Here is a 115,343-nt window from a genome sequence, read left to right as displayed (position 1 = left end):
TGGAAGAACAGCTCCGCCAGGCGCAGAAAATGGAGGCTGTCGGGCAACTCACCGGCGGGCTGGCGCATGACTTCAACAATCTGCTCGCCGGGATCGGGGGCGGACTTGAACTGCTGGGTATGCGGATCGCACAGGGCCGGATGGACGGGCTGGAGCGTTATATCACGGCCTCGCAAGAAGCGGTTCATCGGGCGGCGTCTCTGACCCATCGCCTTCTGGCCTTCTCCCGCCGCCAGACCCTCGATCCCACACCCACGGATATGAACGCGCTTGTCCGCGGACTGGAGAGCCTGCTCCGGGGAACGGTCGGACCAGGGATAGAGCTTGTTTTTGACCTCCAGCCGGATCTCTGGCTGACGCGCGTGGACTCCAACCAGCTTGAGAACGCGGTCCTGAATTTGTGCATCAATGCCCGGGACGCCATGCACAACCATGGGACGACGCTGCGGCAGAAGAGCGAAAACCGCCTCCTGACGGCGGATGTGGCAGCCGATATGTCTATCCGGGCGGGCGATTATGTCGTCCTGACGGTGGAAGATGAAGGCTGTGGCATGCCGCCTGAAATCGTCCAGCGCGCCTTTGACCCGTTCTTCACGACCAAGCCGCTGGGGGAGGGGACGGGACTTGGTCTGAGCATGATCTACGGCTTTACCCAGCAGTCAGGCGGACAGGTGGAAATCCGCTCCATCCCCGGACAGGGAACAAGCGTGTCTCTCTGGCTGCCGCGTTATCACGGGCAGGATGTAATGCGCGCCGATGCTCCGTCTCTGCCGCGCACGCCCCAGCCGCGTCTTCTGGAAGGGCGCAGGGTCCTGGTCGTGGACGACGAGGACGCCGTGCGCATGATCGTGGCGGACATGGTTACGGATCTGGGCGGGGTCGTGCTGACGGCATCTGATGGTCCGTCCGCACTGGCTCTGGCCATGCAGGACGAGCCACCAGCGGTCCTTATCAGCAATATCGGCATGCCGGGCGGGATGAACGGCCGCGAACTGGGAGAGCAGCTGATGAAACGCTGGCCCGCGCTGAAAGTCCTGTTCATCACGGGCTATGCCGAGCAGAGCATTCTGGGCGATCAGCCTCTGGCGCCGGGATGTGCGCTGCTGGTCAAGCCGTTCACGGTTGCGACATTCACCCGCAAACTGGGCGTTCTGCTCAGCGGGGACTGAACCCGTCGTTCAGGCCGGACGTTGGACAGACAGCACATCACGCGCGTGTAATTCATTCTTCAACCCAGCAGGGAGACAGACATGTCCTCACAGGTTCCGTCCGCCGACGCCCAGACGGTGATTTCCTTTCATGACGGTCACACCATGCCCCAGATCGGGCTGGGAGTCTGGGAAACGCCGCCGGATGAGACCGCCAGGGTCGTGAAGGAAGCCGTGAAGCTCGGTTATCGTTCCGTCGATACGGCGCGGCTTTACAAGAATGAGGCAGGCGTCGGTGAGGGGCTGAAAGACCATCCGGACGTCTTTCTCACAACCAAGCTGTGGAATGACGAGCAGGGCTATGACAGGACCATGCGTGCCTATGAGGAAAGCGCCCGCCTGCTGCGTCGTCCGGTGCTGGACCTGTATCTGATCCACTGGCCGATGCCGGCTCAGGGGCAGTATGTCGAGACATGGAAGGCACTGGTCGAGCTGAAAAAGTCGGGCCGGGTGAAGTCCATTGGCGTCTCCAACTTTGAGCCGGAACATCTGGAGCGGATCATGGACGCGACGGGGGTTGTGCCGGTCGTCAACCAGATCGAACTGCATCCCGATTTCCAGCAGCGCGCCCTGCGCGAATTTCATGAGCAGCACAATATCCGCACCGAGTCCTGGCGTCCGCTGGGGAAGGGGCGTGTCCTCACTGACGAACGGATCGGGAAGATCGCTGAAAAGCACAGCCGGACTCCGGCACAGGTCGTGATCCGCTGGCATCTGCAGAACGGGCTGATCGTCATTCCCAAATCGGTCAATCCGAAGCGTCTGGCGGAAAATCTGGACGTGTTCGGCTTTGTGCTGGACAGGGACGACATGCAGGGGATCGGGGAAATGGACCGCAAGGATGGCCGGATGGGCGCTGACCCGAATACGGCCAAATTCTGAGAAATATTCCCGGTTAGCAACATTAAGTAAAAAACCGGGCCTGTGCTATGGGCTGCTTCATGCAACCGGAAGGTGGATGGCATGAGGCAGCGTTTCAGTCTGGGTTTTGGGGCAATACTGGCAGTTCTTGCAGGGCTCGGAGGCTCCGCTGCCAGTGCCCAGACCGTGGGGGAGCAGACGACCTCCGGGCAGGGTAAGGCCTGGACGGATCAGTGGTTTTCCGACGTCTCCTTCGGCGCGCAGATTGAAGGCGGCGTGATGGGCAGTTCCAGCCATCCCGCCAGCAACCTCAATTTCGGCCAGCTCCTTTCGCCTTATGCCGATCAGGCGACGCTGAACCAGCTGACCTTCACGCTCACCAAACCGGTCGATCCGATCGGCGGCGGGTATGGGCTGGGGATGAACCTGCGGATGCTCTATGGCTCCGATGCCCGCAGCTATACGATTGCCGGTGTTTCAGACCGCTGGATCAATGGCCGCTATCAGGCCATGCCGGTCTTCGCCAATGTCGCGATCCACATGCCCTGGTTCACGGCCAAAGGGCTGGACGGGCAGATCGGTATTCTCACCTCCCCCATGGGGGTGGAAACGCTCGATCCCTCGACCCGCGCTTTCTATACGCTGGCCTATACGACCGAATATTCCACGCCATTCGAGCATGTGGGCGGCATGTTCCAGCTTCATCTGGACGATCATTTCGACCTCCAGTTCGGCGCGGATACCGGCAACCAGACGTCTTTTGGGCGCGGCGACAATAATGGCCGTCCCGCCGGCTATATCGGCGTGACGGGTAACAATCTGGCAGACGGGCATCTGTCCTTCACCTATCTGCTACGGGTCGGGCCGGAAAATGCCGTGCGCTCGCTTGGGCCGCGGGCCAATGGTGCCATGCGGTACTGGAATGACCTGAACGGGACTTGGACGTTTTCGAAGAAATGGAGCGTCACGGCGGAGCTGAACCAGCTTCACGACGAAGGACTGCGCGCCGATACGTGGAGCGCGGTCGTCTGGGGCGGGTGGCACATCCATCCCAACCTGACGGTCAATGCACGGGCCGAGCTGTACCGGGACAACACCGGCAGTTTCGTGGCGAGTTTTGCGGAGAATGAAGGCTATGCGCAGGCCATGCTCGGCAATCCGACGCGCTCGGAATCCGCGCCTGCCACGACGTATGGTGCCCTGACGCTCAATACGGTCTGGCGGCCGGATGTGGGGCATCACGTCAAGCTGCTCCAGTTCCGGCCGGAACTGCGCTTTGACCGCTCGCTCAACAGCACGCGTCCGTTCGATGACCAGCATCACATGGGGCGTATCCTGTTTGGCGCGGACATGACGCTGGGGTTCTGAAGGGGAGGTGCGCTGGCCTGCGGATTATGGCAAGGAAGTCTTCATGACGACTCCGAACGAAACCGATTTCCGCAAGGCCATGTCCCACTTCGCCACGGGTGTGGCCGTGGTGACGGCCAAAGGCAGCGAAGGCGAGCAGGGCGCGACCATCAGCGCCCTGACCTCCGTCTCCCTTGATCCGCTTCTGCTGCTGATCTGTCTCAACCGAGCCAGCGCGACCTATCGTGCGATTGCAGAAGCAGGGGTGTTCGGCCTCAGTATTCTGGGCAATGACCACAAGGACGTGGCGATGCTGTTTGCCAGCCGTACGGCTGACAAGTTCGGTTCGGACGTGATCGAACGCGCGGCGGATGGCACGGCCTTTGTGCGGGATTCACTCGTGAAGATGCACTGTGAACTGGTCGAGACATTCCAGGGCGGGACCCATGCCCTTTTCATGGCGCGGCCCGTTGCGCTGGAACTCGACGAAAACCGCGCGCCCCTGCTGTATTTCCAGGGGCAGCTCGGGATCAGCCTTTAAGCCGCTTCGCTTCCCGTCCAGCGCTCCGTGGCCATCCGGATGGCCGGTGCAAGCGGGAAGAGGCGTGAGGGCGCCGAGCCGACATGACCGTGCCGGAGCAGGGCATTGCCATCCAGCGTGGCGCCGAAAGGCTGGAAACGCTCTATGTCCGTCACGGGCAGACACAGCCGGACCCACCGGCGCTCTCCTTCTACGGTGATGCAGGTTCCGTCCTGAAAGGTCGGGCCGTCCGGCTGGGCAAGCCGCTCGGCCAGATGCAGCGCCGTGCAGGTTTCCCATCCCGTTCCGATCATCAGCACCTGCGCATCCCTGTCTGACAGGGCGGCAAGGGGGGACTGTGCACCGAACGGATCTTCCATCGGCTGACGCGCCAGAATATCCGCTGCCTGTGGTCCGAATGCACTGAACGAGACCTGCGGGTGCAGGCTGCGCTGCACACCGGGCCATGTCCTGAAAATTTCGGCGATCTGCCCAACACCGCGCGTCGGTGTCAGGCGTGGATCATAGGGCGGCATGGTGGCACGGATCGTCTCCCACCAGCTTTCCGGGACCGGCGGATCGCACCAGCCTGACGGATCGCTCAGTTCGGAAGACTGCGCGGGCATGACAATCGTGCCTTCCGGTCCGACCGCCTGAAGCAGAGCCGAAATTACTGCTGGCGCCCCGCCGCAGACCCATCCGATCCGGCTCAGCGACGCATGGACCAGCAGCGTCATGCCGGGCGTGATCCCGAGACGCTGGAAGTCCACCACAAGTCGTGCCTGTGTGACGGGACCGCTGGAGCGGGCGATGGCGGCGGCTTCGGTCATGGACTGGTTCAGCCGCGGCCGCGATAGCCGGGGACGTCCTGCGCGGGAATCCACACGCCCTTCGGCGGCTCACCCGTCTGCCAGAACACGTCGATCGGAATACCGCCACGCGGATACCAGTAGGCGCCAATGCGCAGCCATTGAGGGTCAAGCAGGGCGACCAGACGTTCGGCGATGGCGATGGAGCAGTCCTCGTGGAACGCGCCATGATTGCGAAAGCTGGTCAGGAAGAGCTTGAGGGACTTGCTCTCTACGATCCATTCGCCGGGGATATAGTCGATGACGATATGCGCGAAATCCGGCTGTCCCGTGACCGGGCAGAGCGAGGTGAACTCTGGTGCCGTGAAGCGCACGACATACTGCCGGCCCTGATGCGGGGAAGGGACGCGCTCGAGGACGGCTTCCTCGGGACTCTGCGGCGTGGTGGTGGCGCGGCCGAGCTGGCTGAGGGCGTCGGTGCCGGGTGCGGACGGGCCGGTCGGGTGATGGTCGGACATGATCTGAATTCCTCAAAGGGGCCGTGTTTTGTGTGATGTGGCCCAGCTTTCCCGCAGGCTCAAGGCATCCTCAAGACGAAAAGACAGTGACAGAGTTTGCATATTGGCGGGATTCGGTGCAGAAGACGGCGCAAATCCTCTCTTCGATGCCTCCCGTCTGGAAGACCACATGGAACTCCGTAATATCGCCATCATCGCGCACGTCGATCATGGCAAAACCACGCTGGTTGACGCGCTTCTCAAACAGTCCGGTTCTTTCCGCGACAACCAGCACGTTGCCGACCGCGCGATGGACAGCAACGACCTCGAGCGCGAGCGTGGCATCACCATTCTCGCCAAGTGCACGTCCGTTGTCTGGAAAGACACGCGCATCAACATCATCGATACCCCGGGCCACGCCGATTTCGGTGGTGAGGTCGAGCGTATCCTGAGCATGGTGGATGGCGCGATCATCCTCGTCGATGCCGCTGAAGGCGCGCTGCCGCAGACCAAGTTCGTGCTTGGCAAGGCGCTGGCCCGTGGCATCCGTCCGATCGTCGTCGTCAACAAGATCGACCGTTCCGACGCCCGTCCGGACGAAGTGCACGAAGAAATCTTCGATCTGTTCGCCTCCCTCGGCGCCGACGAGTTCCAGCTCGACTTCCCGATGCTCTACGCTTCGGGCCGTCAGGGCTGGGCCGATCTGGAGCTGGACGGACCGAAGAAGGATCTGGCCCCGCTGTTCGACCTGGTGCTGCGCCATGTGCCGACGCCGAACGTGGACAAGGACGCGCCGTTCGGAATGGTCTCCACCATTCTCGAGAGCGACAACTTCCTGGGCCGCATCCTGACGGGTCGTATCGATCAGGGCCGTGCAAAGGTGAACATGCCGGTGCGCGTGCTGCGTCCGGATGGCACGGTTGTCGAGACCGGCCGTCTGACGAAGCTGCTCTCCTTCCGTGGCCTGGACCGCGTGCCCGTGGATGAAGCCGAAGCCGGTGACATCGTGGCCGTGGCCGGTTTGTCCGAAGCCACGATCCCTGACACGATCGCTGATCCGTCCGTCGAGGCACCCCTGCCGTCGCGTCCGGTCGATCCGCCGACCCTGTCCATGACCTTCCGCATCAACGATGGCCCGCTGGGCGGTCGTGAAGGCAAGAAGGTGACGTCGCGCCAGATCCGTGACCGTCTCTTCAAGGAAACCGAAGGCAACGTGGCCATCAAGGTGACGGAAAGCCCGGAAAGCGAAGCGTTCGAAGTTGCCGGCCGTGGCGAACTTCAGCTTGGCGTTCTCATCGAGACGATGCGTCGCGAAGGCTTCGAGCTGACGATCGGCCGTCCGCGCGTTCTGTTCCGTGAAAACGAAGAGACCGGCGAGCGTGAAGAGCCGTTCGAAGAAGTCCTGGTGGACGTGGACGAGCCGTATTCCGGCGTCGTCGTCGAGAAGATGTCCCTGCGTAAGGGCGTCATGCAGGACATGCGTCCTTCCGGTGGCGGGAAGGTCCGTCTGACGTTCCTGATCCCGTCGCGCGGCCTGATCGGCTATCACGGCGAGTTCCTGACCGACACGCGCGGTACGGGCCTCATGAACCGTCTGTTCCACGGCTACCTGCCGTATGTCGGCCCGATCGAAGGCCGTCGCAACGGTTCGCTGATCTCCGCTGAAGACGGCACGACGACGCAGTATGCGCTGTTCTCCCTGCAGGATCGCGGCACGATGTTCGTCGATGCCGGCGAGAAGATCTACACAGGCATGATCCTCGGCGAGCACTCGCGCGAGAATGATCTGGACGTCAACGCGGTCCGCGAAAAGAAGCTGACCAACATGCGCGCTTCCGGCAAGGACGAAGCCCTGCTTCTGACGCCGCCGCGCCGCATGAGCCTCGAGCAGGCCATCGCTTACATCGAGGACGATGAGCTGGTCGAAGTCACGCCGTCTGCCATCCGGATCCGCAAGCGTTACCTGGATCCGCACGAGCGCAAGCGTGCCTCCAAGTCCCGCGAGGCCTGATCCGTCCTCCCGAGGATAGCGGTTAGAAAAAAGGCGTGTCCCGGATCTTCCGGGCACGCCTTTTTTATGGTCGTGCAATAGAGTTTGTCTGAATTGAGGCGCGTTTTCGCAAGACACGGACAAGAGACTGAAATTTCATAAAGTTAATGCGCGACCCGGCAAAGCGGGAATGGTATCTTCAGCCTCAAGGTCACTTCAGGATCACTGAATGCTGGCTCGTCTCTATTCTGTTTTGGAGCTTCGTTTCCAGATGCGTCTTTTCAACCGTTCCCTGATCGCCGCCGTCTCCGCCCTGGCCCTGACGGCTGCTCCGGCATTCGCCGACCCTGCCACGACGGCCGCTGCTGTTCCGCCGGCTGAAGCTCCTGCTGCTACGGCTCCTGCAACGGCAACGCCTTCCGAAGCTGCTCCGGCTGCTCCTTCCGCTGAGTCGGATGCTACGGGCACGAGCACGAAGAAGCATCACGGCAAGAAGCACCACCACAAGCACCACAAGAAGACGTCCGCTCCGACGGATGCCACGACGTCCGACGCCGCTCCTTCCAACTGAGGACCGGCCCGCAGCTCTCTCGCAGAGCTACGGAATACGGAACGGGGTCTGCTCACGCAGGCCCCATTTTTTTTGTGCAGCCGCTGATCTTATGCGCTCTGGCTGGTGGCCCGTGACGTCACGATGCAATTATTTGCGTGCATTGATGGCTCTCACTACGCTGATGGCATGACATCCTGTCTTCTGAGCTGGCACGGCTCCATTATCGCACGGCGCGGACTGGCGCTGTACCTGGCTTCCCTATCCGATGTGATTGCGGGAAGAGCAGATCCCGTTTCACCCGCTGCGGATGATGGGTTGTTCGATATCGTGCCGGTTGAGCCCTCGCTTGCCCGGCCTGTCTATGCTTTGCGTGCTGGGTCTCTCTTCCTGACCGCAGCCCCGGATTACAGATTTGGAACTGCATCGCAGATTCAGGCATGGGAGCAGTTTGTCGCCCTGCCGATGGCGTGTCTTCCTGCACTGCAACGGCTGATCTCACGCCCCTGGCATGTTGCAGGTCCGGACTTTGTGTGCGTGCGACCCGTGATACAGGACCTCGAGTTGCGGGCCGGGGAACTGTCCGTTCCACTGAAACGCCTCGATATCCAGCCACGCGAAGACGGGTCTGGTCTTGTGTCGGACGGGCAGGGGGGTTCTGTAGAACTCGATCCGTGTCCAGTTCCTGCGCTGCAGGCTCTTCTGGAAGAGGTGCAGCGTGTTGTACGGCGCGGAGATCCCGAGCCTGCAATCCGCATCCGGGATTCCTATTCGGGTCTTCAGGCTGAAGCCTTCAAGGTTACCCTCTATCCCGAAGATCTGGCCCGTCTGCGTTATCTGGTGCTGATCTGTGTGGACTGTGGCGAGCTGGCACTGGCGGAGCGTGCGCTGGAGCTGGCGCGTCGGGCCGATGACGGTCCGGACATGCTGTATTTCTCAGCCATTCTCGCAATGCGCTGCGGCCGTCACCAGCAGGCCGCCGACCTGCTGCGCGATGCTTTGCTCAGGCGCTTCCCCAACAGCAATGTCCTGCAGCGGACACAGGATCTCGACGCCCGGCTGAGACATGGTGAAAATACCCTTTTCCTTTTGCCGGACAGACTGCGTCACCTTCATCTCCCGCCTTTTGACGAGCTGTTCGACCGGGTTCTGATGCCCATGCCGCTTTCGGAAAAGGATGGGCAGGACATCCGGCAGGCTTACGGCCACCGCTTTGAGGATACTTCCGTGCATCTGGCGACGGACTCCCGGGAGGCCCTGCTACTGCTGGACCGGCGCTTCAATGGTGACAGTTACTGGAACGCGTTGTGCAAAGGGCATCAGTTCTGGCTCGCAGGGGATACAGATGCCGCGGATCAGCATTATGCGGCGGCAAAAATCCTCGCCATCCGGACTGGACTCATGCCGATCCATTACAATTGCGGCGTGTTTACATGGCTGGGGGGTGCTGCGCGTCATGGAGTACCGGCACCTGTTGCAGACCGTCTGGGAATGGGGGCATGGCATTGGGAATCCAGCACCGCTCCGGATGGCCCGCCCCCCGCGCTGTGTCTCGTTTTCGGATGCGACGCCGGGTATTTCCGTTTCCTGCCCAAGCTGCTGCTGTCACTGCTGAAGCTTTGTGCGACCCGCCCGGATCCGTCCTTCCGGATCCGGCTGTGTCTGGGGATCGACAGCCCTACACCGGAGCAGCTTGCGTTCATGCGTGAGCTGATCGACGCCGTCTCGCAACAGGATTTCGGCCTCGATGTTACCCTGGCTCATGGCCGCCTGACATGGCGCGATGCCGCGACCTATACGGCGATCCGCTATCTGATGCTGCCCGAAGTGGTGCGGCGCTATGCCTGTCCGGTCATCACCGCCGATTGTAACGGCTATTTCCCGGATGATTTCCTGACGCTGTTTGATGATCTCAGGAACACCGCTGATTATGGCTTCCGGCTTTATGCCTACAACCATGAAGGGCGCCAGACTTTTGGCGAGCCCTGGGGTTTTGGTGCAGGGATTTCATGGTTCGGGGAGGCTGACAGGCTGCCGGAGATCGCGGCGTTCCTGCATGATTATCTTCAGGTCGCCTATGACCCGGCCAATCCGACGAACTGGTGCATTGACCAGTGCGCGCTCGCCCAGTCTTTCCGGCGGTTCGTGGCGCCGCGCTGGAGTAATCTGCGGATCGGATTCATGGATGAGGGTACGCCGCTGATGGTCATGCCGCATCATGTGGGCGGCAAGGACGAACTCCTGCGCCGGGACGGAACTGTCTCGATGCAGGATGTCCGGGCGTTTTTCTCCCGTCCGTGAGAGCTGACGGACGGGAGCGTGTCTCAGACGCCGTAGCGGTCCAGCGACAGGTCGAGGGACGGAATGGCCGTCTGGCGGCTGGAGATCTGGTCTGCGACGATCTGGCCGGAGCCTGCCGCCATCGTCCAGCCCAGCGTGCCATGACCGGTGTTGAGCCACAGATTGCCGTAGCGCGGGGAGGGGCCGACGATCGGCGTGCCGTCCGGCGTGCAGGGACGCAGGCCCGTCCAGTATTTCGCAGACGACAGGTCGCCGCCGCCATACATCTCGCTGAAGGACAGCTCCAGGGTTTCGCGACGGTCGGGGCTGAGGCGCAGGTTGAAGCCATTCAGCTCCGCCGTGCCGCCGATGCGGATGCGGTCGCCAAGGCGCGTGATGGCGACCTTGTACGTCTCGTCATTGACCGTCGAGACAGGGGCGCGGCTTTCGTCCGTGATCGGCATGGTCAGGGAGTAACCCTTGACCGGATAGATCGGCAGACGCAGTTCCAGAGGCTTGAGGAAGCGCGGGGAGTAGCTGCCGAGTGCCAGAACATAGCGGTCGGCGGTCATGCGGCCGGCGCTGGTGCGGATACTGACGATGGCATCGCTGGCAGCTTCCAGAGCCTCGATATTGACGCCGAGATGGAACTTCACGCCCTTGTCCTCGGCCATCTTGGCCAGACGGCGCGTGAAGAGATGCGCATCGCCCGTCTGGTCACCCGGCAGCAGCAGGCCGCCCTTGAGCAGATGCCGTGCATGGGCGAGGCCGGGTTCGCGGGCCAGGATCTCGTCCACGGTCAGCAGCTTGTGCTCGACGCCGCTTTCAGCCAGCAGGCGCATGTCTTCGGCCGCGTATTCGATCTGGCTGTCGGTGCGGAACAGCTGGATCAGGCCCTTCTGGGCGCCATCATAGGTGATGCCGGTGTCCGCACGGAGCGTGTCCAGACGGTCGCGGGCATATTCCGCGATCCGCAACATCCGGCCCTTGTTGATGTCATAGGCCTTTTCCGTGCAGTTCATGAGCAGCTCGCCCATGAAGCGGAACATGGCCGTGTCAAAGCGCGGACGGATCACGAGCGGGCTGTGCTTCTCGAACATCCATTTCGCGGCCTTGAACGGCAGTCCCGGCATGGCCCAGGGGGTGGAATAGCCCGGAGAGACCTGACCCGCATTGGCAAAGGATGTTTCCAGACCCACACCCGGCTGGCGGTCGATGACTTCGACTTCGTGGCCTTCCTGAGCGAGATACCAGGCCGTTGTCACGCCAATGACGCCGGCGCCCATAACGATGACTTTCATATCTGTCCTGCTGTGTTGTCGTTCGTGAAACCGCCCTGAAGCCATGAAAGCCAGCTCAGCGCTGCGAAAAAATCTGTCTGCCCCGCTCCGTCAGCCTGGAACACCCTTGCTGGTCGAATATTCGAAATGTAGGGCTGTGTCGGGATGGACGATGGCATGGATGGCATGAGCCGCCATGGCGCCTTCGGAGAAGCCCTGAAGGATGAGCTTTAGCTTGCCCGGATAGGTCGCCACATCCCCGATCGCGAAAATGCCCGGCGTGCTGCTCTCGAGCGTGGCCGGGGTGACGGGGACGGTGTTGCGATGCGTGTCCAGCCCCCAGAGCGCAATCGGCCCCAGATCGGTGGACAGGCCATAGAACGGCAGAAGCGCATCGGCCTCGATATACCGGGACGTGCCTTCAAGCGTCGTGACTTCCACGGTCGAGAGCACACCATCCGTGCCGTGCAGGGCATGGAGTTGATAGGGCACGACCTTCTCGATCTTGCCGGCGGCAATCTGCTGTTCGATGCGCGACAGCGTTTCAGGCGCGCCACGGAAACGGTCCCGGCGATGCAGCAGATAGACCTGGGCGGCCACTTCGGAGAGGGAGAGAGCCCAGTCCAGCGCGGAATCGCCACCTCCTGCGACCACGACGCGCTTGTCTGCAAAATCGGCACGTTTTTTGACGTAATACTGCACGGCTCCCGTGCGCTCATAGGCTTCAAGCCCGTCGAGCGGCGGACGGTTTGGCCCGAAGGCACCGGCACCGGCGGCGATGATGACGGCTTTCGCGGTGATGACGTCGCCGCGTGCGGTCTTCAGCGTGAACGCCCCGCGCTGGCCTTCCAGCGTCTCGACCCGCGAGCCCAGCAGGCGCGGCACGTCGAACGGTGCGATCTGCTGTTCGAGCGCCTCGATCAGCGCGCCGCCTTCGATGGCGGGATGGGCCGGGATGTCGTAGATCGGTTTTTCCGGGTAGAGCGCCGCACATTGTCCGCCTACGCTGTCGAGCGCGTCGATCAGGACGCAGGACAGCTTGAGCATGCCACATTCGAATGCGGCGAAGAGGGCGGTCGGACCGGCGCCGACAATCGCGACATCGGTGTTGAGGGTTTGAGGTGCAGTCGTCATGACCTGTTTCATAATCGGTTTGAAGAGGTTGGGGTAGGGCATTGAAGGCACGATATGCGTTTGTAATTCAGGACCTCAAAGGCCTCGGCGGCACTGAACGCTCGGCCTGCGCCGTCATGAACGGGCTGGTGCGTCAGGGCTGTGGCGTGCGTCTGGTGGAACTGGTCGGGGCTGGGGCTCCGGCCTTTCCGCTGTCGCCTGAAATCCCTGTCTCGTCCCTGTTCGACCGGCCGGTGAAGATCTTCAATTCCTGGTTCCGCATCGTCTGGCGGCTGTCGCGTCTGCTGAAGCGGGAGAAAATCGACACGCTGGTAGTCGTGGAGTCCACCCATGCGCTTTATGGCGTTGCGGCGGCCCGGCTTGCGGGCGTGCGCTGCATCGTGTGGGAGCATTTCAATTTCAACGTGACGCTGAACCGCCGCAAGCGTGTCTGGGGACGGCAGATCGCCGCGCGCTGGGCCGACGATGTCGTTGTCCTGACGCAACGGGACACGGTTCTGTGGCGTGAGGGGACGAAGGTCCGGGCGCGTCTGACCGCCATTCCGAACATGGCGCCCTCCGTGACGGACAGCCCTTATCCCGAAGCGTCCCGTCTGGTTCTGGCTGCGGGACGCCTGACCGAGCAGAAGGGCTACGACCTGTTGCTCCGGGCCTGGCAGATCGTGGAGCAGGACCCGCGGAGTGCGGGCTGGGAACTGCTGATCCGCGGCGATGGCCCCGATCGCGATGCCCTGCTTCAGCAGGCCAAGGGGTTGCATCATGTGACGATTGCGCCCGCAACCGGAGGCATTGATGCCGATTATGCCCGCGCCGCGCTGTTCGTGGCATCATCGCGTTATGAGGGCCTGCCAATGGTGCTGCTCGAAGCCATGTCGGCGGGCGTGCCGGTCGTGGCCTTCGACTGTGAGACCGGGCCGGCGGAAATCGTCCGCGATGGCGAGACGGGGTTTCTGGTTCCGCCCGAAGAGCCCGAAGCTCTGGCCATTGCCCTGCTGGAATTGATGGGTGCCCCTGAACAGCGCCAGCGCATGTCAGCCAAGGCGCGGCAGAGGGCGGCGGAGTTTCAGGAAGACTTTGTCATGGCGCGGTGGAAAGCGCTTCTTCAGCACACATCCGGCTGAGCGGGCACGGATGTTCCCCAAACGTGCTTGCTGGCTCCGGGCAGTCGGGCCACATTGGGGCTCATGCAGATACGCCTCGATAACCAGCTCGCAACCGAAACTCTGGCGGCCCTGATCGCCGATCGCTGCGCGCCCGGAGACTGCCTCGCGCTTTCGGGTGGACTTGGAGCCGGGAAAAGCACGTTCGCCCGGGCGTTCCTGCGCTATCTGGCTCAGGATCCGCAGATGGAAGTACCCAGCCCCAGCTTCGCGCTCGTCCAGCCGTACGAGACGCCGAAAGGAGCGGTGCATCACTATGATTTATGGCGTCTGGACGGACCGGATGCGCTGTATGAACTGGCCTGGGACGAGGCATGCGAGGGCATCATGCTGGTCGAATGGCCGGAACGGGCCGGGGATCTGTTACCCGAAGGCGCGCTGCATCTTACATTCGTCCCCGGTGACAGCGAGGATTCCCGCCTCGTGGAGCTGACGGGCTGGCCTGAAGAGCGCCTGACAGGACTGAACCCATGAGCGGCGTCGTCACCATTGCGGGCACGGAGCCGTTTCTGGACCGTGTGGCGCAGGAATGGCTCGAGCAGGACCCGGCAGCCGGAACGGATGGTCCCGGCCTGATCCTCGTCCCCAGCCGTCGCGCAGGCCGTGCGCTCATGGAAGCGTTCCTGCGGGTTCTGGACACGCAGGCCGCACTCCTGCCGCGCATCGTCGCAATCAATGACGTGGACGAGGATGCGCTGGCGTCCATCGGGATCGACGTTGTCCTGCCTCCGGCCGTAGAGCCGCAGCGGCGTCTGGCCGTGCTCTCAATGCTGATTCTTCAGACGCCGCTCGTGAGCGTTGGCGTAGACAGCACCAAGGGGATCGACCGCGCCTGGCCTCTTGCCAAGGCGCTGGCGGACCTGATGGACGAGGCCGAGCGTAGCGGCGTCGATCTGGCTGAACGCCTGCCGGATGCGGTGGAGGAGCGCTTCTCCGATCACTGGCAGCAGACGCTGAAATTTCTGGAAATCGTGACCGCCGTCTGGCCGAAATGGCTGGAGGAAGAAGGGCTCTCCAACCCCGTGGCGCGGCAGATCGCGCGGCTGAAAGCACAGGCGCACGCCTGGGCGGAAAAGCCGCCGCTGACGCCCGTCTGGGGTGTGGGTTTCGCAGATGGATCGGCGGCGGTGTCGGATGTGCTGGCCGTGGTGGCGCGGCTTCCTGCCGGGCTCGTGATCCTGCCGGGCGTGGACCTGGGCATGGCGGACGAGATCTGGGCCGATCTGCCGCCGTCGCATCCGCAGGCCGGTCTGAAGGAAATCCTGACGGATCTGGGCCTGTCGCGCGAAGAACTTACGGATTGGGATGGCGGCCGGGATCGCGGACGTGAGCTGATGCTGCGAGAAGTTCTCCTGCCGGAACACGGGATCGAGCACTGGGGGCAGGACAGCCGCCCTCGTGATATCGATGGCCTCTCCATTCTGCCCGCGCAGGACCAGCAGCAGGAAGCACAAGCCATTGCCCTGATCCTGCGCGATGTCGTCTCCGAAGCCGGGAAAACCTGCGCGCTCGTCACGCCGGACCGTGCTCTGGCGCAGCGCGTGGGGACGGAGCTTCTGCGTTTTGGCATCCATGCCGATGACAGTGCGGGCGAGTCCTTGTCCCAGACTCCGGCCGCTGTCTTCCTGCGTCTGATCGCGACTGCCGCCGAAGCGCGTTTGTCCCCGGTGGCGCTTCTGTCTGTTCTGAAACACCCCCTCGCCGCGCTCGGGCGTACGCCGGGCGACTGTCACGCCTCTGCCCGGCGGCTGGAACGGCTCCTGCTGCGTGGGCCTGCTCCTGCGCCGGGCATCGCGGGCCTGAAAGCCGCGCTGCACGAATACACCCAGAAAAAACATGCGCCCGATCACGGCGCCAGTGCCGACGCCCCGGATGAGCCGGAAGGCCCCGCCGCTTTCATCGCACGCATCGAGCAAGCCTTTGATCCGCTCCTGTCCATCGAAGGCGCCATTCCCCTGCCGGAACTGCTCGAACGCCTGATCCACACGGCGGAAGCTCTGGCGGCCACGGCTGAAGAGCTGGACGCACCGGAAGATGAACCGCGCCATCCAGGTGCGCGGCTATGGCTTGGCGAGGACGGCGAGGCCCTGTCACGGCATCTGGCGGCGCTGATCGTCAATACCGGCATCCTTCCGCCGCAGCGGCTGACGCATCTGGATTCGTTCCTCAATACCTCCATGGCGGGACAGATGCTCACTGGTCTGCGCGCGCATCGTGGGGGCGTGGAACTGGCGCATCCGCGCGTCTCGATCCTCGGTGTGCTGGAAGCGCGGCTTCTGGCGTTTGATGTCGTGGTGCTGGGTGGACTGAACGAAGGCGTCTGGCCGCCCGCGACCGATCCGGGCCCCTGGCTGAGCCGCCCGATGCGCGTGCGGGTCGGGCTGCCCTCTCCGGAGCGGCAGACGGGTGTGAGCGCGCATGATTTCGTCTCGACCATTCTGGCGTCAAAGGAAGCCGTGTTCGCCAGCTCGGCCCGGCGTGAGGGTGCGCCCGGCGTTCCGGCGCGGTGGATGGTCCGGATGGATGCGTTTCTTGGCGGCCGCTCCCAGAGCCTGCCGGTGCATCCCGCGCTGGACTGGCAGCGCTGTCTGGATCAGCCACTCGCAGGCGCCGAAGCCGTCGCGCCGCCTGAGCCATGCCCGCCCGTTGCCCTGCGTCCGCGCGGTCTCAGCATCACCGAAATCGAAACCTGGATGCACGATCCGTATGCGATCTATGCCAAGCATGTCCTGAAGCTCCGGGCGCTCAAGCCACTGGAGGAAGGCGCGGAACATGCCGATTTCGGCATGGTCGTGCATGATGCGATGGAACGTGTCCTGAGCGACTTCCCCGAGCGCTGGCCTGCCAATGCGAGCGCCATCCTGCGTCGCGTTTTTGCCGAGGAACTGGCCAGGGCCAATATGCGCCCGGCCCTTGTGAACTGGTGGGGGCCGCGTTTGGCCCGGATTGCGGACTGGGTGGCGGAAAAGGAAGCGGCCTACCGTCTGGATATGGAAGAAAGTGGCCCGGCGCAGGGGCGGTTCGTCGAAGTCACGGCGTCTTTCCGTCTTCAGGCGGCTTTCGCGCCGTTCGAACTGCGCGGCCGTGCGGACCGGATTGATATCGGTGCGGATGGTCTGGCAACCGTCTTTGATTACAAAACCGGGCAGCCGCCCAGCGGGAAGAATGTTGCGGAAGGCTGGTCCGTTCAGCTCGTGCTTGAAGGCGCGCTGCTGGCGAAAGGGGCGTTCAAGGACGTTCCGGCTGTTGAGACGAAGAAGCTGCTCTACTGGCATCTGACCGGTGGGGACGATCCGGGCAAGGAAAGCGAAGTGCCGGGCTCACGCTCCGGCACGGACGCGCCGACCCTGATTGGTGAGGCCATGGAAAAACTCCGGACCCTCGTGGACGAATACGACAATCCCGATCAGCCCTACCGCTCCCAGCCCTGGGCCGGGCACGTCCCACGCTACACCGATTACGCGCAGCTGGCCCGCGTGGATGAATGGCGCGCGGCCTATGCGGAAGGAGAGGGCGAATGAACGACATGCCGCCTGTGACGCGCCCTGTAACCCGTGACGAAGTCATTGCCGCCGCCGACCGCACGCAGCGTCAGGCCTCTGATCCGCGCGCTTCGGTGTTCGTCTCGGCCTCGGCGGGTTCGGGCAAGACCAAGCTGCTGATCGACCGCCTGCTGCGTCTCATGCTGCCGCTCTATGTACAGACCGATGACGGCGACACCATTCTGGCCGATGGCGCACATCCCTCGCGCATCCTGTGTCTGACCTACACCAAGGCCGCCGCCGCCGAGATGGCCAACCGCCTTCAGCAGAAGCTGGGAAGCTGGGTCTCTCTGCCGGACGCGAAACTGGGTGCGGAGCTCGAAAGCCTCGACGTTCCCAACACGGACGAAACCCGCCGCCGTGCCCGCGCCCTGTTCCTGTGCGTATTGGATCTTCCGGGCGGCCTGCGGATCGAGACAATCCACGCCTTCTGCCAGTCCCTGCTGCGGCGTTTCCCGCTGGAAGCCTCGGTTGATCCGCATTTTACGCTGATGGAAGACACCGACACCACACTGGCCCTGCGTGAGGCGATGGAAGACGGGCTGGCCCGTTCGCCGGAGCTTGCGGCCGATGTGGCCGGAACGGTGGGTCTGGACCGCTTCTTCCAGCGCATCCGTACGCTGAACATGGAGGAGAGCCGCGCCCGGCCATTACTGGAGCGCTGGGCCACTTTGCCGGATAGCGTGGTCAGTGCCTATCGCAAGGCCCTGAAAGCCGGGCAGCAGAGCCTTGAAGATCTTGAAGCCCTCGCCTGTCTTCCGCCGAAAGAGGAGGATCTTCGGGCCGGGCTGCGCGATGCGCTTGGAAGCGTGACGACGTCCGGTCGTGTCTTCGCCGATCAGATGCTGGGCTGGCTCGGGACGGAACCAGCCCAGCGTGTGCCGACAGTATGGGCGAAATGTCTGCTGACGAAGGATGGTGGTCCGCGCAAAGTGAACGGCATCGTCGGCAAGGCAGCGCAGGCGGCCGTTCCATGGATTGCGCCGCTGTTGGAAGAAGAAGCGCAGCGTCTTCTCGATCTTCAGGCCAGCCTTAAGAGCGCACGCCTTGTTCTGCTGAACCGCGCCCTGCTGGGTCTGGCTGCGCCGATGCTGACGGCGTTTCAGGATGGCAAATCGGCTCGCGGGCTGGTCGATTACAACGACCTTATTCAGGAAACCCGCAATCTTCTGCGCGATCCGGGTGCGGCCTGGGTGCTCTACAAGCTCGATGGCGGTATCGACCATCTGCTGCTGGATGAAGTGCAGGACAATTCCGGCCTGCAATGGGAAATCGCCGGCGCGCTTACATCCGAGTTCTTCGCAGGTGAGGGCGCGTGGGACATGGGGCCGCGTCCACGCACGATCTTCGCGGTCGGGGATTACAAGCAGTCGATCTACGGCTTCCAGGGCGCCCAGCCGGAAGAGTTTCACCGCTGGCGTCATGAATTTGCCAGTCGGGTGCGCAATGCCGGTCTGCTGTGGCGCGATCCGGAACTGAACGTTTCCTTCCGCTCGGTCCCGCCCGTCCTGTCTTTCGTGGATGCAGTATTTTCCCAGCCTCTCGCGGCGCATGGCCTGCTTCAGGACGACGAAAAGACGCTCCGCCCGCATGTCTCGGCCCGTCCGGGGCAGGGAGGGCGCGTGGAACTCTGGCCGCTCGTCCCCGTCGTGCAGGGCGAGGATGATGACGAAGGCCTCACGCCCTGGCGCGCGCCCTCCACCAATACCGGGCAGCGGAGTGCCCCGCAGCGCCTTGCCGAAGCGCTTGCCGAATGGATCGACCAGCAGATCGGTCGTCCGCCCCAGCCGGGACAGGCGCCTCTGACGGCAGGGGACGTGCTGATCCTTGTCCCCCGGCGCTCGCCATTCCTGCGCTCGCTGATCCGGGCTCTCAAATCGCGCAATGTCCCGGTGGCGACGCTGGTCCGGGTCGGGCTGACGCAGCAGGTCGCCGTCCGCGATCTCATGACGCTCTGCGCGGCCCTGCTCCTGCCGCAGGATGATCTGACACTGGCTTCCGTCCTGACATCCCCGCTCGGCGGGCTGACGGACAACTCGCTGATGGCGCTCGCAACCCGCAATGGCACGGCCCATGCCCTCGGCCCCAAAGGCCAGCCGCTCTGGACCGTTCTGCGCGAACGGCACCGGGAGCGCGAGGACTGGCGGGCCGCCTGGGAGATGCTGTCCACGCTCTATGCGCGCGTCGATTATGCGTCTCCGTACCGCTTGCTCGCCGAAACGCTGGGCCAGCATGGCGGCCGAACACGCCTGCTGCGTCGCCTGGGGCCGGAAGCGGCTGAACCGGTGGACGAACTGCTGACGGCGGCGCTACGCTATGAAGGGCTGCATCCGCCGTCGCTTCAGGGCTTCCTGCACTGGCTCGAAGCCAGCGAAATCACCAGCAAACGCGAAGCTGAAAGCGAGCTCGGTGCCGTCCGCGTCATGACCGTGCACGGCTCCAAGGGGCTTCAAGCACGTCTGGTCGTCATGCCGGACACAACCTCCAAGCCGCCGCCGGGCAGCGATTTCCTGTGGGAAGAGGCGGGCGCGCTCGAACTTCCGCTCTGGGTGCCGAAAAAGGACATGGGGACGGAGGTCACGACGGCCCTGTCCGAACGGGACGCCGAAAAAGCCCGCGCCGAGAGCAACCGCCTGCTTTACGTCGCCCTGACCCGCGCGAGTGACTGGCTGGTGATCTGTGGGGCTGGGGCCAAACGCGAGCCTGCGGATACAAGCTGGTATCGGCAGTGTAAGGCCGGGTTCCGGCAACTGGCCAATGCACGGTCTGAACCGATGGATCTGGGCTGGGAAGGCGAGCGGCTCGTGCTGGAAGAAGCGCGCACACTTGCCCCCGTTGCTTTCCAGCCCGGATCGGCCGAACCGCCCTGTGCAACGTTGCCGGACTGGATGGGGCGTGCGCCAGACTGGAAGCCCGTCATCACGCCGCATGAAGATGCCATGACGCGTCCGCTCGCACCCAGCCGTCCGGATGGGGCAGAGTTCGGCGAACTTCCAGCCGCACGCTCGCCGCTGGAGCTTCTGGCCGGTCGCCCGACTCCGGTGCGTGAACAGGCCATGCGACGCGGCACGATGATCCACCGTCTGCTCCAGCTTCTGCCCGAAACTCCGGCCGCCGAGCGCGAAGCTGTGGCTCTGCGCTGGCTGTCCCGCCGGGCTCTCGGCCTGACGGAACCGGAAATCGAGCGTCTGGCCGAACAGGTTCTGGGCGTTCTGTCCCATCCCGACCTTGCGCCGCTGTTTGCGCCCGGAAGCCGCGCGGAGCAGCCGATTTCCGGTGTCAGCGCGGGTCGCGTGGTGCTCGGGCAGGTGGACCGTCTGCGGATTGGGGACGGGCAGATCTGGGTCTGCGACTACAAGACGAATCGCAATCCCCCTCTGCGGGCCGAGCGCACGCCCGTCGCCTATCTGCGGCAGATGGCGGCCTATCGCGCCGTGCTGGCGCAACTTCATCCCGGCTACGACATTCACTGTTCTCTGGTCTGGACGGAAGGACCCGCCGTTGTCACACTTCCGTCCCCGCTGCTGGATCAGGTCCGTCCCGGAGCTTGATGCAGATCAAAAGCCCCTTGCAGTGAGGGGCAGGGCAGCCGATATCCGTTCTCAGAAACATCATTCGCCACAAGGAATACCCTCATGAGCGCAAACACCGTCGCCGTCAGCGACAGCAGCTTCGAAGCCGACGTCCTGAAGTCCGAAGGTCCGGTTCTGGTCGATTTCTGGGCGGAATGGTGCGGCCCGTGCAAGATGATCGCTCCGGCACTTGAGGAAATCGGCGCCGAGTATCAGGGCCGTCTGAAGGTCGCCAAGGTCAACATCGACTCCAATCCCGAAGCACCGACCAAGTATGGTGTCCGCAGCATCCCGACGCTGATCGTCTTCAAGGACGGCAAGCCGGTCGCCCAGCAGATGGGTGCGCTGCCGAAGAGCCAGCTCAAGGCTTGGATCGACCAGTCTCTCTGATCGACCTGAAAGGGTGAGGGAAGGACGATCGGGGGGCGTGGTCACGATCCTGCGCTTTGTGTAGGATCGTGTCATGCGCTCGAAAGCTCCGACCTTCCCGACCCCCGTTCTCCTGACCTCCAGTGAGGAGGTGGCCCGTATCTGCGAAAAACTGCAGAACGAGCCTTTCGTGACCATCGACACGGAATTCGTCCGGGAACGGACCTACTGGCCCGAGCTCTGCCTCGTCCAGCTTGCCGGAACTGAAGACGTCGTCCTGATCGACACGTTGGCGCCCGGTATCGATCTTGCACCTCTCGGCGGCCTTCTGGCCAAGCCGGACTGCACCAAGGTCTTCCATGCCGCCCGGCAGGATCTTGAAATTTTTCTCCATATTTTCGATCGCCTCCCGGTTTCGGTCTTCGATACGCAGGTCGCCGCCATGGTGGCCGGCTTCGGCGATCAGGTCGGTTATGACAGTCTGGTCGGCGCGATTACCGGTCGCAGCATCGACAAGGCGCACCGTTTTAGTGACTGGTCAGCCCGTCCGCTCAGCAAGGCGCAGATTGCCTATGCCGCGGCTGACGTCACGCATTTGCGTACGGTCTATGATGCCCTGCGCAAACAGCTTGCCGATCAGGGACGTCTGCACTGGGCCGATGCCGAACAGGCTGTCCTGACGGAAGAAAAGACGTTTCGCCCCGATCCCCGCCGTTTGTGGGAAAAGCTCAAGGCCCGCACCAGCAACCGCCGGATGCTTGGTATCCTGCGTGAAGTCACGGCCTGGCGCGAGCAGGAAGCCCAGAACGCCGATATTCCCCGCCAGCGCGTCATCCGTGACGAAAGCCTGCTCGAAATCGCAGCTGTTCATCCCGATACAGTTGAGGCCCTCTCCCGTATCCGCGGCGTAACGCGCGGTTTCGCCGAGGGAAAGATGGGCAAGGGGCTGCTTGAAGCGATCAGCAGTGCTCAGGAACTCCCGGAGTCCGAGCTTCCGAAAGCACCATCAAAATCCGATCGCCCACGGCCGTCCACGGCTCTTGTGACGCTTCTGCGGGTCCTGCTGGCTGCTAAATGTGAAGAGCACAAGGTTGCCCCCCGTCTGGTCGCCTCTTCGGATGATCTGGACCGGATTGCGCTTGGAGAAACCGATGTCGGTGCCCTGAAGGGCTGGCGGCGCGAACTGTTTGGTCTGGACGCTCAGGCGCTGGTCCGTGGCGAGATCGCGCTGGCTGTCGTGAATGGACTTGTAGAGCTTCAGCGCGTCGCAGAACCGGCCTCGTAAGAACCGGCTTCGACGCGGCGGGGAGTTTCTGGTAAGAAACCTCCCAAAGATGTTCCGGGTCCGGTGGGCCGGGACTGGAAACCAACAGCATATCGGGCCGGGCCAGGCACCGAAGCGGGACAGGGAAACGAACATATGGAGTGGACGGACGAGACGATCGCCAGACTTCGCGATCTGTGGAGTCAGGGACTTTCGACCGCAGAAATCGGCCGCCAGCTCTCCATCACCAAGAATGCCGTCGTTGGCAAGGCGCACCGTCTGGGCCTGCCACCGCGTCCTTCTCCCATCCGCAATCGCAAGGCCAAGGACGGGGACGCGGCCACAACCGAGGCAACGCCCCGCCGCAAAAGTCCTTCCCGTGCCAAGGCCACAGAAGCCGTAGCATCCGATCTGTTTGCCGACAGCAAGGATACTATCGCAGCTTCCAAGGTAGCTTCCGACGCCGTGGAAAAAGAAGCGGCAGCAAAGCCTGTAACCCCTATTCGTAAAGCATCCCCTGCGGCACCTGAAGCCACCAAGGCTGCTCCTCAGCCAGTAGCGCCCGCACGTTCTGTTCCTGCTGCTCCCAAGGAAACTGTAGCCGCGCGGCGGGAGCGTGTTGCCACGCCTAAGCCGGAACCCCGCGTCGCCCCTGTGCCGCGTCCAGCCATGCCGCCCCGCTTTTCAACCGCTGGTATCGACCGCCCGACCCGTCGTGGCCCGTCCTGCTGCTGGCCTATCGGCGATCCTGGTACACCGGGCTTCCACTTCTGCGGCGCCACACCGCTTCCTGGAAAGCCTTACTGCGCCGAGCATGCGGCTATTGCGTATGTAAAAATCCGCGACCGTCGCGACTGATACAATATGAAGACCAGAAAAGGCCGCTCTCTCAAAAAAAGAAGCGGCCTTTTCCATATTCTTGAATCCAAGCCCATATGTGACAGAGACTAGCACTACTTTGGCAGAAGCATGATTTTTAGGATTCCCATGGCGCAGATTGCGTGATTCATGGGGAGCCAGCTTTGACGGAGGCTGGCATTGGAAGAAGACTGGCAAGCGGATCTTGAGCAATGGCTCGCCCCATATCTGGATGGTCTGGGCAACAAGACGCGGCGTAAAATGTGCCCCGCCTATATCGTAGGTCTGATTGGGCCAGGAGATCGCAAGAGCATCCAACCCATGGCCGCACGCTCGGATGCGGTCTCCTATGACCGGCTGCATCATTTCATCGGAGCCGGGCTTTGGGACAAAGCTCCACTGGAAGCGACCTTGTGGAAACAGGCGGATGACCTGGTTGGTGGCGACGGATCCTGGCTGATCATCGATGACACTGCCCTGCCGAAGAAGGGCAAAGCCTCTGTTGGCGTTGCGCCCCAATACGCAACCGCACTAGGCAAGAATGCGAACTGCCAGACAATGGTCTCTGTGACACTGGCTTCGGGTGAAGTTCCCCTGATGCTGAGTCTGCGGTTGTTCCTGCCAGAAAGCTGGACAAGCGATGTCGCGCGCATGGACAAGGCGGGCGTACCTCATGCCTTACAGGACTACCGCACGAAGCCTGAAATCGCGCTTGAGGAAATTGATCGCGTCATCGCAACAGGTGTCCGCTTCGGCTGCGTGCTGGCCGATGCGGGTTACGGGTTGTCAGCTCCGTTTCGGCAGGCATTGACCGCACGGAGTCTTTGCTGGGCTGTCGGTATTCCCCGACACCAAAAGGTCTACCCCGCCGATGTTCAACTGATCTTCCCGGTTACAGGTCGCGGCCGTCCACGAGTGCGCCACGTCCCTAATGTCACGTCCGTGGCGGCGCACACCATGCTCGAAGGGACGAAGTGGCGGCAGGTCAGTTGGCGTAAGGGAACGAAGGGACGCCTGACGGCTCGTTTTGCGGCCATACGCGTACGCATCGCAGATGGTGCACCCCAGCGGATCGGCTCTGCTGGAGCCCAGCACATGCCGGGCGAAGAAGCCTGGCTGGTGGGGGAGCATCGCTCGAATGGCGAACGAAAATACTATCTTTCGAACTTACCGACCGAGACACCAATCAAGGTTCTGGCTGGCGCGATCAAAGCGCGCTGGATATGCGAACAGGCCCATCAGCAACTCAAAGAGGAGTTGGGGCTGGATCACTTCGAGGGACGATCCTGGACCGGACTTCACCGCCATGCCTTGATGTCGATGATGGCCTACGCCTTCCTGCAGTCCCGCAGACTCGCTCAGGCGGGACGAAAAAAAGAGCCTCCGGACCGCCACCGCAACCCAGTCTGCCAGCAGTGCGCCAGGCCATTCTTGACCGCATAGCTCGTTCACCACCAACACATTGCCCTCATTGCGGATGGATATTCAACAGACACCCTAACTCAATTCTGCCAAAGTAGTGCTAGGGAAGGTCAAATTCAATGAAGTGATCAACGCAGTGCGCTATCTTGTCCATTCAGGCTACGGATTGTGCATGCTGCCGATCCATTTTGGGCGCTGGCACACGGTCTATGGCTGGCTCCGCGTACTGGTGCGACGCTGAAAGAGAAGAGAACTTTAGGCTGGATGGCCAGCTAACCGCGGTTCGTGGCCGATCACGAGTATCGCCTCGACACGTCCCAGGCCATGATCTTCGTCGCTAGGGAAGCCGTTTGATGGTTGCCTCGTTGATTGTCCCGTTCATCTGGAGGGTTCGAAAAACCCCCTGGTATTGAGGTCTGCTCTGTGATTCCATTTCCCCTTAGTTGATTGGGGATGATGAAAGATGAAGCAGCCGGGTTTCTTTGATGTTGAAGAACGGCTTGCCCGCTTGAGCGGGCTTGGTGATCAGCTCGAAGCATTTTCCCGGACTGTGGATTTTGAAGTCTTCCGCCCTGACCTGGAGAAGGCTCTGGCGTATTCTGACGGAAGCAAAGGCGGACGACCGCCATTTGATCCGGTGCTGATGTTCAAAATTCTGGTGATCCAGACGCTCAACAATTTGTCTGATGAGCGGACGGAATATCTGATCAACGATCGCCTCTCCTTTATGCGTTTCCTTGGTCTGGGACTTTCGGATCGGGTGCCGGATGCCAAAACGGTCTGGCTGTTCCGCGAGCGTCTGACCCAGGCGGGTGCGATCGAAGGGCTGTTCAACCGCTTTGATGCGACCCTGCGCAACGCCGGGTATTTACCGATGTCAGGCCAGATCCTGGATGCCACACTGGTAGCTGCTCCAAAGCAGCGGAACACCAACGCAGAGAAAGCCGATCTTCGGGAAGGACGTATTCCTGAAGACTGGCAGGACAAACCCGCAAAGCTGTCGCACAAGGATCGTCATGCGCGCTGGACACTGAAGTTCACGAAGGCGAAGCGGCAGGATGATGGAACCATGCCCTCCAGCGATCTCGCCATCCCGTTCTTTGGCTATAAATCGCATGTTTCCATCGATCGGAAATACCGGTTCATCCGGAAATGGAAAACAACGCATGCCGCCGCCAGTGATGGCACGCGATTGAGAGAGGGGCTGCTGGATAAAACCAATACGGCCTCAACGGTCTGGGCTGACACGGCCTATCGCTCAAAAGCGAATGAGGACTTCATGGAGGAGCAGGGCTTTGTCTCGAAGGTTCACAGGAAAAAGCCGCATCTCAAGCCTATGCCCAGGCATATCCAGAAATCCAACGCCGGAAAGTCCGTTATCCGGTCGCGTGTCGAGCATGTCTTTGCTGATCAGAAATCACAGACCGGGCTGTTCGTCCGAACCGTCGGCATAACGCGGGCCACCATGAGGATCGGGTTGGCCAATATCGTCTATAATATGCGCCGCTTCCTCTTCCTGGAGCGGATCAGCGCGAATGCATAGCAATCCAGCGGGGGGCAGCACTCAATCTGCTCAAAACGCAGATCGAAAACGAACCCAAAAGTAGTCAATCAAATCGCCAAAAACCTGAAATCACCAGCCAAGCGTATCAATCAAGGGTTCTTCGATCCCTCCATCTGGCCGGACATCGGGAGATAACCGGCGTTCCGCAGGGTCGCGTCAAATCGGTCAAACAGCCTTTCAATGGCACCCGCCTGTGTCAAACGCTCACGAAACAGCCAGACCGTTTTGGCATCCGGCACGCGGTCCGACAGCCCCAATCCCAGAAAGCGCATGAACGACAGGCGGTCGTTGATCAGATACTCTGTCCGTTCATCAGACAAATTGTTCAACGTCTGGATGACCAGAATTTTGAACATCAGCACCGGATCAAACGGCGGACGTCCGCCTTTACTTCCGTCTGAATAGGCCAGAGCCAGCTCCAGATCAGGACGGAACACCTCAAAATCCACAGTCCGGGAAAAGGCCTCCAGCTGATCGCCAAGCCCGCTCAGCCGAGCAAGCCGCTCTTCAACATCAAAGAAACCAGGCTGCTTCATCTTCCACCATCCCCAATCAACGCCGAAGAAATGGAATCACACAGAACAGCTCAGAGCCAAGGGTTTTTCGAACCCTCCACCTGGAACCTGCATATTTTCGCTAGAAAATTCACAAAAAATGTATATTTTAGAGGTAAAAAATAACAATCAAGGAAAATAAAAATGAGCGACACATATAAATATAAATATTCAATTATGACATGCTGTCGGTGGGAATATAATAATATATCAGAATGGATATCTTTCTATAAAGAAATAGGATTTGATCACATCTATATATACTGCAACGATGATGATCCAAGGGATTTGTATACAAATTGTCTTCCATTTATTTCGGAAGAAAATAGTTTTGTGACATTTGTTTATTATGCAGAGGTCGGAAATCAAATTGGAATGATATTAGATTTCCTGAAGAATTTTAAAAATCAAACAGAATGGGTTTCTTTTATAGATATAGATGAATTTCTTTTGCTAAAAAATACTCATAATATAAAAGATTTCATGGTAAAATTTGAAGGAAACGATGTTGTTTATTTTAATTGGTCAATGTTCGGAACAAATTATTTTGAAAAGAGACCTGAAGGAAGTGTAATTTTAAATTATTATTATAGAGAAGAAAAACTTCATCCATTAACTAAAATAATATCAAAAACTAAAATATATTCAGACCAATGGATAGAGACGAACCCTAGAGATTCTATTCATCACGGGATAAGTAAATACCTTATTAATTTCAATTGTGTTAACGTTTTGGGAGAGAGTATGAATTATCTTATTGATAATCCTCTTGAAATTCACGATAAATATTTATCAGATAAAGCTGATGCTATTCGAGAAGTTGCCGTATTGAACCATTATTTTATGAAATCAACCGAGGACTTTATTCGTAGATCGCAACGAAGTGTAGGTAAGACTTTTTCTGGGCAAAAGGTTTGGAAAGATATTTTTGATAATGGCGGGTATAGAGAGATAATTGAATTATCGAATGTAAAAGATACGTCTCTACGAGATTTCTGGAGAGAAAAAACAAATAACGCTTTTAATCTCACTGTGGGAAATAAAGATATTATTATTTCTCGAGGTAAAAAGTGTACGCAGAGCTCTATATCAGAATGGTCTAAAGGGGCTTCGTTAGAAGAAGATGCTGGACTTTTGGTGGGAGCGGTAGAGGAAGAATTTTATGGTAATCATACTTCCTTTGAAACAAATCCTTGGTGGGCAATAGATCTTGGATCTATAAAAGAAATAAAAAAGATTAAGATATATAATAGAAATGATTCTGCTTCAGAAAGAACAAGAAATATATCTATTTATTTCTCAAATTTTGGAGATAATTGGCGGAATAAAATTTCTTTCAATGATATAAAATGGGATGATAATAATCAGTTTTCTATAAATTTAATTAATGCTGAGATGGATGCAAGATTTATAAAAATAGAAGTAAATGGGGAAAATTTCTTGCATTTTAGAAAAATAGAAATTTACCAATAATATAAATCAAGAGGAATTTAAAAAAAATAATTTATTATAGAACTATTCTATTATAAAAATTTTGAAAGATAATAATCGAATATTTTTGCTTAGGACACATAATCGGACCATGACGGGTGCAGCGAGACAGATGGCTGAGACGAAGATGGTCGGGCCTCTGTCTAGTTTGTGGCGACCCGCCGCCAGTCCCTGAGCCTTCCGAACATAATCTCGATGCGCTTGCGGCGTTTATATTCCCGCCTGTCATAGCTGACCGGTTCTGCGCAGGATTTCCGTCCGGGAATGCTGGGTCTGATTCCTTTTTCCTCCAGGGCGTCCCTGAACCAGTCAGCGCCATAACCCCGGTCTTTCAGCATCCATTGTGCTGCAGGAAGACTGTTCCAGCAGGGCAGTGGCACCGGTATCATCACTGATCGGTCCCGCTGTCATAAAGACGCTCAACGTTCGTCCGTTCTGACGTGCCCCCTTTTTTGTATCCACTCAAAAGGAGAGTTCCCGTTTTTTATGGCTTTGGGTTGATGGGATGACAAGTGTCTCGGGGGCATGCCCCCGAAACACTTGTCTGGCGACCTGATCCGGTGTCCTGCCACCCAGCTGGGAATGGGGGCGCACCGTATTGTAGTCTTCCCGCCAGTCAGCCAGAACCTGTCGGGCATGGCTGAGAGACGTGAACAGCGTCTCGTTGAGGCATTCATCCCTCAACCGGCCGTTGAAACTTTCGACAAAGCCGTTCTGTTGCGGTTTCCCGGGGGCGATATAGTGCCATTCAACCTTCATCTCATCGGCCCATTTCAGGATGGCATGGGATGTGAACTCCGTACCGTTGTCGCTGACAATCATGAGGGGTTTGCCATATCGTTCCACCAGGGCCGTCAGTTCCCGCGCCACACGTCCACCTGACAATGACGTGTCGGCAACCAATGCCAGGTTCTTGCGACTGAAATCGTCGATAACAGCCAGAATGCGGAACCGGCGGCCACAAGTCAGGGCATCCGAGACAAAATCCAGGCTCCAGCGCTGCCCGGGTTCCTGAGGGATGGTCATGGGAGAACGCGTCCCCAGTGCCCTCTTGCGGCCACCCCGATGGCGGACTTTCAGCCCTTCCTCCTGATAAAGGCGGAACAGCTTCTTGTGATTGGGGCTGAATCCTTCCCGCGCCAGAAGATAACCCAGGCGGCGATAGCCAAAGCGGCGTCGTTGGTCCGCCAGTTCCCGTAGGCGCTGGCGCAGGGCAGCATCGTCCGCTCCGGTAGAAACATACCGCGCGACACGCCTGGCAACACCAACAAGCGCACAGGCTCGGCGTTCACTCAGGGCCAGAGCTTCCTGAATGTGTCGGACCGCCTGCCGTTTCGCGACAGGCGTTACCACTTTTTTCCAACGATCTCCTTCAGCGCCGCATTATCCAGCATGGCATCCGCCAGAAGACGTTTCAGGCGGCTGTTTTCATCTTCCAGCGCCTTCAGCCGTTTGGCCTCGGATACCTCAAGGCCACCATAACGGGTCTTCCATTTGTAGAAGGTCGCGTCACTGATCCCATGCTTACGGCAAAGATCAGAGACCTTCAGTCCGGATTCCTGTTCCTTCAGGATCCCTATGATCTGCTCTTCCGTAAAACGACTGCGCTTCATCCGTCCGTATCCTTCTCGATCGGACTCTACTTTTAAATGGTTACATTTCCGGGGGGCACGTCAGTTCTGATCGGCAACGGCAGGCAGCTTCGTGTTCACAAAAATGATACCGCTCAGCACGCAGCAGTCATCAACGCGGCCTCTGCCGTGGCTCTCTGGGAAAAGAGCTACAGGTGCCTCACAGAGCCTGCATCAGATCACCACAATCAAATCAATAAGGCCTGAGCCTAGGACTGTAAGGTGTTCTCTTAACACCACGATAATCTCTCACAAGGCCACATGCCTGTTAGGTCCGTGCGAACTGTCCTGTGAAGGAGGTAAATGGGGTTTTGTCTTGATGGAGGAACAAAGGCGCTTTTTTGTCTAGTGAGAAGGAAGCTTGTTCCTGATAAGTGCGATAGAGCCAAATGAGAGCGAACATGACTTCCTCATGCGGAATCAGTTCGCGTGATCTCGCCTTTCCATAAACTCTCAGGTGTATGTCATCCGCGTATGGCTTTCCCTTGTCATCGAACTTCAAGCCAATCACATCACCCCACTTCATGTTCTTAATTTCAGTGGGTCTCATTCCTGTCAGAGCGATAATCTGGGTGTAGCAATAGAACAGGATACGGTCGTATTTTACCGCCGGATGAATGTCTGGCTTGTTTGTCTGAACGAACGCGTAATTTTTGAGGGACTTACATTCCTCATATGAGAAGCCGGGACGGGCTGTGTAACCGACCTTAGCAGTTCGGATTGCAGGAATGGATTTGATGTACTGCGAATCGAAACAGAACTAAAGAGAGCCATTCAACGCAGCCCTCTCACAATTCAACGTCGCAGGGATAGGGCAGATACGCTTCTTTTCTGTGATGGGTGTGGTGATGGTTTTCCCATTCCGTTCGTAAGTGATGAACGAAATGTCTTTGCCAGGTTCTGTGATCCAATAATCAGAACGCCATGAGAGATAGGCATCCACGGACTTAGTGGAAATGAAGTTCGGATTCTGAGCACCAAAAAAGCCATCCGCATATCTCATGAGAATGGCTGTATTTTGTGCTGCTACATTTTTAGGCATCATGCCTTGTGCGGCACGCGCTTCCATATAGGCGATGTAAACTTGGGTGATTTTTGAGCTGGGCTTCGCACAGACGTTCAATCCGCTTTCAGCTTTCAGAAGAGATTCATAATAGAATCGCCGTGCAAGCTTTTTAGCTTCATGGCGATCTCTCGTTCCTAAAGATTTTTGGATTTGTCCCTGTCCGGGAATGGAGAAGCGGACTGACCAGTTAGCAGAGCCAGACTGTTTGAACACATTATATGGTGCGGAAACTACGCTAGAACTATGCTTATCCATGCGTAAAACCCTTGTTTTCGACCCCTATGTTAGCACTAAGCTAGAGGTGGTCCCCATTTTTCGGACAGGACGATAAGCTATCATCTGGCCTGAACGAGGACGGGTTTTATGGGCAAGGTTACGCGGAAGAGGTATGCGGCAGAGTTCAAGTCACGGGTTGCGCTGGAGGCGATCCGTGGGGAACTGACGCTGGCGGAACTGGCTTCGAAACATGGAGTGCATCAGACGATGATCGCACAGTGGAAACGGCAGGCGATCGAGGGGATGGCGGCGACCTTTTCCGGGAAGACGGTGGCTGAGCCGCCGGTCAGCCCTGCTGATGTGGAGAAACTGCACGCGAAGATCGGCCAGTTGCTGGTGGAACGGGATTTTTTGCGGGATGCCTCTGCTCGGTTGGGCGTGATCAGAGGCGGCAGATGATTGACCCGAAGAGAGCATGCCTGCCGATAATCCGGCAATGCACGCTACTGCAACTCAACCGGTCGGGCGTCTACTATCGGCCTGTGCCACAGAGCGAAGCCAATCTGGAGTTGATGCGGCTGATCGACGCCCAGTTCCTGGAAACGCCGTATTATGGCTCACGGCAGATGACATGGCATCTGCGCCGCCAGGGACATGAAGTGGGCCGCAAGCGGGTCCGGCGGATCATGGCGATCATGGGCCTGCGGGCGATCTACCAGAAGCCGCGCACGACCGTGCCCCATCCGGAGCATCGGAAATATCCATATCTGCTACGGGATCTGGTCATCAATCGGCCTGACCAGGTCTGGTGTTCCGATATCACATATATTCCCATGAAACGGGGATTTCTCTATCTCGTGGCGATCATGGACTGGTTCACGCGCAAGGTCCTGTCCTGGCGTCTGTCGAACACGATGGACGTGGAGTTCTGTATCGAGGCGCTACAGGATGCCCTCATGCGCTATGGCGCCCCGGACATTTTCAATACTGACCAGGGGTCGCAATTTACGACACCCCGTTTCAGCGGGATACTGGAAGAGCGTCAGATCCGCATCAGCATGGATGGGCGCGGTCGCTGGCTGGACAACGTGTTCATCGAGCGCCTGTGGCGGTCGCTGAAATACGAATGCGTCTACCTGTACGCGTTCGAGACCGGATCAGAGCTGAGGGCCGGGCTTGGCAGATGGATCGCCCATTATAACGAAAGGCGTCCGCATACGGCGCTGGCTGGACGAACGCCCGATGAGGCGTATCATAACGTGCCGACGCCATCTGGTCCGGGGTTAACCCCGGACCAGATGGCCAACAGCAACGCCGTCAGAAGGGCGGCATAACGACAACCGGGTATAGCTTATCAAGCCCGCAAAACTGTCCGAACGGACGGGACCACCTCTGCTAGGGAAGTCTGAGACTGATGGAAATTTTAAATCTCTGAAAAACAAGGAAAAATGGTGCTGCTGGACAGGATTGAACTGTCGACCTCTCCCTTACCAAGGGAGTGCTCTACCACTGAGCTACAGCAGCATACCGTTGCCTTGGCGCGCTTCGTAACGGGTCAGCGCGCCAAGCGCAAGCCTTAATCGTCCCGATGGACCTTTTCCATCCGCTCGTGCCGTTCCTGCGCGTCGATGGAAAGGGTCGCGATCGGGCGGGCTTCGAGCCGCTTCAGGCCGATCGGCTCTCCCGTTTCTTCGCAGAATCCATAGCTTCCATCGTCAATGCGTTCGAGCGCCATGTTGATCTTGGCGATCAGCTTGCGGGCCCGGTCACGGGTCCGAAGCTCGAAAGCACGATCCGTCTCGACACTGGCGCGGTCGGTGATGTCGGATTCATGAATTCCACCTTCCGAGAGACTCGCAAGGGTTCCATCCGCTTCCTTCAGGAGATCAAGACGCCAGCGCAGAAGTTTCTGCCTGAAGTACTCGACCTGAAGCGGGTTCATGAACTCTTCGTTGTCGGAGGGCCTATAATCCGGCGGCAGCGTAATCATGCGCATCCAATCCCTTGGCTGGTCTGCCAACGTCCGCTTCCAACAGCCGCAGGCGATAACGCGCGGCTTATAGCCACCCCAGCCGCATCCGCCAACCCCGAACATACTTTGCGTGTCTGTCGGAAAGCGCGGAAATCTGCGTCTCTGTTAGGGGTTTCTTTACCCTGTACGCCCATCCTCAACACCTGAGCCCCCCAGACCTGTCTTGCAGGCATCAGGATACCCCTCGTCGCCCATGCGCTTTTTCATGCGATCTTCATTTTCCTTCCAGACCCTGCTGCGGCGTGTAACGGCGCTTGCCTGTGTCGGACTGCTGCTTCTGCCAGGCTTTACCCTGGCTGCCAGCGTTCGCATCAAGGACATTACGGACATGGAAGGCGTCCGGAGCAACCAGTTGATCGGATACGGTCTGGTGGTCGGTCTGAATGGCACCGGAGACCGGTTGACCAATACGATTTTCACCCGTGAAACGCTGATTTCCATGTTGAACCGGCTGGGCGTGAACATTCGCGATCAGGAAACCCAGCTTCAGACGCATGATGTCGCCGCCGTTATGGTGACGGCCGATCTTCCGGCCTTCGCCCATGGTGGCAACCGTATCGATGTTACGGTTTCAGCAGCGGGCGATGCTTCCTCCCTGACGGGAGGCACTCTTCTGGTCACACCGCTGATGGCGGCTGATGGTGAGGTCTATGCCGTTGCACAGGGGTCTCTGGCTACGAACGCGTTTTCTGCGCGTGGAGCAGCAGCGTCCATTACCCGAAACGTCCCGACCAGCGGTCATATTGCTAATGGCGGAATTGTTGAGCGCGAAGTGCCGTTCGATCTCAGCCATCGTGCCAATCTGCATCTGAGCCTGAGAAATCCGGACTTTACGACCGCGAGTCGCATTGCAGCCATTATCAACCGGACTTTCGGACCGATTGCCATTGTTCAGGATCCACGCACGGTCCTGCTGGATCTGAGCAATCATGATCCTGTTTCCACACTCTCCAGAATTGGCGACCTTCTCGTGACGCCCGATAACCCTGCTAAAGTGGTGGTGGATGAAGCCAGTGGCACGATCATCATGGGGGCAGATGTCCGGATCAGTACGGTCGCCGTGGCGCAGGGTAACCTGACGGTTCAGGTGACGGAAACGCCCGAAGTCTCCCAGCCTGGTCCGTTTTCCGGCGGCCAGACCGCTGTGGTGCCACGGACGAACGTCAAGGTTGATACAGGCAAGACCCACCACTTAGCTGTGGTACCCGGCGGAACAACGCTCAGGGAGCTTGTTTCAGGCCTGAACGCCCTGGGAGTGGGGCCACGGGACATGATCAGCATTCTGCAGGCCATCAAGGCTGATGGCGCCCTGCAGGCAGAACTGGAGATGCGTTGATGACAATATCCTCGACGACCGCCGCGGCATCGCAGGGATTGCCGTTGCATGGGCAGAAGGCAGATCCTGCCAAAACGCTGAAGTCGGCTCAGAGCTTCGAATCGATGGCCATTAACCAGATGCTTCAGCCCATGTTCGCCACCGAGGATAACAGCGACAGCATGTTCAGCGGTGGTGCAGGCGAAAAGCAGTTCCGGCCCATGCTCGTGGAACAGATCGCCAAGCAGATGGAAAATAATGGCGGAATAGGCCTGACGGATGCGATTGACCGTCAGATGCTGGCTATGCAGGAGCAGAAATGAGCGCGTCCATTATTCCCGCGATGCAGCGACTGATCGCCATCCTTGAGGCGGAAAATTCGGCTCTGGAAGAGGCACGGATTCCTGATGCGCTGGCGCTTCTGGGTGACAAGCAGGACGCGGCCAGAACACTTGAGCATGAAGTTGCGGCTGCCAATGATCGCAGGGAAGAACTCTGCCCGTGCTGCCCGGATGATGAGAATGCTGCCGGGGAAGATTCTCCGGCTTTTCCTTATCGTAATCTGCTGGAGCAGATGACAGAACTGGGCAATCGCAATGGCGAACTTCTCCAGAGGGCCATTACGGCCCAGAAGCGCGTGATTGAACTGCTGACCTCAACACCGGCGACTGCTCTGCCGCAGAACTATGGCAATCAGGGCAGTTATGCGCCTGTTACGGATCGGCAGGCCCTGTTCACCAGCAAGGCCTGAATAACAGGGTCAGTCTTCGGCGAGAACCTGGCGACTGACCTTGACCTTCCCGACGCGTCGCCGGTCCATTTCCAATACCTCGAACAGCCAACCCCCGAAGGCCACCTTGTCTCCACGCGCCGGAACACGTCGTAAAAGCGCGAGGATCACACCGCCAAGGGTATGATAGCCGCCAGCGCCGGGAAGCTCTGGTAGGTCGAGACGGGAGCGCAGTTCATCAGCCGGCATGAAGCCGTTGAATACGTATTCATCCGCACCTTCAGCCGCCTGAAGCTCCGAAGAGGATGACTCCGTCTTTTCCTCGCCGACAATGGCCTCGAAGACGTCTGATGGGGTCACGATGCCTTCAAAAGAACCGTATTCATCCAGGACAAAGGTGATACCCAGATTGACGCCACGCATGCGCTCGATCATGTCCTGGGCGCTGAGACTGTCAGGAATAACAGGCGGTTCGCGCAGCACGGCATCGACGGAAACCGGAAGCTTCAGGAGCAGCCGGTCCATGATGTCCTTGGCCAGGATGACACCGACCGGGTGATCCACATCCCCTTCACAAACGACTATCCGGGCATAGGACGACTGGCGGAGCTTGCGGACCAGTGTTTCCTGATCCGCATGCCGGTCAATCCAGAAGAGTTCGTTACGTGGCGTCATGATGGCGCGCACAGGGCGGTCTGCCAGACGCAGGAGGCGCTCGATCATGGCCTGTTCGTCGGTCTCCAGGACACCCGCACGGGCACCTTCAGCCAGAACGGCCTTCAGTTCCTCCTCAGTGACCGCTGCACGCGTCAGCGGGCCGACACGGAGCAGACGGAGCACCAGGGAAGAAGTACCGCTGAGCAGCCACACGATCGGTTGTGCGATGCGCGCTACACCGACAAGCAGCCAGGCCAGACGTGAGGCAATGGCTTCCGGTTGCTGTAATGCGATCTGCTTGGGAATGAGTTCGCCGAAAACCAGCATGGTGAAGGTGATTATCGCAACAACGAGGACGATCGAAACCTCACTGGCAATCGGACGTAGCGACGGGATGTTTGCGATCCATGCCGTGACCGTACTTTCCATCTGGCTGCCGCCAAACGTACCTTCAAGAATGGAGACCAGCGTCATGCCAACCTGAACGGTTGGCAGAAAGCTGTGCGGATCCTCTGCCAGCCGGATTGCAGTTGTGGCCCCTCGGGTGCCCTGCTTGGCCAGAACCTCCAGCCGTGGCCGCTTTGCCGAAATGAGAGCCATTTCTCCCATGGCAAACACGGCATTGAGGAAAATGAGCAGACAGATAACGAGAATAGGGGTCAGCATGATCCGGCCAGAATAATGAATGCCCAATCATAACAGGACGATTGGCGGATGCCATGCCCTTCATTCTGTCCGGTCAAATGGAGGGGGCTTTTCACAAAAAAACCGGCTCACCAGGAGCCGGTTCTTCATGTGCACACACAGACAGGAAAAGAATATCCTCAGTCTGCTGCGTCGGCGGCTTCCGAAACCGTGTTGGCTGCCGGACGTCCATTGACGCGGACGCGCGGACCGCGAGCAGGTTTAGCACCCGTGGAGATGCGCTCCATCTGCTGCTGGACCTGTTCCTCGTAGCCGTATTCGGCCGGGCGCTGGTTGGCGAGCGAGATTTCCGGAACCATCGGCTTTTCGGTCTCGGGGCCAAACAGGGCGACCTTGGCGATGTGCCAGGGACGCGCGACGGCATCCATAACGGCCGTGGACTCGTACCCGGAATGCACCATGCAGTCGGCGCATTTCTCGTAAGCACCGGTGCCGTACTGCTCCCAGGCGGTATCGTCCATCAGTTCCCGGAACGTCTTGGCATAGCCTTCACCGAGCAGATAGCACGGACGCTGCCAGCCAAAGACCGTACGAAGCGGCTTGCCCCATGGCGTGCAGTGGTAGTTCTCGTTGCCGGCCAGGAAGTTCAGGAACAGCGGAGACTGCGTGAAGCGCCACTTCTTGCCCTTGCCGAGGCGGAAGATGTCGCGGAACAGCTGCTTCGTTTTCTGGCGGTTCAGGAAGTGGGCCTGATCCGGTGCACGCTCATAGGCATAGCCCGGAGCGGTCATGATGCCGTCGACGCCCATGGCCATGACTTCGTCGAAGAAAGCTGCGACGCGCTCGGGAACCGCACCGTCGAACAGGGTGCAGTTGATGGAGACACGGAAACCGCGGGACTTCGCCAAACGGATCGCCGCGGTCGCACGTTCGAAAACGCCTTCCTGACAGACCGACGAGTCATGCATCAGCTGATCGCCATCCAGATGCACGTCCCAGGAGAAGAACGGGGAGGGCTCGTAATCGTCGAGCTTCTTCTCGAGAAGAAGGCCGTTCGTGCACAGGTAAACGTATTTTTTCCGCCCGATCAAACCTTTGACGATCTGGGGCATTTCCTTGTGCAGGAGGGGCTCGCCACCGGCGATTGCGATGACAGGGGCACCGGCTTCCGTGTCGGCATCCAGGCATTCCTGAAGGCTGAGCCGCTGGTTCAGGATCTGCGCAGGATAGTCGATCTTGCCGCAACCGGCACATGCCAGGTTGCAGCGGAACAGCGGTTCGAGCATCAGGACCAGCGGATATCGCTTGCGGCCCGTGAGGTGCTGCTTGACAACGTACCGTCCGACTCGGACAGCCTGCATCAAAGGAACGGCCATTATAATCCTCTGGTTCTAGCCTCCGGAAGATGCACCCATAGGGCGCCCGGGGCCTTGCACATCGTGGATGGCCCGTGGCTGTCTTCCCTGTCCCGGCTTGTGGAAGTCGGGAAACATGAAGGACCATCGAGCGTGAGATTGACTGCCTATAGACCCATTGTCGTGTTCGCCTCAATGTCAGGCTGCATAATTCGCATCAGGCCTGTGGCTAATCGAGCACAGATGGATCTACGGAAGCCAGAACTTGATCTCCGGAACTTGATACAGTGTGTCATGAACCTGATCTCTATGCACAGAACTGTCTACAGGACGAAAGCACGATCATGATTTGCCGTTTTCCCCCGAAAGTGACTCTGTCCCTTCTCTCCGCCTGCCTCCTGACCGGAGCCGTCGCCATGCCGGCACTTTCGCCGGCCGCACTGGCCCAGACGGCCGAAGCAGCGCCCGCTGACGCGACATCGGCCGTGGCACCGATCTCTGCGCTGTATGATGCCCTGAAAACGGCCCAGAAGTCCGGGAAGACGGCCCAGCAGCGCGCAACGATGATCGCGCCGGCCGTGGATCGCGCCTTTGATCTGGAAGCGATTCTCCGTCGCTCGGTCGGCGTGCGCTACAACAGCCTGAGTCCTTCCGACCGGACCCGTCTTCTGGGATCTTTCCGCCAGTTCACGATCGCCCGCTACGCCTCTTCGTTCAAACCCGAAGCCCAGGCTGCCTTCACGGTCAACCCGCAGACGCGCCCCAACCCGACCGGCGGCCTGATTGTCGATACGACGATCGGTGGCACGGATGGCGGTGATGTCACGCCGATCGACTACATCATGACGAATGGCCCCTCGGGCTGGCGCATTACGGACGTTCTGCTCAATGCGCATATCAGCCAGGTTGCTGCCCAGCGGGCCGATTTTGGTGGTGCCCTCAGTTCGGGCGGCGCCAGTGGTCTGGCCGATCATCTGGACAGCAAGACCGCGCATTTCCTGCATGACTGATCACGCTGCGACGGTAGCACCCTTTCCCAAAAGCGTTCGGGAAGGATAGAAGACCGTCGTGTCCTTACCTCTTACGATCGCGGCCGGCTTCTGCGCCCTTGTTTCTGCCGCCGGCAATCTGCAGGCGCTGGCCGGTGCGACACTGCTCGCCCGGTTCCGCCGCACGGAGCGCAGTGCCGATGAGGCCCTGCGTCTGTCGGATCGGGCGTGGCCTGCGGTTACCGTTCTCAAGCCGCTCCATGAAAACGAGCCGCTGCTGGAAAATGCGCTGGAAAGCGTGTTCACCCAGGACTACCCGGATTTCCAGATCGTCTTCGGTGTCCAGAATGCCGAAGATACGGCCCTGCCGGTCATTGAACGTCTCCGGAAACGTTATCCGCGGGTCCCGGGCAGTGTCGTGGTCAATCCGCAGGAGCATGGCCCGAACCGGAAGGTCGGAAATCTGATAAACATGTACGGGGAAGCCTGTCATGACATTATTGTGATCTCCGACTCGGATATTCATGCCAGTCCGAATTACCTGCGCCATGTCGTGACGAGTCTGGAGGAGGCGGGGACAGGTCTGGTCACGACCCTGTATGCCGGCCGGCCGGCTGCCGGCACGCTCGTGCAGCAGATCGGCGCATGTCAGATCAACCACAATTTCCTCCCCGGCGTCATGATGTCCCGTTTTCTGGGACGGCAGGACTGTCTGGGAGCCACGATGGCCCTGCGTCGTCAGACCCTTGAAGACATCGGTGGCCTTGAGGCGCTGGTTGACCATGTGGCTGATGATGCCGAACTGGGTCAGCTGATCCGGGCGCGCGGGGAGAATATTTCCATCGCGCCGACCCTGACCCATACGACCGTGGGCGAACATTCGCTCAGCGATCTTCTGGCCCATGAATTGCGCTGGGGGCGGACGGTCAAGAATGTTGCGCCCGTTGGCTACGGTCTGTCCGCGATCCAGCTTCCCCTGTTCTGGGCGGTTACGGCGGTGCTGTTCCGTCCGAATGCCTGGTGGACCTGGTTCATGCTGCTCCTGACATGGCTGGTCCGTGCCCTTGGAAGCCGCATCATGGATCGTGCAACGGAGTGTCCGCTGCCAGCCGCAATCCCGCTTTTGATCGCCCGTGACTGGCTGTCTGCTGCCATTATGGTGGGCAGTGCGCGCGGATCACGCGTTGCATGGCGGGGCAGAACGGTCCATATCGCCCGAAGAAAACGAAATTCCGCGTCCTGCGCCACCTCGCTCCAGGCCGGCGCCACCCACAGGAGTGTCCGATCATGATGAGAACCCTTTTTCTCCAGCCTCCTTCCTTTGACGGCTTTGATGGTGGCGCTGGCTCCCGCTACCAGGCAAAGCGCGAGATCAAGTCTTTCTGGTACCCGACCTGGCTGGCCCAGCCGGCCGCACTGGTTCCCGGATCGCGCCTGATCGATGCTCCGCCGGCGAAGATGGGCATGGACCCCATTCTTGAAGACGTGAAGAACCGTGACCTCGTGGTCATGCACACCTCCACGCCGTCTTTCGCCTCCGACGTGCGCGTCGCCCAGATGCTCAAGGATGCGAACCCCAAGCTGATGATCGGCATGGTGGGTGCGAAGGTTGCCGTCCAGCCGATGGAGAGCATGGAGAAGGGTGGCCCGATCGACTTCGTGGCCCGCAACGAGTTCGATTTCACGATCAAGGAAATCGCCGAAGGCAAGCCGCTCGCCGAAGTGGACGGCATCACCTGGCGGAACGAGAAGGGTGAGATCATCGCGAACAAGGATCGCGCGATGATCGAGGACATGGACAGCCTGCCGTTCGTGACCGAGGTCTACAAGCGCGACCTGAACATCAATGACTACTTCATCGGCTACCTGAAGCACCCGTATATCTCGATCTATACGGGCCGTGGCTGCAAGTCGCGCTGCACGTTCTGCCTGTGGCCGCAGACGGTTGGCGGCCATCGCTACCGGACCCGCAGCCCCGAGCATGTGGCCGCCGAAGTGCGTCTGGCCAAGCAGTACTTCCCTGAAGTGCAGGAATTCATGTTCGATGATGACACCTTCACGGACGACCTGCCGCGCGCAGAAGCCATTGCTCGTGAGATGGGCAAGCTCGGTGTCACCTGGTCCTGCAATGCCAAGGCGAATGTGCCCTACGAAACCCTGAAGGTTCTCAAGGAAAACGGTCTGCGCCTGCTGCTGGTCGGCTATGAGAGCGGCAACCAGCAGATCCTGCACAACATCAAGAAAGGCATGCGCGTCGAGACCGCCAAGGAATTCACGCGCAACTGCCACAAGCTGGGCATCAAGATCCACGGAACCTTCATCGTCGGCCTGCCGGGCGAGACGAAGGAGACCATCCAGGAGACGATCGAGTTCGCCAAGGAAATCAACCCGCACACCCTGCAGGTCTCCCTGGCCGCGCCGTATCCGGGCACGTTCCTGCACAAGCAGGCGACAGAAAACGGCTGGCTGAACGAGGCGGAAGCCGAGCTGATCGATGAGAGCGGCGTGCAGATCGCGCCGCTGCACTACCCGCATCTGTCGCACACGGAAATCTTCGAGAGCGTCGAGGAATTCTACCGCAAGTTCTACTTCCGCGGCTCCAAGATCGCCTCGATCGTCAACGAGATGGTCCGCAGCCCGCAGATGATGAAGCGCCGTCTGCGTGAAGGTGTGGAGTTCTTCCAGTTCCTCAAGGACCGTCACGCCGCCTGAACGGCGCGCGCCTGACCGGACACTACCCAGGGGCCATGGCAGATGTCGTGGCCCCTTTTTCGTGAGACCTGCCATGACATCCAGCGCCCTTCGCCGCGCCATCGTATCCGCCGACGATTTCGGCATGAGCCTTGAAGTCAACGAGGCCATCGAACAGGCCCATCGCAACGGCATCCTGTCCACGACCAGCCTGATGGTCGCGGGCGATGCCGCCGAAGACGCCATCCGGCGGGCGAAGACCATGCCGGACCTGAAGGTGGGGCTGCATGTTGTGGCGATCGAGGGCAAATCCGTGCTCGATCTTCCCGCCATCACGGATGAGCAGGGCTGGTTTGGCCGCAACCAGCTGCGTCTGGGTGTCGAGTATTTCTTCTGCCCGCCCGCGCGCAAGGCTCTGCGTCGTGAGATCGAGGCCCAGTTCCGGGCCTTTGCTGCGACCGGGCTGACGCTCGATCATGCCAACGCCCACAAGCACATGCATCTGCATCCGACCGTGGGACGCTTCCTGATCGAGTCCGGTCTGGAGCATGGATTGCAGGCTGTCCGCTCGCCTTTCGAGCCGCCGGAGCCTGTTGAGGCCAATGACACGCTGGGAGACCGTGCCCTGCGTCACTGGATCAGCGTCCTGCGACACCAGATCCGCAAAGCGGGGCTGAAAACTAATGACTGGTGTTTCGGTCTGCGCTGGTCCGGCCATATGACGCCGGACCATATCCGCGGCCTTATCCCGCGTCTGCCGGAGGGCACGAGCGAAATCTATTTCCACCCCGCCACGGCCCAGAACGCCATGATGAAGCGCTTCATGCCGGGCTATGAGCAGGAAGGCGAGCTGGCCGCCCTTCTGGACCCGGCTGTGCGGGCCTCATTCGACCGGTATGGTGTCGCCCGCATTGGCTGGGCCGATCTGTAAGACCGGCCCTGACCGACGGGGCAGGGCGAGGCTCAGGCCGTCAGCGTGAATGCCTCGGTCGGGCGTGCGCCGTAACGGGTAATGATCTCGCCGGCAGCCTGGTTGCCCAGTTTCGCGCAGGTCACGAGGTCATGCTTCTTGCTCAGGCCCGCGAGGAAGCCCGCAGCGAATGCGTCACCTGCGCCCGTGGTGTCCACGACCTTTACTTCGCTCGTCGGCACGTCATGGCGCTCTCCGTCGCCAATGACGACCGCCCCCTTCTCGCCACGCGTGATGACAGCCAGCTTCGTCTCTGCGGAGACCTGCGTGACGGCTTCCTCGAAATCCGTGACTTCGTACAGGGCCAGAAGCTCGGCCTCGTTCGCGAACAGAATGTCCACATGACCGGCCACGAGTTCGTGGAAAGCCGCGCGGTGACGTTCCACGCAGAAGGTGTCGGACAGCGTCAGGGCGACCTGACGGTTGGCCTTGCGGGCCAGACGGGCAGCGTGCTCGAACGCTTCCTGGGCCTGCGGCTTGTCGTACAGATAGCCTTCGAGATAGGTGATCGCAGCATCAGCCACGACGGCTTCATGCACGTCCTCGGGCGTGAACTCCGTGCAGGCGCCGAGATAGGTGAACATCGTGCGCTGGCCTTCCGGCGTGACCAGAACGATGCAGCGCGCGGTCGGCGTGCCATCGGCGGCCGGCAGCGGCTCGGACGGGAAGGTGATGCCCTGTTTGCGGATGTCGCGCGTGAAATGGTCGCCGGCTTCGTCAGCCGTGACCTTGCCGAGATAGGCAACCTTCGCACCCATGCGGGCGGCTACAACGGCCGTGTTCGCGCCGGAACCGCCACCGGTCACGTTTTCGATGTCGACGCGGCTTTCGATGGCATGCGCCGTAGGAGCGTCAATCAGGGTCATGCTCCCGGCAGCAGCGCCAAGCCCGTCGATCAGATCCTGGCCCACAGGGGCGAGGACGTCGACGATGGCATTGCCGATACACAGAAGGTCATGCTGGGGTGCAGACATTGGAACTCCGGTCAGGTCGCTGAAAACTTCGGAAAAAAACATTTAACGGGCGGACTGCGCCATTAAATCAACACGATCATAGGTCCCCTGTAGGGCTACGCCAACTCCCGGTCGCTCTCGTGCCGTTTTCATACGTGATCTTTCGTCACATTTATGGAAATGCGCGTCTTGTCCCGCCGGGTGGTGAGCGTGTAGCGTTGTCGAAAGGCCCGCCCTGACTGTTCCGCCCTTGCGATGGAGCATCCGGGAGACGTCCTAGACAGAGTGTTCTTTTCCAGATCCGCAGCGGGGTTTCCTTGTTCAGAAGACGCAAACCGGAAGATGAGTCCAAACCTGCAGAGAACAGCAAGCTCGCAGGACAGCCCATTTTCCCCAACCGGCCGGACGCTCCCAGCCAGACGGCTCCCGCATCAGGATCCGGATCGCCCACCAGTCCCCAGCAGCCCAACCAGCAGAAGGACCCCGCTCCCATGGGTCGTACCCCTTTCCCGGCGCCGCCGTCCCCCAACTCTCCGACGGGCGCAATGCCGGCAGGGGCTCCGCGTCCCGGTGCGGCCGCTGTTCCGGGCGCACCGCGCCAGACCGGTCCAGAGCGCCGCACGCTCGTCGTGGGCCGCGGCATCAGCGTTCAGGGTTCGGTGCAGGACGCCGAGCGCCTCGTGGTTGAGGGCACTGTCGAGTCCAGCATGATCCAGGCGACCGAGCTTCAGGTCACGCATGGCGGCGTGTTCCGTGGTGGCGTTGAAGTCGAAGACGCGGAACTGGCTGGCACGATTGACGGGACCCTGACCGTCAATGGCAGCCTGACGATCCGCTCCACCGGCCGTCTGATCGGCAAGGTGAAGTGCCGTCGCCTGCAGGTTGAGGACGGTGGCCAGATCACCGGTCAGCTCGAAATGATCACGGACGGTGCGCCTGCCCGCCCGCTCGCCAGCGAAGCCCTGAAGGCCGAGCCGGCTGCCGGTGAAGGTGCCAGCGAAGCACCCTAATCCGTTTTCCGGACCAGCAGAAAAGCCCGTTCCCGGATTGGGGCGGGCTTTTTTGTGTCCGGGTCCTTTTCGCCGGCGGCAGAACATCGCACAGGGCCGCCCAGACAGGAGGAGAAACTCCATGACATTCCGTCTGCTCCCCGCAGTTGTCGCAGCCCTGCTGTGCACACCGTTCGCCGCATCTGCGCAGGGTCTTTTCGGTCAGGCTCTGACAGGCCAGACCACCCATGACATGCCTGCTTCCTGCGATAATGCCCGTTTCCTTGCGGACCAGCAGGGACTGGAACAGTCCGGCCCCACCCGCATCGATCTTCCCGAGCATCTGTGCGGACAGGTTCTGGCCATCTCACCAAAGGCCAAGCGGACCCGCAGCGGCTGGCATGGCTATTTCTATGTGTCAGTCGGGCAGGGTGTTTCCATCCGGATCGTCTCCGATCTGGACCAGATGAATGCTCCCCAATGGCCCTGGGTCAACAAGGGTGATCAGGTTGAGGTGCAGGGCCGGTACTATTACGACAGCCTGCGCCGTCAGGGCGTGGACTGGACCCATCACGGTACGAGCCGCAAATGGCGCTGGCCCGGATATGTCGTCGTGAACGGTACCCGCTACCAGTAATGAAAAAGGCCCGGAAGACGATGTCTCCCGGGCCTTCTCTTTTGAAGCTGGGCTTTAGTTTGTCGCTTCGTCTTTCTTTGAAGCGCCATCCTCGCCCTTGGGTTCGTCCCGGCCTTCGATGATATCGAAGTCGAGCGCCCCGTTCTTCATCCCGATCCGTACGGCACCACCCTGAGCCAGCCGTCCGAAGAGCAGCTCTTCCGCCAGCGGCTTCTTGATGTGCTCCTGAATGACGCGGCCCAGAGGACGCGCACCATACAGACGGTCATATCCGCGCTCGGCCAGCCATTCCTTCGCGCTCGAGGAGATCTCGATCGTGACATGACGGTCTGCCAGCTGGGCCTCAAGCTGAAGCACGAACTTCTCGACCACACGGCCCACCGTTTCCGGCGTGAGGTTGGCGAACGGAATGATCGCATCCAGACGGTTGCGGAATTCCGGCGTGAACAGGCGCTTGATCGCCTCTTCATCCTCACCGCTGCGTACGGTGCGACCAAACCCGATCGTCTCCTTGGACAGATCCGCTGCACCCGCATTCGTGGTCATGATCAGGATCACGTTGCGGAAATCAACGACCTTGCCGTTGTGATCCGTCAGGCGACCATGATCCATGACCTGAAGCAGGACATTGAACAGGTCCGGATGGGCCTTTTCAATTTCGTCCAGCAGCAGGACTGCATGCGGATGCTGGTCGATGGCATCCGTCAGCAGGCCGCCCTGATCGAACCCGACATACCCCGGAGGTGCCCCGATCAGACGGGAGATCGAATGGCGCTCCATGTATTCGGACATGTCGAAGCGGATCAGCTCAATCCCAAGCGAGTTGGCAAGCTGCTTGGCCACTTCCGTCTTGCCGACGCCCGTGGGGCCGGAGAACAGATAGTTGCCGATCGGCTTTTCTGCATCGCGCAGTCCGGCACGGGACAGCTTGATCGCAGCGGCCAGCGCGTCGATCGCCTTGTCCTGCCCGAAGACCATGTTCCGCAGATCCCGCTCCAGATGGCGCAGGGTCTCGCGGTCATCGGCCGAGACGCTTTTGGGCGGGATGCGGGCGATCTTGGCGATGGCCTCTTCCACGTCCTTCAGCGTCACCGTCTTGCGGCGCTTGTTCTCGGGCACGAGCATCCGCGCGGCGCCGACTTCGTCGATCACGTCGATCGCCTTGTCCGGCAGCTTGCGGTCATGGACATACTTGGCCGCCAGTTCGACGGCACCACGCAGGGCTTCGTCGGTGTAGCGCACCTTGTGATGCTTTTCGTAGCTGCCCTTCAGGCCGCGCAGGATCTTGACCGCATCCTCGATCGAAGGTTCCGGCACGTCGATTTTCTGGAACCGGCGGACAAGCGCCCGATCCTTCTCGAAATGCTGGCGGAACTCCTTGTAGGTCGTGGACCCGATGCAGCGCAGCGTCCCGGCAGCCAGGGCAGGCTTGAGCAGGTTGGACGCATCCATCGCCCCACCCGATGTCGCACCGGCACCGATCACGGTGTGGATTTCGTCAATGAACAGAATGGCGCCAGGGGTCTGGTCCATTTCCGTCACGACGGCCTTCAGCCGCTCTTCGAAATCGCCGCGATACCGTGTGCCAGCCAGAAGCGAGCCCATGTCCAGCGAATAGATCGTGCTGTTCAGCAGCACTTCCGGCACGTCGCCTTCCACGATCCGCTTGGCCAGACCTTCCGCAATGGCTGTCTTGCCCACACCCGGATCGCCCACATAGAGCGGATTGTTCTTGGTGCGGCGGCACAGGATCTGGATGGTGCGTTCGATTTCCTGATCGCGGCCGATGAGCGGATCGATCCGCCCCTCACGCGCACGCTCGTTCAGATCGACGCAATAAGTCGCCAGCGCGCCTTCCTTGGCACTTTCCTTGCGCTCTTCACGCTCGGACGTGTCCTTGGATGCTGCAGTTGCACGGCGTCCCGTTCCACGGTCCGGAGCCTTGGCGATGCCATGGGAGATAAAATTGACCGCATCGAGTCGCGTCATATCCTGCAGTTGCAGGAAATAGACGGCATGGCTCTCGCGTTCAGCAAACAGGGCCACAAGCACGTTCGCACCCGTGACCTCGTCACGGCCCGTGCTCTGCACATGGATCGCCGCACGCTGGATCACGCGCTGGAACGCTGCAGTGGGTTTGGGTTCCGTCGGCCGTTCTGCAGCGAGCCCCGCCAGATCCTTGTCGAGGAAATCGGTCAGGTCGGAGCGCAGCTTGTCGAGATCGATGCCACAGGCCCTGAAGACCGTCAGGGCATCGTCATCTTCTGTCAGCGCGAGCAGAAGGTGTTCGAGGGTTGCATATTCATGACGCCGGTCACCTGCGAATGTCAGGGCGCGGTGGAGCGTCTGTTCGAGCGTACGGGACAGCATGTGATGGCGCTCCTCTCGACCTCTCGTAAGAAAGGTATCTTGTCGCGGAGTAACGTGTAACGCCAGTCAGAAACGCAGATGGAAACAAGAAATTATCCTGGGTCCGCGCTTTTCTGCCTGTCAGACGGATCAGTCTTTCTCGATCGTGCACTGAAGGGGATGCTGGTTCTGGCGCGCCAGATCCATCACCTGTGTCACCTTGCTTTCAGCCACTTCATACGTGAACACCCCGCAGACCCCAACGCCACGCTGGTGAACCTGGAGCATGATGGCTGTTGCTTCGTCCCTGGTCTTGGCAAAGAAGCGCTCCAGCACATGCACCACGAACTCCATGGGCGTGTAGTCGTCGTTGAGCATCAGGACCTTGTACATGGAAGGTTTGCGCGTCCGTGTCCGGGGGCGCACCACCACGCTGATTTCAAGATCCTGATCCCCGTCTCCCGGGCCCAGTGGAGGAATGGAGTCGGGCAACTCCGGCCCCATGCGAGACATCATGCGCGTGAAAGCGACATCAGGACGGCCGTTCAGACAGGAGGGAAGATCATAAGAAGACATGACTGGTATGATATGGTGTGAATTTCCCTCTTGAGAAGGGCTGCCGGTCCTCGAAATAAGGTTTTTATGCGCCATCTGCCATGATGTTGCCTCCTTTGACCCCTGCTTACGAAAAATTAAGGAAAGTCCTTCAAAGCTGGTGGACGGGAAGTTTTCAATGCGCCTAGAGTACCAGTAATGCAGGGCTTCAGAGCCCAGAATTGTTCCCGCGACGATATTCCCGTTCAGAGGCTGTCAGACACATGCGTTTCCCGTTTCAGAAAGCTTTTCTGTTGTGCGCCATGACAGCCATGGGTCTGGGATCGGCCAAGGCACAGTATGCGGGGCACGTTTCTAGTTACGTGATGGATGCGAAAACCGGTGCCGTCCTGTCCCAGACAGATGCGGATCTGCAGCGTTACCCGGCGTCCCTGACCAAGCTCATGACGCTGTATCTGACCTTCCGCGCCCTTGAAGCGCACCAGATCAGCCTGGACGAGCAGGTGCCGGTTTCCATTCACGCGTCTGTTCAGGCTCCCTCGAAGCTCGGTCTTGTTCCCGGCACCCGTCTGACCGTGGAGCAGGGTATTCTAGGACTCGTGACCAAGTCCGCCAATGACGCGGCCTGCGCTCTCGGGGAATTTCTCGGTGGCGGTGATGAAGTCCGTTTCGCCCAGCTCATGACGCAGCAGGCCCGTGCACTGGGCATGACTAATACGACGTTCCGCAATGCTTCCGGTCTGCCGGACCCTGATCAGGTCACGACGGCGCATGATCTCGCGCTTCTGTCACAGCATCTGATCGCCGATTTTCCGCAGTATTACCACTATTTCAATGTCCCATCCTTCTACTTCCATCGTCGCATGGTTCCGAACCATGATCCGATGCTGAAGATCTATGCAGGCGCGGATGGTCTGAAAACGGGTTACACCGATCTTGCAGGTCATAATCTCATCACGTCTGCCCAGCGCGGCAATGTCCGTCTGATCGGCGTGGTCATGGGATCGTCCAGCAATACCCGCCGTTCGATGGAAATGGTGGCTCTGCTCGACAAGGGCTTTGCCGATGAAGGCATTGCGCCGCAGCCGCTTCTGCATCCTGCAGCGCCGTCTGGTGTCCTGATGGCGTCGGCCCGTCGTCGCGGCCGCTTCCATCAGAGCATTCTGCTTGCAGCATCCCGCCCGATGGAAGTCGCGGATGCACCAACGGCACCACGCCGTTATGGCCGGATTTCCCATCATGGCGCGGCTGTCCGCATGGTCAGCGTGCGTCATGTGGTTGCCCACAAGAAGCGCTCCCGGCACAGCTGATACTGAAAATCTGACCTGCCGCCTTGCGATCCAGCCCGGACAGACGCATTTTGTCCGGGCTTTTTGAAGATTGAAGGATCGGGCAGCAGATATGGACAAGCCACGGGGTATCGTTCTCTACGATCAGGACGATTTTAAACATCTGCATCGCGTCGGTCGTCTGACGGCGGAAGCTCTGGACATGATCACGCCTCATGTGCAGCCCGGTGTGACCACGGAAGAGCTCAACCAGCTTATCCATGACTTTACGATCGCTCATGGCGCCACGCCGGCCCCGCTGAACTATCGCGGCTATCCGAAATCCTGCTGCATTTCGATCAACCACGTCGTGTGCCACGGCATTCCGGGCTCCAAGAAGCTGTCCAACGGGGACATCGTCAATATCGATGTCACCTCCATTCTGGATGGCTGGTATGGTGACAGCTCGCGCATGTATGTCGTGGGCAAGGTTCCCAAGAAGGCCGAGAAGCTGGTCGATGTGACCTATGACGCAATGATGCGCGGCATTGCCCAGGTCCGTCCCGGCAACACGCTTGGCGATATCGGCCATGCCATCCAGGAATATGCCGAGGCCAACCGCTTCTCCATCGTACGCGACTTCTGCGGCCATGGCATCGGCCGCGACTTCCATTCCGAGCCGAACATCCTGCATTACGGCAGGCCGGGTGAGGGTGTGAAGCTCGTGGAGGGCATGGTCTTCACGATCGAGCCCATGCTGAACATCGGCCGTCCGGACGTGAAGATCCTTGATGATGGCTGGACAGCCGTCACCCGTGACCGCACCCTGTCCGCCCAGTTCGAACATCAGGTCGGCGTGACGGCCAATGGCTGCGAAATCTTCACCCTGTCCCCCAAAGGCTATACCAAGCCGCCTTATGGAGAGCCTGCATGAGAGCGTTCCCGCTTTTTCTCGCGACACTCCTGATCAGCGGTACGACGCTCGCCAATGCTGCGCCTCAGGCGCTCAGTTCCGCCCATGACCCGCTGGCGTTTGGTCCGGATCATGTCAGCGCCGGCATGCTGGCTTCGGGTCGTCACGGCATGGTGGTTTCCGCCCAGCACCTGGCCTCTGATGCGGGCGCGAAGATTCTGGCGCAGGGCGGGAATGCGGTCGATGCGGCCGTGGCTGTCGGATATGCGCTGGCCGTGGTTTATCCCGCAGCGGGCAATATCGGCGGCGGCGGTTTCATGACCCTGCGTCTGAAAACCGGCCAGACACTCTTCATCGATTTCCGCGAACATGCCCCGGGTGCTGCCACGGCCACGATGTATCAGGACGCTTCGGGCAAGGTCATTCCGGGTCTGTCCACCGAGGGCTGGAAAGCCGTTGCCATTCCCGGCACGGTCGCAGGTCTGGATTCCATCCTGCAGAAATGGGGGCATCTGTCGCGCGCCAAGGTCATGGCGCCTGCCATTGCGCTGGCCCGTGACGGCTTCATTCTGAATCAGGGCGATGCGGATCTCCTGCATACGTCCACGCGCTATTTCCAGAAAGACCCGTATGCCCGGGCGTTCTATCTGCGCCCCGATGGCACGCCGCTTCAGGCCGGTGACCGTCTGGTGCAGAAGGATCTGGCCAATTCCCTTGAGCTGGTCGCGAAGGACGGTCCCAAAGCCTTCTATGAAGGTCCGATCGCGAAAGAAATCGTGCGTGCCAGCACGGAAGGCGGCGGTCTGCTTCAGCCTGCCGATTTCACGTCCTATCACATCCGCCATCTCGAACCGATCCGCTGCACCTATCGCGGCTACACGATCGATACCGCACCTCCGCCGAGCGGTGGTGGCGTCGCGCTGTGTGAGATCCTGAACATCCTGTCCGGCTACGACATGCATGCGCTTGGCCTGCACACGGCACCGTCCGTGCAGCGTGAAGTCGAAGCCATGCGTCACGCCTATTCGGACCGTCGCGACCTGGGCGATCCGGATTTCGTGCACAACCCTGTCGAGCACCTGATCGACCCGGCCTATGCCTATCAGATCCGTCAGGGCATCCCGACCGATCATGCTCTCGCGTCCAGCACGCTCAGGGCAGGGGAGCCGCTTCCCGCTCTCGTCGCACAGGCGGCACCCGATACGCAGGAAAAGCACGAGACGACGCAGTTCTCAGTGCTCGATCATGATGGCATGGCCGTTTCCGCGACCTATACTCTCAATGGATGGTTCGGTGCAGGCGTGATGGGTGGCCATACCGGCATCTGGATGAATGACGAGATGGACGATTTTTCGTCCAAGCCGGGCGCGCCCAACATGTTCGGCATTGTCGGTTCGGAAGCGAATGCGATTGCGCCGGGCAAGACGCCCCTGTCGTCGATGTCGCCCTCCATTGTTTCGCGTGATGGCAGGACCGTCATGGTGATCGGCAGCCCGGGTGGGTCGCGGATTCCGACCATCACGCTCTCTGTCATTCTGGGTGTGATCGATTACGCGCTGGATATCCGTCAGGCCGTGGATCTGCCGCGAATCCACGAGCAGTGGGAGCCTTCGGCTGTCGAGCTGGAGCCCGGTGCGCTGTCTGACGAGACCATGCAGACCCTCAAGGCCGAAGGGTATGCCCTGTCGCCGCATCGTCCCTGGGGAGTGGCCGAAGGCATTCTTGCGGACCACCCGAGCCTGTCTGCGGCAAAGACCGGTCTGATCTATGGTGCGGCCGATCCGCGGCACATGGGCGGAGCGGCTGTCGGAGAATAAGACGGGATAATGAGGGCGCACTCTGATGATTGGGGGTTGTCAGACACCCCTCTCTCCGTGTTAGGAGAGCGCCGGGAGGTCGGCTTTGGACGGATACCTTGCCAACCCGGTCAGGTCCGGAAGGAAGCAGCCGCAGTGAGTTTTATCCGGGTTGAATGTCCGGCCTCCTACCTCACACAGATCACCGGACGCTCCGGTTTGTTAAACGCAGCGTCCCGACCGTTTCTCCACGGTCCCATCCTCAGTGCTGAGGGTCAGACAATTTCATGACTGATGAAAACGACGATCTCCCCCTGCCGCCCGAAAATGGCGGCGGCTTCTTTGGAGACGCGCCAGAGCCGGAAATGTCTGCGCCTCCGGCTGCCGAGGCCACGCCCTATCGCGTTCTGGCCCGCAAATACCGCCCGCAGACTTTCGATGATCTGATCGGTCAGGATTCCCTCGTCCGCATCCTGCGCCGTGCTTTCGAGCTCAAGCGTGTGGCGCATGCCTTCATGCTGACCGGCGTGCGGGGTGTGGGCAAGACGACGACCGCCCGGATTATTGCCCGCGCCCTGAACTGCGTTGGACCGGATGGCAAGGGTGGCCCGACGGCCGATCCCTGCGGCGTCTGCCCCAACTGCACGGCCATTCTCGCGGACCGTCATCCCGACGTGCTGGAAATGGATGCCGCCTCCCGCACCGGCGTGGACGATGTGCGCGAAATCATCGAGGCCACGCGCTTCCGTCCGATGCAGGCGCGGATGAAGGTCTTCATCATCGATGAAGTCCATATGCTTTCGCGCAACGCCTTCAACGCGCTGCTCAAGACGCTTGAAGAGCCGCCGCCGCAGGTCACGTTCATTTTCGCCACGACCGAACTGCGCAAGGTCCCGGTGACGGTCTTGTCGCGCTGCCAGCGTTTCGACCTGCGCCGCGTTCCGCAGTCCCTTCTGGCCGGGCATTTTCACAATATCGCCGTCAGGGAAGGGGCAACCCTTTCCGAAGACGCGCTTGCCCTGATCGCCCGCGCGGCAGACGGCTCCGTGCGTGACGGACTTTCGCTGCTCGATCAGGCCATCGCCCAGGGGGCCAGCGACGCCGATGCCGTGGCCGACATGCTCGGCTTGGCGGATCGCGGACTGGTTTTCGATCTGCTGGACGCCCTGATGGCCGGCAAGCCCGCCGACGCGCTGGACCTGACCGATCAGGCCTATGCCCGCGGTGCCGATCTCGGCGTTCTGCTGGCGGATCTGCTGGATCTGCTGCACCTGATTTCGCGCCTCAAGGCCATTCCGTCGCTTCGGGAAGGCCGGGATCTGCCGGAAGCCGAGCGTACCCGCGGTGCGGCTCTGGCCGACCGGCTGTCCAATGCCGTGCTGGGACGCGCCTGGCAGATCCTGCTCAAGGGTGTGCAGGAAGTCGAAACCGCTCCAGATCGCCGGCAGGCGGCCGAGATGGTGCTGATCCGCCTGTGTCACGCCAGCCTGCTGCCTACGCCAGACCGCCTGATCCGCCAGTTGACGGAAGGGGGACAGGACCTGTCGCTTCCGGCTGGCCCGTCCGGCCCGATGGGTGGCGGGTCTTCCACTGCGCCGTCCGGGGCGGTCAGCGGCATCGCGTCCAGCAGTGTCAGTGAGACCTCTGGTGGTCACGGGCCCCGCGCGCATGTCCGGCTTGTCGCCAATGGTGGTGAGATTGTCGAGCCCGGCATCGGTTACGCCGAGGCTGTTCCGGAGCCAGAGCCAGAGCCCGAGCTTCCGCCCCCGCCGCGCACATGGCGTGAGATGGTGGCGATGGTGGCGCGTGAGCGCGAACCCGTGCTGCACGGGTTGCTCCGCAATGCCGTGCATCTCGTGCGCTTTTCGCCGCCGGATGTGCAGATCCGCGCCGAGGAGCCTCAGGCCCGCATCGAACGCCAGCTTCAAAAACTGCTGGACCGCGTCTATCCCGGCCAGTGGCGCGTCAGTGCCTCGACGGCTCCGGGCGAGCCGACGCTGGATGAGCAGGGCGCGGAAGTCGTGGCTCTCAACCAGGCTTCGGTGGAGCAGCACCCGCTGGTGCAGGCCATCCTGAAGACTTTTCCGGGCGCGAAGATCGGGGAAGTGCAGGATCATTCTCTTGATGAATACGGCCTGCCGCCGGAAATCACCGTGCCGCTGACCGATGATGAACCGCCCGATCTGGAATTCGCGCCCCTGGATGCCGATTTCCTTGATGAAGACGATCTGAACCTGAACCGATAGGACGATACCGATGAAGAACCTTGCCGGACTGATGAAGCAGGCCAGCCAGATGCAGGCCAAGATGGAAGCCGCCCAGAGCAATCTGGCGTCCCTCATTGTCGAAGGCTCTGCCGGCGCTGGTCTGGTGACCGTCAAGCTGACGGGAAAGGGCGAAATGCGTGACTTGAAGATCGACCCGCAGCTGGCTGATCCGAGCGATATTGAAACGCTGCAGGACCTGATCGTTGCCGCCTATACGGACGCCAAGACCAAGGCTGAAGCTGCAAGCTCCGAAGCCATGCGCGATGTGACGGGTGGTCTCGATCTCCCGGCCGGTCTGAAGCTGCCGTTCTGATCCGGCTGACAGGAACTGCGCGCCTATGATGGGCCACGGCGACATTGACCAACTGATCACCATGCTCGCGCGCCTGCCGGGACTGGGGCCACGGTCTGCCCGCCGGGCCGCGCTGGCTCTTCTGCGCCAGCCGGAAAGCCGGATGCTGCCGCTCGCCCATCTGATGGAGCGCGCGGCTACGAGCGTGAAGACCTGCAGTTTGTGCGGTAATCTCGATACGGTCGATCCGTGCCATATCTGCACGGATGCAGGGCGTGACCGGGGTCTGATCTGCGTGGTCGAGACCGTGGGCGATCTCTGGGCGCTGGAACGCGCAGGCGTCCATCGGGGGGTCTATCAGGTTCTGGGCGGCACCCTGTCCGCGCTGGCCGGTCTTGGCCCCGATGACCTGAATGTCCGCCCCCTGTTCGAGCGGATTGAGGAAGGCGGGGTGCGGGAAGTTATTCTTGCCCTGAGCGCCACCGTCGAAGGCGCAACGACCGCGCACTGGCTTCAGGAACGCCTGTTACCCACGGGTGTGACCGTCACACGCGTGGGGCATGGTGTGCCCATGGGCGGCGCGCTGGATGTGCTGGATGACGGCACACTGGCTGCGGCTCTTACGGCACGCCGGTCTCTCTGACCATGGTTGCGCCTTTTCGGATTTCGCCGCGCGTTCCCCGTGTCGCTCTCGTCACGGGAAGCGCGCGTCGTATCGGTGCTGCTCTCGTGGAAATGCTGGCGGAGCAGGGATTCGCAGTCGCCATCCATTGTCGCGATAGCACGCACGAGGCCGAAGTCTTGCTGGAGCGGATCGGAGGCAAAGGCTGTGTCCTGCAAGCCGACCTGCAACGCGAAGAGGAAGTCGCGGCGCTTCTGCCCCGTGTTCAGGCGGCGCTTGGCCCGGTTGGCATCCTCATCAACAACGCCTCCGCCTTCGTCCGTGACGAAATGGGCAGCGTGACCCGCGAAAGCTGGGATCTGCATCTGGAAACCAATCTCCGCGCCCCGTTCGTTCTCTCACAGGCGATGGCGCAGGCGCTCCCTGAGGAAGCAGAGGGCCTGATCCTGAACATGCTGGACCAGCGTGTGTGGAACCTGACCCCGCATTTCGTCAGCTACACCCTGTCCCGCACGGGATTATGGACCCTGACGCAGACCATGGCCCTCGCACTCGCGCCCCGGGTACGGGTGAATGCGATCGGCCCCGGTCCGGTCCTGCCAGCCGTGCGTCAGAGCCAGGAACATTTTGACAGCATGTGCGCGCGAACTCCGCTGCAACACGGCTCCTCGCCCGAGGAAATCGCTCAGGCTGCGCTCGCGCTTTTCGCTTTGCCATCCGTGACGGGCCAGATGCTTGCGCTCGATGGCGGCCAGCATCTGAACTGGTCGCCCGCGTCCTGAACTTTCAGGGTCGGACAGCGGCCGGAAGATAATCTTCCACAACAAGGGAAATCGGAGCGCTGTCCGCACCACGCAGCAGAAGCGCGCGGTTTTCCAGAACGGTGCCGGAAGCTGCGCCCGGAAAACGGGTCTCGAGTCTCTGTCGCCGGAATGCCGTCTGCTGCACAACGCGCCCGAACGGCGTGTCAGTCTGTTCCAGCAGCGTGTTCATGGCCGGGGAAAGCCGCTCGGGCACATACCAGTTCCACGCATCCGACAGCACGGTCTCACCGCAGAGAAGCCGGACATGTCGCGTCATGACCTGATGGGTCTCGGTGACCTGCAGCAGGGTCAGGATCTCTTCCGTCACCGGCCGGTCCACGCTCAGGCGCAGTACCCGGATCGGGGAGGGGCAGCGGGCCTGAAGCACCGCCGTGGCACTGGGCTGGCCGTCAAGCCGGGCCCTGAATGCGCGAACGGCTGCGCTGTCCGGGGCAAAAACACCTTCCGGATCAGAACAGCCGCTCATCAGTGCCGCCAGAAAAACAGCGCAGAGGACTTTGGGGACAACCTTAGTTGTCGTCGCGGTCATCCTTGTCGTTCGGGACTTCGATGTCATTGCTGAGATCATCGTCATCGTCCAGATCGTCGTCCGGGGCGATCACATCATCATCGTCCTCGTCTTCGGCGACTTCCAGATCCACATCATCCTCATGCTCATTGGCCTGGGGCTTCGGATCCTTCTCTTCCGGCAGCGGAACCTCGCTGCGCTTGAGACGGGAATCGTCCGGCTGCGTCGTGCCGCATTTCGGGCACACCGCAGGGACGCGGTTGAGGTCATAGAAGCGGGCGCTGCATTCAACGCATGTCCGTTTCAGACCGAGTTCGGGTTTTGCCATTGTGCGGAGCCTGCTAATGCCTCGAATAAGGAACGCGGCCATGCCATCTTGCGCGCGCCCTGTCAAATCCCGAAGCATGATTCCTGACAGTTTTCAGGCGCATGACTGTGCCACCCCGGCATGATTCACGAGGTGATTGACAGGCGAGGGGAGCCCCAGCAAGAACATTGCCATGCAAGTCTCGCGCCCCCTGACCGTCTCCGCGTCCCCCAAGGGACTTTCCGGCCGCACCCGTGTTCCGGGTGACAAATCCATCAGCCACCGCTCGCTGATGTTCGCCGCCCTCGCTTCCGGCCGCACCTATGTGACCGGCCTGCTCGAAGGCGAGGATGTGCTGCGGACGGCGGACGCCATGCGCGCACTGGGCGCGACCATCACGCGTGATGGTGCGGACTGGGTGATCGAGGGGCGTGGCGTGGGCGCCCTGACCGAGCCGGCGGATGTGCTGGATATGGGCAATTCCGGCACGGCAGCGCGTCTGCTCTCCGGAATCCTGTCTTCCCATGGTTTCAACAGCATTATGACGGGCGATGCGTCCCTGCGCTCGCGCCCCATGCGCCGCGTGACGGTTCCGCTGGCGGCCAACGGTTCCGAATTTCTGACCCGCGAGGGTGGCCGCCTGCCAATGGCGATCCGCGGCACGGGTGAGGCCAAGCCGATCGAATACCGCCTTCCCGTCGCATCCGCCCAGGTCAAGTCCGCCATCCTGCTGGCCGGTCTGAACGCCCACGGCACCACGGTTGTGGAAGAGCCCGTTGCCACCCGCGACCATACGGAAAACATGCTCCGCCACTTTGGTGTCGAGGTGGATGTTTCCCGCTTCGGTGCCGGCGGACGCCGAATCGCCCTGACGGGTCCGGTGCGCATGACCGCCCGTGACGTCACCGTCCCCGGCGATCCGTCCTCCGCGGCTTTCCCGATCGTCGCGGCCCTGCTGGTTCCGGGTTCGGATATCTGGCTCGAAGGTGTGGGGCTCAATCCGCTGCGCACGGGACTGTTCACGACCCTGATTGAAATGGGTGCGAGCCTCTCCATCGAGAACGAGCGCGTCGAAGGCGGTGAGCCGGTCGGCGATCTGCATGTGCGTTACAGCAAGCTCAAGGGCGTGGATGTTCCGCCCGAGCGTGCGCCGTCCATGATTGACGAATACCCGGTTCTCGCCGTCGCCTGTGCCTTTGCCGAAGGCGCCTCCCGTCTGCGCGGTCTGGAAGAGCTGCGCGTGAAGGAAAGCGACCGTTTGGCGTCCACGGTTGCGCTGCTGAACGTGAACGGCGCCGAAACCGAGGTGATCGGGGACGATCTCATCGTGAAGGGCTATCACGGCCCCCTCGGTGGCGGCACGGTCCAAACCCACATGGACCATCGCCTCGCCATGAGCGCCGTCGTGCTTGGCCTTGCCGCCCAGAAGCCCGTGAACGTGGACGACACGGCTTTCATCGAAACCAGCTTCCCCGGTTTCGTGGACCTGATGAACGCGCTCGGCGCAGGGCTGACGCCGTGACAGTTCGTCCGCTTGTCATTGCTGTCGATGGTCCCGCCGCAGCCGGGAAGGGTACGCTCGCCAAGGCGCTCGCTGCAAAACTGGGGCTGCCCTATCTCGATACCGGGCTGCTCTATCGCGCCGTCGCCCGCCGGATGGTGAATGCCGGGCTGGACCCGGCTGGCGATGCGTCGGCTGAAGCCCAGGCCCTGCAACAGGCCGATCTGGCTCGCACGGATCTGCGCGTCCCTGAAATTGACCGGGGCGCTTCCCTCGTGGCGGCACAGCCCGCCGTCCGTGCCGCCCTCCTCGAACGTCAGCGCGTCTTCGCGTCCGAAACGGGCGCGGTCGTGGATGGTCGTGACATCGGCACCGTCGTTTTCCCCGATGCGGATGTGAAGTTCTTCATTACGGCTTCGCCCCGCACCCGTGCGCTGCGCCGCCATCATCAGGTCCATGGCGGGACTCCGCTGGAGGAGACCGCGCTTGAGGCCGCTATTGCCGAAATCGTGGCGCGGGACGAGCGCGACTCATCGCGTGAAACCGCTCCGCTGGTGCAGGCTCCGGATGCCATCCTGATCGAGACCGATACGCTCTCTGCCGCGGAGGTCCTTGAAAAGGCATGTGAAACCGTGGCCCGCCAGAAAGCGCGGAACTGACCTGCCGCAATAGCGCCCCAAAAACGGCTTTTTTTATTGACACCGCGCCGTCGCAGGGTGTTGGTGCACCGTATCACCCGGCCGCAAAGGCAGGGAGATGGTCTGTTCTGCGTCTGGCAGACAGGTCAAACAACCAACAACCCGATCTGACCGTTCAACGGCAGCGGGGAGACGTCCGGTCCGTCATGGATCTGGCGCAGACGTGGATATCCGCTCCGCCAAGGAACGGGCATCCGGGAATATAGTATCTACATGGCTTCAGCCACTCAGACCCCCACGGCCAATCACGGCACCGAAGATTTCGCAGCCCTTCTCGAAGAGACCCTGGGCCGTGACACCGGCTTTGACGGCTCCGTCGTCACCGGCCGCGTTGTCCGCCTGACCGACGAATTCGCAATCGTCGATGTCGGCCTCAAGAGCGAAGGCCGCGTGTCCCTCAAGGAATTCGGTCCGGCCGGCGTTGCCCCGGACGTGAAGCCGGGCGATGTCGTCGAGCTTTATGTCGAGCGTTACGAAGACCGTGACGGCTCCATCGTCCTGTCGCGCGAGAAGGCTCGCCGCGAAGAGGCATGGACCGCCCTGGAGCGTGCATTCGCCAACAACCAGCGCGTCAACGGCACGATCTATGGTCGCGTCAAGGGCGGCTTCACGGTTGATCTCGGCGGCGCCATGGCGTTCCTTCCGGGCAGCCAGGTTGACGTCCGTCCGGTTCGTGACGTCGGACCGCTGATGGGCCAGCCGCAGCCGTTCCAGATCCTGAAGATGGACCGCGCCCGTGGCAACATCGTTGTCTCGCGTCGTGCCGTTCTCGAAGAGACCCGTGCGGAACAGCGCTCCGAGCTGATCCAGGGCCTGAAGGAAGGCATGATCCTCGACGGCGTCGTCAAGAACATCACCGACTACGGTGCGTTCGTTGACCTCGGCGGCGTTGACGGCCTCCTGCATGTCACCGACATCGCCTGGAAGCGCATCAACCACCCGTCCGAAGCCCTGCAGATCGGTCAGCCGGTTCGCGTGCAGGTCATCCGCTTCAACCCGGACACGCAGCGTATCTCCCTCGGCATGAAGCAGCTTGAAGCTGATCCGTGGGAAAACGTCGCCATCAAGTATCCGGCTGGTGCACGCTTCACGGGCCGCGTCACGAACATCACCGACTACGGTGCATTCGTGGAGCTGGAGCCGGGCGTCGAAGGTCTGGTGCACGTTTCCGAGATGTCCTGGACGAAGAAGAACGTCCATCCGGGCAAGATCGTCGCCACTTCGCAGGAAGTCGACGTCATGGTTCTGGATGTGGACAGCGCCAAGCGCCGCATCTCCCTCGGCCTCAAGCAGGTTCAGCGCAACCCGTGGGAGCAGTTCGAGGAAGAGCACAAGGTCGGTTCGATCATCGAAGGCGAGATCCGCAACATCACCGAGTTCGGTCTGTTCGTTGGTCTTTCTGCAGACATCGACGGCATGGTTCACATGTCCGACCTGTCCTGGGACGAGCCGGGCGAAACCGCCATGTCGCACTACGAGAAGGGCCAGGTCGTCAAGGCCAAGGTTCTCGACGTGGATCCCGAGAAGGAGCGTATCTCCCTGGGCATCAAGCAGCTTCAGGAAGATCCGGCAGCTGACACCCTGTCCCGCGTCCAGAAGGGGGCTGTCGTCACCTGCGTCGTGACGGCTGTTCAGAGCAACGGCATTGAAGTGAAGGTCGACGACGTCCTGACCGGCTTCATCCGTCGCGCCGAGCTGGCCCGTGACAAGGCCGAGCAGCGTCCGGAGCGTTTCGCAGTTGGTGAAAAGGTTGACGCCAAGGTCGTCTCCGTTGACCGCGCGTCCCGCAAGCTGGCCCTGACGATCCGCGGCCGTGAGGTCGAGGAAGACAAGCAGGCCATCAACGAGTACGGGTCTTCTGACTCGGGCGCATCCCTGGGTGATATCCTGGGTGCCGCCATCCGTCGCCGTAACACGGACGCCTGAGCTTCCGCTCCGGTGAACCGGGAGAGGGTCTCCTCTCCCGGTCGGATATGAAAAGGGTCGCTTCGGCGGCCCTTTTTTAGTTTGGCGTTAATGTTTTGCGATGGGCTTTTGATCTTTCAATTCATAAGCTACAAAAGATAAGGGATATTAATGCCATTGAAACGCTTGATGTCCTGAAAAAGCGGCGGTTCAGTTAGAAGTGGGAGTGGGCGTCCGCGCCCAGAAGTTTGATGGCGGTTATTTACAATACGAACTATACCCACAATCCCAATTCCTATCTGACCCTCGCCGTACAGAGGGCGGCACAGTCGCTTTTTGGTAAGGAACAGGTTGTCGTTGCAGACAACATGAGTCTGGCAGGTATCGCTGCTTCGGGCGAACATGATGTTCTGATCTGTCTTGATGCCCAGCGTATCAATCTGCCGCTCATCCGCCGTGTCCGACCCGCATTCAGCACCATGATCCTGTGGACCTTTGAAGATCCGTTCATGCGGGACTTCAATGTCGAAAATGCCGGGCTTTTCGACTACGTCTTCACGAATGATCCGTCCTGTGCAGAGTACTATCACGGCAAGGGACACTATCTTCCGCTGGCCGCCAGCCCGTCGATTCATGAAAGACCGGTTCTTCCCGCTTCCGAACTGGAATATGACATCTTCTTTGCCGGGACGATGTGGCCCAACCGGGTCCATACCCTGCGCAAGGTGATCGCCGCATTCCCTGATGCCCGCCTCAAGCTTGTCTGCCCGACCAACGAATTCCTGCCGCCCCTGCCGGCTGATCTGGCGGCGCTGGCCATCCAGCGTCCGATCAGCCATGAAGCCTTCATTGATTTCGCGAATGTCAGCGCCGTCACCCTGACCATGTTCCGTGATTATGCCAGCCATGGTGACGTCAGCCAGGCTACGGCTCCGGGACCGCGTTTCTTCGAACTTGCGCTCGCAGGTGCCGCCCAGGTCGTCGAAGCACCCGAAAGCATGAGTGCCGAGTATTTCGAGACCGTAGATGGGATTGCCCTGGCGCGGAATGCCAATCAGGTCGTGGATGCTATTGCCGGGCTGCTCCAGCAGCAGGACGCACGTCACAATGCGGCTCTGGCCGCGCAGAAATCAGTCGTATCGCAGCATCTTTATGAGCACCGCCTTGAGAAGATGCGTGAAATCACCGGAGCTGATTTCGGGCGTCGGACCCAGCGCCCGGCTCCCCTGCAGCGTCGTCGCCGTCTGCGTGTGCTGATGTGCACGCATTCCACAATTCATGAGCAGGCATGGGGCGGTGTTGAAGTCTATCAGCAGGGTCTCTGCACACTCCTGTCGCGCGATGTCGAATATTTCTACTGGCTGCGTCGTGGAGGGTCCTGCCGCCTGACCACGGCAAATGGTCACGAACTTGAACGTTTCGATGTGCCGGAAGTGGGCTGGCAGGACGCGATGTGTGATTCGCCGGAGGAAATGGCGTTTTCCAGTGTCATCAGCCAGTACAATATCGACATTGTCCATTTTCAGCATCTGGGCCACCACGCACTGTCGCTGCCAATCATCGCAAAGGCCAGTGGCGCCGGTGTGATTTTCTCAGCGCATGATTTCTGGCTGCTTTCCGCCCGTTACAATCTTCTCAATCATGAACTCCGCTATGTAGAGGACGAGGTCCGTTCCGTCCTTGCGTCCGACATCACGCTCAAGGCATCGGAAAATGTCGAACATGGCGGTGAACAGACCCGCCGTGCCTTCGTGGCCAAGATGCTCCATTCCGTTGACGCCATCCTGTTCGGAACAGATCATTCACGGAACCTGACGCACGAGATCTATCCGGTTCTTGATACCAAGCGCAGTCTTGTCATGGGCATCCCAAGCCCCGACAATACCGTTCCCGTTCTGATGAAGCCCTACGAGCCGCTGGGAGACCGTCCTCTTGGCGTTGCGATCATCGGAAACTTCCTGCGCACCAAAGGTGCCGATACGATCCTCAACCTGATCGATATCGCCCATCCGGACCATTTCGTTTTCCACATCTTCGGGTATGTGCATCCGGAATATGAAGCCGTTCTGACCTCGGTCCCGCGTCCGCATGTCAAGATCTATGGCCGGTATGAGATGGGCGATATCGAGGCGCTGAAGGTCGCGGATGTTGCGCTGAATCTGTCAATCTGGCCCGAGACATACTGCATATCCCTCTCTGAAGCCTGGCAGAATGGTCTGGTCCCCATCGTAACCGATGTGGGGGCTCTGGGAGACCGGGTCGAAGATGGTGTCAATGGTTTCAAGGTTCCCATCAGTCGCCCAAGCATGGTGCTCGAACGGCTGGAACTGCTGCGTTCTTCCGAACCGCTGCGTCGCCAGATCATGCAGAACATCACGCCCGCGCTCTGGACCCATGCGCGTGACTACGCGGACGAGTTGCTGGCACTTTATCACGACATGGCGCCCCGCCGTGACATGGGTGTGTCGGAACTGCGTCTGGATGCAGGGCAGGTCCACCTGCTGCCCCACGCAACCTGGCGTCATCAGGCTCCGCCGCGTCATATCTTCGATCCGCCGACGGCACGTGACCTGTCCGTCGAAATGCCGGTTCCGGTTCTGGACTGGTTCTCGGTACAGGGGGGCGAATGTTATATTGATGACATCTGTCACCACATCTTCTCTGATACTGAGGAGAAACCTTTCGAAGGCTCTCCCGAATTTCATATCCGCGGGTGGATGATCCTTCCCGGTATCAGTTCCGCTGGCCAGATGTTCACGGTCCTGCTCGGTGAAGATCCCGACAGCGCCATGATTTTTCTCGAATGTCAGCGTGAAATCCGGACTGATATCGCGGAACTCTTCACAAATGCGCCCCGTCGTGCCGGTTTTTCAGGCAAGGTCGCCCTGCGTGGTAAATGGTGTGAAGGGCGTTTCCGGATTGGTCTGATCAACGTGATCAACGGGCAGGGAGCGTTCCAGTTGACGTCCATGCAGATCGAGGTCGAAGGCGGCCAGATCCGGAAGATTATCCGTTCTGCTCCTTCCAACGACCTGATCCTGTCCGACTTCCGCCGCGTGTCCCATAGTGACGGTCTGATGCGTGATGTGAAGCTGTCGAATGTCGGCAAGCATCACATGCATCCTTACACCTCCGGCGCGCTGGATTATGCCATCGATGATTTCACGGGACTGGCTGGCGATCCGCCTGCTGAACTGACACCGGATGGTCCTCTGTCGGTCCGTGGCTGGATATTCTTCCGCAATCTGTCCCGTGCCGGCCAGGTCTATGGTGGGCTGGTTTCGGAAAGCCGTGACGAGATCGTGTTCTTTGCGCTGGAGCGTGTGATCCGCGCTGATGTCGGGTCAGCGCATCGCGATGCGCCGCTCTGTTCCGGGTTCAGCGGTACGTTCATGTCGCGCGAAGGCTATGCCCGTCCGCTCGATGGCGTCTACCGCTTCATTCTCGTGAATGTCGTGGGAGACGTCTACGCCTCGAGGATGACGAATATTGCCGTGACATTCGACAATGGTGCCATCCTGTCTGCGGAATATGTCGACCTGCACACAGAGAACGTCGAACGCGGGGAGCGTCTTCTCGCTGGAAAAATCGTTTCCTGACCTGCGAGCGGGAGGCTTGCCCTGATGTCCGAAACTGTTTCAGCCCCGTTATCCGAGACGCGGGAACCCCGCTGGTCCCGCTTTGATACGCAGTGGTATCTGTTGCGTTATCCCGAAGTACGGGACTGGATGCAGGAAGAAGGGCAGGAAGACCCGCATGTATTCTACCTGCAGACCGGGCAGCATTACGGACATTCCCCAAACCGCTATTTTGATGAAATGTGGTATCGCGACGCATACAAGGATGTGCGTCAGGGATTGATCCGGGAGGAATGGGCTTCGGGCTTTGAGCATTATACGGAGACCGGGTACAAGACCCATTCTCCGCACTGGCTGTTTGATGAACCCGGTTATCGTCGGCGCTATCCAGAGCTTTCACAACGTTTTCTGACCGAAAACGGCTTCCGGAATGGCTATGATCATTACCTGGAGATCGGGGAAAGCCATTATTACCGCGGACATCATTTCTTTGACGATGAACTCTGCCGCGAACTTGCGCTGACATTCCCGGACCATTTTGACAGCCGGATTGGCCTCTTCGGTTCCTGGCTTGGTCTGCCGGCCCATGTCGCCGATGCCGGCCGGGTTTCCTGGTATTTCGATCCGGTCTGGTACCTGACGCGTTATCCCGAAGTCCGTCAGGAAATTGCTGCGGGACATTATTCAAGCGCCCTGCACCATTACCTCACCAACGAGACACCGCGCCTTTTTGATCCGCAGGAGTTCTTTTCCGAGGAGTGCTACCGACAGGCCCATCCGGACATAGTGCCTTCGCTGGAGCATGGATATTTTCGTAACGGCTACGACCATTTCGTTCGTTACGGTATGCATGAAGGCCGCACTCCGAAGGAAGATGTGGACCTCGCTGCCCATATGGCGCAGGCACAGGTCCGTAACGACGTCCGCAACCGGCTTTATGACAGCGCATTTGCCCATCTGGTTGCCGGCAGGACGGGACTGGGGAAAGGGCGGATAGCAGCCCTTGCCGCTGTGTCCGAGCTTCCCGAAGAACAGTCGAGGCTCCTGTTCGAGCGCGAAGCCGAAGCCATCCTGCCGTCGCTGGTCCGTCATCCTCTGGATTTTACCGTTCACGGTATTCCTGAAATCAGCGTTCTGATGGTTGTCTATGACCGGATCGCCCTGACGGCGCAGGCTCTGGCTTCACTTCGCGCCAACTACGCCGGCGCCATTCAGCTTGTGCTCGTGGATTCCGGCTCGCACGATCAGACCCGTCATATCGGACAGATGGTCCAGGGCGCCACGATTCTGCGATACCGGCACAATATCGGCTATCTTCAGGGCTGCAATCTCGCGCTGGAGAAGGCAGAAGCACCGTTTGTCCTGTATCTGAACAATGATATCCGCCTCTATCCTCACGCCATTGTCCATGCCCTGAAACGGCTGCGCGCCGAGGCCAATATCGGGGCCGTCGGTGGCAAGTTGATCCGGACCAACATGCGCCTTCAGGAAGCCGGTTCCATTATCTGGCGGGACGGTGCGACCTATGGGTACCTTCGCGAAGATGATCCGAACCTGACGAATGCCAATTTCGTCAGGGATGTCGATTACTGTTCGGCAGCCTTCCTCATGGTCCGCACGGCCCTGCTCCGTCGCCTTGGAGGGTATGATCCCCGTTACATGCCGGCCTATTTCGAAGACGCGGATCTTTGCGTCCGTATCCTCAAGACAGGGATGCGTATCGTCTATGATCCAGGCGTCGTCATCGAGCATCTGGAATTCGGAAGTTCAGGAGCGGCCGGATCTCATGCGCTGATCCGCGGTAATCTGAAAACCTTCGCCCGGCTGCAGCAGGATTTCCTGCGCCATCAGCAGCCGGCCCATATCCGCAATGCCATCCTGGGCCGGGAACACCGGGTCAGCCAGCGCAAGCGGGTGCTCTTCATCGAGGACCGTCTGCCCCTGCGCCGCCTTGGATCAGGTTATGTCCGCTCCAATGACATCATCCGTGAGATGACGGCTCTGGGATATCAGGTCACGGTATTCCCGGTCCTGCTCAGGGACCAGACGGCCATTGATCTGTTCGGGGATTTTCCTGAAACGGTGGAACTGATCGTCAACCAGGATCTGTCCAGTTTCGCCGACTTCATCCAGGAGCGCGTCGGATATTACGATCTGGTCTGGATCGGCCGCACACATAACATGGCCCGTCTTCTGCCCTTGCTGAATAAGTCGAGCCGCTATCTTCCGGCGTCGGGACCCGTCCTGGATACGGAAGTGATCGCCACGCCACGTACGATGGAGCGTATCCGGGTTCTGGGTCTTCCTGAACCGGATATCAGTTTTGACGAGATGCTGCAGCAGGAACTGGACTGTGCCAGATTCTGCCAGCAGATCATCACGGTGACCTCTCATGACGCCGGCCTTGTACGCCGTGCGGGCTATGAAAATGTCTCCGTCCTGGGACATGAAATTCATGTCCAGCCCACGCCCGCCACCTTTGAAAACCGTCATAACATTCTCTTCTTCGGAGCCATCCACGATGAGGGCGCCCCCAATCACGACAGCCTCGTCTGGTTCGTGGAAAAGGTGGTGCCATTGCTGGATGGGGTTCTGCCACCGGATGTCCATTTCACCATTGCCGGGTTTGTGGGACCGGGGGTGGATATGACGGTGTTTTCGACGAATGACCGGGTGGAGATCGTGGGACCGGTTGGAGATCCGCGGGAGCTGTTTGACCGGCACCGGGTCTTTGTGGCGCCGACAAGGTTTGCAGGTGGGGTTCCGTTCAAGGTTCATGAGGCGGCGTCCTATGGACTGCCGCAGGTGGTGACGACGCTGCTTCAGGACGAGGTGGGCTGGACCGATGGAGTTGAGCTGCTTTCCGCGCCGGCGAATGATGCGGAAGCGTTTGCGGCGGCGGTGGTCCGGCTTTATCAGGATAGGGAACTGTGGGAAAAGCTGAGGCAGGGCGCGCTGGCGGCTGTCGAGCGGGACTGTTCTCCGGTCCGGTTCCGGCAGGCGCTGTCAGAAATTGTTCAGAGCTGCATTGCATGACATGACCGGAGAGATCCGGTTCAGGAAGGTTTGAGGAGAGCAGGAAGGCTATGGACGCAGTGAATGAAGCGATCGTGGAGCCCATGGCAGCGAATGCGGACGCCGGGACGGATACGGGCCTGACCGGGCGTGTTCTTGTCTGCAGCGGGGGCCGGTATGAGAGCCAGGCCAACGCCCAGATCCGTGAGTCCATCATGGATGGCTGGGCGGACTGTTTTGGCGAGGATAATATCACTGCGGTTCATATCTCGGCTGCTGCAAGCTCGATCCGGATCCTGAAGCCGACGATCGTGTTCGCCATCGGCTCCTATCTTCCGGAAAGCACGTATTTCGGCGAGGTCTGCCGCGAGGCGAAGAAGATCGGCGCGGTGACGGTGTTCTGGGCGACGGAAGATCCCTATGAGCAGGATGCGAACTATCGCATCGCCGATGATTTCGATGTGATCTTCTCCTGTGACCGCTGGGGGCATAACTTCTATCAGCGTGAGCGGGTGTTCCATCTGCCGCTGGCAGCCAGCCCGAAGTTGCATTACGGCGAAATCGAAGCGGATTCCGAAAAGACGATCGATGTTCTGTTCTGCGGCGTGGCGTTCACGAACCGCAAGGACATCGTGCGCAACCTGCTGCCTGCCCTGCGGAACCTGAACATCAAGATCGTCGGACCGGGTTGGGGCGAACTAGGGATCGGGTTCTCCGATGCGCGGATCGAGAAGTCCCAACTCGTGGAGCTTTATCGCCGCTCCAAGCTGGTTCTGAACCTTGGCCGTTCGCTGAGCTTCGAGAACAAGCGCTTCATTATTGCGCCGTCCACGCCGGGACCGCGGACGTTCGAGGCGGCTCTGGCCGGGGCGTTCCAGGTGTTCCATGAGGATACGCATGAGATCCGCCGCTATTACTCCGCAGACGAGATCCCGGTGTTCTCCAACCGTGTGGATTTCGAGCGACTGGTGGCGACCTATCTCAACAACAATGATCTGCGTGTGGCGATGGCGCGCAAGGCGCAGGCCCGCACGCAGGCCGAGCATCTGTACAAGCACCGCATCCAGTATGCGCTGCGCGTGCTCAAGGATGAGGGGCTGATCGGCTGAGGGGCGGTCTGATCTGACGTTCTTTCCTTGCCTGAACCTGAAGAAAGCCGGAGCGTGTCTCCGGCTTTTTTTGTTTCCGGAGTTCAGGCGTTAAGCATGAAAAAAGGCCACGGAGCAGTCCGTGGCCTTTTCGTGTTGTGCCGGAAGGGAAGATCAGTTCGGCTGGGGACCCATGACGATCTGGGCGAGATCGGTGGGGCGGATCCATTTGCGGAAGGCGGCCTGCACCTGTTCGGGCTTCATGTCGTAGATCGCCTGTGCGGCCTTGGCCGGGCTGTCCAGCGGCAGGTCCAAGGCGATCAGGGACAAATAGCTTCCGGCCAGTGCGCTGAAGCTGGCGCGGGACATGGGCTGGCTGCGCAGCAGCGTGGCCTTGGCGAGATCGAGGCTCTCCTGCGAGACGGGAGCGTTGCGCATGTCCTCGACATCCTTGACCGCAAGCGCACGGGCCTTGCTGACTTTGTCCGGATCGGCGCCGAAGGTGATGCCGAAGCCGCTGCGGGTGCGGGAATAGGAGAGGTCGCTTCCGGCGCCATAGACATAGCCCGTCTTCACGCGCAGATCCTGCATCAGGCGCGAGGAGAAACCATCCCCGAGGATCGTGTTGCCGACGGCAAGCGCATGGCGGTCGGGATCGGTCACTTTCATGCCGATGGTCTCGACGAGCTTGACCTCATCCTGCGAGCGCCCCGGATCAGCCACGACGGCCTGCGAGGTGCGGCTCAGCGGGATCGTGGGCAGATCGACGGCGGGTTTGGGACCTGTGGCCTTCCAGCCGCCGAACGCCTTTTCCACGTCGGCCTTTGCGGCTTCAGGGGTGATGTCGCCGACGATGACGATGGTGGTCAGGTCCGGCCGGTAGGCATGGGCGTAATAGGCCTGCACGTCCGCAAGCGTGAGCTTGCCGATCGTGGCGGGAGTCGCTTCACGCAGGGTGGGATCCTGCGGGGGAACCAGCGCCTTGCGGGCGGCGCGGCCGAAGCGGTAGCCCGGCGACTGGAGTTCGCCAGCCTGGGCCTGGGCCGTCTGCATCTGGGTGATGCGGAAGGCTTTTTCCGGGAAGGCCGGGTTCAGCTCGTGATCGGCCAGCAGGGCGAGGCCTTTCTCAAAGTTCGGCGTCAGCGTGCTGAGCGAGAAGGACGGGCCGGCGTCTTCGTCCGCTGAAAGGTCATCGAGGGCGCGGGCGAGGGCCAGACGGTCATGCGTCTTGCTACCATAGAGGAACATCTCCTCGGTGACGGCCGCCACGCCTTCCTGACCGGCGGGCTGTTCAAGGTCCGCGTTCTGGCGGATGCGGCCGATCAGTTCGACGGTGTGGCTGACATGTTCGGGCTGGACCAGAAGATGCAGGCCGTTTGGCAGCGTATAGGCCGCTGGAAGCGGGGCTGCGGCCGGGATGGTCAGGCGGGCGAGGGCCTGCTGTGCCCAGTCCGGCAGGGCGACCTTGCCGGAAGGCGGCGTGTTGAAGGATTCCGCGCCGCCGAAGCCTTTCTGGCCGACCGGCTTGCCCGAGGGGCTCGGCGTCAGGGTGGCGGTGATGGCGTGGGCGGGGTCGAGCAGCTTCTTGGCCAGCGCGTCAACCTGTTCCTTGGTGACGTTACGGAAGGCGGCCAGCATGTCCTGCGGGTCGTTCAGGTGCTGGATGGCGATGGCCTGCGACCAGCTTTCCGCGAGGCCGGAAATGCTGTTGGCATTGAACTCAAGCGAGGCGATTTCCTTGCGGCGGGCGGCTTCGATCAGCTCTGCCGGGATGCCGTGGGTGCGGAAATTCTCCATGATGGCAGCGACGCTGGTCCGCAGGGCGTCCGGGTTGGCACCCTTGGGGAAGCCTGCATAGACGACGCCCAGACCGGCCTGCGCCTCAGGGTCATACATGAAGCCGGTATCTAGCGCCTTGCCTGACGGCACGAGGTCGAACAGGGCGGCGCGCTGGCTGCTGATGGCATCGGCGAGCAGGGTGGTTGCAGCGTAGTCGGGATCGCGCTGGCCGGGCATCCGCCAGGCCATGGTCACGAGGCCGATCGGCAAATCGGTGTCGAGCGCAATGCTCTGCGCCTTCGCTGGGGTGGGAGAAACGGTGCCACGCTCGGGCAGGGTAGAGGCCGGGATGCTGCCAAAAGCGGCCTGCACCTTCTTCAGCGTGTCCTGCGGGTCCACATCGCCGGTGATGACCAGCACGGCGTTGTTGGGCGCGTACCAGGACTCATAGAACTTCCTCAGCATGGGCGCGGTTGTCGCGTCAAAGGACGGGCGGGTGCCGAGGGCGTCCTGTTCGTAGGGCGTGCCGGCATAGAGGGCGGCGCGGATCTGCGAGAGGTAGCGGTAGAGCGGGCTGGAAAGATCGCGGGAGACTTCCTGTTCGATCGCGCCTTTCTCATGCGCCCATTCGGCTTCGGTGATGTTCAGGCCGCGCATACGTCCGGCCTCAATGCGCAGCAGGACGTCGAGGTCGCTGGCGGGGGCCTTGAAATAATACTGCGTGACGTCGGATGTGGTGTCGGCGTTGTCGTTATTGCCGAGCTGCGCACTGATGGTGGAAAGCTGGTCGCGTGAGAGGGTCTGCGAGCCGTTGAACATCATATGCTCAAGGGCGTGGGCCGTGCCGGGGAAGCCCTTGGGGGCGTTCACGGAGCCGGTTTCGTAGTTCAGCATGGTCTGCACGACCGGAGCGAGAGTGTCGCGCACCACGATGACCCGCAGGCCGTTGGAGAGCGTGGCCCGCGTCACCGTTGCCGGGGCAGCACTTGTCGCGGGTGCGACGGCGGGTGCGGCATGGGCGCCCGCGAGCACCGGCGACGCCAGCATGGAGGCGGCCAGCAGTGACAGGCGGGACAGACGGGAGAGTGCGGACATGTGTTCAGAACTTTCCGGCAGGGGAACGTGCAGGGGAAACATAAATTTCACAAAGGAGTAAACCGGTTGTTCCGGTCCCTGTCCAGCATGTCTAGCGCGGGTTGGGGGCGGTGTATCTGACCGTTGGATGAAGAAAAAATTATGTGCAGAGGGGCGGGGCGCTGGCTAAACTGCGGGCAATGACTTTATCTGAACGCATTGCCCGGGTTGATGACTGGCTGATCGACCGGCTGTTCCAGCCGCTGGCGGACCGGCTTCCTGAACGTCTGACGGCGCTTCATCTTGGTCTGAGCTGTCAGCTCGGGGCGCTGATGCTGGACGGGCTGTCGCTCGTGCTGCCGATGCTGCTGTTCGGGGCGACGCTGGGCAACATGATCGACAGTGCGCTGATCTGGTGCATCAGCCTTGCGTTCTTCCTTGGCATGAAGCGTTCGGCGCCGCTGGTGCGGCCGGGGATGCTCAATCCGCTGCGGCCACTGCTGCGGGCCATGCGGCTGCTGTCGCTGGCGTTTCTGATCTACCAGTTCTTCCGGGGCATGGGGGCACCGGGCATCGTCTGGCTCGTGACGCAGCTGACCACGATTTCGCAGGTCCTGTTCACGGTCGGGCTTTATCTCGTGGCGTGTCAGCCGCGTCCGCCCTATCGGCGCATGTCCACCCGCGGAGGTCCGGTCATCGAGGGTGTCTGGGGCGCCGGAGGCCGGCTCAACAACACCTGACAGTCCGTTCTCTCGACACGCCTGTGAAGGAATAAGCGCGTGACTTCCCGACTGAGAATTCTGCACTGCCTCTCTACTCGGGAATTTGCGGGGACGGAGCGTCATCTCGCGGAGCTGTCGGCCATTCAGGCGCGGGATCATGACGTCACACTGCTGCTCAACCGCAGGACGGCCGATCCTCTGACGGGCGGGGATATCAGCGGGTTTCTGTGTCCGGATGTGAAAATCGTGCGGGCGGGAGCGGGCGGGTATCTGTCGGCTCTGGCGTCCGAACTGCGCAGCGGGCGGCATGATATTGCCCATACGCATCTGGGTCGGGCCTCGGCAAGGGCAAGCTGGCTGCGGCGGGCAGGGCTGGCCGGGTCAGTGCCTGTGGTGGCGACCCTGCACACATCCTATCGTGGTCGCAGCTATGGCACGCATGACGGGCTTGTCTGTATTGCATCCTGGCAGCGTGAGGCGTTGCCGGACCGGCAGCGAGAGCGCTGTACCCTCATCCCGAACTGGACGGTGCCGCCGTGTTCGACGGCCGAACATCGTGCCGCCTTGCGGGAGCGGATGCGACGGGAGTGGAACATTCCGGACGGTGGCGTCGTAATCGGCGCGGCGGGGCGGATGGTTGAGGAAAAGAACTTCGGGCTGTTGATTCAGGCCTGGAAGCAGGCAGGGCTGCGGCCGGAGACGCGGCTCGTGCTGATCGGGGATGGTCCGGAACGTGCGGTGCTGGAGTGTGCGGCGCAGGGCTGTCCGGAGATCCTCTTCACCGGGTACCGGACGGATATGCCTGATCTGCTGGCGGCGCTGGATGCGTTTGTGGTGCCGTCCCGCCATGAGCCGTTCGGGCTGGTGCTGCTCGAGGCCATGGAGGCGGGGCTGCCGGTCTGTGCCACGGCGGCGGGTGGTGTGACGGATATTCTGGCGGAGGCGCCGGAATGTCTGGTGGCGCCGGGATGTCTGGCGTCACTGGTAGCGGGGCTGCGGCGGCTGGAAGGGGCCGCGCCGCGCCAGTGGGACATGTCGCCTTATCGGATCGGGACGGCGGCGCGTCGGGTCGAGGCGTTCTATCGCCGGTACTGCTGAGCGCTTACAGCTCGTAGTAGCGGCGGGAGACGTAGCTTGAGAGGCCTTCGCTGGGCATGATGTGCCAGCCATTCGTGACGCTTGGGACGAACTCCCAGAGGAACACCAGAATCGACAGGAAAAAGAGCAGCATGCCGTGGCCCACGATCTGGATGCGCCGCCAGAAATAAAGCGGCGGCAGGAGAATCCACAGGATCGTGCCGGGCCGAAAGCCGGCGGCCAGCAGGCTGCGGCGGTCCATGATGAGGGCGCCGTAGAAAATGGCGACGCTCACCACCATGGAGGCGATGTTGCTGGCGATGTCGGGGATAAGGCCGAAGCTCAGGAGAATGTCGACGGCCGTGCTGCCGAAGAACGGGCCGACCAGGCTGAGCCAGAGCCAGCGGTTCGAGATCAGGCTGGCGGGCAGTGCCGGGGGGACGCCTTCGGGCTGGGGGGGCCAGAACACGCAGCTTCCGGCTGGGTGCCATTCACCGCCGAACTCTTCGGTCCAGCACAGGGTGGCATGTCCGATGATGCCTTCCGTGACGAGGGCTTTCATGCCGTCCGCGGAGACCGGCCCCTTGCGGGTGCCGTGTTCTTCGTAAAACCAGCTCACAGTTCGTCCTTTTTCCGGCGGCGCATCGTCGTTCCGGCTTCTGCTGCCTGCTGAACGGGTCAGTCTCTCACGACTTTTGGGGTTTTTGGCAAGACCCATCCTGTCAGTGTTGCGTGTTCAGGGCCTGGAACAGACAAGAAAAAGGCCGCAGCTCCATCCGGGGCTGCGGCCTTTCTCATGATGTGCGGGCTGGATCAGCTTCTATGCTGCTGCAGCTCGCGGCGCACATCGGCCGGGCGCATCGGCATGTGACGCAGGCGGATGCCCACGGCATTGAAGATCGCGTTGCCGATAGCGGGAGCGACGACTGTCACACCCGGCTCACCAAGGCCCGTGGGCTTTTCGGTGTTCTGGATGAACTCGATGTCGATGTCCGGCACATCGGGGATGCGCAGCGGCGTGTAGGTGTTGAGGTTGCGGTCCTTGATCGTGCCGTTGACGATCTCGGTGCCCTCGAACAGCGCCATGCTGAAGCCCCACAGTGCCGCACCTTCGGTCTGGGCGAGTGCGCCGCCCGGATCGACAATGGTGCCGGCATCGAGGACGAGCCAGAGCTTCTGGCAGGTCACGACGCCCGTCTTGCGGTCGACATGGATCTGCGCCGCAGCGGCCGTCCAGGTCGGCATGCCGCGTTCCTGACCGAAGCTGGTGGCGATGCCGATACCGGTATCGGCCGGGAGCTGCTTGTTGGCGTAACCGATCTTGTCGGCCAGACGCTGGAGCACGGCGGCCTGACGCTTGGCACCACCCACGGAGTTCGGAGCCTGACCGGCGTTACGGCCCTGCGCCGTGAACATGGACAGACGGAACGCCAGCGGGTCCTGCTTGGTGGAATGGGCCAGTTCGTCGAGGAAGCATTCCAGCGCCCAGGGCGTCCAGCCGGCACTGACCGAACGCAGCCAGCCGGGACGGAAGGTCGCATTGGCGAGGTCGTTGCTGATGGCGCGGACGCGGGTCGGACCGGTTTCGTACCAGTGATCCGCACCGGCGATGGCGAACGGATCATACTTCTTGCCGTCTTCACCGGTGGCGAGGAAGGCCGGAGCCATGACCTGTGTCGGCCAGCCGGCGACCGCAACATAGTCCATGCCCACGATCTTCTTGCGGTCGTTGTCGAGTGCGACCTTGATCGTCTGGATGGACGGCGAGCGGATGGAATCCAGCTCCATGTCATCGGAGCGGGTCAGGATCAGCTTGACCGGTGCGCCACCGATGGCCTTGGAGGTCAGGGCCGCCGGGATGCAGTAATCGCCGTTCAGACGACGTCCGAAGCCGCCGCCGAGCATGTAGGTGCGCATGACGACCTGCTCTTCAGGAACCTGAAGCGCCTTGGCAAGCTGCGGCAGAATGAGGGACTGCCACTGGTTGCCGGTATGGACTTCCCACATGCCGTCGATGTGACGGGCCACGGCGTTGACCGGCTCAAGCTGGTAATGCGCGACCGAGGCGCAGGTATAGCTGCGTTCGAAAACCTGACCGGGATGGATGGTCAGGGCTTCGTCCACACCCTTGTCGTTGAAGACGCGGGTGCCGTTCTTCGGATCAGCAGCCAGCTTGCGGCCGTGCTCAATGATGTCCGCCTCGGAGACATTGATCGTCGGGCCGGGAGTCCACTGGACCTTCAGTGCGTCGGCAGCGCGGATCGCAGCAGGATAGGTCTGGGCGAGCGCCACGACCCAGCCTGGAACGATGCCCGAGGGATCGTCCAGAACCACATAGCGCACATAGCCCGGGATCTTCTTCGCGGCGCTGTCATCCACGGAGATGACCTTGGCGGCGTAGCGGGTCGGCGGCATTTTCGGGCGGCCATAGACCATGCCGTCGAGCTTGACGTCGATGCCGTAAATGGCCTTGCCGGTTGTCTTGTCCGGGATGTCGAGGGCCGGGACCTGCTTGCTGATCAGGCGGCGGTTGCCCGTCGGCTTGAGCGGCAGCTTGGCCATTTCTTCCGGCGTGAAGGTCCGGGTCGGCTTGGCGCGGGCAACGATGTCGCCAAAGGAGACGCTCTTGCCACCAGCGGAGACGACGCTTTCACTGACCGTGCAGCGTTCCGGCGTGGTGCCGAGAAGCTTTGCGCCTTCGGTCAGCATCACGCTGCGGGCGGCAGCACCGGCCTGACGGAAGGTGTCCCAGGTATCCCAGACGGACCAGGACCCGCCGGTGACGTACTTGCCGGCCCATTTCGGGGCGGTGTCGACCTGCGTGATCTTTATCTTGTCCCAGTCGGCGTCCATTTCGTCCGCGATGATGCGGGCGAGGGCGGTGCCGACATGCTGGCCCATTTCGGCGCGGACGATGTTGACGTTGATCGACCCGTCAGGAGCAATGGCGCACCAGATGTTGGGCTCGAACGCGGCTTCCGGCGGCATGGCGGACGGCAGCGTCGTGGCAGCGCCGGCCTTGCGGGCGAAACCGAACATCAGCCCGGCGCCGGCCGCCGTCATCAGGAAGTTGCGGCGGGAGAGGCGCGTGGCGTCGCTCTTTTTCGCAATCTGTTCGATTTTAGCCATTGTTGGCGCCTTCCTGCTGCCTTGAGGCAGCTTCCTTGATGGCCTTGCGGATGCGGATATAGGTCATGCAGCGGCAGAGGCTGCCACCCATCACGCCGTCAATCTGGTTGTCCGTCGGGTTCGGATAGTCCTTCAGGAGGCTTGCAGCCTGCATGATCTGACCGGACTGGCAGTAGCCGCACTGCGGCACCTGCTGGTCACGCCAGGCGACCTGCACGACGTGGTTGCCTTCCGGGTCGAGGCCTTCAATCGTGGTGATCGAGGCGCCTTCGACGGCGGAGAGCGGCGTGATGCAGGAGCGCGTGGCGCGGCCGCCCACATGGACGGTGCAGGCGCCGCATTCACCGATGCCGCAGCCGAACTTGGTGCCGGTCAGGTTCAGGTCGTCACGGATGACCCAGAGCAGGGGGGTATCTGCCGGGGCGTCGACCGTAACGGGCTGTCCGTTGAGTTCAAATTTCGTGGTCATGTCCTGTTTTCCCAGTCCTGCCCGGATCAGTGCGAAGCGTTGATGGGCGGAGCTTCGAGCGTGGCGCGCGCGCTGGCAGCCTTCTTCTCTAGATCCGTCCAGGGGGGCAGCGTGGTGCGTGTGCGACGCAGATACGCGGCGATGCGGGCCATGTCATGATCGGACAGGCCGGAATAGAAGCTCGGCATCGAGATGTGGTCCTGACCTTCCTCCGCGGTGATGCCATGCAGCATGACCTGATAGAGGTTGTTCGGCTCATCCAGCCACAGCGCGTTGTTCAGGGCCAGTTCCGGGCGACCCAGAACGGGGTTCGGGCCGGAATTGTAATGGCAGGCGCCACAGGCACCCTGATACAGGCGCGCATCTTCGTCGAGCGGCTGCGGACCCGTCAGATCACGGCCGGACATCTGCATGGCGCGGGAGATCGCGGCCTGATCGCCAGCACTGCGCTGGGCGGCCTTGTCCACGTCCGCATAATAATGTGCGATCGCATGCACGTCTTCCTCGGGGATCTTGGAGAGGAAGCGGTGCGGGACGGGCGACATCGGGCCTGCGGCGGAACCGTGCAGCGGAGCCACGCCGAAGCGCAGATACTGGAACAGCTCGTCTTCGGTCCAGACGACGGGCGTCGGGTTGTGGTCGTTCAGCGGCGGGGCGATCCAGCCATCGATGACCGCACCGTCATAGACGCTGCTCATTTTCTCGGCGCCGAGAAGGTTACGCGGCGTATGGCAGGCGCCACAGTGCTCGTTGCCCTCGGCGAGATAGGCGCCACGGTTCCACTGTGCGTCATGCTTCGGATCGTTCTGGTAGCGGCCCGGGGTGAAGAACAGCAGCTTCCAGAAGCCCTGGCCGATCAGGCGGATGTTGATCGGGAAGGGGACCGTGTTGTCGCGCGGCTTCATGTGGATGGCCGGGCGCGTCATCAGATAGGCGTACAGGTCCGAGACGTCCTGATCGCTGACCTTGGTGAAATGGTCGAACGGGAAGGCCGGGTAGAGCTGGGAGCCGTCGCGGGCGATGCCCTTGTTCATGGCGCGCTTGAACGCGGCCAGCGACCAGTTGCCGATTCCCCATTCTTCATCAGGCGTGATGTTGGACGAGAAGATGTCACCGAAGGGGGTGGCCATCTTGAAGTCGCCGGCCAGTTCGGGGCCGGGCTTGCCATCCACGCGGGTATGACATTCCGCACAGTAGCCGCCATTCGCCACGATGGCGCCACGGCTGATGGCGTCTGCGGAGAATGACGATGCGGCTGGCCGCGGGATCGGGGCAATGGCGGGGTACCAGGCATAGGCAAGAAAGCCGATGCCTCCCACTGCGCCAAGGCCAATGACGGCGGCAGCTATCTGTTTGAGCATGCTTATACTGTCCCGGCAGGTTTGAAATCATTTGCCACAAAAAGGTGGCTGTTGCGTGCAACCTAGTGCACGGAGCCGTGAAAGGAAAGATTGCGTTATCTCAAAACCGTGTGTTTCCGGAAATAAATGCAGTCACCGTCATGAAAATAACACAGGTTTCCCGACGTTCCGGCGTAAATTAGGGTGATATCTGGTCCGGATTACAGTATTTCAGGGGGTAGACTTTGTGCGGCTATGAAGGGGATATTAAGTCCTCGGCGCGGGAGTCTGTTACAATTCATCAAAAAGCCAAGGTGTCTTTGCATGAATATTATGACACCGAGTGCCAAAAACCTCCTATGCTTTAAGCGGACTTTCCGCAGGCTTTCTGACACCTGGAGGGTTCGAAAAACCCCCTGGTATTGAGGTCTGCTCTGTGATTCCATTTCCCCTTAGTTGATTGGGGATGATGAAAGATGAAGCAGCCGGGTTTCTTTGATGTTGAAGAACGGCTTGCCCGCTTGAGCGGGCTTGGTGATCAGCTGGAGGCCTTTTCCCGGACTGTGGATTTTGAAGTCTTCCGCCCTGACCTGGAGAAGGCTCTGGCGTATTCTGACGGAAGCAAAGGCGGACGACCGCCATTTGATCCGGTGCTGATGTTCAAAATTCTGGTGATCCAGACGCTCAACAATTTGTCTGATGAGCGGACGGAATATCTGATCAACGATCGCCTCTCCTTTATGCGTTTCCTTGGTCTGGGACTTTCGGATCGGGTGCCGGATGCCAAAACGGTCTGGCTGTTCCGCGAGCGTCTGACCCAGGCGGGTGCGATCGAAGGGCTGTTCAACCGCTTTGATGCGACCCTGCGCAACGCCGGGTATTTACCGATGTCAGGCCAGATCCTGGATGCCACACTGGTAGCTGCTCCAAAGCAGCGGAACACCAACGCAGAGAAAGCCGATCTTCGGGAAGGACGTATTCCTGAAGACTGGCAGGACAAACCCGCAAAGCTGTCGCACAAGGATCGTCATGCGCGCTGGACACTGAAGTTCACGAAGGCGAAGCGGCAGGATGATGGAACCATGCCCTCCAGCGATCTCGCCATCCCGTTCTTTGGCTATAAATCGCATGTTTCCATTGATCGGAAATACCGGTTCATCCGGAAATGGAAAACAACGCATGCCGCCGCCAGTGATGGCACGCGATTGAGAGAGGGGCTGCTGGATAAAACCAATACGGCCTCAACGGTCTGGGCTGACACGGCCTATCGCTCAAAAGCGAATGAGGACTTCATGGAGGAGCAGGGCTTTGTCTCGAAGGTTCACAGGAAAAAGCCGCATCTCAAGCCTATGCCCAGGCATATCCAGAAATCCAACGCCGGAAAGTCCGTTATCCGGTCGCGTGTCGAGCATGTCTTTGCTGATCAGAAATCACAGACCGGGCTGTTCGTCCGAACCGTCGGCATAACGCGGGCCACCATGAGGATCGGGTTGGCCAATATCGTCTATAATATGCGCCGCTTCCTCTTCCTGGAGCGGATCAGCGCGAATGCATAGCAATCCAGCGGGGGGCAGCACTCAATCTGCTCAAAACGCAGATCGAAAACGAACCCAAAAGTAGTCAATCAAATCGCCAAAAACCTGAAATCACCAGCCAAGCGTATCAATCAAGGGTTCTTCGATCCCTCCACGTCCAGAGGCTCTGACGGGGAATGGCGCGGGTTCTGGCCGTGTTGTGATGCATGGCTTATGCTCGGGGCGCGGCCGGTTCTGCGGCCGTTCTGCCGAGAGGATCCGCCATTTCTGACCGTTCCGCCCTGATCCGGTTTGCTGCGCTGGCGGGTGTTGTCCTGAGCGTGCTGGGCGCGCTCTGTCTGGGACGGTTTCCGCTCTCGCCGGGGCGGGTGCTGGGGGTATTCGGGTCTCTGCTGCATCTGTCTTCCGCAAGTGATCCCGTGGCGCAGGTTGTGGTGATGCAGGCGCGGCTGCCGCGTATTCTGGCGGCGCTGCTGGTCGGGAGTGCGCTGTCCTGCGGCGGCGCGACCTATCAGGCGGTGTTCCGCAATCCGCTGGTCTCGCCCGATCTGCTCGGGGTTCTGAGCGGGGCGGCATTTGGGGCGGCGCTCAGTATTGTCAGTGGCGGATCGGCGGTCGTGGTGCAGATGGGCGCGTTCGGCGGCGGTCTGCTGGCGGTCGGGACGGGGCTGCTCATCAGCAGGACGCTGCCGGGCGGGGGTATCCTGACGCTGCTGCTGGGTGGCCTGATCGGAAATGCGATCTTCACGGCGTTACTGTCTCTGGTGAAATATCTGGCCGATCCGATGGATCAGCTTCCGGCCATCGTGAACTGGCTTCTGGGCAGTCTGGCGCCGAGCGGATGGCAGCAACTGGCCTGGATGTCGGGACCGCTGATTGTTCTGACGGTGGCGCTGGTTCTGTGCGCGCCTATGCTGGATGTGCTGTCGCTCGGGGATGATGAGGCGCGCAGTCTGGGTGTGTCGGTGCAGGTCATGCGTCCGGCGCTGATCGTTCTGGCGACGCTGGCCTGTGCGATGACGATTTCGATGGCGGGGATCATTGGCTGGATCGGGCTGCTGGTGCCGCATGTCGCGCGGCTCCTTGTGGGCGCGGAACATCGGAGCATGATGCCGGTCTGTGCGCTGCTGGGAGCCGGGGGGCTGGTGCTGGCCGATACCTGTGCGCGCAGTCTGACGACGGGGGAGGTTCCGCTCGGGATCGTCACGCAGCTTTTTGGCGCTCTGGCGTTTGTGCTGGTGCTGCGGCGTCTGCGTCGGGGTGTGGAATGACGTTCCTGTGCTGCGAGGAGCTGACATTCTGCCAGCCGGGACGGAAGCGCCCGGTTCTGGAAGGGATTGATCTTGCGCTGGTGCCGGGGGAGCTGGTCGGGCTTTTAGGGCTGAACGGGGCGGGGAAGAGTACGCTGCTGCGGCTGCTGATGGGATTTGTGGTGCCGACCTCCGGGGAGGTTCTGCTGGAGGGGCGGGCGCTGCGGGAGTGGTCGGCTTCGGCGATTGCGCGGCGTCTGGCTTATGTGCCGCAGAGTCATGTTGCGAGTTTTCCGTATACGGTGCGGCGGATGGTGGAGCTGGGGCGTGTGCCGTATGCGGGGCTGACGGGACGGCTTGGGGCTGAGGACCGGATGGCTGTTGAGGCAGCGCTTGAGCGGATGGGGCTGGAGGCTCTGGCGGGGCGTCCGGTGACGGAGTTGTCTGGTGGGGAACGGCAGCGTGTCGTGCTGGCGCGGGCTATTGCACAGGATGCGCGGGGACTGCTGCTGGATGAGCCGATGACCGGGCTGGATTACGGGCACCAGATCCGGCTCATTGCGTTGTTGCATGATCTTGCGCGGGAGGGGCGGCTTGTTATGCTCACCTCACACCGGCCGGAAGAGCTTTATGTCCGCGCCAGCCGGGTCCTGATCCTTGATCATGGACGGATTGAAGCGGACGGGCCGCCGCAGGATGTTGTGACGGCGCAACGGATGTCAGCGCTTTACGGGGTGCCTCTGCGACAGATGGATCACGCCGGGAACCGCTTTTTCCATCACGGGAGGGATGAGGAATGAAACAGTCACGGATCTTGAAGCGGCTTCCGGCCCTGACCCGTCTGGCGTTGCTGGGATCGGCTCTGGCGCTGCCGCTTGCGACAGTGTTGCCTGCACCTGTCGCCCATGCCGCGCCGCCGTCGCGGATCGTGGAAGGGTGGTACGCGCATAACGCGACGCTCATCATGCTCGGTGCGCAGGACCGGATCGTGGGGACGGTGGCGCGGCAGGCAATGCTGCCCTGGATGTTCCGTCTGGTGCCGGAGCTGGCGAAGGCGGAGACGCTGGACCCAGGAAACCTGAATGCGGAAGAGGTTCTGGCGCTGCATCCGGATCTGGTGTTCGTGACGAACTCGGGACATGCGGCGGATGCGCTGACGCATGCGGGGCTGAATGTGGCGCCCGAGGGCTTTGACCGGTTTGATTCCATGCTCGACTGTGTGGATGGGACGGCGACGCTGTTGCAGACGCCGATTGCGGCCAAGCGGGCGCAGGCTTATCGCTCGGCATTTCTGCAGGTGATTTCGCAGGCGCCGACCAATCCGGATGGGCCGCATGTGCTGCATGTTGAATCCCTCAAGCCGCTGCGGGTTGATGGGGATGACAGCATCATCGACCAGTGGATCCGCAGTGCGGGCGGGCAGAATGCGGCGCAGGGCATACATGGCAACAAGCAGCCTGTCTCCATCGAGCAGGTCCTGTCCTGGAATCCAGACATTCTCATTATTGCGGCCAATGCGGGTGACCCGGCGACGCTGAAGCAGGACCCGGTCTGGTCGAAGATCAAGGCCGTGCAGACGGGGCGGGTCTATCGCAATCCGACGGGCCTGTTCCCGTGGGACCGCTATGGGCCGGAACTGCTGCTTCAGGTGATCTGGGCGCGGCAGATCGTGCAGACCGGTCAGGTGGATGCGCCGGCGATGATCCGGTCAATCCGGTCTTTCTATCATGATTTCTATGGCATTGCGCTTTCGGCCGATGATGCGCAGCGGATGCTTGATGCGCTGCCGCCTGCTTCCGACACGCCCTGATATTCCGGACAAGGATCTGATTTCCGTATGATGCAGACAGTTCTGCCCCGCCGCCTTTGTGCTGTTCGTTGTCTTCTTCTGGCCGGGGCGGTGTTTGCGTCAGGCGGTGTTTTCGGGACGGCGCGGGCCGAGGAAAGCCTGCTGCCGGTGCCGAAATCCGTTTCGGTCTCCAATGGTGTGGCGTCCATCGGAGGTGGGGTTCAGATCGTCTGGGAGACGCGGCCTTCGCCTCTGTTGCAGCGGGCGGCGGTGCGGTTCGTCACGCGTCTGAAGGCGATCGCTGGATCTGCGGGGCATGGAGCGCCTTATGTGCTGCATGTCTCGGCCGGGGCGGACCGGGCGTATCTGAGTGTGGACGAGAAGGAGCATTACACACTCACGACGGCTGCGGGTGGGGCACGGCTTGAGGCGGATGGTCCGGCTGGTGTCATTCACGGGCTGGCGACGCTGCTTCAGCTGGTCCGGGCCACGCCGGAAGGGGCTGTGGTCGAGCGGGTCCATATCGATGATGCGCCGCGTTTTGCCTGGCGTGGGCTGCTGCTGGATGTGTCGCGACATTTCGACACAGTCGAGGCGGTGGAGCGGCAGCTTGATGCGATGGAGCTGGTCAAGCTCAACGTGCTGCACTGGCATCTGAGCGATGGTTCGGGGTTCCGGGTTGAGAGCCGGATGTTCCCGAAGCTTCAGAACGTGGCGTCGCACGGGCAGTATTATACGCAGGCTCAGGTGCGCGAAGTCGTGGCATATGCGGCGGATCGGGGCATCCGTGTCGTGCCGGAAATTGATGTGCCAGGGCATGCGCTGGCGATCGTGCAGGCCTATCCGGAACTGGCGGCACAGCCTTTGCCGGACGTGGGCATCAAGGGAGAGAACCTCAACAACGCTGCGCTGGACCCGACCAACCCGCAGACGCTGCGCTTCGTGCGGGTACTGTACGGGGAGATGGGCGGCCTGTTTCCGGACCGGTATGTGCATGCGGGCGGTGATGAGGTCGTATCGTCACAGTGGACGAAGAACCCGGCGATTGCGGCTTATATGAAGGCGCATGGTTTCGAGACGGCGGCGGCGCTTCAGGCGGCCTTTACGGCGGAAGTTGCGAAGATCCTCGCGGCCCAGGGGCATGTCATGATGGGCTGGGACGAGGTCAGCGAGGCGCCGATCCCGAAGAACGTCGTGGTCGAGCCCTGGCGGGCGTCGAAATGGACCGGGACGGCGACGCGGGCGGGACATCCGGTTGTGGTGTCTGCGGGATATTATCTCGATCTGCTGCGACCTGCCGCCATGCATTATGCGGTTGATCCGTTCGATACGAAGGCCGAGGGGATCACGGCGGCGCAGCTTGCGAAATATCCGCCGAAGAATCCCGGTTTTTCGTGCCGTTTACGATGGACGAGCACGCGCCGCCGCTGGATGACGGGCAGAAGGCGCTGATCATGGGGGCGGAAGGGACGCTCTGGGCGGAGATGGTCTCCGAGCCGATGCTGGATGCGCGTCTGTGGCCGCGGATGGCGGCGCTGGCGGAGCGGTTCTGGTCTGCGCAGGATGTGCGTGACGTGTCTGATCTGGAGCGGCGTCTGCCAGGTGTGATGACCGAGCTTGAGGCGACAGGGTTGCAGGCGTCCCAGCATCAGGAGGCCATGCGTGAAGCAATGGCGCCGGGGCATTCAGGGCCGCTGAAAGTGCTGACGGAAGCGGTGGTTCCGGTCCGTAATTATGCGCTCAATCGTCTTGCGGCGCCAACGGGCGACGCGATGCTGTCCGCACCTGTGGCGGTGAGCAATCCGGATGCGTTCGCGGCGACCCGGTTCAATGCAATGGCGGCGCGTTATGTGCAGGGTGAGGCCGGGCTGGCCGGGCCTCTGCGGGAGATGTTGCAGCGCTGGACCGACAATGATCCGGCGTTCGTGGCGAGTGCGAAGGGTGTGCCGGCGCTTGAGGCGGTTGTGCCAGTGTCCCATGCCATCGGACTGCTGTCGCGGGCGGGGCTCAATGTCCTGAACGGGCGGGAGGGTTCGGCCTGGCGGATGGACGCGGATCGGCTGCTTCAGGAGCAGGAACAGGCGTTTGAAGGCTCGGCCAGCATGCTGGCATCGGCGCATTCTCCGCAGCCGCCGGGCGGATTGCTGATTGCGATCCTGCCGGGGATCCGCGCACTTCTGGGGGCGCACACACCGTAAGTGTTGCGGATATTGCGACACGGGGGATGGATTTCCGGATCAGGGCAGGAGAGAAGGAGAGCATGACACGCTTTCCGATCCTTCTTCTTGATTATGACGGCACGCTGGCGGAAACGCAGCCGGCCATTCTGCGCAGCCTCAGAGAGGCCTTTGGGGCCAGCGGGATTGCGGCCCCGTCCCCGGACGTCCTGAAGCAGGAGCTGACCCGTGGTGGCACGCTCCAGACGCTGTTTCAGGCGATCGTGCCGGACAGTGACGAGCATGATGCCGCGGCATTCGTGCGGTATTACCGGGCGTTCTATCCGGCGGCGGACGAAGAAGAGACGGTTCTGTTCGACGGAGTAGTGGAGACGCTTTCCGCTCTGAAAGAGCAGGGGAAGATCCTGGCCATTCTCAGCAACAAGCATGCGCCTACGGTCTGTGCGAGCATTGCGCGCTTTGGTCTGACATCGTTCTTTACCGGGGTGATCGCCTCGGAGCCGCATTTTCCGCACAAGCCGGACCCGCGGGTCATGAATGAACGGATTCTGCCCCTGTTCCCGAAACAGCCGCGTTCATCGTTCCTGATGGTCGGAGATACGGCGGCTGATCTTCAGTTTGCGCGCAATACCGGTGTGGCCTCGTGCTGGGCCAGTTACGGGCATGGATCGTCCAGCCAGTGCGAGGCACTGAAACCGGAGATCCGGATCGATTCCTTCGGGGACCTGCTGACGGCGCTTCGGGACTGATACCGAGCGTCAGGTCGGAACGGGGCCGATGCTGCCCCGCAGGACCAGTTCGGTGTCGAGGATGACGTTTTCGCTGCCTTTATTGGCGCTGAGCAGGCGGATGGCTTCCGTTCCCTTGCGTTCATGGGGCTGGCGGACCGTGCTCAGATCTTCGCCTTCAGCCTTGGGGATGTCGTCGAAACCGAAGATCGAGATGTCCTGCGGGATGCTGAAACCGAGAGCGCGGATGGTGCGCATGGCGCCGATGGCCACGCGGTCGCTCATGGCGAGGATGGCGGTCGGGCGCTGGGCACGGTTGAGCAGGTGGCGTACGCCTTCGGCACCCATGTCTTCGGAATTGATGGGGATTTCCCAGGTGGGGACGTCTTCGGGAGCAATGTTCGCTTCCTTGAGGGCCAGCAGATAGCCTTCGAGGCGCATGGCGATGGTGCTGTGGGCGATGTTGGCGCGGCGCTTGGCGGTCAGCGGGCCGTAATAGCCGTCATGGGCGGTCTTGAGCGACAGGATGCCGAAATGGCGGTGGCCGAGTTCGAGCAGGGTTTTTGCGGCGCGGTAGGCGGAGCCGCGATCGTCGATCCCGATATAGGGCACGCCGTTAAGGCGGGGCTGGTCCACCACGACGAGGGGGACGTTGCGCTGCTGGGCCATCAGGACGCAGCGGCTGTCGGGGGCGACGGAATAGAGGATGTAGCCGTCCACAGCGGCATTGCCCAGTGAGACGGGGGCCGTGCGGTTGCGCAGGTTGCTGCCGGCGGAAATCAGGGCGAGATCGGTTTCCAGCTCGTCGCAGGATTTGGCGACGCCGTTGAGCACGCTGAGCATGGCGGGATCGGAGAAGGCGTAGGGGAGGTCTTCGCTGAACAGGAAGCCCAGAGCGCCTGCGCGGCCGGTGGCGAGCTGTTTGGCGGCCGGGTCGGGGCCGGTATAGCCGAGCTCCTGGGCCGCGGCGAGGATCTTCTCGCGCAGGGCGGCGGAGAGCTGGCCCGGGCGGATATAGGCGTTCGAGACGGTGGTATGGGAAACGCCGACCTGCGCCGCCACGTCCTTGAGGGTTACTTTGCGGCGGTCGTGCTGTCGGGTCATTGTTCAGGTCTGTCCAGTAACGACACCGGAGTCGTCATGTCAGATCCTGACGCTCGCCGTATGGTGTCAGTGCTCTTTTGAAAATCACTGCCGACACCATACTCATTTTCCCTGACATAAACCAGTCACGGGAACGGGAGGATTTACGGAAACGTCAAATTCTCTATTTGGGCCTGCTGCGAGCTCAGTCCTGCTTCGGCTTGGGATTGGACTGGTTTTTCTTCGGCTGCTGCACGGGAGTGAACATGGCGCGGCACTTGGGAGAGAGCTGGTCGATCTTCTTTTTCATGCAGGCGGTGATCTTGGCTTCGTTCGGAATGGCCAGCGTACACAGACGGATGGCGTCGCCCTGGCAGGCCTGCTTCTGCTGTTCGCGGGTGGCGGCTGATGCGCCCTGTGTCAGTGCAAATGCCAGTCCGGTCAGGGCGATGAAATAACGGATCATATGGTCTCTCCTTACCTTCAGGTAAGCGTATGAAAGGTTTTGTGGTTTCAGGCGACAAACACTTTATCACAACTGTGAAACCGCACCGCTATTCAATAAGGACCAGAGCATTCCTGATTGAGAACTGTCAGGGATGAAGAATACGGGCAAATCTTGCTGAGGCGGCGGGGCCGGGTGTGGGGTCGGTCGTATTGACCGGGTTGGGCAGTTCAGGCGGGAGGGCGCCGGGTTGCAGGCTCATGAGCAGGGCGCGGGCGCGTCGGGCGTCGGGTGTGTCGGCCCAGCAGTAATGGATGGCACGCGACTCACGCTGGGATTCGATCAGGCCGGCGCGTCGGAGTGCGCCGAGATGCTGGCTCAGCGTGGGCTGACCGATGCCGGTCATGGTTTCGAGTTCGCTCACGGCATGGGTGCTGTCGAGCAGGGCCGAGAGGAGCATCAGGCGCTGGGGTTGGGCGAGGACGCGGAGCCATTCGGCCAGTTCGCGGCTTTTCTCCAGCGGAAGCAGGACGGTCATGAGCGCTCCCTAGCTGCGGGTTGGAAGAACCATGTCGCGCCGGCTTTTTCCACGGCGGCTTGTGTCTGGAGCGGCGGGGCGACCGTGCGCTGTCCGGGCTGCCAGCTTTCGGGCGTCAGCGTGCCGGCGCGGTCTACTTCCTGCAGTGCGCTGAGCAGGCGTAACAGTTCGGGGACGGAGCGGCCGACAGTGGCCGGATAGTTCAGGATAGCGCGGATGATACCCGAAGGGTCGATCACGAAGACCGAGCGTACGGTGGCGCTGTCCTGTGCGGCGCTGTCGAGCATGCCATAGGCGCGGGCGACGGCGAGGGACGGGTCCTCGATGATGGGGAAGGGGATCTGGATTCCGAACTGCGTGTTGATGGCCTCGACCCACGCGAGATGGGCCGGGAGGCTGTCCGCCGAGATGCCGAGCAGGGCGCAGTCCCGCTTCTGGAACTCTTCCGCGCTGCGGGCCAGGGCGATGAACTCGCTGGTGCAGACGGGCGTGAAGTCGGCCGGATGGGCGAAAAGCAGGACCCAGTGTCCGCGCAGGGCGCTCATGATGAATTCGCCATGCGTGGTCCGGGCGCTGAAATCCGGAGCCCGGTCGCCAATGCGCAGAAACGGAAGGGGGGATTCAGCGGGAGGGGATACGTTCATGATCCGGTTCCAAAAGCATCAGGGCGCTTGCCATGCAACACTTACAATATTAACTTAACAGTTAATGAAAGTGTCGTAAAGGCATTCCACAGCCAGAAGGTGAACGCCATGCATGATGCAGCAGTCCAGGCCGCAACCGCGCAGATCCGGCGAACCGAGGAAGGCGCGGCGCCCGCTCCCGTTGTCTGTACGTTTTTCAACGAAGCCACGAATACCGCGAGCCACGTTGTCCATTGTCCTGTCACGAAGCGCGCAGCCGTTATCGACTCTGTGCTCGATTATGACGCGGCCGCCGGTCGCACGTCCCATGGATCGGCGCAGGCGATCGTCGATTACGTGGAGCGCGAAGGTCTGACCGTCGACTGGCAGCTTGAGACGCATGCCCATGCCGATCATCTGTCTGCGGCCCCCTGGCTGCAGGAAAAAATTGGCGGAAAGCTCGGGATCGGCGCGGATATCACGCGGGTTCAGGCGGTGTTCGGCAAGATCTTCAATGCCGGGACGCGGTTTGCGCGGGACGGATCGCAGTTCGATCATCTCTTTACCGACGGCGAGACGTTCCGGATCGGTGACCTTCCTGTGACGGTGCTGCACGTTCCGGGCCATACGCCGGCCGACATGGCCTTCGTGATCGGCAATGCGGCCTTTGTGGGCGATACGATCTTCATGCCGGATTTCGGCACGGCTCGGGCGGATTTCCCGGGCGGTGATCCGCGGCAGCTGTTCCGCTCAATCCGCCGTCTGCTGTCGCTTCCGGTCGAGACGCGACTGTTCCTGTGCCATGATTACAAGGCGCCGGGGCGGGACGAATATGCCTGGCTGACGACGGTCGGGCATGAACGCGCCTATAACATCCATGTCCATGACGGGGTGGGCGAGGACGAGTTCGTGGAGATGCGGACGGCCCGTGATGCCACTCTGGCGATGCCGCGTCTGCTGATGCCGTCCGTGCAGGTGAATATGCGCGGGGGGCATCTGCCCGAGCCTGAAGCTGATGGCGTGAGCTACATCAAGATACCCGTCAACCGTCTGTGACGTTCTTCTCCGGCGCGGGATGCGTGCCGGTCTTCTGATCCTTTTTCCGTTTCTGGAGTTCCCATGCCGACCCGCCATCTGACCGAAAGCTATGCCGTGTCTCCCCAGATCGCCGTCAGTGACGTGGCGGATCTGAAAGCGGAAGGGTTCCGCACGATCCTCTGTTTCCGTCCTGACGGGAAGTCTCCTGACCAGTCGGACATGAGCGCGATCGAAGAGGCTGCGAAGGAGGCCGGGCTGGCCTTTGCCGCGGTGCCGGTCAAGGCGGGGACGGTGCCGGATGAGGCACAGGTCGCGCAGACGCGGACGGCTCTGGCCACGCTTCCCGCGCCGGTTGTCGGCTATTGCCGGTCGGGTGCGCGGGCCGCTCAGATCTGGGCTCTGGCGGAAGCGGGCAAGCGTCCGGCAGCGGAAATCATTGCGGCGGCTGCTAAGGCCGGGGTGGATGTCAGTGCTCTGCGGGGGCGGATCGAGAGTGTTGCGGTACCCTCTGCGGCTCCGCGCAAGGGGGCGGCGCATTTTCAGGTGCTGATCATTGGCGGTGGTGCGGGTGGTCTGTCGGTTGCGGGCAGTCTGCTCAAGCGCAACAGCCATCTGTCCATCGGTGTGGTTGAGCCGTCGAACGAGCATTTCTACCAGCCGGGCTGGACGCTTGTGGGCGGGGGCGTTTTTCAGGCGGCCCAGACGCGCCGCAAGGAAGCAGATGTCATGCCGAAAGATGTCGTCTGGGTGCGGCAGGCGGCGAAGCTGTTCCGGCCGGATGTGCGGGAAGTGGTTCTGGGGGACGGTTCGGTCGTTTCCTATGATGCGCTGATCGTGGCGACGGGGATTACGCTGAACTGGGATGCCATTCCGGGTCTGGCGGAGACGCTGGGCAAGAATGGCGTGACATCGAACTACCGCTTCGATCTGGCGCCCTATACCTGGCAGCTCGTGCAGCAGCTCAAGAGCGGGACGGCGATCTTCACGCAGCCGCCCATGCCGATCAAATGTGCCGGTGCACCGCAGAAGGCCGTGTATCTGTCCTGTGATGCCTGGAAGCGCCGTGGCGTTCTGGGCAACATTTCGGTTGAGTTCGACACGGCCACGCCGGGGCTGTTTGGCGTGAAGGAATTCGTGCCGCCGCTGATGAAATACATCAAGCGCTATCATGTCGGGCTGCATACCGGGTCGAAGCTTGTGGCAGTGGACGGTCCGAACCGCACGGCGACCTTCGAACGCAAGGCTGGCGAGGGTGTGGAGCGGGTCGAGCGCAAGTTCGACATGCTGCATGTCGTACCGCCGCAGAGCGTGCCGCAGGTGATCCGCGAGAGCGCGCTTGCGGGTTCGGACGGCTTCGTCGAGGTCAATCCGGCGACGTTGCAGCATGTCCGTTTCCCGGATGTGTTCGCCATTGGTGACGTGATCGGCACGTCTTCGGCCAAGACGGCTGCCGCGGTCCGGGTGCAGGCGCCTGTGGTGGCGACCAATGTGCTGGCGTTCCTGAAGCATCAGGCTCCGGTTTCGGAATATGATGGCTATGGCGCCTGCCCGCTGACGGTGGAAAACGGGCGGATCGTGCTGGCCGAGTTCCGTTATGGCGGCAAACTGGCGCCGACGCTGCCGAAATGGCTGCTCAACGGGCAGAAGCCGACGCGTCTGGCCTGGTGGCTCAAGAAATATGTCATGCCGCTGATGTACTGGGACGGGATGCTCAAGGGGCGCGAACTCATGGTTGCGCCCAAGCCGCTGAACGCGAAGAAGGACGGCTGAACCGGTTGTGCAGATTGCGCTTGAACTGGCCTGCGGCGTCTTGATCGGGTTCACGCTTGGCCTGATCGGCGGCGGCGGCTCCATCCTTGCCGTTCCCCTGATGGTCTATGTGGTGGGGGTAAAGAATCCCCATGTCGCGATCGGGACGAGTGCGATGGCCGTGGCGGTCAATGCGCTGACCGGGCTGGTCAGTCATGCCCGGGCGGGGACGGTCAAATGGAAATGCGCGGCCATTTTCGCACCCTGCGGTGTCGTGGGGGCGCTGATCGGGGCCGCGTTCGGCAAGGCGGTGAACGGGCAGAAGCTGCTGCTCTGCTTTGCGCTGCTGATGGTCGTGGTGGGCGTACTCATGCTGCGGGGGCGGCGTAACAAGGGTGAGGCTGGGGCTGCGTGTAACCGCCAGAACATGCCGCGCGTTATGATGGCCGGGGCCGGGACGGGTGTGCTGTCCGGGTTTTTCGGGATCGGTGGCGGGTTTCTGATCGTGCCCGCGCTCATTGCCTGCACACGGATGCCCATTCTCAATGCCGTGGGGACGTCGCTGGTGGCCGTGGCCGCGCTGGGGGCCAGTACGGCGCTGAGCTACATGCTCTCGGGCTATGTGGACTGGGTGATGGGGGCGCTGTTCGTGGCGGGGGGAATTGTTGGCAGTTTCTTTGGAACCCGGACGGCTAAGCGTCTGTCGGGTTCCGGTGCGGCACTGACGACGTTCTTTGCCTGCGTCATCTTCACGGTTGCGGCCTACATGATCTGGAAGAGCCTTTCGGCCCTATAACAGCGATCAGTCGAGGCCGAAATTCGGGAAGATGGTGAAGCAGACCATCGAGAAATAGAACATCACCGCCAGCAGGATGTGACACATATAGAGCGGCGCGATCATGGCGCCACGCCTGCGGAAAAACGCCATCAGGACGCCGAAAGAGGCGATGGCGACAGCGAGGGCCACGTTCAGCATGAGTCGGCTGTCACCATTGCTCAGCGCGATAATCAGGAAGATCGATCCCACAACAGCCGAGCCGACATGAAGCGGGGTGAGGAAGCTGTAGGGGCGCTTATAACGGGCCGCAAAAATTGCGAGCCAGACGCCCATCATCACTGTCAGAGTGAAACATCCCGTCGAAGCATACAGCATCTGTCATCCACCTTGTACCTGATGTATCCGCGCATACCCTCGGAGCCGTGACCGGAATATCCGGAAGTCACCATGCTCCTCAGAACTTGCGAAACAGGGCGCTCCGACTGAGTCTCTACTCCAGAACGGCTTTTGCGGCCAGACGTTCCCCGGCTCTGGATCATCGTGTTAGAGATCGTAAGGTCATATAGGGGAAAATTATACCACCATAGGGTATTTTGACGTCTGCGGGTTTCCTTTCTGTTTCGATATGACATACTGGTTACATGGAATGAGTCGGGAGGAATACGAGGGAATGGATCTGGGAGCACGCCTGCGTTTTGTCCGGACGGCGAGGAGCCTGTCCCAGCGTGAACTGGCCAAGCGGACCGGTGTGACCAATTCCACGATTTCCCTCATCGAGTCCGGAGACATGAACCCTTCCGTCGGGACGCTCAAGCGGGTTCTGGACGGGATTCCGGTGACGCTCGGAGAGTTTTTCAGCATTGCACCGGATGGCGGGGAGAAGATCTTCTTCCGCTCGGACGAACTGGTCACGTTCGAGCAGCGGGGCGTGACGTTCCGGCAGGTGGGTGCGCCGGCATTTGGCCGGACCCTGCAGATCCTGAATGAGAATTATGCGCCCGGCGCGGATACCGGGTCTTCGGTCTATGCCCATGAGGGCGAGGAAGGCGGGTTTATTCTGCGTGGCCGGGTGGAAATCACCGTCGGGGAGCGGTGCGAAGTGCTGGGGCCGGGGGATGCCTATCATTTCGACAGCAGGCAGCCGCATCGTTTCCGCTGTGTCAGTCCTGACGGCTGCGAGATCATCAGCGCCTGTACACCGCCGACCTTCTAGTTTCGCGTAATCCGGTGTGCCGGGTTCTCAAAAAAGCGGGAGGGCTGTGGCTTCCCGTGATTATGGGGCGTTGAGTCCGCGAGTAAGCCTGTCCGTGTTGCGGTCCGGGGCAGGTGGTCCAGCGGAGAGTCACGGACATGTGCGACCGTCCGTTTTCAGGAAAACATGAGTGGCGTCACGCGGCATCCCGTTTCTTTCGGACGGGGTTGGGTATGGCGGTGATGCTCTGTGTCCTGTGCGCGGGCAGTCCGGTTTCGGCGGAGACGGTCACGCGAACGCGGGACATCTGTCCGATCCGCAGGAAGACATTACAGATCGGGCAGAAGAGCCTTGCGGCGGCCGTGGCGGAACTGGCGCGCAAGACGAAATGTCCGGTCCTGATGGATGATGCGCTGTTGCAGGGCGGGAGCAGTATTGCGGTCCGTGGGTCTTATACACCGCGGGAGGCACTGATCCGGCTGCTGGGAAATACGGAGCTGGATGTGATCGAGACGGTGCAAGGGCTGACGGTCATGCCGCTGACCTATAGGGCGGCGCATCGCATGGATAATGCCTCGCGGATGTAGGGGCGCTCAGCGGCGGGATGACCAAACGCGGCGTTGCAGCAGGAAGGTCAGGAGCGCCATCAGGGCGAGATAGCCTAGGACGTAAAGGCCGATCCGTCTGCGCTCGGTCTGGTGCGGGTGGGCTACCCAGTCGAGAAAGGCGGAGACGTCGCCGGCCATCTGTGCGGAGGTCGCACGGGTGCCGTCGGGGTAGGTCAGCATGCCGTCCTGAAGGGGCGGGGGCATGCCGATATGCTTCCATTTCAGGGCAGTGTTGTAATAGCGGCCGTCATCGAGTTTTACGCCCGGTGGAGTGGGGGCGTAGGAGAGCAGGATCTGCCGGATTTCGTCAGCACCGCCGGGCAGCGTCAGGGCCAGACGGGACAGATCGGGCGGGAGGAGGCCGTGATTGGCGAGGCGGCCAACTGCGGCATTGGGATAGGGCGAGAGGATCGGATCAGACGGGGTGGCATGGCGAGTTTTCGGGTCGCCGTTGTTGTCCACGCCGTCGGGTAATTCCTGATCCGCAGTCCATTTGCGGATATCGTTCGGGGAGAGGCCGAGGGCGGTCATGTTTCCGTAATCAACATGTTCCATGCCGTGGCAAGCGGCGCAAACCTGCTGGAAGACCACCAGGCCGCGCTGCGCCGGGGTGCTGGCTGCGGCGGGAAGAGCGGTCAGGCTGATGGCAAGAAGGAGGATCCGGGTCCAGCGGGTCATGACGGGATCTCCCGTTCGGAAGCGAGCGGCATGACAAGCAGGAAATGGATGAACCACCAGACCATCGCCATGCGGCTGATGGTCAACCATGCCTCGGTGGGCGGGTGCATGCCCGCGACACCCAGCAGGATGAAGGATGCGAAGGCAAGCGGAAGCGAGAGACGGACCAGCGGGCGCCGAGTTGCCGGGCGGATCGGAGAGCGGTCCAGCCAGGGCAGGGCGAAGAGGACGGCGAGGCTTCCGGTGGCGAGGATCAGACCGCCGAGGCGGGAGGGGACGGCGCGGAGGATTGCGTAGAACGGGGCGAAATACCATTCAGGCCGGATGTCGCGCGGAGTGATGAGCGGATTGGCCTGAATGTAGTTGTCCGCCAGCGTCAGCAGGCCAGGCAGGAAGAAGACCAGTCCGGCATAGACCATCAGGAAGAGGCAGAGCGCAAAGCCGTCGCGGCTGGTGTAATAGGGATGGAACGGCAGGGTCTGGGCCGGGCTTGTGGGGTCGATGCCGGTGGGGTTGTTCGATTTCACGACATGCAGGGCTGCGACATGCAGGGTGATGACGCCGAGAATGGCGAAGGCCATTGTGAAATGCAGCACGAACAGGCGGTGCAGGGCGATGTTGCCCAGCGTCTCGCCGCCCAGCAGAAGTTCGGACAGCGGGTGGCCGATCAGGGGAATGGCGTGGACGGCGTTGAGGACCACGGTCGCACCCCAGTAGGACATCTGGCCCCAGGGCAGGACGTAACCCGCGAAGGCTGTGACCATGACCATGAGCATCAGGCCAAGGCCCGTCAGCCAGAGCAGTTCGCGCGGGGCCTTGTAGGAGCCGTACCACAACCCGCGGCCGAGATGGATGTAGAGGCAGGCGAACAGCATCGTCACGCCGCCCATATGCAGGCTGCGAATGAACCAGCCCGAGGGGATCTGCCGGTCGATGGCCTCAACATTGGCAAAGGCCTGCGTGATGTCGGGCGTGTAGTTGATCGCGAGGAACAGGCCGCTGGCGATCATGAAGGCCATCGTGACGATCAGGAACGCGCCGAAGCTCCACAGGGCATTGAGATTGCGGGGCATCGGGAAGGTGACATATTCGCGGCGCAGGAAGCCTGTAACCGGGAAGCGGCGGTCGAGCCAGCTGGAAGGTTCTGTGCCGGGCGTTTTGTCGGGTGAGGGCATGGTCCGGTCCTCAGATCTGCTGGATGTCGGACATGCTGAAGCCCGGATCGCCGGCGCTGTGGCCGATGCGGATTTTCGTGTCGGAGAGGAAGGTCACGGGCGGGACGGGCAGGTTGTAGGGCGCGGGCGCACGCTGCACGACACGGCCTGCGGCGTCGAAATGCGAGCCGTGGCAGGGGCAGAAATAGCCGCCCTTCGCTTCCGGTGCGGAGCCGGGTTTGTCGAAGGTCGGGACGCAGCCGAGATGGGTGCAGATGCCGACCAGCACGCCATATTCCGGACGGACCGAGCGGTGCCAGTTCGTGGCGTCCTTTGGCTGCTGGAGGATTTTCGAATCTGCGTCGCGCAGGGTGGCGAGGTGTCCGGGAACCTGAAGGGCGGCCAGTATCTGTGGCGTGCGGCGCTGGATGAAGACGGGCCAGTCCCGCCACTGCACGGTCATGTTCTGTCCGGGGGCAAGCGTGGACAGATCGACCTCCAGCGTGTTGTCGGACAGGGGTGTGGCGGCGGGGTTTTTCAGGCTGTTGAGAAAGGGAACGCTCAGGGCGCAGGCGCCTGCGCAGCCAAGGGCGAGGGTTCCGGTTGCCAGCAGATCCCGCCGTTTCGTGCCGTCCGGGGACGGGGGTGTCTCGCTCTGGGTCATGCGGAACCTCTGCCGACTATGCCGGGATGTCCGGCGGGAAAGAGAGCGGCAGGATAGGCGGCTTTGCCGTGGCGAGAAAGACGGGGGCGGTAGCTTTTGGGAAAAGCGGAGGTTAGTGTTTTCCGAAATGCTACGGCGATGCGAACTCCGGGAGGGCCCAGGGCCATGACAACGGGACACGGTTTGAAGATCATGCTGGCGGCTCTGCTGGGGCTTGGGCCGGTGCTGGCATCTTCGGCCATGGCGGCGGACGGGGCGGCGCTGTATCACGGGAAATGTGCGATGTGTCACGGGCCTTCAGGAGCGGGACGTCCGGGGACATTTCCGCCGCTGGCCGGACGGGTCGGGCAGATTGCGGGCAGTACTGACGGGAAGGCGTATCTGGCGGCAGTTCTGGTGAACGGACTGCATGGGCCGATCACAGTGGACGGGCAGTCCTACAAGGGATACATGCCGGCGTTCCGGGCGCTGTCCGATGATGATATCGCCGTCGTGCTGGCCTATGCCGCCACTCTGGGCACAACAGGTACGGCTCCGGAAATTTCTGCGCAGGACGTGCAATCCGTCCGTGCGACGCCCATGACGGCAGATGCATTGCGGGAGAAAAGACAGTCGCTTGCGGTGGTACAGTCTTCGCACTGACAGAAAATGGACATGTTTTGATACCAAACAAACGCAAATGCGTCTTGTAACCGTGCATCCATCTCTGAATATCTGTGTTTATTCAAAAATAATGCCAGCCGGTAAATGGCCAGAGGGGGGAACAATCATGTCACAATCCGTCGTAACCCATACTTTACCGCTAAAGAATATCCATATTCCTGCGCGGGACCGGACTGCCGTGCGTGCGCCGGGGCGACCGGTCAATCTCATGCTCAAGGATAACATCCTGGCGGCCATTGCACGCGTTCTGGTGGAGGAGGGCTATCAGGGCCTGACTATCAGCCGCGTTGCCAAGGCCGCAGGTGTCTCCACCGCTACGGTCTATCGCCGCTGGCCGACCAAGCAGGTGATGTTCTTCGATGCCATCCGCCTGTGGCGCGATGATCTGACGCCCCAGATCGATACGGGCAGCTTTGCCGGAGACGTGGATGAACTGATCGCGGCCCGCGTCAGATTTCTCGCCACGCCGCTGGGCCGCACCTACGGAACCCTGCTGGGTGAGGCGGTGCGTGATCCGGAGTTCGGTCAGGTCCTGTGGGAGACGAGCGTGGTTCCGGCGCGTGCGCAGATGTCACAGTTTCTTGAGCGCGCAAGCCGGCGGGGCGAAAACGTCTTCTGCCAGGACCCGAATACGGTTCTCGATATGCTGCTCAGCACGATCCATTTCCGGGCCATGAACATGCTTGGGCGTGAGCCCATGAATACCGAGAAAAACATTCAGGAAATCCAGGCTCTCGCACACTGCCTGATTTCCTGCTGATCTTTCGGCCTTTCCCTCTCAGGCTGTGATCAGAATCCGTAGGATACGCGCCCGCCGATAAAGCGGGGCGGTCCGGGGATGTAGAAATAGGTTGTCGTCGCCATGCCGCCGCTCTCGAAGAAGCTGCGGTTGAGCAGGTTGGACGCGTACACCGTGGCCTCCCACTTCCCCGATGAGGGGCGCAGGGTCGCATGGGCGCCGAGCAGAAAGTAGGGCGGCAGGCGATAGAAGCCAGTACCGCCGACCGCGATCGCCTGACTGCCGCGATAGGACCAGTCCGGCCCGATATCGAAACCCAGTGAAGATGTCAGAGGCTGGCGCCATTCGGCCTGACCGTTAAGGGTCAGCTTGGGCTGGCCGTTATTCACTCCCGCGAAATTGCTGTTCACGGCCTGCCAGACGCCCGTCTTGGCATAGGCGGCATTGGTGGCGGCACGATTGACGTTCAGGAAGTCCTGATAATTGCCGCGCTGCCAGCCGATGTTCTGTGTGACGAAGACATGCCGCACCGGGTGCAGTTCGATCGTGCCCTCGAAACCCCAGCTTTCGGATTTGGGGACGTTCGTGATCTCGCTGAGTGGGCCGTAATTCGGGATCAGCACCGTGCCCACGACCTGCTGGTTGTGGAAATCGTTATAGAACGCCGCTCCGTTCAGGCGCAGGACGTTGGGGATCGGGTCGCTCTTGAAGCCGAGTTCGTAGGTCAGCACCGTCTCGGGGCCGAATGGGTCAAGCTGGGCCTGGATCTGGGTGTTGTTGGCGCTGAAGCCGCCAGGTTTGAAGCCCTTGCTCATCTTGTAATAGACGAGCGTGCTCTTCGTGGCCTGCCATGAGACGCCGACCTGTCCGGCGAACTGCGCCGAGGCCGTGCTCTCGCCGTGGAAGGCCGTCGTCTTACCGCCAAAGATTTCCGATGTGAGGCCGGGCAGGCTGCGGTCGTCGATCTCGTGCAGCAGGCCTGCGAACAGCGTCACGTTATGGGGCAGGCGGTAGCTGATATGGCCGAATTCGGACGTGCTCTCCTGATTCATGGAGAAGGACGTGGCCATCATGTAACCGCGGGCCGCATAGTCGGTGTAATCGAAGAAGAAGCGCTGTTTCATGCGGCTGCGCTGGTAGAACGCACCGACCACCCATTGCAGGCGGCTGTCAGGATTGCTGGAGCCCAGACGCAGTTCCTGCGTGAAGGCATTGGCGCTGATGGTGCGGTAGGTGTCGGCTTCGGAGCGGGATGTGCCATCCTGATCCGTATATTCGCCCTGCCGCTCGGTCTCGAAAGCCGTGACGGAGGTGAGTTTCGCAAAGCCGAAATCATGGTCCATGTGCAGGTCCCAGCCCCAGAACTGGTTGTGCTCGCTGGGTTTGAGGCCTTCGGGACGTCCGATCAGGTTGGCAAACTGCGGGCGGGAGGACCATTCGGCCTGTGTCTGCCCGAGCTGGGGCAGGCCGGTCGTGCCGATCAGGCGGTGAATGGCCTGACTGGTGACAACCTGGCTGTTGTCCTGCACGAAATGGCCGGAAAGCAGGATCGTGGTGCGGTTGTCATCCGAATGCCAGCGCAGCTTGCCGCGCAGGGCATAGGAATCCGCGTCTCCAAGATGGGCGCCGTTCTGCGGATCGGTCTGCCAGCCGCCACCCTGCCGGATCTGTCCGGCGAGACGGAAATCCAGCCCTTTGGCGATCGGGCCTGAAATATAGGCCTCGCTCCGGCTGCGGGCATAGGAGGCGATGTCCTGACTGGCGCCGTAATGCAGGGTGCTGGTCGGGTCGGCGGTGCGCAGTCGGACTTCACCGCCGGTGTCGGACTGTCCGTGTGTGGTGCCGACCGGGCCGGGGGTGACGGTGGCGTCCGCCAGATCGAACATCAACCCGCTCGACATGGTCGATAACGCGAAGGGCACGTCATCGAAATAGGTCATGACGGTGGGGATGTTGTTCATCGTGAAGTCATTGAAGCCGACGCCACGCAGATAGAAATTGGTCGAGGCTGTGCCGTTGATGGACTGGATCGTCAGGTTGGGCGCCACGCGTTCCAGATCACGCAGGGTCACGACGCCGCGCTGGATCAGGCGGTCGGCAGTGAGGCGCGTGTCGGCATCGGGAAGGTGCTGGGCGGCGACGAAGGCGAAATCCGTCCGGCGGGCGGTGACGGCGATGGTTTCAGTGTCACGCGCCTGGATGGCGTGGGGTGCCGCAGGAGCGCCTGCGTGGGAGGCTGGTTTTGCGGGCGTGTGGTGAGAACCCGCATGATGGGGTGTGCGGGCCTTGCCGGCCAGCGGTTTCGTCTCTTCCGGCGGGGCCGCAAGGGCGAGGGAAGGGCCAAGGAGACCGGCGCTCAGGAGAAGGGCCTTGCGAAGCGTCATGGAAAGGGCGGGTCTCCTGGAGGGGACGGTATCGGTTGGGACAGCCTGCCTGAAAATGGACAGGAAAGCCCTGAAAAACATCGTGCTTATATTGCACTCCTGCATCAGCGCCAACGGCCCGCGCAAATTGGTTCCCAAGGCGAAAGATTTCGCTTGAACTGTTATGATATAACATAATAAGAGAGCCGTTCCGATTATCCTTCGCTCCTGCCGTCTTCCTGTCCGGAGGTTTCATGCCGTCTTTCGTGTCTGCCCGTTCATTTCTTCTGCTACTGGGCTGCACCAATGCCCTTGCCGATTCCGCATTTGCGCAGTCGGTCACGTCGCCTGCTCCGGCATCCCAGGCAACAACAACGCCTTCCGCAGCACAGACGGATGACGAGGCATCCGATGCCCGGTCCAGCTTCGGTCATGCCGATGACCAGCATGGAACGACGACGACGGAAGTCAGTCGCGCAGGCGCGGATGACATTACCGTCAACGCCCATCTCGAACGGGCCCGCGCAGCACTTCAGCCCTCCACGGGTGCAACGACCTATACTTTCTCGCGGCAGGCCATCGAGACCAATCCCGGCGGCGATAATGCGGGTCTGAACACGCTGCTGTTGCAGGCTCCGGGTGTGGCGCAGGACAGCTACGGGCAGATCCATATCCGTGGTGATCATAACGAAGTGCAATTCCGTCTCGACGGTGTGGCGCTTCCGGAAGGCATGAGCGTATTCGGACAGACGCTCATGACCCGGTTTGCACATTCCATGTCGCTGACGACGGGCGCGCTGCCCAGTGAGTACGGCTTCCTTCAGGCCGGTGTGATCGATATCAACACCAAGAACGGCTATTCGGACGCCGGCGGTGACGTTTCGATCTATGGCGGTGCGCGCGACTATTTCTTTCCGTCCGCGCAGTTCGGCGGTCATCACGGCAAGTGGGACTGGTTCGCCACGGCGGATTTCGTGCACAACCGTGTAGGGATCGAAAACACCACGCCGAGCTTCAACGCCCTGCATGATCTGACGAACCAGTATCACTTCCTGGGTCATGGCCGTTACACGGTGGACGAAAATACCCGGATCAGTTTCACGGCCGGTATTTCCAATGCCGAATACCAGCTTCCCAACAATCCAGGACAGCAGCGCCAGTTCGCCAACCCGTCCTTTGCCAATAGTGACCTGTCACAGAAGCTGTACGGCAATGGCGACAGCTCGAGCCTGAACGAGCATCAGAAGGAAATCACGGATTTCGGTATCCTGTCCCTGCAGAAGGACATGGGCAAGCTGAGCTTCCAGACGTCCGCCGTGCTGCGCTACAGCTCCCTGCGCTACTCGCCCGATCCGCTGGGCGATCTGGTCTATAACGATATTGCCCAGCGTGCGGCGCGTTCGGTCTTCTCGACCGGGACGCAGTCGGACGCCACATGGCAGGCCGCGAAGGATCACACGGTCCGCTTCGGCTATCAGATTTATGTGGAACGAAACGTTTCTAAATCGGATTCGACGGTCTACCCGCAAAGCGGCGAGGACGGTGACGGCAATGCGGTCTATTCAGACAATCCGCTCACCATCCATGACGGCACCGGCCGGACGGGCTGGATGTACGGTCTTTATGCGCAGGACGAGTGGCGCCCGCTGAAGAACCTGACGATCAATTATGGTCTGCGCTTTGACGGGGTGGATGAATATACCCATTCCAAGCAGGTCAGTCCGCGTCTGAACATCGTCTACAAGCCCTGGCGTGGCGGGACATTCCATGCTGGATATTCCCGTTACTTCACGCCGCCGCCGTTCGAACTCGTGGGCGGCACGTCGCTCAACAAGTTTGCCAATACATCCGCAGCTCCTGGGACGTTCCAGAACAGCAACGTGAAGGCCGAGCGCGATCATTACTTTGATGCCGGGTTCTCCCAGACCCTTCTGCCGGGCTGGCATGCGTCATTTGATGCGTATGTGAAGCTCGCCAAGAACATGATTGATGAAGGCCAGTTCGGTTCCCCGGTCATCCTGTCGGCGTTCAACTACCGTCGCGGGCAGGTTCATGGTTATGAATTCGCCACGGACTACACCCGCGGCGCCTTCAGCGTGTACGGCAATTTCTCCTGGTCGCGCGCCATCGGCAAAGACATCACCACAGCGCAGTGGAACTTCGATCCGGACGATCTGGCCTATACCAGCAAGCACTGGATCCATCTGGATCACGATCAGCACTGGACCGCCTCTGCGGGTGGAAGCTATTCCTTCTTCCACAGAACCGGCCATCCGCTGCGCCTGTCCGCCACAATGGTCTATGGCAGTGGTCTGCGCGCCGACGGTGCGACACCGAACGGCGCGTCCGTGCCGCAATATGCGACGTTCAACCTGTCGCTGGTGCAGTCCTTCAAGGATCTGTTCCAGGTTCCGTTCCTCAAGCGCACACAGCTGCGTCTTGACGTGACCAACCTGTTCGACCGGACCTATCTGCTGCGTGATGGCAGCGGCATTGGCGTTGGTGCGCCGCAATATGGTCTGCGCCGGACGATCCTCACCGGCATTGACCAGCGTTTCTGATGCTGGTTCCTGACGGATCGGAAGATCCGTCAGGCTGGTCCGCCAACAGGTGACAGAAGCGCCTGATAGCGGATCTTTTCGAGGGCGGCCGGGATGTCCCTCACCGGCACGGCCTCACACAGAAAATCTCCCTGTACGAAATCACATTCCATCTCGAGCAGCGCGCGCACCTGCGTGGCGCTGCCGATGCCTTCCGCGACGACCTTGCGCCCGAGGCTGTGGACGATGTCGATCACGCCCCGGATGATGGCGGCGTCCGTACCGTGGCGTTCCAGTCCGGCGACAAAGGCCCGATTGATTTTCACATAGTCGAACGTAATGGTTTTGAGATGGGTCAGGGAGGCAAAGCCCGTACCGAAATCGTCAAGTGAGATCTGCACGCCCTGGCTGTGCAGGGTGTCCAGTTCGTGTTCGAGCTGCTTGTGATGGGGACGCGAGAAGACGTTCTCGGTGACTTCCAGCGCCAGGGCATCGAGCGGGACGTTCATTTCTTCGGCGACCGTGGTGATTTTCCGGAAGAAGTCGCTGCCTTCGAGGTCGCATAAGGCGATGTTGATGGCGATGCGCTCGAAATGGATGTTCTGCTCCTGGAGCAGACGCATGTCTTGCATGACCTGATGCGTGACGAAACTGTTCAGCGTCAGGGTCAGTCGCGGGTCCTCGAAGATTTCGGGAAAATGCTGTGGGGACAGGACCCTGTGTTGCGGGTGGTCCCAGTGCAGAAGGGCCTCGAAGGAAATGCGGTCGGGAGCGCTCAGGGAGAAGATGGGCTGGTAGAAGACCTCGATGCTGTGGTCGCGCAGGCCGGTCTGCACGCGTCTGCGCAGCCGGGCTGCAAGATCCAGCTTCTCTTCCATGGAGTGGTGATATTTACAGATGCGGTTGCGCCCGCCCGTCTTGGCGGCATACAGAGCAAGGTCCGCGCATTTGAGCAGGGATTTTTCCCGGGCAGCGGGCAGGGGAACGCAGACATAGCCAATGCTGACGGTGCAGACATGGCTCATGATCGGGTTGCGGAAGGTGAAACGCATCCGGGCGAGGATGTTGAGAAGATCCGTTTCGAACCGCGCCGGGGTGTTGCCCGTCATGAGGACGGCGAATTCGTCACCGCCGATACGGGCGATGAAACAGCTGTCGCTCTGGAAAGACTGAAGTTTCTCGGCGACCTTCCGCAGCAGGCGGTCGCCTGCGTCATGGCCGGACGTATCATTGATCGTCTTGAAGGTGTCGATGTCGAGCAGGGCCAGGCAAATATGGCTCGCAGTGCTCGTACGCAGAAGCCGGCGCAGGATGTGGGAAAAATGCTGGCGGTTGGAGATCTTGGTCAGGAAGTCGGTATTGACGGCTTTCTGGAGTTTCTGACGGCTGGCCTTCAGGTGGTTCTCGGCCTGCTTGCGGGCGGAGATATCAAAACGGATGGCCACATAGCTCGTGACTTTTCCGTTTTCAGAGATGTGGGGGACGATGGTTGTATCGACCCAGTAAAGGGAGCCGTCTCGGCGGCGGTTGCAGATTTCGCCGTGCCAGACATGGCCTGAGGCGATTGTCCGGTACATCTGCCGGAAGAACTTCCTGTCATGCTGCCCGGAGTGCAGCATCCGGTGGTCGTTGCCAATGAGTTCGTCACGGGTATAACCGCTGATTTCTTCAAACCGGCTGTTGACGGAAAGAATACGACCGCGGGTATCAGTAATGGCAACAATGGCGGAGCAGTCGAGGGCGTGAAGGACGAAATCATCACGCGTGCCCTGAGGCCAGTTATTGGCATAGTTCAGGTTTTTCCTGACATCATCCTCTTGTTTTTCCATCACCCGGGTTGACTCTCTCAATAGGAGACCTGAGTAATATCATACAATAATTAAGCGTTCGTTAAAAGGCGCTCGTGGTATTTTCGGGAATGTTTTCGCAGGTCTGCTGCGGCCGTTTCCGGTTTCTTGTATGTAATGTTAGTTTTTATTTGATTGTTTCCAGTAAAAAATCGTCGCTGCCATGCGGATCCGGAACCGTGCCGGAAGAATTCCGGCGCGGTCGGGCGGGAAAGTCAGAGTTCGGCCCACTGGCGCAGCAGGTTGTGATAGGTCGAGGTCAGACCGAGAACGGCGGGATGACTGTCGGGCAGCGCCTTGCGGGTTTCGATGATGGAGCAGTCGAAGTCGTAGAGCAGTCTGCGCTTGGTGTCGTCGCGGACCATGGACTGGGACCAGAAGAATGAGGCCCAGCGGCTGCCGCGCGTGATGCGGTTGACGCTGTGCAGGCTGGTCGAGGGGTAGAGTACCATGTCGCCTGCGGGGAGTTTGACGCTCTGGGTGCCGTAGGTGTCCTGGATGACGAGTTCGCCGCCGTCATACTCGTCCGGGCCAGTGAGAAAGAGCGTGGAGGAGACATCCGTGCGGATGCGCATTCCGGCACCGGGGATCGGGCGGATGGCATTGTCCACATGGGCGTCGAAATGCATGCCGGTGTCATAGCGGTTGAAGAGTGGCGGATAGACGCGCAGGGGCAGGGCGGCGCTGTTGAAAGTCGGGTTGCGGCCGAGCGCGCGCAGGACCCGTTCGCCGAGTTCGCGGCATTCAGGGGAATCCTGCGGGATCTGGAGGTTCAGCTTGGCCTTGGCGGACTGTTCGCCGGCAGTGACGCGGCCGTCCGTCCATTCGGCGGCTTCCAGTCTGTCACGGAAATAGCGGACGTCTTCAGGGGAAAGGATGTTGGGGATGTGGACGAGCATGGGGTCTGATCTCTGGAAGGGAAGGGTTAGTTGAGAATGACTCTTATCTTGGAGTCATAAGGCCGTTTGTGAAGGGCGGCAATCAGGCGCCGGACCGGGTGTCGCGCGTCCTTTCGTTGACACGTCTGGCAGAGCGGGGGATGAGACGGGGATGGCATTTCATTCCCTTTCCGTTGCGTGGTGTGCGGGACTGTCGCGTCGGCAGGTGGCTGCTGCGTGTCTTGTTGCGCTGGCCTGTGGTGCGGCGCCGGTTCGGGCCTCGGAAGGGATGGGGGTGCCGCTGTCCATTCATGATGCGATTGCGGCGGCCTGGAAGGCAGACCCGGTGCGGGCCGAGCTGGAAGTCAATCAGGATTCCGCCGATGCGCGGGCGAAGGCGGCGCAGTCCTGGTTCGCGGGCGGGCCGACGCTGACGGGTGATTACTATGATGACCGCATCAGCGGTTTCAATCATGGTTACATCACCTGGCAGGGCGGCGTTTCGGTGCCGCTGTGGCTGCCGGGACAGGGCACTGCGACCGAGAACGTGGCGAAGGCCGAGGCGAAGACAGCAATCGTTCGTCTTGATGTAGAGCGGATGTCGGTTGCGGTGCGGGTCGTGGATGCGACGGGGGCTGCGATCATGGCCATGCGTCGGCAAACGGCGGCGCTGGCGACGGTGGCGGCGCTCCGGCGGATCGAAGGAGACGTGCAGCGGGCCGGGCATGCCGGGGAAATCGCGGTATCGGATCAGCAGGCCGTGGAGGCACAACTGGCGCAGGCCCGGAGCGAAGCCGACATGGCCGCCGAGGAGATCGAGACCACGGCGAGTCAGTTGCGGACGCTGACGGGGCTGCCGGGTGTGCCGGACATCACGCAGGCGGATGAGCACTGGCTGGCGCTGACGCGGGCCAATGACGCGCGCTGGGTGGAGGATGTTGATCCGCGGGTGCGGGCGACGCATCAGGCCGTGATTGCGGCGCAGAACCAGATGAAACTGGCGCGCAAGAGCTTCATGCCCAATCCGGAAATCGGCGTCGATGCGATTGATCAGGGGCAGTATGACAGCCCGTGGGATACGCAGGTGGGCGTCAATCTGCGGGTGCCGCTGCCCAGTGCGGTGACGAATACGCCGCAGGAATCCGCAGCACGGGACCGGATGGCGGCAGCGACGCGGCAGGAAGTCGAGGCGCGGCGGGCTGTGCGCAACGAAATGGCGCAGGTGCGGGCGCATCTGGTTGCAGCGACGGGATCGCTGTCGAATTCGCGGGTCGAGGCGAGTTCCATGCTGCGCCGGGCGGACGGGATGGAGCGGTCCTGGCGGGTGGGTGAAACGCCGCTTATCGAGGCTCTGCGGGCGCGGATGGATGCGTATCGGGCGCTGCTGGATCTGAACCGTGCGGAGATTGCCTGGCATGCGGCGATTATCCGGATGGGTATTGCGACGGGGACCATTCCATGAGCCGGTTTGTGGGTTTTCTGGTCTGTGGGGTGGCGCTGTGTGCTCTGTCGCGTGCGGGAGCGGCGGATGCACCGGGCTGGATGCAGCCGCTGACGCTCGGGGCCGAGGCGCGGGACGGCGAGCATCTCCAGACCGCGACGGTGCTGCAGGGGACGCTGCATGACACGGTCTCGGCACTGGCGCGGGTGAGCGCGGATCTGTCGCGGACGGTGGTGATCCGTACGAGCGGGGACGGGAAGGTCACGGCGGTGCGGGTGACGCCGGGGCAGAACGTGGTGCCCGGGCAGGCGCTCATTGATTACACGGATCATTCCCTTCACGTGCTGCATCTTCAGCTTGAGCAGGACGAAGCCGCTCTGGCCTCGGCGAAGGCGACGCTGGGGGAGGCCGAGCTGGCGTATCGGCGCGGACAGTCACTTGTGGGTAGTACTGTGTCGGCCGGGGAAGTGCGGCGGCGTCAGGCGGCGGTGCAGCAGGCGCGCAGTACGGTCGTGGCGCGGGAAGCGGATATCGGGCTGATCCAGCATCGGCTGACGGAGGAGTTCACCTCCGTGACAGAAAAGATCGTGCAGGATGAGGCGTCCACGCTGATTTCGCCGGTGCGGGGTGTTGTGCAGTCCATCCAGACTTCCGTGGCGTCGGACGTGACGCCGAGGCAGCCTGTGGCGACGGTCGTGGATCTGTCGGGCGTGTGGATTGTCGCGGATCTGCGGCCCGATGAGGTGTCGCGGCTGGTGCCCGGCGGTGTTGTGACCGTCCGGCCTTCGGGGAATGCGCGGGCTGAGCCGTTCCGGGCGAAGATTACGACGATTGATGGTGTGGCTGATCCGGTGACGGGGTTGGTGCGGGTGGTCTGTGTCGTGGACCGGCCGGTGGCGTTCCTGCGGCCTGGCATCATGCTGGATGCGGCGCTTGAGACCAGTGAGGCCGTGGATGGCATGATCGTGCCGTCGAGTGCGGTGCAGACGATCGAGGGGCATGACCTTGTCTATGTGCAGACGGCCGAAGGGCAGTATGCGCCGCGCGAGGTCCGGGTGCGGCTGGCGACGGATGAGAGTGTCGTCGTGCAGGGCAATCTGAAGGCGGGAGATGCTGTGGTGACGGAGGGCAGTTTTGCCCTGAAATCCATGTCGCTCGTCAGCGGGCTGGATACGGACTGACCGGGTTTCATGCTGCATTTTTTCCAGTCCAACCGTTTTGTCCTGCTGGGTCTGCTTGTTGCGCTGATGATCGGCGGGGTGATGACCGTGCCGGGACTGCCGGTCGAGCCGGTGCCGGATATTTCGCCCAAGCAGGTCATGGTTTCGGTGACTGCGCCGGGGCTGGCGACGGAAGAAGTCGAGAAGCTTATCACCTTTCCGGTTGAGGCGAGCCTGACGGGGATTCCGGGTGTGACGGACCTGCGCTCCGTGTCGCGGACTGGGGTGTCGGCGGTTTATCTGCAGTTCGATGACGCGACGGATATCGATCTGGACCGGACGCGGGTTTCGGAGCGGTTGCAGGCGGCACGGGACAGCATCACCATGCCGGGTGTGAGCGTCTCGATGGGGCCGCTGGCGACGGGCATGGGCGAGATCATGCAGTTGCAGATCCGTGGCGCCGGGCTCTCGCTGATGGAGCTGAACCGGCTCATGACCTGGACGGTCGTGCCGCAGTTGCGGCTGGTGCCGGGCGTTGTGGACGTCAACGTCAATGGCGGATCGGTCGAGACGTATCAGGTGGCGGTTGATCCGGCGCGGATGCGGACGTTCGGGGTTTCGATCAGCGAGATCGTGCAGGCTGTCGATACGAACAATGCGTCGTCCGGTGGCGGCTGGATTGCGCATCATGCCGAGCAGAACGTGGTTGTGGGCCGGGCGCTGGTAGGCAGTCTGGCGGATTTTGGCGCCATTCCCGTGAAGCTGGGAGCGGGCGGCCATGTGATCCGGCTGCGGGACATGGGGGTTGTGTCCGCCGGGCCGAGGACGCGGCTTGGGGCCGTGACGCGGGACGGGCAGGGTGAGGTGGTCATTGGCGTCGTGATGATGCAGACCGGGGCCAGCTCGAATGCGACGCTGGGTGCGATCGGGCGGGCTTTGCCGGCGATCCGGCAGTCCCTGCCGTCGGGTGTGACGCTGGAGCCTTATTACAGCCGGGCGACCCTGACGGGGCAGACCATCCATACGGTGAAGGAAAACCTGCTGATCGGCGCGGGGCTGGTGCTGTTCGTGCTTGTCGTCGTGCTGGGGGACTGGCGGGCGGCGCTGGTGATCGTATCGGTCATTCCGGCGGCTCTGGTGGCGGCCATGGCGGGGATGCGGCTGTTTGGCGTTTCGGCCAATCTGCTGAGTCTGGGGGCGATCGATTTCGGGATGATCGTGGACAGTTCGCTCGTGGTGGTGGAGCATATCATGGTTGAGCGCGCTGCCACGCGGGAGTCGAAATCCTTTGCCGAACTGACGGTGGAGGCCGCAAAGGCCGTGGTGCGGCCGGTCAGTTTCGCAATCCTGATCATCGTTATGGTGTATCTGCCGGTGCTGACGCTTCAGGGCATCGAGGGCAAGATGTTCCGCCCGATGGCACAGACGGTCATCATGGCGCTGCTGACTTCGCTGGTTTACTGCTTCGTCTGTGTGCCGGTTCTGGCGGTGCTGGTGATGCGCAACAGCCTGCCGGATCGGGAAACCTGGTTCGTGCGGACGGTCCGGCGGTATTATGAGCCGGCGCTGCGCTGGACCGAGCATCACAGCGGGCGGCTGCTGATTGTGACTGTGGGGGCTTTTCTGCTGGCGGTGCTGGTGGGGGGCGGCTTGGCGGGGAGTTCGTGCCGCAGCTTGAGGAAGGATCGTTGGCGCTCAATGCGATGCGCCTGCCTGGTGCGTCTCTGACCACGGTTCTGGAGGGGGTGACTGAGGAAGAGCGGATCCTGCGCTCCTTCCCGGAGGTCCAGACGGTTGTAAGCAGCACGGGGACGGCGGCCATTCCCACGGACCCGATGGGAACGAACGAGACTGATACGTTCATTTTCCTGCGGCCGCGCAGTACGTGGAAGACGGCTACGACGCAGGCGGGACTGGTCGAGAAGTTCAATGCCGCCCTGCAGGCGAGGCGGCCGGAGGCGGCGTATTCCTGGTCGCAGCCGATCCAGATGCGGATGGATGATCTGCTGGCGGGTGTGCGGACGCAGCTTGCGATTTCGGTCTATGGCGATGACCTTGCGGAGCTGAACCGGATCGCGGGGCAGGTTGTCGAGACGCTGCGGACGGTGCGTGGTGCGGCGGATGTCGCGTTGCAGGGGAGCGGGACGGTGCCGTTTCTGCATATTGACGTGAACCGGGATGCGGCGGCCCGGCTGGGGGTTGCTGTACCGGATATCCTGGCGGTCGTGGAGGCCGTGGGGGGGCATGTCGGCAAGCCGGTGACGGTGCAGGGGGCGATCATTCCCACGCAGGTCCGTCTACGGGAGGATGCGGTCAGTTCGGCGGACCGGATTGGTCATCTGCAGGTGCGCCGGGCGGACGGGCAGGGTTGGGTCCTGCTGTCGCAGGTGGCGGATATCGTGCTGTCGGACGGGGTGTCGCGGATTGACAGGGACAACATCCACCGCCGGGTGATCGTGCAGGCCAATATCCGCGGGCGGGATGTGAGTTCGTTTGTGTCGGCGGCGCAGCAGGCCGTGGCGCAGAAAATCAGGATGCCGCAGGGCTACCGGATGGTCTGGGCCGGGCAGTTCCGGAACCTGCAATCCGCGCTGCACCGGTTGTTCATTGTCGTGCCGATTGCGCTGGCGCTGATCTTCCTGCTGCTGGTGGCGGCTCTGGGGTCGTTCGGGGCAGCGGCGCTGGTGTTCGCCAATCTGCCGATGGCAGCGACGGGCGGGATTTTCGTGCTCGCGCTTCGGGGGCTGCCGTTCAGCATTGCTGCGGGGATCGGGTTCATTGCGCTGTTTGGCGTGGCGATCCTGAATGGTGTGGTTCTGATGAGCCAGATCCGGGTGTTCCGGCAGGATGGGCTCGCGGCGGCGGATGCGGCGTTTCAGGCGGCGCGCAGCCGGTTGCGGCCGGTTCTGGCAACGGCGTCCGTGGCCAGTCTGGGCTTCTTTCCGATGGCGTTTTCGGGTGGGTCTGGCGCGGAAGTGGAGCGGCCTCTGGCGTCTGTCGTGATCGGAGGGCTGGTGTCCTCGACGCTGCTGACGCTGTTCGTGCTGCCGACGCTTTATGCGCGGTTCTTTGGCCGTGAAGACGAAAGCGCCCCGGACAGGGGGTGAGGCCTGTCCGGGGCGAGGGCCCTTACTGGAAGGGCAGGTAGCGGAAGTCGAAGAAGATCTGGCTCATGCTGGTATGCGGATCTCCGCCGATGCCGGACCAGATCTGGCGGCGGGCATAGGCGAGCTGTGTGCCGGCTTCCACCGTGCCGAACTTGCCTTTGAAGAAGCGCCACCAGCCACCGATCGTGATTTCCGAAACCGCACGGGTATTGGCGGTGCAGGACAGGGTGGAGAGTTCCTGCAGGCAGCCGGCGTTGGAATAGCCGGGATTGCCGTAGCCGTAGGAGCCGCCGTTCTGGTTGAAGTAGGAATGGCCGACGCGCTGGGTGCCGACATAGCCATAGACGTCAATGCGCGGATTGGGATGCGCGATGATGCCGGCCTGGGCCTGGACGCCGAAGAGTGGGTCGGGGTTGCCATTGGCCTTGAGCGTGGCATCGGGCAGCAGGACGGAGCCGTAGCGGTTGATGCCCCAGCCTGCGAGGCCGGCCATGCGCAGTTCCACTTTGCCGGGGATGAGTGGCAGGATCATGGAGCCGCCTGCGCCGCCGCCGATGGCGGTGTTGTTGTGGCCGGTATTGCCCATGGTCACGCGGTCATGGGGGAAGTGCAGGATGCCTTCCATTTCGTAATGGCCCCAGATCGGATCATAGGCGACCTTGCCAATGACGTCTGGCGCGATTTCGTTGGAGAAATTGGCTGTGTCGTTGGTCAGACCGACACCATTCTGGCCGATCGTGACGATGGAGCCGTTGGGCATCGACACGGCGCCGTTGCTGGCGGAGAAGCCGGTCGTATCATACAGCGTGGCGGGGTTTTCGATCGAAAGCGCCGTCCACAGGCGGTGATGGAAGAAGTCCTTCACGATGCGGACTTGCCACTGGCGTGACCAGGTCTGGCCTGCAAGCATGGAGGCCTCGATCGTTTCCGGAAGGCTTTCCTGTCGTGCGACGATACCGGCACGGCCGGGTGTCAGGAGGCTCCAGGCCTGACCTGCGAGGAAATGCCAGCCCGCTTTGGTGTCGTCATAGGCGAGATAGGCCTGACGCATGCGGAAGGAATAGCTGTTGCTCTCATAGGGGTCGGTCGTGACGGCACCGGCGCCAAAATCGGATTCAAAGAAGCCGGAGATCGTGGATTCAGAGTCGATATTGCCGCGCGCCAGCAGGGACAGGCGGCTGTAGCGGGCGCCGCCGTCGAAATTGTTGGTGTGATAGCGCGGCTCGTTCGGATACGGCATGTCTTGCCAGAAATTGAACGTGTCGGACGCAATATGGCGATTTTCGAGCACGGCGGCGGTATCGACGAAGCCGCCGAGCATGAGTGTGACCGGGCCGAGATGGAACACGCCGTGATCGCCAACCGCGCCCGCGGCCTGTGCACCCAGCGTTTCACGCGGATGCGGGCCGACGCCGTTTTCGGCGAAGTGAACGAGCACGTCTTCGGCGCGATGGCCAACGACGGCGAGTTCCGATCCCCTGTCGGTATCGACCAGGCCGCGTCCGGTGGGGGAGAGGGAGACCCGGTCGCGTCGTGCGGTAGTGCCACGGACCGGTTCGGTTCCGGAGGCGGCCGTCATTTCGCCGGGCAAGGCCGTGAACTGCGGGGCTTCGGCAGTTTTGCTGCCGTGACGGCGGGCGGATGCGGTGGTGATGCGTTCGGCATGGTCCGCGTGAACGTCACTGCGCGCGTCGGGGCGGGCAGCGGCGAGCTGTCCGTCATGAGATTGAGATGCGGGCGCATGGGAGGCGGAGGTGCCGGATGCGTGGTGTCGTGCGATTTCCGCTTTCAGCAGGGCCATGTCGTGATTGATGGCGCGCTGTTCTTCCTGCACATGGGCCTGGGCCGCCTGAAGACGGCTCATTTCCTGTTCCATTCTTGAAACGATATCGTCATCGGCCCGGGCTTTTGTCCCCAGTACGAGGACGCCAAGGGTCGTTCCGAGAAACAGGCATCCACGTCCCGATAACCGCAGGGAGCGCAGGGTGCGGAAGGTGAGCAGTTTCAACTAATTCCCCCATGTCAAAAGATGTCCCGAACATGTGCATGAACTCGCGGGCGATAGCTTCTAAAAAGATTTTCAAGTGTGTGGGCCTGTGCGAACGGCGGAAAACCGTTGTGAGCGGAGGACAATATTCGTGATGATTTTCTCTGTGCTCACGGGAATGTGAGGTTGTTTTTGTGCTGTTGCTTCTGTGATCTTGCGGCGCCGGAAAGGCGATACGACGGAATGCAGGCAGTAAAAAACGCGATTATATCATGGATATTCTCCCGAATACGGTCATGGTCTGTAGCGGGAACTTCGGGCTTGTTCTGCTCGGGAGGTGGGACACTGTTCGTGTTCTTCAAAATCGCCGCTTTTTGCGGGGCCGGACAGGCATGATCTGTCTCTGTAAGGAAAAGTATCAGATCTGTTTTTCCATAATGTGTTGATGGGACGGGACCGAAGTTCCGGCTTCACTGCCCTGTATCACTCGGGCATGCTGGGTGGATGGATTTGGGGAGGCATGTGTTGTCCTCCCGCAATGGAGTGCCGTGATGAAAGTTGCTCTGGGACAGTTTGCCATGGCACCGGACTGGGAAACCAATCAGCGCCAGTGTCTGGATCTGATCGAGAAAGCGCGTGAGGGCGGGGCCGAACTTCTGGTTTTGCCTGAAGGGATTCTGGCGCAGGACATCAATAATCCGGAGCTTCTGCCGCAGACGGCGCAACCGCTGGACGGACCGTTCATGGAGGGGCTGCGCAAGGCCAGTCAGGGCATTGCCGTGGTGGGATGCGTGAATGTTCCGGACGGGAATGGGCGGTTTTACAACACGCAGTTCGTTCTGCGGGATGGAGCGTTCATCGCAACGTATCGCAAGCTTCATCTGTATGACGCGTTCAGCATGAAGGAATCCCAGCGGACCTCGCCGGGGCTGGAGCTGCCGCCTGTGGTGCAGATCGGGGACATGAAGGTGGGTCTGATGACCTGCTACGATGTGCGTTTTCCGGAACTGGCGCGCCATCTGGCACTGGCGGGTGCCGAGGTCCTGCTGCTGCCTGCGGCCTGGGTGCGGGGGCCGGGCAAGGAACGTCACTGGGAAATCATGTCCGTGGCACGGGCGCTGGAAAACACCTGCTATGTCGTGGCGGTCGGGGAATGTGGCGCGCGCAATACCGGGTTCAGCATGGTTGTTGATCCTCTGGGTGTCGTGACGCTGGCGCTGGGCGAGGCGCCTGCTCTGGGCTTTGCCACGCTGGACCGGGAGCGGATTGCTCATGCGCGGCGGGTGCTCCCGGTGCTGGAAAATCGGCGCTTTGCGGCCCCTGTTCTGGCGGAGCTGCAAGGCTGAAGCCTGGCTGTAGAAGAGGTCTATCTTCTGCAAACGGCTATGTTACAGTGCGTTTCGGTCAAACAGTCTTGCAGACGGATAATGAAGAACCGTATCGCGTGGGGTATGGGGGCCGGTGCTCTCGTTATGGGGCTTGGTGTGATCGGTCTGAGCCTGCGAAATCCGCACGCAATGCAGGCTCAGGCGGGTCGACCAGACCCGTGCGCTTCTGCGGCCGCGCAGGCCCAGCGCCCCCAGAACTGTTCGGATTCCGGCCATTCCTCGGGCGCCGTGTATGTTCCAACATCCACCAGAAGGTCCGACGACAAGAGGGGCGGCTCCGGTGACGGGGATGAGGGCTCGGCGGGCCATGCTGGATTTGGCGAAAGCGCGGGTGGCCATGCGGGCGGGGGCGAATAGTTTTCGCGCATGGTTCAGCTGCACCGCCTGACGTCTTCCGCAAGGCCAGACTGGCAGGCTGAGGCGGACCGGCTCGGCTATCATTATTACCGCAACGCCGATGGCAGTTTCGCCTGGCGCGAAGATGTTCGTTACGAATTCGATGTGGCTGCCGTCACATTGATCCGCAATGTCTCCGAAACGCTGCACCGGCTCTGCCTGTCGGTCGTGGACGAGGCCGTCAGGCAACCGGGCGGACTGGATGCGTTTCACATTCCGCCTGCCGTGCAGGACGTGGTGCGTCAGTCCTGGGCGCGGCGTGATCCGTTCCTGATCGGGCGCTTCGATCTCGCCTGGTGCGACGGCCAGCCCCGGCTGATCGAATATAATGCCGATACGCCCGCGACCTTGCCCGAAAGCACGCGGATGCAGAGTTCATGGCATCGGCAGAGAGGGCGCCCGCATACTCACGCACCTCTGGATGCGCAGGCTCTTGTAAATCGGCTGGCGGATCTGCGACGGAAGGGGCGGATTGAACGCATCCTTCACATCGTGCCCTATCCGGACAACCTCGAAGACACGACCCATGCCGTCTATTACCGGCAATGGGCCGAACAGGCCGGACTTGAAGCGATCCATTG

Annotated in this window: 93 protein-coding genes, 1 tRNA gene, 1 other RNA gene and 4 pseudogenes (2 of these 99 running past the window's edge); 65 read left to right on the top strand and 34 right to left on the bottom strand. The window is 61.2% G+C overall.

From position 1 onward, the window contains the following. The 4 genes from ACJ2A4_RS06335 to ACJ2A4_RS06320 all read left to right on the top strand — a co-directional run. A protein-coding gene (locus ACJ2A4_RS06335) for a PAS domain-containing protein (RefSeq protein WP_408872175.1) crosses the window boundary here: on the top strand, positions 1-1,169 show its end. It extends 2,458 nt beyond the left edge of the window; 1,169 of the gene's 3,627 nt are visible here — the last part of the coding sequence; its start codon lies off the left edge, out of view; the stop codon is at positions 1,167-1,169. 81 nt (positions 1,170-1,250) lie between these two features. Continuing rightward, positions 1,251-2,090, top strand: a complete 840-nt coding sequence (locus tag ACJ2A4_RS06330) for an aldo/keto reductase (RefSeq protein WP_408872174.1) — start codon at positions 1,251-1,253, stop codon at positions 2,088-2,090. Between the two features lie 81 nt (positions 2,091-2,171). Beyond that, positions 2,172-3,437 (top strand): outer membrane beta-barrel protein, encoded by a 1,266-nt coding sequence (locus tag ACJ2A4_RS06325; protein ID WP_408872173.1) that lies wholly within the window; start codon positions 2,172-2,174, stop codon positions 3,435-3,437. A gap of 43 nt (positions 3,438-3,480) precedes the next feature. Then, entirely contained in the window at positions 3,481-3,957 is a 477-nt protein-coding gene (locus ACJ2A4_RS06320; protein WP_408872172.1) for a flavin reductase family protein, read from the top strand. On the opposite strand, the gene ACJ2A4_RS06315 is transcribed toward ACJ2A4_RS06320, so the two are convergent. Both ACJ2A4_RS06315 and queF read right to left on the bottom strand, forming a co-directional pair. Continuing rightward, entirely contained in the window at positions 3,954-4,766 is an 813-nt protein-coding gene (locus ACJ2A4_RS06315) for an aminoglycoside N(3)-acetyltransferase (protein WP_408872171.1), read from the bottom strand. The genes ACJ2A4_RS06320 and ACJ2A4_RS06315 overlap by 4 nt on opposite strands. An 8-nt stretch (positions 4,767-4,774) precedes the next feature. Continuing rightward, complete coding sequence (gene queF, locus ACJ2A4_RS06310) at positions 4,775-5,263, bottom strand: preQ(1) synthase (RefSeq protein WP_011252213.1); 489 nt, start codon at positions 5,261-5,263, stop codon at positions 4,775-4,777. Positions 5,264-5,432: 169 nt separating this feature from the next. On the opposite strand from queF, the gene typA reads away from it, so the two are divergent. The 3 genes from typA to ACJ2A4_RS06295 all read left to right on the top strand — a co-directional run bounded on the left by typA (position 5,433) and on the right by ACJ2A4_RS06295 (position 10,083). Further along, the gene (gene typA / locus ACJ2A4_RS06305) at positions 5,433-7,253 is read left to right on the top strand and encodes a translational GTPase TypA (protein WP_194259669.1); all 1,821 of its coding nucleotides are present in this window, start codon (positions 5,433-5,435) and stop codon (positions 7,251-7,253) included. A gap of 208 nt (positions 7,254-7,461) precedes the next feature. Then, positions 7,462-7,803, top strand: coding sequence for a hypothetical protein (locus tag ACJ2A4_RS06300; protein WP_408872170.1), 342 nt, complete (start codon positions 7,462-7,464; stop codon positions 7,801-7,803). Positions 7,804-7,971: 168 nt separating this feature from the next. Then, positions 7,972-10,083: a hypothetical protein gene (locus ACJ2A4_RS06295; protein WP_408872169.1), complete on the top strand. Its 2,112-nt coding sequence runs from the start codon at positions 7,972-7,974 to the stop codon at positions 10,081-10,083. A 23-nt stretch (positions 10,084-10,106) separates the two neighbouring features. On the opposite strand, the gene ACJ2A4_RS06290 is transcribed toward ACJ2A4_RS06295, so the two are convergent. Both ACJ2A4_RS06290 and ACJ2A4_RS06285 read right to left on the bottom strand, forming a co-directional pair. Beyond that, positions 10,107-11,363: a D-amino acid dehydrogenase gene (locus ACJ2A4_RS06290; RefSeq protein WP_408872168.1), complete on the bottom strand. Its 1,257-nt coding sequence runs from the start codon at positions 11,361-11,363 to the stop codon at positions 10,107-10,109. A gap of 90 nt (positions 11,364-11,453) precedes the next feature. After that, positions 11,454-12,476: an NAD(P)/FAD-dependent oxidoreductase gene (locus ACJ2A4_RS06285; protein WP_408874055.1), complete on the bottom strand. Its 1,023-nt coding sequence runs from the start codon at positions 12,474-12,476 to the stop codon at positions 11,454-11,456. A 41-nt stretch (positions 12,477-12,517) separates the two neighbouring features. Here ACJ2A4_RS06285 and ACJ2A4_RS06280 point away from each other — a divergent pair, with 41 nt between their 5' ends. The 10 genes and pseudogenes from ACJ2A4_RS06280 (at position 12,518) to ACJ2A4_RS06235 (ending at position 26,206) form a co-directional block, all read left to right on the top strand. After that, positions 12,518-13,597: a glycosyltransferase family 4 protein gene (locus tag ACJ2A4_RS06280; protein WP_408874054.1), complete on the top strand. Its 1,080-nt coding sequence runs from the start codon at positions 12,518-12,520 to the stop codon at positions 13,595-13,597. Between the two features lie 63 nt (positions 13,598-13,660). After that, positions 13,661-14,110, top strand: a complete 450-nt coding sequence (gene tsaE, locus ACJ2A4_RS06275; RefSeq protein WP_408874053.1) for a tRNA (adenosine(37)-N6)-threonylcarbamoyltransferase complex ATPase subunit type 1 TsaE — start codon at positions 13,661-13,663, stop codon at positions 14,108-14,110. Then, entirely contained in the window at positions 14,107-17,157 is a 3,051-nt protein-coding gene (addB, locus tag ACJ2A4_RS06270) for a double-strand break repair protein AddB (protein WP_408874052.1), read from the top strand. Before tsaE ends, addB begins: the two co-directional genes overlap by 4 nt. Then, positions 17,154-20,729, top strand: a complete 3,576-nt coding sequence (gene addA / locus ACJ2A4_RS06265; protein WP_408874051.1) for a double-strand break repair helicase AddA — start codon at positions 17,154-17,156, stop codon at positions 20,727-20,729. Before addB ends, addA begins: the two co-directional genes overlap by 4 nt. Positions 20,730-20,813: 84 nt before the next feature. Further along, positions 20,814-21,140 (top strand): thioredoxin TrxA, encoded by a 327-nt coding sequence (gene trxA / locus ACJ2A4_RS06260; protein ID WP_011252202.1) that lies wholly within the window; start codon positions 20,814-20,816, stop codon positions 21,138-21,140. Between the two features lie 73 nt (positions 21,141-21,213). Then, positions 21,214-22,404 (top strand): ribonuclease D, encoded by a 1,191-nt coding sequence (rnd, locus tag ACJ2A4_RS06255; RefSeq protein WP_408874050.1) that lies wholly within the window; start codon positions 21,214-21,216, stop codon positions 22,402-22,404. A gap of 135 nt (positions 22,405-22,539) precedes the next feature. Continuing rightward, complete coding sequence (locus ACJ2A4_RS06250; protein ID WP_408874049.1) at positions 22,540-23,241, top strand: GcrA family cell cycle regulator; 702 nt, start codon at positions 22,540-22,542, stop codon at positions 23,239-23,241. A 180-nt stretch (positions 23,242-23,421) separates the two neighbouring features. Beyond that, entirely contained in the window at positions 23,422-24,684 is a 1,263-nt protein-coding gene (locus tag ACJ2A4_RS06245) for an IS701 family transposase (protein WP_408874048.1), read from the top strand. 85 nt (positions 24,685-24,769) lie between these two features. Next, positions 24,770-24,901 (top strand): annotated as a pseudogene (locus tag ACJ2A4_RS06240) (transposase); the annotation flags it as partial. A 225-nt stretch (positions 24,902-25,126) separates the two neighbouring features. Continuing rightward, positions 25,127-26,206 carry an IS5 family transposase gene (locus ACJ2A4_RS06235; protein ID WP_408874017.1) on the top strand — a complete coding sequence of 360 codons (1,080 nt, stop codon included), beginning with the start codon at positions 25,127-25,129 and terminating at the stop codon, positions 26,204-26,206. Between the two features lie 131 nt (positions 26,207-26,337). On the opposite strand, the pseudogene ACJ2A4_RS06230 reads toward ACJ2A4_RS06235, so the two are convergent. Beyond that, a pseudogene (locus ACJ2A4_RS06230) lies at positions 26,338-26,763 on the bottom strand (transposase); the annotation flags it as partial. 162 nt (positions 26,764-26,925) lie between these two features. On the opposite strand from ACJ2A4_RS06230, the gene ACJ2A4_RS06225 reads away from it, so the two are divergent. Continuing rightward, positions 26,926-28,254: a discoidin domain-containing protein gene (locus ACJ2A4_RS06225; protein WP_408874047.1), complete on the top strand. Its 1,329-nt coding sequence runs from the start codon at positions 26,926-26,928 to the stop codon at positions 28,252-28,254. A 42-nt stretch (positions 28,255-28,296) separates the two neighbouring features. Here ACJ2A4_RS06225 and ACJ2A4_RS06220 read toward each other — a convergent pair. The 3 genes and pseudogenes from ACJ2A4_RS06220 to ACJ2A4_RS06210 all read right to left on the bottom strand — a co-directional run. Continuing rightward, positions 28,297-28,704 (bottom strand): annotated as a pseudogene (locus ACJ2A4_RS06220) (transposase); the annotation flags it as partial. A 30-nt stretch (positions 28,705-28,734) separates the two neighbouring features. Further along, positions 28,735-29,885, bottom strand: a protein-coding gene (locus ACJ2A4_RS06215; RefSeq protein ID WP_215769094.1) for an IS3 family transposase whose coding sequence is annotated in 2 segments (ribosomal slippage) — positions 28,735-29,627 and positions 29,627-29,885 — 1,152 coding nt in all. Because the reading frame shifts where the segments join, the coding sequence is not laid out codon by codon here. A 778-nt stretch (positions 29,886-30,663) separates the two neighbouring features. Next, positions 30,664-31,224, bottom strand: coding sequence for a hypothetical protein (locus ACJ2A4_RS06210; RefSeq protein WP_408874046.1), 561 nt, complete (start codon positions 31,222-31,224; stop codon positions 30,664-30,666). A 108-nt stretch (positions 31,225-31,332) separates the two neighbouring features. On the opposite strand from ACJ2A4_RS06210, the gene ACJ2A4_RS06205 reads away from it, so the two are divergent. After that, a protein-coding gene (locus tag ACJ2A4_RS06205) for an IS3 family transposase (protein ID WP_408874045.1) occupies positions 31,333-32,519 on the top strand; the annotation gives its coding sequence in 2 pieces (ribosomal slippage) (positions 31,333-31,603 and positions 31,603-32,519; 1,188 coding nt in all). A 115-nt stretch (positions 32,520-32,634) separates the two neighbouring features. On the opposite strand, the gene ACJ2A4_RS06200 is transcribed toward ACJ2A4_RS06205, so the two are convergent. Both ACJ2A4_RS06200 and dksA read right to left on the bottom strand, forming a co-directional pair. Continuing rightward, positions 32,635-32,709, bottom strand: a tRNA-Thr gene (locus ACJ2A4_RS06200). A gap of 52 nt (positions 32,710-32,761) precedes the next feature. Further along, positions 32,762-33,175: an RNA polymerase-binding protein DksA gene (gene dksA, locus ACJ2A4_RS06195; protein ID WP_141350758.1), complete on the bottom strand. Its 414-nt coding sequence runs from the start codon at positions 33,173-33,175 to the stop codon at positions 32,762-32,764. A 235-nt stretch (positions 33,176-33,410) separates the two neighbouring features. On the opposite strand from dksA, the gene ACJ2A4_RS06190 reads away from it, so the two are divergent. The 3 genes from ACJ2A4_RS06190 to ACJ2A4_RS06180 are packed head-to-tail and all read left to right on the top strand — an operon-like array spanning position 33,411 to position 35,283. Beyond that, positions 33,411-34,553, top strand: a complete 1,143-nt coding sequence (locus tag ACJ2A4_RS06190; protein WP_408874044.1) for a flagellar basal body P-ring protein FlgI — start codon at positions 33,411-33,413, stop codon at positions 34,551-34,553. Beyond that, positions 34,553-34,855: a rod-binding protein gene (locus ACJ2A4_RS06185; protein ID WP_408874043.1), complete on the top strand. Its 303-nt coding sequence runs from the start codon at positions 34,553-34,555 to the stop codon at positions 34,853-34,855. The genes ACJ2A4_RS06190 and ACJ2A4_RS06185 overlap by 1 nt, the downstream gene beginning before the upstream one ends. After that, positions 34,852-35,283, top strand: coding sequence for a flagellar protein FlgN (locus ACJ2A4_RS06180; RefSeq protein ID WP_408874042.1), 432 nt, complete (start codon positions 34,852-34,854; stop codon positions 35,281-35,283). The genes ACJ2A4_RS06185 and ACJ2A4_RS06180 overlap by 4 nt, the downstream gene beginning before the upstream one ends. A 9-nt stretch (positions 35,284-35,292) precedes the next feature. Here the strand turns inward: ACJ2A4_RS06180 and ACJ2A4_RS06175 are convergent, their stop codons facing one another. Both ACJ2A4_RS06175 and hpnH read right to left on the bottom strand, forming a co-directional pair. Beyond that, on the bottom strand, positions 35,293-36,585 hold the full coding sequence (locus ACJ2A4_RS06175) for a hemolysin family protein (RefSeq protein WP_408874041.1): 1,293 nt from the start codon (positions 36,583-36,585) through the stop codon (positions 35,293-35,295). A gap of 158 nt (positions 36,586-36,743) precedes the next feature. Beyond that, complete coding sequence (hpnH, locus tag ACJ2A4_RS06170; protein WP_062507969.1) at positions 36,744-37,940, bottom strand: adenosyl-hopene transferase HpnH; 1,197 nt, start codon at positions 37,938-37,940, stop codon at positions 36,744-36,746. A gap of 323 nt (positions 37,941-38,263) precedes the next feature. Between hpnH and ACJ2A4_RS06165 the strand changes: the two genes are divergently transcribed. The 4 genes from ACJ2A4_RS06165 to hpnK all read left to right on the top strand — a co-directional run bounded on the left by ACJ2A4_RS06165 (position 38,264) and on the right by hpnK (position 42,530). Then, complete coding sequence (locus ACJ2A4_RS06165; RefSeq protein ID WP_408874040.1) at positions 38,264-38,929, top strand: ABC transporter substrate-binding protein; 666 nt, start codon at positions 38,264-38,266, stop codon at positions 38,927-38,929. A 58-nt stretch (positions 38,930-38,987) separates the two neighbouring features. Further along, the gene (hpnI, locus tag ACJ2A4_RS06160) at positions 38,988-40,199 is read left to right on the top strand and encodes a bacteriohopanetetrol glucosamine biosynthesis glycosyltransferase HpnI (RefSeq protein ID WP_408874039.1); all 1,212 of its coding nucleotides are present in this window, start codon (positions 38,988-38,990) and stop codon (positions 40,197-40,199) included. Next, positions 40,196-41,620: a hopanoid biosynthesis associated radical SAM protein HpnJ gene (gene hpnJ, locus ACJ2A4_RS06155; RefSeq protein WP_011252191.1), complete on the top strand. Its 1,425-nt coding sequence runs from the start codon at positions 40,196-40,198 to the stop codon at positions 41,618-41,620. Before hpnI ends, hpnJ begins: the two co-directional genes overlap by 4 nt. A 73-nt stretch (positions 41,621-41,693) precedes the next feature. Beyond that, positions 41,694-42,530 carry a hopanoid biosynthesis-associated protein HpnK gene (gene hpnK / locus ACJ2A4_RS06150; protein WP_408874038.1) on the top strand — a complete coding sequence of 279 codons (837 nt, stop codon included), beginning with the start codon at positions 41,694-41,696 and terminating at the stop codon, positions 42,528-42,530. A gap of 32 nt (positions 42,531-42,562) precedes the next feature. Here the strand turns inward: hpnK and ACJ2A4_RS06145 are convergent, their stop codons facing one another. Continuing rightward, positions 42,563-43,543 carry an adenosine kinase gene (locus tag ACJ2A4_RS06145; protein ID WP_408874037.1) on the bottom strand — a complete coding sequence of 327 codons (981 nt, stop codon included), beginning with the start codon at positions 43,541-43,543 and terminating at the stop codon, positions 42,563-42,565. A gap of 296 nt (positions 43,544-43,839) precedes the next feature. Between ACJ2A4_RS06145 and ACJ2A4_RS06140 the strand changes: the two genes are divergently transcribed. Together ACJ2A4_RS06140 and ACJ2A4_RS06135 are read left to right on the top strand one after the other, a co-directional pair. After that, the gene (locus ACJ2A4_RS06140) at positions 43,840-44,532 is read left to right on the top strand and encodes a polymer-forming cytoskeletal protein (protein ID WP_408874036.1); all 693 of its coding nucleotides are present in this window, start codon (positions 43,840-43,842) and stop codon (positions 44,530-44,532) included. Positions 44,533-44,653: 121 nt separating this feature from the next. After that, positions 44,654-45,148, top strand: a complete 495-nt coding sequence (locus ACJ2A4_RS06135) for a DUF3465 domain-containing protein (RefSeq protein ID WP_155721200.1) — start codon at positions 44,654-44,656, stop codon at positions 45,146-45,148. A gap of 54 nt (positions 45,149-45,202) precedes the next feature. Here the strand turns inward: ACJ2A4_RS06135 and clpA are convergent, their stop codons facing one another. Together clpA and clpS are read right to left on the bottom strand one after the other, a co-directional pair. Further along, positions 45,203-47,518, bottom strand: coding sequence for an ATP-dependent Clp protease ATP-binding subunit ClpA (gene clpA, locus ACJ2A4_RS06130; RefSeq protein WP_062507961.1), 2,316 nt, complete (start codon positions 47,516-47,518; stop codon positions 45,203-45,205). A 129-nt stretch (positions 47,519-47,647) separates the two neighbouring features. Further along, a complete protein-coding gene (clpS, locus tag ACJ2A4_RS06125; RefSeq protein WP_408874114.1) occupies positions 47,648-48,013 on the bottom strand; it encodes an ATP-dependent Clp protease adapter ClpS in 366 nt (121 codons plus the stop codon). Between the two features lie 302 nt (positions 48,014-48,315). Here clpS and ACJ2A4_RS06120 point away from each other — a divergent pair, with 302 nt between their 5' ends. The 8 genes from ACJ2A4_RS06120 to ACJ2A4_RS06085 all read left to right on the top strand — a co-directional run bounded on the left by ACJ2A4_RS06120 (position 48,316) and on the right by ACJ2A4_RS06085 (position 55,992). Further along, the gene (locus ACJ2A4_RS06120; protein WP_194259651.1) at positions 48,316-49,362 is read left to right on the top strand and encodes a D-alanyl-D-alanine carboxypeptidase family protein; all 1,047 of its coding nucleotides are present in this window, start codon (positions 48,316-48,318) and stop codon (positions 49,360-49,362) included. A gap of 91 nt (positions 49,363-49,453) precedes the next feature. Continuing rightward, positions 49,454-50,254 carry a type I methionyl aminopeptidase gene (map, locus tag ACJ2A4_RS06115; protein ID WP_408874035.1) on the top strand — a complete coding sequence of 267 codons (801 nt, stop codon included), beginning with the start codon at positions 49,454-49,456 and terminating at the stop codon, positions 50,252-50,254. Further along, the gene (gene ggt, locus ACJ2A4_RS06110) at positions 50,251-52,050 is read left to right on the top strand and encodes a gamma-glutamyltransferase (RefSeq protein ID WP_408874034.1); all 1,800 of its coding nucleotides are present in this window, start codon (positions 50,251-50,253) and stop codon (positions 52,048-52,050) included. The genes map and ggt overlap by 4 nt, the downstream gene beginning before the upstream one ends. Positions 52,051-52,124: 74 nt before the next feature. Continuing rightward, positions 52,125-52,221, top strand: an RNA gene (gene ffs, locus ACJ2A4_RS06105) — signal recognition particle sRNA small type. A 95-nt stretch (positions 52,222-52,316) separates the two neighbouring features. Further along, positions 52,317-54,275, top strand: a complete 1,959-nt coding sequence (locus tag ACJ2A4_RS06100; RefSeq protein WP_408874033.1) for a DNA polymerase III subunit gamma/tau — start codon at positions 52,317-52,319, stop codon at positions 54,273-54,275. 10 nt (positions 54,276-54,285) lie between these two features. After that, positions 54,286-54,609: a YbaB/EbfC family nucleoid-associated protein gene (locus tag ACJ2A4_RS06095; RefSeq protein WP_062497712.1), complete on the top strand. Its 324-nt coding sequence runs from the start codon at positions 54,286-54,288 to the stop codon at positions 54,607-54,609. A gap of 25 nt (positions 54,610-54,634) precedes the next feature. After that, on the top strand, positions 54,635-55,231 hold the full coding sequence (gene recR / locus ACJ2A4_RS06090) for a recombination mediator RecR (protein ID WP_225197427.1): 597 nt from the start codon (positions 54,635-54,637) through the stop codon (positions 55,229-55,231). A gap of 2 nt (positions 55,232-55,233) precedes the next feature. Next, the gene (locus ACJ2A4_RS06085; protein ID WP_408874032.1) at positions 55,234-55,992 is read left to right on the top strand and encodes an SDR family oxidoreductase; all 759 of its coding nucleotides are present in this window, start codon (positions 55,234-55,236) and stop codon (positions 55,990-55,992) included. A 4-nt stretch (positions 55,993-55,996) separates the two neighbouring features. Here ACJ2A4_RS06085 and ACJ2A4_RS06080 read toward each other — a convergent pair whose 3' ends face one another. Together ACJ2A4_RS06080 and ACJ2A4_RS06075 are read right to left on the bottom strand one after the other, a co-directional pair. Continuing rightward, entirely contained in the window at positions 55,997-56,500 is a 504-nt protein-coding gene (locus ACJ2A4_RS06080) for a chorismate--pyruvate lyase family protein (RefSeq protein WP_408874031.1), read from the bottom strand. A gap of 43 nt (positions 56,501-56,543) precedes the next feature. Continuing rightward, on the bottom strand, positions 56,544-56,870 hold the full coding sequence (locus tag ACJ2A4_RS06075; RefSeq protein WP_062507949.1) for a TIGR02300 family protein: 327 nt from the start codon (positions 56,868-56,870) through the stop codon (positions 56,544-56,546). Positions 56,871-57,042: 172 nt separating this feature from the next. Between ACJ2A4_RS06075 and aroA the strand changes: the two genes are divergently transcribed. The 6 genes from aroA (at position 57,043) to ACJ2A4_RS06045 (ending at position 68,655) form a co-directional block, all read left to right on the top strand. After that, entirely contained in the window at positions 57,043-58,371 is a 1,329-nt protein-coding gene (gene aroA, locus ACJ2A4_RS06070; protein ID WP_408874030.1) for a 3-phosphoshikimate 1-carboxyvinyltransferase, read from the top strand. Then, positions 58,368-59,009, top strand: a complete 642-nt coding sequence (cmk, locus tag ACJ2A4_RS06065) for a (d)CMP kinase (RefSeq protein WP_408874029.1) — start codon at positions 58,368-58,370, stop codon at positions 59,007-59,009. Before aroA ends, cmk begins: the two co-directional genes overlap by 4 nt. Before the next feature lie 252 nt (positions 59,010-59,261). Beyond that, a complete protein-coding gene (gene rpsA / locus ACJ2A4_RS06060) occupies positions 59,262-60,974 on the top strand; it encodes a 30S ribosomal protein S1 (protein ID WP_408874028.1) in 1,713 nt (570 codons plus the stop codon). A gap of 230 nt (positions 60,975-61,204) precedes the next feature. After that, positions 61,205-64,552, top strand: a complete 3,348-nt coding sequence (locus tag ACJ2A4_RS06055; protein WP_408874027.1) for a glycosyltransferase — start codon at positions 61,205-61,207, stop codon at positions 64,550-64,552. A gap of 24 nt (positions 64,553-64,576) precedes the next feature. Further along, complete coding sequence (locus tag ACJ2A4_RS06050) at positions 64,577-67,567, top strand: glycosyltransferase (protein ID WP_408874026.1); 2,991 nt, start codon at positions 64,577-64,579, stop codon at positions 67,565-67,567. A gap of 50 nt (positions 67,568-67,617) precedes the next feature. Beyond that, positions 67,618-68,655, top strand: a complete 1,038-nt coding sequence (locus ACJ2A4_RS06045; RefSeq protein WP_408874025.1) for a glycosyltransferase — start codon at positions 67,618-67,620, stop codon at positions 68,653-68,655. A 153-nt stretch (positions 68,656-68,808) separates the two neighbouring features. Here ACJ2A4_RS06045 and ACJ2A4_RS06040 read toward each other — a convergent pair whose 3' ends face one another. Beyond that, positions 68,809-71,508, bottom strand: coding sequence for a M16 family metallopeptidase (locus tag ACJ2A4_RS06040; RefSeq protein WP_408874024.1), 2,700 nt, complete (start codon positions 71,506-71,508; stop codon positions 68,809-68,811). A gap of 179 nt (positions 71,509-71,687) precedes the next feature. On the opposite strand from ACJ2A4_RS06040, the gene ACJ2A4_RS06035 reads away from it, so the two are divergent. Continuing rightward, positions 71,688-72,227 carry a hypothetical protein gene (locus tag ACJ2A4_RS06035; protein WP_408874023.1) on the top strand — a complete coding sequence of 180 codons (540 nt, stop codon included), beginning with the start codon at positions 71,688-71,690 and terminating at the stop codon, positions 72,225-72,227. A 39-nt stretch (positions 72,228-72,266) separates the two neighbouring features. Beyond that, a complete protein-coding gene (locus ACJ2A4_RS06030; protein ID WP_408874022.1) occupies positions 72,267-73,307 on the top strand; it encodes a glycosyltransferase in 1,041 nt (346 codons plus the stop codon). Positions 73,308-73,311: 4 nt separating this feature from the next. Here ACJ2A4_RS06030 and ACJ2A4_RS06025 read toward each other — a convergent pair whose 3' ends face one another. The 4 genes from ACJ2A4_RS06025 to ACJ2A4_RS06010 form a co-directional block, all read right to left on the bottom strand. Continuing rightward, positions 73,312-73,905 carry a DUF4339 domain-containing protein gene (locus ACJ2A4_RS06025; RefSeq protein WP_408874021.1) on the bottom strand — a complete coding sequence of 198 codons (594 nt, stop codon included), beginning with the start codon at positions 73,903-73,905 and terminating at the stop codon, positions 73,312-73,314. 194 nt (positions 73,906-74,099) lie between these two features. Continuing rightward, a complete protein-coding gene (locus tag ACJ2A4_RS06020; protein WP_408874020.1) occupies positions 74,100-76,415 on the bottom strand; it encodes a molybdopterin cofactor-binding domain-containing protein in 2,316 nt (771 codons plus the stop codon). Continuing rightward, a complete protein-coding gene (locus tag ACJ2A4_RS06015) occupies positions 76,408-76,884 on the bottom strand; it encodes a (2Fe-2S)-binding protein (protein ID WP_408874019.1) in 477 nt (158 codons plus the stop codon). The genes ACJ2A4_RS06020 and ACJ2A4_RS06015 overlap by 8 nt, the downstream gene beginning before the upstream one ends. A gap of 26 nt (positions 76,885-76,910) precedes the next feature. Next, positions 76,911-78,245, bottom strand: a complete 1,335-nt coding sequence (locus ACJ2A4_RS06010; protein ID WP_408874018.1) for a c-type cytochrome — start codon at positions 78,243-78,245, stop codon at positions 76,911-76,913. Between the two features lie 455 nt (positions 78,246-78,700). Here ACJ2A4_RS06010 and ACJ2A4_RS06005 point away from each other — a divergent pair, with 455 nt between their 5' ends. From ACJ2A4_RS06005 to ACJ2A4_RS05975, 7 genes are all read left to right on the top strand, one after another. Then, the gene (locus ACJ2A4_RS06005) at positions 78,701-79,780 is read left to right on the top strand and encodes an IS5 family transposase (RefSeq protein ID WP_408874017.1); all 1,080 of its coding nucleotides are present in this window, start codon (positions 78,701-78,703) and stop codon (positions 79,778-79,780) included. Positions 79,781-79,965: 185 nt separating this feature from the next. After that, positions 79,966-81,030 (top strand): FecCD family ABC transporter permease, encoded by a 1,065-nt coding sequence (locus tag ACJ2A4_RS06000; protein WP_408874016.1) that lies wholly within the window; start codon positions 79,966-79,968, stop codon positions 81,028-81,030. Then, positions 81,027-81,809 (top strand): ABC transporter ATP-binding protein, encoded by a 783-nt coding sequence (locus ACJ2A4_RS05995; RefSeq protein ID WP_408874015.1) that lies wholly within the window; start codon positions 81,027-81,029, stop codon positions 81,807-81,809. The genes ACJ2A4_RS06000 and ACJ2A4_RS05995 overlap by 4 nt, the downstream gene beginning before the upstream one ends. Next, on the top strand, positions 81,806-82,819 hold the full coding sequence (locus ACJ2A4_RS05990; protein ID WP_408874014.1) for an ABC transporter substrate-binding protein: 1,014 nt from the start codon (positions 81,806-81,808) through the stop codon (positions 82,817-82,819). Before ACJ2A4_RS05995 ends, ACJ2A4_RS05990 begins: the two co-directional genes overlap by 4 nt. 27 nt (positions 82,820-82,846) lie before the next feature. After that, positions 82,847-84,250 (top strand): family 20 glycosylhydrolase, encoded by a 1,404-nt coding sequence (locus tag ACJ2A4_RS05985; protein ID WP_408874013.1) that lies wholly within the window; start codon positions 82,847-82,849, stop codon positions 84,248-84,250. Then, positions 84,193-84,996: a family 20 glycosylhydrolase gene (locus ACJ2A4_RS05980; protein WP_408874012.1), complete on the top strand. Its 804-nt coding sequence runs from the start codon at positions 84,193-84,195 to the stop codon at positions 84,994-84,996. The genes ACJ2A4_RS05985 and ACJ2A4_RS05980 overlap by 58 nt, the downstream gene beginning before the upstream one ends. A 62-nt stretch (positions 84,997-85,058) precedes the next feature. After that, positions 85,059-85,724 carry an HAD family hydrolase gene (locus tag ACJ2A4_RS05975; protein ID WP_408874011.1) on the top strand — a complete coding sequence of 222 codons (666 nt, stop codon included), beginning with the start codon at positions 85,059-85,061 and terminating at the stop codon, positions 85,722-85,724. Between the two features lie 9 nt (positions 85,725-85,733). On the opposite strand, the gene ACJ2A4_RS05970 is transcribed toward ACJ2A4_RS05975, so the two are convergent. The 4 genes from ACJ2A4_RS05970 to ACJ2A4_RS05955 form a co-directional block, all read right to left on the bottom strand. Continuing rightward, positions 85,734-86,807 carry a LacI family DNA-binding transcriptional regulator gene (locus ACJ2A4_RS05970; RefSeq protein ID WP_408874010.1) on the bottom strand — a complete coding sequence of 358 codons (1,074 nt, stop codon included), beginning with the start codon at positions 86,805-86,807 and terminating at the stop codon, positions 85,734-85,736. A gap of 184 nt (positions 86,808-86,991) precedes the next feature. Further along, positions 86,992-87,252 carry a hypothetical protein gene (locus tag ACJ2A4_RS05965; RefSeq protein ID WP_408874009.1) on the bottom strand — a complete coding sequence of 87 codons (261 nt, stop codon included), beginning with the start codon at positions 87,250-87,252 and terminating at the stop codon, positions 86,992-86,994. 127 nt (positions 87,253-87,379) lie between these two features. Further along, positions 87,380-87,769 carry a helix-turn-helix transcriptional regulator gene (locus ACJ2A4_RS05960; protein WP_062507923.1) on the bottom strand — a complete coding sequence of 130 codons (390 nt, stop codon included), beginning with the start codon at positions 87,767-87,769 and terminating at the stop codon, positions 87,380-87,382. Further along, positions 87,766-88,413 (bottom strand): peroxiredoxin, encoded by a 648-nt coding sequence (locus ACJ2A4_RS05955; RefSeq protein WP_408874008.1) that lies wholly within the window; start codon positions 88,411-88,413, stop codon positions 87,766-87,768. Before ACJ2A4_RS05955 ends, ACJ2A4_RS05960 begins: the two co-directional genes overlap by 4 nt. 108 nt (positions 88,414-88,521) lie before the next feature. Here ACJ2A4_RS05955 and ACJ2A4_RS05950 point away from each other — a divergent pair, with 108 nt between their 5' ends. The 3 genes from ACJ2A4_RS05950 (at position 88,522) to ACJ2A4_RS05940 (ending at position 91,975) form a co-directional block, all read left to right on the top strand. Then, a complete protein-coding gene (locus ACJ2A4_RS05950) occupies positions 88,522-89,448 on the top strand; it encodes an MBL fold metallo-hydrolase (protein ID WP_408874007.1) in 927 nt (308 codons plus the stop codon). A 63-nt stretch (positions 89,449-89,511) separates the two neighbouring features. Then, positions 89,512-91,200, top strand: a complete 1,689-nt coding sequence (locus tag ACJ2A4_RS05945) for a TIGR01244 family sulfur transferase (RefSeq protein ID WP_408874006.1) — start codon at positions 89,512-89,514, stop codon at positions 91,198-91,200. Between the two features lie 7 nt (positions 91,201-91,207). Beyond that, the gene (locus ACJ2A4_RS05940) at positions 91,208-91,975 is read left to right on the top strand and encodes a sulfite exporter TauE/SafE family protein (RefSeq protein ID WP_408874005.1); all 768 of its coding nucleotides are present in this window, start codon (positions 91,208-91,210) and stop codon (positions 91,973-91,975) included. Positions 91,976-91,981: 6 nt separating this feature from the next. On the opposite strand, the gene ACJ2A4_RS05935 is transcribed toward ACJ2A4_RS05940, so the two are convergent. Beyond that, on the bottom strand, positions 91,982-92,332 hold the full coding sequence (locus ACJ2A4_RS05935) for a hypothetical protein (protein ID WP_194259627.1): 351 nt from the start codon (positions 92,330-92,332) through the stop codon (positions 91,982-91,984). A gap of 295 nt (positions 92,333-92,627) precedes the next feature. Here ACJ2A4_RS05935 and ACJ2A4_RS05930 point away from each other — a divergent pair, with 295 nt between their 5' ends. Beyond that, positions 92,628-93,170 carry a cupin domain-containing protein gene (locus ACJ2A4_RS05930; RefSeq protein WP_408874004.1) on the top strand — a complete coding sequence of 181 codons (543 nt, stop codon included), beginning with the start codon at positions 92,628-92,630 and terminating at the stop codon, positions 93,168-93,170. 137 nt (positions 93,171-93,307) lie between these two features. Then, positions 93,308-93,736, top strand: a complete 429-nt coding sequence (locus ACJ2A4_RS05925; RefSeq protein WP_408874003.1) for an STN domain-containing protein — start codon at positions 93,308-93,310, stop codon at positions 93,734-93,736. Between the two features lie 6 nt (positions 93,737-93,742). On the opposite strand, the gene ACJ2A4_RS05920 is transcribed toward ACJ2A4_RS05925, so the two are convergent. From ACJ2A4_RS05920 to petA, 3 genes are read right to left on the bottom strand one after another with little or no spacing between them, the layout of a single operon-like run. Next, complete coding sequence (locus tag ACJ2A4_RS05920) at positions 93,743-94,435, bottom strand: cytochrome c1 (protein WP_408874002.1); 693 nt, start codon at positions 94,433-94,435, stop codon at positions 93,743-93,745. Continuing rightward, complete coding sequence (locus ACJ2A4_RS05915) at positions 94,432-95,610, bottom strand: cytochrome bc complex cytochrome b subunit (RefSeq protein WP_408874001.1); 1,179 nt, start codon at positions 95,608-95,610, stop codon at positions 94,432-94,434. The genes ACJ2A4_RS05920 and ACJ2A4_RS05915 overlap by 4 nt, the downstream gene beginning before the upstream one ends. Positions 95,611-95,620: 10 nt before the next feature. Next, a complete protein-coding gene (petA, locus tag ACJ2A4_RS05910; RefSeq protein ID WP_408874000.1) occupies positions 95,621-96,253 on the bottom strand; it encodes a ubiquinol-cytochrome c reductase iron-sulfur subunit in 633 nt (210 codons plus the stop codon). A gap of 165 nt (positions 96,254-96,418) precedes the next feature. On the opposite strand from petA, the gene ACJ2A4_RS05905 reads away from it, so the two are divergent. Next, positions 96,419-96,895: a c-type cytochrome gene (locus tag ACJ2A4_RS05905; RefSeq protein WP_408873999.1), complete on the top strand. Its 477-nt coding sequence runs from the start codon at positions 96,419-96,421 to the stop codon at positions 96,893-96,895. A gap of 127 nt (positions 96,896-97,022) precedes the next feature. Continuing rightward, the gene (locus ACJ2A4_RS05900) at positions 97,023-97,676 is read left to right on the top strand and encodes a TetR/AcrR family transcriptional regulator (RefSeq protein WP_408873998.1); all 654 of its coding nucleotides are present in this window, start codon (positions 97,023-97,025) and stop codon (positions 97,674-97,676) included. A 29-nt stretch (positions 97,677-97,705) separates the two neighbouring features. Here ACJ2A4_RS05900 and ACJ2A4_RS05895 read toward each other — a convergent pair whose 3' ends face one another. Further along, positions 97,706-100,039, bottom strand: a complete 2,334-nt coding sequence (locus tag ACJ2A4_RS05895; protein ID WP_408873997.1) for a TonB-dependent receptor — start codon at positions 100,037-100,039, stop codon at positions 97,706-97,708. A gap of 233 nt (positions 100,040-100,272) precedes the next feature. Here ACJ2A4_RS05895 and ACJ2A4_RS05890 point away from each other — a divergent pair, with 233 nt between their 5' ends. Next, entirely contained in the window at positions 100,273-102,579 is a 2,307-nt protein-coding gene (locus ACJ2A4_RS05890) for a TonB-dependent receptor (protein ID WP_408873996.1), read from the top strand. Between the two features lie 29 nt (positions 102,580-102,608). On the opposite strand, the gene ACJ2A4_RS05885 is transcribed toward ACJ2A4_RS05890, so the two are convergent. Further along, complete coding sequence (locus ACJ2A4_RS05885) at positions 102,609-104,387, bottom strand: putative bifunctional diguanylate cyclase/phosphodiesterase (RefSeq protein ID WP_408873995.1); 1,779 nt, start codon at positions 104,385-104,387, stop codon at positions 102,609-102,611. A gap of 233 nt (positions 104,388-104,620) precedes the next feature. Then, positions 104,621-105,304, bottom strand: coding sequence for a Fe2+-dependent dioxygenase (locus tag ACJ2A4_RS05880; RefSeq protein WP_408873994.1), 684 nt, complete (start codon positions 105,302-105,304; stop codon positions 104,621-104,623). A 268-nt stretch (positions 105,305-105,572) separates the two neighbouring features. Here ACJ2A4_RS05880 and ACJ2A4_RS05875 point away from each other — a divergent pair, with 268 nt between their 5' ends. The 3 genes and pseudogenes from ACJ2A4_RS05875 (at position 105,573) to ACJ2A4_RS05865 (ending at position 110,991) form a co-directional block, all read left to right on the top strand. Further along, a complete protein-coding gene (locus ACJ2A4_RS05875) occupies positions 105,573-106,745 on the top strand; it encodes a TolC family protein (RefSeq protein WP_408874113.1) in 1,173 nt (390 codons plus the stop codon). Further along, entirely contained in the window at positions 106,742-107,905 is a 1,164-nt protein-coding gene (locus ACJ2A4_RS05870) for an efflux RND transporter periplasmic adaptor subunit (RefSeq protein ID WP_408873993.1), read from the top strand. The genes ACJ2A4_RS05875 and ACJ2A4_RS05870 overlap by 4 nt, the downstream gene beginning before the upstream one ends. 9 nt (positions 107,906-107,914) lie before the next feature. Continuing rightward, positions 107,915-110,991, top strand: a pseudogene (locus tag ACJ2A4_RS05865) (efflux RND transporter permease subunit). Positions 110,992-111,013: 22 nt separating this feature from the next. Here ACJ2A4_RS05865 and ACJ2A4_RS05860 read toward each other — a convergent pair. Continuing rightward, the gene (locus ACJ2A4_RS05860; RefSeq protein ID WP_408873992.1) at positions 111,014-112,999 is read right to left on the bottom strand and encodes a hypothetical protein; all 1,986 of its coding nucleotides are present in this window, start codon (positions 112,997-112,999) and stop codon (positions 111,014-111,016) included. 530 nt (positions 113,000-113,529) lie between these two features. Here ACJ2A4_RS05860 and ACJ2A4_RS05855 point away from each other — a divergent pair. The 3 genes from ACJ2A4_RS05855 to ACJ2A4_RS05845 all read left to right on the top strand — a co-directional run. Next, positions 113,530-114,324 carry a deaminated glutathione amidase gene (locus tag ACJ2A4_RS05855; protein WP_408873991.1) on the top strand — a complete coding sequence of 265 codons (795 nt, stop codon included), beginning with the start codon at positions 113,530-113,532 and terminating at the stop codon, positions 114,322-114,324. Positions 114,325-114,405: 81 nt separating this feature from the next. Then, positions 114,406-114,723 carry a hypothetical protein gene (locus tag ACJ2A4_RS05850; RefSeq protein WP_408873990.1) on the top strand — a complete coding sequence of 106 codons (318 nt, stop codon included), beginning with the start codon at positions 114,406-114,408 and terminating at the stop codon, positions 114,721-114,723. Positions 114,724-114,732: 9 nt separating this feature from the next. Next, positions 114,733-115,343, top strand: the 5' portion of a protein-coding gene (locus ACJ2A4_RS05845) for a glutathionylspermidine synthase family protein (RefSeq protein WP_408873989.1). The gene runs 589 nt beyond the window's last position; the window shows 611 of its 1,200 coding nt (coding positions 1-611); the start codon lies at positions 114,733-114,735; its stop codon lies beyond the right edge, outside the window.

Origin of the sequence: Gluconobacter roseus, assembly GCF_046058915.1 — a bacterium.
GTDB classification, from domain to species: domain Bacteria; phylum Pseudomonadota; class Alphaproteobacteria; order Acetobacterales; family Acetobacteraceae; genus Gluconobacter; species Gluconobacter roseus_A.
The sequence above is the reverse complement of the archived record's forward strand: the minus strand, read 5'-3'. Positions and strand labels throughout refer to the sequence as shown.

Bases quoted from the DNA above. Each gene is read 5' to 3' on its own strand.
- ACJ2A4_RS06330 (WP_408872174.1), top strand. From the start codon at position 1,251: ATGTCCTCACAGGTTCCGTCCGCCGACGCCCAGACGGTGATTTCCTTT.
- ACJ2A4_RS06325 (WP_408872173.1), top strand. From the start codon at position 2,172: ATGAGGCAGCGTTTCAGTCTGGGTTTTGGGGCAATACTGGCAGTTCTT.
- ACJ2A4_RS06320 (WP_408872172.1), top strand. From the start codon at position 3,481: ATGACGACTCCGAACGAAACCGATTTCCGCAAGGCCATGTCCCACTTC.
- ACJ2A4_RS06315 (WP_408872171.1), bottom strand. From the start codon at position 4,766: ATGACCGAAGCCGCCGCCATCGCCCGCTCCAGCGGTCCCGTCACACAG.
- queF (WP_011252213.1), bottom strand. From the start codon at position 5,263: ATGTCCGACCATCACCCGACCGGCCCGTCCGCACCCGGCACCGACGCC.
- typA (WP_194259669.1), top strand. From the start codon at position 5,433: ATGGAACTCCGTAATATCGCCATCATCGCGCACGTCGATCATGGCAAA.
- ACJ2A4_RS06300 (WP_408872170.1), top strand. From the start codon at position 7,462: ATGCTGGCTCGTCTCTATTCTGTTTTGGAGCTTCGTTTCCAGATGCGT.
- ACJ2A4_RS06295 (WP_408872169.1), top strand. From the start codon at position 7,972: ATGACATCCTGTCTTCTGAGCTGGCACGGCTCCATTATCGCACGGCGC.
- ACJ2A4_RS06290 (WP_408872168.1), bottom strand. From the start codon at position 11,363: ATGAAAGTCATCGTTATGGGCGCCGGCGTCATTGGCGTGACAACGGCC.
- ACJ2A4_RS06285 (WP_408874055.1), bottom strand. From the start codon at position 12,476: ATGACGACTGCACCTCAAACCCTCAACACCGATGTCGCGATTGTCGGC.
- tsaE (WP_408874053.1), top strand. From the start codon at position 13,661: ATGCAGATACGCCTCGATAACCAGCTCGCAACCGAAACTCTGGCGGCC.
- addB (WP_408874052.1), top strand. From the start codon at position 14,107: ATGAGCGGCGTCGTCACCATTGCGGGCACGGAGCCGTTTCTGGACCGT.
- addA (WP_408874051.1), top strand. From the start codon at position 17,154: ATGAACGACATGCCGCCTGTGACGCGCCCTGTAACCCGTGACGAAGTC.
- trxA (WP_011252202.1), top strand. From the start codon at position 20,814: ATGAGCGCAAACACCGTCGCCGTCAGCGACAGCAGCTTCGAAGCCGAC.
- rnd (WP_408874050.1), top strand. From the start codon at position 21,214: ATGCGCTCGAAAGCTCCGACCTTCCCGACCCCCGTTCTCCTGACCTCC.
- ACJ2A4_RS06250 (WP_408874049.1), top strand. From the start codon at position 22,540: ATGGAGTGGACGGACGAGACGATCGCCAGACTTCGCGATCTGTGGAGT.
- ACJ2A4_RS06235 (WP_408874017.1), top strand. From the start codon at position 25,127: ATGAAGCAGCCGGGTTTCTTTGATGTTGAAGAACGGCTTGCCCGCTTG.
- ACJ2A4_RS06225 (WP_408874047.1), top strand. From the start codon at position 26,926: ATGAGCGACACATATAAATATAAATATTCAATTATGACATGCTGTCGG.
- ACJ2A4_RS06210 (WP_408874046.1), bottom strand. From the start codon at position 31,224: ATGGATAAGCATAGTTCTAGCGTAGTTTCCGCACCATATAATGTGTTC.
- dksA (WP_141350758.1), bottom strand. From the start codon at position 33,175: ATGATTACGCTGCCGCCGGATTATAGGCCCTCCGACAACGAAGAGTTC.
- ACJ2A4_RS06190 (WP_408874044.1), top strand. From the start codon at position 33,411: ATGCGCTTTTTCATGCGATCTTCATTTTCCTTCCAGACCCTGCTGCGG.
- ACJ2A4_RS06185 (WP_408874043.1), top strand. From the start codon at position 34,553: ATGACAATATCCTCGACGACCGCCGCGGCATCGCAGGGATTGCCGTTG.
- ACJ2A4_RS06180 (WP_408874042.1), top strand. From the start codon at position 34,852: ATGAGCGCGTCCATTATTCCCGCGATGCAGCGACTGATCGCCATCCTT.
- ACJ2A4_RS06175 (WP_408874041.1), bottom strand. From the start codon at position 36,585: ATGCTGACCCCTATTCTCGTTATCTGTCTGCTCATTTTCCTCAATGCC.
- hpnH (WP_062507969.1), bottom strand. From the start codon at position 37,940: ATGGCCGTTCCTTTGATGCAGGCTGTCCGAGTCGGACGGTACGTTGTC.
- ACJ2A4_RS06165 (WP_408874040.1), top strand. From the start codon at position 38,264: ATGATTTGCCGTTTTCCCCCGAAAGTGACTCTGTCCCTTCTCTCCGCC.
- hpnJ (WP_011252191.1), top strand. From the start codon at position 40,196: ATGATGAGAACCCTTTTTCTCCAGCCTCCTTCCTTTGACGGCTTTGAT.
- hpnK (WP_408874038.1), top strand. From the start codon at position 41,694: ATGACATCCAGCGCCCTTCGCCGCGCCATCGTATCCGCCGACGATTTC.
- ACJ2A4_RS06145 (WP_408874037.1), bottom strand. From the start codon at position 43,543: ATGTCTGCACCCCAGCATGACCTTCTGTGTATCGGCAATGCCATCGTC.
- ACJ2A4_RS06135 (WP_155721200.1), top strand. From the start codon at position 44,654: ATGACATTCCGTCTGCTCCCCGCAGTTGTCGCAGCCCTGCTGTGCACA.
- clpA (WP_062507961.1), bottom strand. From the start codon at position 47,518: ATGCTGTCCCGTACGCTCGAACAGACGCTCCACCGCGCCCTGACATTC.
- clpS (WP_408874114.1), bottom strand. From the start codon at position 48,013: ATGATGTCTCGCATGGGGCCGGAGTTGCCCGACTCCATTCCTCCACTG.
- ACJ2A4_RS06120 (WP_194259651.1), top strand. From the start codon at position 48,316: ATGCGTTTCCCGTTTCAGAAAGCTTTTCTGTTGTGCGCCATGACAGCC.
- map (WP_408874035.1), top strand. From the start codon at position 49,454: ATGGACAAGCCACGGGGTATCGTTCTCTACGATCAGGACGATTTTAAA.
- ggt (WP_408874034.1), top strand. From the start codon at position 50,251: ATGAGAGCGTTCCCGCTTTTTCTCGCGACACTCCTGATCAGCGGTACG.
- ACJ2A4_RS06100 (WP_408874033.1), top strand. From the start codon at position 52,317: ATGACTGATGAAAACGACGATCTCCCCCTGCCGCCCGAAAATGGCGGC.
- ACJ2A4_RS06095 (WP_062497712.1), top strand. From the start codon at position 54,286: ATGAAGAACCTTGCCGGACTGATGAAGCAGGCCAGCCAGATGCAGGCC.
- recR (WP_225197427.1), top strand. From the start codon at position 54,635: ATGATGGGCCACGGCGACATTGACCAACTGATCACCATGCTCGCGCGC.
- ACJ2A4_RS06085 (WP_408874032.1), top strand. From the start codon at position 55,234: ATGGTTGCGCCTTTTCGGATTTCGCCGCGCGTTCCCCGTGTCGCTCTC.
- ACJ2A4_RS06080 (WP_408874031.1), bottom strand. From the start codon at position 56,500: ATGAGCGGCTGTTCTGATCCGGAAGGTGTTTTTGCCCCGGACAGCGCA.
- ACJ2A4_RS06075 (WP_062507949.1), bottom strand. From the start codon at position 56,870: ATGGCAAAACCCGAACTCGGTCTGAAACGGACATGCGTTGAATGCAGC.
- aroA (WP_408874030.1), top strand. From the start codon at position 57,043: ATGCAAGTCTCGCGCCCCCTGACCGTCTCCGCGTCCCCCAAGGGACTT.
- rpsA (WP_408874028.1), top strand. From the start codon at position 59,262: ATGGCTTCAGCCACTCAGACCCCCACGGCCAATCACGGCACCGAAGAT.
- ACJ2A4_RS06055 (WP_408874027.1), top strand. From the start codon at position 61,205: ATGGCGGTTATTTACAATACGAACTATACCCACAATCCCAATTCCTAT.
- ACJ2A4_RS06050 (WP_408874026.1), top strand. From the start codon at position 64,577: ATGTCCGAAACTGTTTCAGCCCCGTTATCCGAGACGCGGGAACCCCGC.
- ACJ2A4_RS06045 (WP_408874025.1), top strand. From the start codon at position 67,618: ATGGACGCAGTGAATGAAGCGATCGTGGAGCCCATGGCAGCGAATGCG.
- ACJ2A4_RS06040 (WP_408874024.1), bottom strand. From the start codon at position 71,508: ATGTCCGCACTCTCCCGTCTGTCCCGCCTGTCACTGCTGGCCGCCTCC.
- ACJ2A4_RS06035 (WP_408874023.1), top strand. From the start codon at position 71,688: ATGACTTTATCTGAACGCATTGCCCGGGTTGATGACTGGCTGATCGAC.
- ACJ2A4_RS06020 (WP_408874020.1), bottom strand. From the start codon at position 76,415: ATGGCTAAAATCGAACAGATTGCGAAAAAGAGCGACGCCACGCGCCTC.
- ACJ2A4_RS06015 (WP_408874019.1), bottom strand. From the start codon at position 76,884: ATGACCACGAAATTTGAACTCAACGGACAGCCCGTTACGGTCGACGCC.
- ACJ2A4_RS06010 (WP_408874018.1), bottom strand. From the start codon at position 78,245: ATGCTCAAACAGATAGCTGCCGCCGTCATTGGCCTTGGCGCAGTGGGA.
- ACJ2A4_RS06005 (WP_408874017.1), top strand. From the start codon at position 78,701: ATGAAGCAGCCGGGTTTCTTTGATGTTGAAGAACGGCTTGCCCGCTTG.
- ACJ2A4_RS06000 (WP_408874016.1), top strand. From the start codon at position 79,966: ATGGCTTATGCTCGGGGCGCGGCCGGTTCTGCGGCCGTTCTGCCGAGA.
- ACJ2A4_RS05995 (WP_408874015.1), top strand. From the start codon at position 81,027: ATGACGTTCCTGTGCTGCGAGGAGCTGACATTCTGCCAGCCGGGACGG.
- ACJ2A4_RS05990 (WP_408874014.1), top strand. From the start codon at position 81,806: ATGAAACAGTCACGGATCTTGAAGCGGCTTCCGGCCCTGACCCGTCTG.
- ACJ2A4_RS05985 (WP_408874013.1), top strand. From the start codon at position 82,847: ATGATGCAGACAGTTCTGCCCCGCCGCCTTTGTGCTGTTCGTTGTCTT.
- ACJ2A4_RS05975 (WP_408874011.1), top strand. From the start codon at position 85,059: ATGACACGCTTTCCGATCCTTCTTCTTGATTATGACGGCACGCTGGCG.
- ACJ2A4_RS05970 (WP_408874010.1), bottom strand. From the start codon at position 86,807: ATGACCCGACAGCACGACCGCCGCAAAGTAACCCTCAAGGACGTGGCG.
- ACJ2A4_RS05965 (WP_408874009.1), bottom strand. From the start codon at position 87,252: ATGATCCGTTATTTCATCGCCCTGACCGGACTGGCATTTGCACTGACA.
- ACJ2A4_RS05960 (WP_062507923.1), bottom strand. From the start codon at position 87,769: ATGACCGTCCTGCTTCCGCTGGAGAAAAGCCGCGAACTGGCCGAATGG.
- ACJ2A4_RS05955 (WP_408874008.1), bottom strand. From the start codon at position 88,413: ATGAACGTATCCCCTCCCGCTGAATCCCCCCTTCCGTTTCTGCGCATT.
- ACJ2A4_RS05950 (WP_408874007.1), top strand. From the start codon at position 88,522: ATGCATGATGCAGCAGTCCAGGCCGCAACCGCGCAGATCCGGCGAACC.
- ACJ2A4_RS05945 (WP_408874006.1), top strand. From the start codon at position 89,512: ATGCCGACCCGCCATCTGACCGAAAGCTATGCCGTGTCTCCCCAGATC.
- ACJ2A4_RS05935 (WP_194259627.1), bottom strand. From the start codon at position 92,332: ATGCTGTATGCTTCGACGGGATGTTTCACTCTGACAGTGATGATGGGC.
- ACJ2A4_RS05930 (WP_408874004.1), top strand. From the start codon at position 92,628: ATGGATCTGGGAGCACGCCTGCGTTTTGTCCGGACGGCGAGGAGCCTG.
- ACJ2A4_RS05925 (WP_408874003.1), top strand. From the start codon at position 93,308: ATGTGCGACCGTCCGTTTTCAGGAAAACATGAGTGGCGTCACGCGGCA.
- ACJ2A4_RS05920 (WP_408874002.1), bottom strand. From the start codon at position 94,435: ATGACCCGCTGGACCCGGATCCTCCTTCTTGCCATCAGCCTGACCGCT.
- ACJ2A4_RS05915 (WP_408874001.1), bottom strand. From the start codon at position 95,610: ATGCCCTCACCCGACAAAACGCCCGGCACAGAACCTTCCAGCTGGCTC.
- petA (WP_408874000.1), bottom strand. From the start codon at position 96,253: ATGACCCAGAGCGAGACACCCCCGTCCCCGGACGGCACGAAACGGCGG.
- ACJ2A4_RS05905 (WP_408873999.1), top strand. From the start codon at position 96,419: ATGACAACGGGACACGGTTTGAAGATCATGCTGGCGGCTCTGCTGGGG.
- ACJ2A4_RS05900 (WP_408873998.1), top strand. From the start codon at position 97,023: ATGTCACAATCCGTCGTAACCCATACTTTACCGCTAAAGAATATCCAT.
- ACJ2A4_RS05895 (WP_408873997.1), bottom strand. From the start codon at position 100,039: ATGACGCTTCGCAAGGCCCTTCTCCTGAGCGCCGGTCTCCTTGGCCCT.
- ACJ2A4_RS05890 (WP_408873996.1), top strand. From the start codon at position 100,273: ATGCCGTCTTTCGTGTCTGCCCGTTCATTTCTTCTGCTACTGGGCTGC.
- ACJ2A4_RS05885 (WP_408873995.1), bottom strand. From the start codon at position 104,387: ATGGAAAAACAAGAGGATGATGTCAGGAAAAACCTGAACTATGCCAAT.
- ACJ2A4_RS05880 (WP_408873994.1), bottom strand. From the start codon at position 105,304: ATGCTCGTCCACATCCCCAACATCCTTTCCCCTGAAGACGTCCGCTAT.
- ACJ2A4_RS05875 (WP_408874113.1), top strand. From the start codon at position 105,573: ATGGGGGTGCCGCTGTCCATTCATGATGCGATTGCGGCGGCCTGGAAG.
- ACJ2A4_RS05870 (WP_408873993.1), top strand. From the start codon at position 106,742: ATGAGCCGGTTTGTGGGTTTTCTGGTCTGTGGGGTGGCGCTGTGTGCT.
- ACJ2A4_RS05855 (WP_408873991.1), top strand. From the start codon at position 113,530: ATGAAAGTTGCTCTGGGACAGTTTGCCATGGCACCGGACTGGGAAACC.
- ACJ2A4_RS05850 (WP_408873990.1), top strand. From the start codon at position 114,406: ATGAAGAACCGTATCGCGTGGGGTATGGGGGCCGGTGCTCTCGTTATG.